Raw genomic sequence first — 84,883 nt, forward strand, 5'->3', positions numbered from 1 at the left:
CACTTACCGGAGACCTCACCTATTTCGGCATCCAACACGCCCAGCACGGCCAACTCCAGCCCAACCCGCCGGAGACAACTTCGATACAGGCCCTAGGGCGCCGGGGCCTCGGAATCCGGCTGCAGCATCCCGAAGATGTTGCCTTCGGTGTCCTTGCAGTACGCCAGCCACCCCACGCCGGGCACCGGGTTCTTCGGCAGCGCCAGTGATCCGCCCGCCTCGCTCACCGACTCCAGTGCCGCGTCGAGGTCGGGGACCGCGATCGTGTTCACGTACCCGTGCACCGGGGCCGATTCCGCCGGTGCCGGGCCGACGCGCGGGAGCAGACCGCCGTCGATGCCGTTGCCCTCGCCCGTCGAGATCACCCAGTAGGGCGCCTCGCCCCAGCGTTCGAACTTCCAGCCGAACACCGCCGAATAGAACGCCACCGCGCGTTCGGGTTCACCCGCGTGGATCTCGAAGTGGACGGGACGAGGCATGCGCGCCTCCTCGGGCCGGGCCGGCAACGTGCCGTGAGACTACGCCCGGCCCGGGGAAACTCACAGCCGCGGCCGCTCCGAAAGGGTCACGTCGGTGTCGAAGTCCGGGAACCCGGCCGGGGCGCTGCGGGCCGACAAGGCGGAGGCGGGCGGCAGCCCTGCCCAGCGCCGGACCGTCGCGGTCGCCGCCGCCGCGTCGGCCGCGGGCAGCTGGGCGATCTTCGACCCGTGGTTGCCGCCCGGCACGAAGTAGCGGTACGAATCCCGGCTGCCGAAGCCCAGCTCGAACGGCTCCGCGCCCCACGGGTCGTTCGAGCCGTACACGAACAGCAGCCGCGTGCCGCGGGACTTCACCCAGAAGTCGATGTCCGGCATCGCCGGGTAGTCGAAGCGGGGCAGCTTGATCGATGCCGGCACGAACGTCTTCGGCTGGTCGGCGCCGGGGTAGCGCAGCAGGTCGCGCAGGTAGCCGTCGTAGGCCTCCGGCGAACCCAGCTGGACCGCCGCCTGGTAGTAGTACGGGATGTACGGCGCCAGGTCCTGGTCGGAGTACGTGGTGAGGCTCTCCACCTTCTCGTACCAGGCGTAGACGTCGGCCGCGGGCGCGCCCGGCGCCGGCACCGTCGCGCAGTCCGCCTGCTTCTGGTACTGCCAGAACGCGAAGTACGAGTCGATCACCGAGATCTCGAGGGACTTGTCGGCCGAGCCCACGATGGAAAACGTCAGTCCGCGACGAGCCGCGTCCGCCGCCGCGATCGCGCCCAGCTCGTCACGCCGCTTCAGCGCGTCCCGCTGGATCGCCTTCAACGCGTCGCGGCACGCGGGGTCGGTGCCGACGCGCGAGAGGAACCGGTTGTAGACGTCGACCGGGTCGATCACGTCGTTCGGTGCGACGTACGGGATCGTCGCGTCGACGTCGTCGGGGAAGAAGCGCCGGAAGTAGGTCGCCGTCATGCCGCCCTTGCTGCCGCCGGTGGCCAGCCACTTGCCCGGGTAGATCGCCTTGAACGCCTGGACCGCGCGGTGCTCGTCCGCGGCGGCCTGCCAGATCGTCAGCTGCTTCGCCCAGTTCTCCGGCTGGGGCCGCGACGGCGTGAAGTACCGGTACTCCATCGAAAGCTGGTTGCCGTCGACGATCTGCGTCGGCTCGGACCGGTTCGGCGCGGTGCTGACGTTGTAGCCGCTGGTGAAGGCGACCGTCGGCGCGGCGAAGTCGCGGTGCAGCAGGGTGAACCGCTGCTCGAACGTGCCCGCGCCGGGGTGGCGGTGGTCGGCGGGCTGGGTGAAGGTCAGCTCGAAGAACCGGTACCCGGCCGGTGCCGGGTCCTCCTTGACGACCGTCAGCCCGGGGATCCGCGCGAGCGCGGTCTCGATGCCGGGCGCCGCGCTCGCGGCGGGCGCCAGGCCCACCACCATCAGCACGGCCGCCACGGCGGTGAACAGTCTGCGCATGGAGCACCCTCCCCGGCTCGATCCCACGTGGGACCCTCACAGAACCGGGCGCGGTCGGCAATCGGCTGTCCGGGCGCAGAATCGGTCAGGTTCCGACTTTCGGCGGGTGGCGCGGGCGTCCTCCTCCGTGCGCATTCGGGGGCACCGTGCGAGTTGTCGGGTGATCAGGGCCGCGTTACGGTCCGAATCCGTAGGCACCGGCATCGAGCGAGGGGTCCGCCATGAAGGTTTCCGACTGCCCTACGACACAGGTCGAAGTCCGCATCGCCGCGCGGCCGGCCGAGGTCTGGTCCTGGTTGCTGGACGTCGATCTGCCGGCCCGGTTCTCGACCGAGTTCCAGGGCGGCGGCTGGGTCGAGGGTGCCGAACCCGGCCTGGGCGCGCAGTTCCGCGGCCGCAACGCCCACCCGGTCGCCGGGGAGTGGGAGACGGTCTCGACGGTGACCGGCTACGAACCCGGGCGCCTGTTCGCGTGGGCCGTGATGGACGTGACGAACCCGGCCGCGTCGTGGAAGTTCGAGCTCGTCCCCGACGGCGACGGCACGATTTTGCGCCAGTGGGCCCAGATCGGCCCCGGCCCGTCCAACCTGACGGCGATCATCGGTTCGATGCCCGAGCACGAGGACGAGATCGTCGCGATGCGCCTCGGTGAGCTGCAGGGCAACATGCAGAAGACGGTCGAGGGCATCAAGGCCCTCGCCGAAAGCGGTGTCCGCGCCGCCTAGCCGAGCACTTCGTCCACATAGGACTTGACGGCGGCGAGCGCCGCGGGTGAGCGCCACAGCCGTTCGACCTCCGGGTCGTCGGAGTGGCGGTACTCGGCGATCCGCTCGTGGAAGGGCTGGCGGATCTGGGCCTTGGTGTGCGCGAACGGCTCGGCGGGCAGCCCGCCGAGCCGGGTCGCCACGGTCAGCGCCCGCTCGAGGGCGTTCTCCGCCAGCTCGTCGACCAGGCCGCGGGCGAGGGCCTCCTCGCCGCCGTACGTCGAACCCGAGTAGGTGAGGGACGGCAGGGGCGCCGTGCCGTACGCGCAGCGCAGGATTTCCAGTGCGGCCAGCGGGAACGGCACCCCGACGAGCAGCTCGGTCACGCCGATGGTGCCCGCGCCGAGGACGCGGTGGTCGCACGCCGCGGCGAGCACGGCGCCGCCGGCGATCGCGGGCCCGTTCAGCGCGGCCACCACCGGCCGCGGGCAGCCGAACACCGCCAGCAGCGCGTCGGACAGCAGCGGCAGGAACTCCGACACGTACGCCGCGCCACCGTCGCGGATCCGCTTGAGGTCGACGCCCGCGGAGAAGATCCGCCCGGTGCCGGTGAGCACCACCGCGCGCGCCGCCGACACCTCCTCCAGCCGGAGCACCAGCTCCCGGCAGGACTCGCTGTCGAGCGTGTTGGCCTTGCCGTGGTCGATCCGCAGCACGGCGACCTCGTGGTGGCGCTCCAGAGTGATCGGCACGCGCCCGACCGTAACCGCTCAGGTTTCCGGGCTCAACCGGACGACGCCGAAGTGCTCGCGGCGCACCAGCTCGGCGACCTCCTCCAGGGGGCGGCCCGCTGCGGGATCACCGCGACCGGCCGCCTCGCGGCTCAGCTCGTGATGTCTTTTTTGGCGAACCGGCGCCCGGCGTACAGGAAGAACACCGTCCCGTAGATCACCGCCGAGAGCATGCCGCTGGCCAGGTTGGTCCAGTCGACGTCGGTCGAAATCAGGTCCATCCACGAGAACGCGTAGTGCGTCGGCAGGTAGTTCCGGAGCCCCTCCAGCGCCGTGATCTGGTCCAGGATCTGCGACAGGATCGCCACCAGCACCGCCCCGCCGACCGCGCCGAGCGGGGCGTCGGTCGACACGCTCAACGCGAGCGCCAGGCCGGCCACCCACGCCAGCTGCAGGGTGATGTACACAGTGGACAGCGCGATGGCCAGCATGCTGTCGCCGAAGGAAACCGCGTCGCCGGTCGGGCTGATCGCGTCGCCCGCGCCGTACCAGATCAGCCCGACGACCAGGGACATCACCGGCAGCAGGACGAGCGCGAACGCCGAGAGCAGCCCCGACACGACCGCCTTCTGCCGCAGCACCCGCTGGCGCGGCACGGGCACGGCCAGCAGGTACTTCAGGCTCGACCACGACGCCTCGCTCGCGATCGTGTCGCCGAAGAACAGCGCCACGATCATCGGCAGCAGGAACGTCCCGGACACGAACAGCGCCAGCACGACGAAGTTCGGCGCCGAAGCCGTGGCCAGGTCGACGAACCCGCCGCTGCGCCGGTTCGGGTTCGACTGCCCGAGCTCGAACGCGATCACCAGGATGAACGGCAGGATCGCGACGAACCCGAGCAGGAACTGCGTGCGCCGCCGCTTGAGCTGGCGCCGCAGCTCGACGCCGAGCCGCAGCGTCCGCCGGGCGCTGTAGCCCTCGACGGCGCCGTCCGGTCCCACGCCGGCGTGCTCGGCCGACGCGATGTCGCTCAGCTCGTCCAGCGCGTGCGGATCGGTGTGCACACCCTCGGTGCTCATTTCGCCTCCGCGGGCAGTGTTGATGGCGCCTCGGCGGAGAAGAGAGCCTCGGCGGTGAGTACGTCGGCGGTCATGACTCTTCTCCGACCAGTTGCAGGAACGCGTCTTCCAGCCGGCGCCGGGGCCCGGCCTGCTCGACCGCGACGCCCGCGCGGACGAGCGCCGCGACCGCGTCGGCACGCGGCAGCCCGTCGAGGTTGGCGTGCACGAGGTCGCCGTCGACGTCGACCTGGGTGACCCCGCCGACCGCCTTCAGCGCCGCGGCGGCCGCGGCCGGGTCGTCGACCCGGAACGTCGCCTCGCCGCCCGCCGCGGCCAGCTCGCCGACCTCGCCCGAGGCGACCAGCGAACCGCGGTGCATCACCACGACGTGCGTGCAGGTCTGCTCGACCTCGGCCAGCAGGTGGCTCGACACCACCACCGTCCGGCCGGTCGCGGCGTACCGCTTCAGCACCTCGCGCATCTGGTGGATCTGGGGCGGGTCGAGCCCGTTGGTCGGTTCGTCGAGCACCATGAGCTCCGGCAGGCCGAGCATCGCCTGCGCGATCGCCAGCCGCTGCCGCATGCCCTGGCTGTAGGTCCGCACGCGGCGTTCGACGGCGTTGCCGAGCCCGGCGATCTCCAGCGCCTCCGCGAAGTGCGCCTTCTCGGCGGGCCGACCGGTCGCGGCCCAGTACAGCTCGAGGTTCGCCCGGCCGGACAGGTGCGGCAGGAAGCCGGACCCCTCGACGAACGAGCCGATCCGCGACAGCACCGGCGCGCCGGGGGCGATCTTGTGCCCGAACACGCGGATGCTGCCCGCGGTCGGCGTGATCAGGCCCATCAGCATCCGCAGGGTGGTCGTCTTGCCGGCGCCGTTCGGCCCGAGCAGGCCGAGCACCTGGCCCGGCTCTACGCGGAAGGAGAGGTCCTTCACCGCGACGAACCCGCCCGCGTACTGCTTGCGCAACCCCTCGATGACCAGTGGCGTCGTCGCGAGCTCCGGGTCGACGTCGGTGGCGCGACGGCGGCGAAGCGCCGCGAACAGCACCGCGGCCAGGCCGATCGCCAGCGTGACGCCGATGCCGGCCAGCTGCCCGACCGGGGCCGGCGAACCGACCGACGTCCCGGGCACCACCGGCACGGCCAGCGCGGTGCCGCCGGCCAGCGCGACGCGGAAGACCGCGGGCGCGGCCGGGGTGGCGAAGGCCTGGTCGGTCGTGCCGACGACCAGCCGCAGCGAGTGCCCGCCCTCGATCGGGCGGACGATGCCGGGCAGCGTCACGGTGACCTCGACCGGCGTGCCGTCGGCGGGCAGCCCGCTCACCCGGAACGGCGCGATCGCGTTGGCGGGCAGCACGCGCGAGCCGTCCTGGCCGACGTCGTAGAGCTTCGCGAACAGCACCGCGTCCGGCTGCGGGTGCGCCGGGTCCGCGGCGACCTGCAGCCGCACGGTGGACGAGCCGCTGACGACGACCTGCCCGTCCACCGGCGCGGTGGTGAACTGCGCGGCCTGGCCCGGCGGGTCGTTGCTGAACAGCGCGCCCAACCGCGACGTGCTGCTCGCGACGCCGTTGAGCCCGGGGATCCCGCTCACCGCGGAGGGGTTCGCCCCGGCCGGGCGCACGACCGGCTGCGCGGGACCGGACATCGCCAGCAGCCGCCGCTCGGTGGCGGGGCCGGTCAGCCCGGGGTAGGCGGCCGCGTTGACCGTGCGGACCGACGGCGTCCCGTTGGCGCGCAACGTGCCCTGGACGTCGTAGCTGAACCCGGTGCCCGGGTCGCCGCCGTTGACCGCGCTCCACAGGAAGTCGCCGATCTTGGCGCGCAGCTGCGGTCCGGGCTTCCCGCCGTCGTGGCCGCCGGTGTACCAGATCGTCTTGACCTTGCCGCCCGCCGCGGTGATCTGCCGCGCGGTGGCGTCGGACTGGTCGAGGCCGAACAGCGTGTCGCTCTCGCCCTGCACCAGCAGCGTCGGGACGGTGATCTTGCTCGTCACCGACGCGGGGGAGACGCGGCGCAGCAGGTCGACGCTCGCTTGGCTCGCCTCGCCGGTGGTGCCGAGCTCGGTGTAGGCGCGGCAGACCGCGGCGGTGAACCGGCCGCACGGGTCGGCCGGTCCGCCCGGGCGCCCGCCGCCCGCGCCCGGGGGCACGGCGGGGACGGCGGCCGCGGCGGCGGTGCCGGCCGCGCCCGTCGACCCGGTGTCGGTCGCCTGGCCGGCTTCGGGGGCTTCGGCCGACGGCGAACCGCTCGCCGCCGCGCCCGAGCCCGCCGAGAAGAAGATGCCGGCCCAGCTCTTCTTGAACACACCGTCGGTGGTGAACGCTCCGGCGGCCGGGGTGCCCGGCGCGGTGAGCCCGGGCGTGGCCGCGTTCGGGACCAGGCCCTGCGCGAGGTCGTTGTAGGTGATCACCGGCGCGATCGCGTCGACGCGCTTGTCCGTGCCGGCCAGCAGGAGCGACAGCGCGCCGCCGTAGGACGCGCCGGTGACGGCCACCTTCGGGTCACCGTCGGCGGCCAAGGTCACCTGGTGCCGCGCGACGAGCCGGTCGATCAGCCGGCTCGCGTCGGCGACTTCGCCGTCCGGGTCGTTGAGCCCGATCTTGCCGGTGCTCTTGCCGAAACCGCGTGCGGACCACGTCATCACGACGAAGCCCTTCCGCGCGAGTTCGCGGGCGTCGTCGGCGACGCTGTTCTTGTCCCCGCCGAAGCCGTGCGCCAGCAGTACCGCGGGCGCGGGCACGGTGGCGGGGAGGTAGGTGGTCGTGTCGATCTTGACCTGCTCCGCCGAGCCGGGCGCGGCGGGCAGGTCGATCAGCGCGTCCTGCGTGGGCACCGGCGCGGGCGCCGCGGGACGCGTGATCCAGAAGACCGCGCCGGCGGCCAGGACCGCGACGACGGCGACGAGCGCGGTGAGGCGGGCTCCGCGGGTGCGCGGGAGCGGGAGTCGGGGCACGAAGTGACCGTAGGTGAAGTTTCCTGAGAGTGTCCTCACCGGCTCACGTCGATCACACGCCAGGACCACCTGGTGGACCGAAGTGACCGAAATTACAGGACCAACCTGGTGACGTGCGCGATCCCGGCTGGCGCTCGGGCGGGGGGAACCGGCAAACTGGACGCGCTGTGAGGGGAGTATTCCTTCGCGGCGGTGTCGTCAGCACGGTGGCCCTGCGCCCCCGGCACCGTCGGCCGGTGTTTTCACCGGCGGGAGAGACCTCCGGTTAGTTGCTCATGCGCACTATCCGGAGGTTCTGGTTCCATGACTGTCCCCCTGTGGCTGTGGATCGCCACGATCGGTGGCCTGCTCGCGCTGATCGCGCTGGACCTGGTCATCGTCGATCGCAAGCCGCACGAAGTGACCACGGGGGAAGCCGCTCGCTGGGTGATCTTCTACATCTCGTGCGCGGTGCTCTTCGGTGCCGGCGTGTGGATCTTCGCCGGGCACGACCCGGGTGTCGAGTTCTTCACCGGGTACATCACCGAGTACTCGCTGAGCGTCGACAACCTGTTCATCTTCATGATCATCATGGCGTCGTTCAAGGTGCCCGCCATCCACCAGCACCGCGTGCTGCTGGTCGGCATCCTGCTCGCGCTGGGCTTCCGCAGCGTCTTCATCGCCATCGGCGCCGCGCTCATCGAGCAGTTCGTCTGGGTGTTCTTCCTCTTCGGCGCGGTGCTCGTCTGGACGGCGGTCAGCATGCTGCGCGGCAAGGGCGAGGAAGAGGAGTACCACGAGAACGCCGTCACCCGGCAGGTCCGCAAGATCGCCCCGGTGACCGACGACTACCACGGCCACCACTACACGGTGAAGCTCGACGGCAAGCGGATGATCACGCCGATGCTGCTGGTGATCGTGGCCATCGGCTCGGCGGACCTGCTCTTCGCGGTCGACTCCATCCCGGCGATCTTCGGCATCACGCAGGAGGCGTTCCTCGTCTTCACCGCCAACGCGTTCGCGCTGATGGGCCTGCGGCAGCTGTACTTCCTGCTCGGCGGCCTGGTGACGAAGCTGGTCTACCTCACCTACGGCCTCGCGGTGATCCTCGCCTTCATCGGCGCGAAGCTGTTCCTGCACGCCCTGCACGAGTACCACGTCGTGCCGGACTGGCTGGACATCAACAACTGGATCTCCCTCGGGGTGATCGTCGTCGTGCTGACCATCACCACAGTGGCGAGCCTGGCGAAGGCCAAGCGTGACGAACGCAAGCAGGTCGCCGCGTAAATCCCGACTTAAGGTCGTTCGCAGCGCTAAGGATTTCCGGTACGGTCGGGGACGTGCGTCCTGCCGACATCGAAGCCCTCGTCGCCCCCGGCCGTCCCGCGCTGCGCGGGAACCTCCTGCTCACCGCGGTGAAGAAGCCCGACCTCGCCACGAACGCCGCCCACAGCTCGCTGCGGCGCGTCTCGCTCGACGGCGGGGAAACCGCGTGGACGCACGGTCCGCGCGACTCGGCGCCCGCCATCTCCCCGGACGGGCGCTGGGTGGCGTTCCTGCGCGCGGGGGAGGGCAAGGGCGCCGAAGGCAGCCCGCAGCTGCACGTCATGCCGGCCGACGGGGGTGACGCGCGCCGCGTGACGTCGCTGCACCTCGGCGTGGGCGAGCCGGTGTGGGCGCCGGACTCGCGGCGGATCGCCTTCACCGCCCGGGTGCCCGAACCCGGCCGCTACGGGACCGAAGACGCCGACGGCGAGACGCCGGAGCCGGCCGCCGAGGCCCCGCGCCGGATCACGCGCATGGACTACCGCATCGACGACACCGGCTTCCTGCGCGACCGCATGCAGCGGCTGTTCGTCATCGACGTGTTCGACGAGGACGCGCCGGACCCGGAACCGCTGACCGGCGACGGCTTCGACGTGGCCGGCCCGGTCTGGACGCCGGACGGTACCCGCGTGGTCTTCACCGCGCCGCCGGACTGGGGCGCGTCCGAGAGCGACCACCGCGACGTCTGCGCGATCCCCGCGGCGGGCGGCGAACCCGAGGTCGTGGTGCGGGGCGCGGGTTTCTCGGAGCGCCCGGCGTTCGGCGCCGACGGCACGCTGTTCTACTTCGGACAGTCCTTCGACGAGCACCGCGAAGCCGCCATGACCGGGCTGTACGCGGCGACGCCCGAGTTCGGCGCCGGCCCGGTGAAGGCCCGCCGCCTCACCGACATCGAAACCGTGGACTGCGAGGCGTCGGCGGGGCCGCCGGCACCGCGCGAAGGCGACGTGCTGGTGGCCGTCCGCCACCGCGGCGCCGTGGAACTGCGCGCGGTGCCCTTCGCCGCCGCGGACGCCCCGCTGGCCGACCTGCCGGTGGTCTACGCGGACCGCACGGCGGTGCGGTCGTTCACCCTCGACGGCTCGGTGCTGGCGGCGGTGATCGCCACCCCGTCGTCCGCCGGCGAGGTCGTGCTGATCGGCGCCGGCTCGAAGGTGCTGACCGACTACTCGAAGCCGTTGCGCGACAAGGGCATCCGGCCGATGGTCGAACTGGAGACCACGGCGCCGGACGGCTACCCGGTGCACGGCTGGCTGGTGCTGCCCGAGGGCGAAGGCCCGCACCCGGTGCTGCGCGTGGTGCACGGCGGCCCGTTCACCCAGCAGGACTGGGCGGTGTTCGACGAGGCCCAGGTGTACGCGGCCGCGGGGTACGCGGTGGTGCTCGGCAACCCGCGCGGGTCGGCGGGCTACGGCCAGACCCACGGCCACGCGATCACGGAGGCCTTCGGCACGGTCGACGTCGACGACGTCCTGGCGCTGCTGGACAAGGCGCTCGAACGGCCGGACCTGGACGCCTCCCGCGTCGGCATCATGGGCGGTTCGTACGGCGGGTTCATGACGAGCTGGCTGGCGGCCCACCACGGCGAGCGCTTCAAGGCGGCGTGGAGCGAGCGCGCGGTCAACGCGTGGGACTCGATGGTCGGCAGCTCCGACATCGGCTACTTCTTCGTGGACGCCTACATCGGCGCTTCGCCGGAAGTGCAGCGCGAAAAGTCGCCGCTTTCCTACGCGGAGCAGATCAAGATCCCGTTCGCGGTGGTGCATTCGGAGCAGGACTGGCGCTGTCCCCTGGAGCAGGCGCAGCGGATGTTCGTCGCGCTGCGGCGGGCGGGCGCGCCGGCGGAGTTCCTGCTGTTCCCCGGGGAAGGCCACGAGCTGTCCCGCTCCGGCCGGCCCCGGCACCGCGTCCAGCGCTTCGAAGCGATCCTCGAATGGTGGGGCCGGCACCTGTGACCGTGCCCGAGGTGGACTTCGAGCTCGAGACGTGGCGGATGGTGCTGTTCCGGGAGGGACCTCGAGCGGCGGAGATCTCCGAGGAGATGGCGCGCGAGCTGCGGGCCCGGCACCTGTCGGCCGCGCGGCAGCAACAGGCGGCGGGGACGTTGCTGTTCGCCGGGGCGGTCCCGGAGCCGGCTTCGGCGTTGCCGGTGACGGGGGTGGCGTTCTTCCGGACGTCGGAGGCGGAGACGCGGGCGATCCTCGACGCGGATCCGGCCGAGCAGGCGGGGCTGATCGCGTCGGAGATCGTCGGGTTCGTGTGCCCGCGGGGCACGCTTGGCTGACGGGCTGGTCTGCTTCGACGTCGACGGGACGCTGGTCCCCGGCACGACGTCGTGCGCGTGGGTGGCCGCGGCGCTGGGGCACGAAGCCGAGCTCGTCGCGGCCGAAGCGGCCTACGACGCCGGCCTGATGACGAACCAGGAAGCCTCGGTGATCGACGCCCGCGGCTGGGCCGGGCACACCGAAGCCGAAATCGAGGCCCGGCTGGAGACGCTGCCACTGGTCGGCGGGATCGCCGAGACGGTGGCGTGGTGCCACGACCGCGGCCTGCGTCCGATCCTCACGACGCTGGCCTGGACGCCGGTGGGGCGGATGCTCGCCGCGCGGTTCGGGTTCGCGGCGTACTGCGGGCCGGTGCCCGAAGCCGGGAACGGCCGCTACACCGGCCGGGTCGCCCGGCACTTCGACGAGTTCGGCAAGCGGGACTTCGCGCTGGCCCAGGGCATCGCGCCGGAGCGGTGCGTCGCGGTGGGGGACGGCCGGTCGGATCTGCCGCTCTTCGCCGCCGTCGGGATGAGCATCGGCTTCAACGCGAGCGCCGCCGCCCGCGCCGTCGCGACGCACCTCGTCGACGGCGACGACCTGCGGGGGATCGTCCCGCTGCTGGACGCTCAGTTCAGCAGCGTGTAGTTCAGCTCCTCGCAGACCCGGCCGAGCGGGACGTCCAGACCCGGGTGGTCCAGCGGCAGCAGCACGTCCGGCGCGATCGGCAGCGCCGCGCCCGCCGGCGGGTCCCACAGGCAGATCGCCGGGTCGCCGGAATCCATCGAAGAGCGGTACCAGAGGCCGTCCAGGTCGCTGAACGCGCCGCGGATCGCGCGCGCCCACGCCTGCGTCAGCTTCTTCGGCCCGCTCGAGATCTCCTGGGACGCGCCCACCCGCGTCGGCCAGAGGCCGGTCAGGTCGAGCAGCCTCAGCGTGCGCGTCGGGCGGACGACCACCAGGCGCGGCCCGCGCGTGCGGCGGTCGACCGTCGAGCTGGTCTGGAAGACCTCCGCGATCGACGTGCGGACCGTGAGGCCGAAGTAGAGGACCCCGTTCGCCGGGTCGGTGACCGGCGTGCCGCCGCGGCCGGGTGACTGCTGGTCGAACCGGCCGTGCGGGAGCGGACCGGTGTAGCGGAACGAATTCCACTGCTGGGGGTGGTTGCCGTGCGCCGTGAAGATCCGCACGAGCCTGGTCGCGGGCTGGACCGTCACCACGTCGTTGGCGCGGTTCAGCTGCCGGACCAGGACGGATCGGGCGGGCGGCAGCGGTAGCCGGGCCATGGGTCGGGGGTGGTCCGTCCTTGTCGGTGATCTTGCTCGGGGACGCTCCAGCCTAGAACGGCGAGCCGAGCGTGGCGATGAGGCGGGCGATGTGGTCCGGGTCACCCCCGGAGAGGAGCCACTGCCGCGGGGTCGCCGGGTGCTCGTTGATGACCAGGTCCGGCTGCGGTGTGCTCATGAACGCGGCGACGACCAGCGCGGGCTGGTCGTCGGGGAGGGCCTTGAGCACGACTTCGAGGCCGGGTAGCACGCCCGAGCCGGCGAACTGCCACGCCGGGAGCCGCCAGCCGCCGTCCTTCCAGCCGGTCAGCCTGCCTTCCTTGAGGCGGTGCCGGATGCGGCTGTCGTCGACGCCGAGGGCCCTGGCCGCCTCGTTGACGCTGAGCGCGCCTTCGGCGAGGACGGCGTGCGCGGCCACGGTGCGGGCGCGGAAGTCCGGTTCGCCCTCCCGGCGCGGCGAGAGGTCCAGGCCGACGTCGGTGAGCGCGGCGCGCTGGTCGGCGGAGAAGTAGTGCGAGGGATCGGGGTTCGGTGGGGACAGTCTGCGCGCCGCGTCTTCGACGAGCGTGAGGAACTCGTTCGCGTCGACCTTCAGGCCCGCCTTGGCGAGGATGTTCTCCAGCGCTACAGACATGGGATTCAGCCTAACCCGAAACAGCGCGGGTGTGCGGGTTCGTGCGCTTTCTTGCCCGATCTGTGGGTGAATTCACCAAAGATCGACACTTATTGCACATCACTCAACACGTTGAGTAGGCAACTTCCGGTCAGTCTGACGGCATCGGGCGACGAAGTCCAGGCTTGACAGTGTGCTTGCGCGGACTTACGTTCCGTGTGAGTAAACGATTTCCGCTCCGTGCTCACGGGATCCGGCGGGTTCGCGCCGGTCATGGGGGACACAGGGGGTGGGGCGTGCCTGGGGGGCCTGGCACGAGCCGGCCCCCCGGGCACGTCGCTCCGGCCCCCGCGCACGTGAGCCGGCCCCCGTGTCAGCGGCGGGAACTCTTCCGCTCGATCAGGGTCGCCTCGAGCGTCGTGGTGGTGGCCTCGCGGCCGCTGTCCGAAATCCGGGCCAGCAGGAGCTGCGCCGCCACCCGGCCGACCTCGTACGCAGGCTGGGCGACCACCGTCAGGGGCGGGTCGATGAGCGTCGTCCACGGGGCGTCGTCGAACGAGACGATCCCGACGTCGCGCCCGGACCGCAGGCCCCGCGACGACAGCGCCTCCAGCACGCCGATCGCCATCGTGCTGTTCGCCACCAGCAGCGCGTCCGGCGGCTGCGGCTCGTCGAGCAGCTCCAGCGCCGCCAGGCGGGCGCCCTCGGCGCGGTACTCCGCCCGCCGGGACACGACGTTCGCCTCGCCGACCACGTCGGCGTAGCCCGCCAGGCGGTCGTCGGCCGTGCGGACCCCCGCCGGCCCGGTCAGGCAGCCGACGCGGCGGTAGCCGCCCGCCAGCAGGTGCCGCGTCGCGACGGCGGCCGCGTGGCGCGTGTCGACCAGCACCTGGTCGCCCGTCGCGGCCGGCAGCGGGCGGTCGACCGCCACCAGCGGCGTGCCCTGGCGGCGCAGGCCCTCGACGTTCGTCGACCGGCCGGTCGGCGACAGCACCACCCCGGCGACCCGCTCCTGCAGCGCGACCTCGATGTAGCGGCGCTCCTTGTCCTCGTTTTCGTCGGAGTTGCAGAGCACCACCGAGTAGCCCGACCGCTGCGCGAGGTCCTCGACGCCGCGCGCGATGGCCGTGAAGAACGGGTTTTCGACGTCGGAGATGATGAGCGCGAGGACCGCGGTCTCCTGCCGGCGCAGGTTCCTGGCCAGCCCGTTCGGGTGATATCCCAGCTCAGCGGCTGCTTCCTGCACCCGCGCGGCGAGTGTCGGGTCCACAGTGGACTTGCCGTTGAGCGCGCGCGACACGGTCGCCGTGGAGACGCCGGCCCTCGCCGCGACGTCGCTGATGGTGGCCACACGCCCTCCCTGATCACCGGTCGAGGGGAGGATAGCGCTCTTGGTGGGCGTTTACCGTCCGCTTGCCTTACCGGGTGATGGCCCACTTCCGGTTGACCGCCCGGGTTACGCCGAACGGAGCCGGTCACGCTCCGCCGCGTCCACAGTGGAGGGACGGGGGAAGAAGGCGCGCGGGGTCAGCCCGGTGAGGGCCCGGCAGTCCCGGCTGAGGTGCGCCTGGTCCGCGTACCCGGCGGCGACGGCGAGCGCGGCCAGCCCCGGAACGTGCGGAGCGAGCCCGACGGCCCGCTGGAACCGGGCGACGCGCAGGTAGGTGGCCGGGCCGTACCCGACCGCTTGGACGAACCGCCGCCGCAACCGCCGCTCGCTCACGGCGGCGATCCGGGCCGGATCGGCCTCTCGCCGGTCCCGCAGCGCCACCGCCTCCGCGACCCGCGCCGCGCCCGCGTCCAGCCTCTCGATCAGCTCCGCCACCGCGCGATCGGCCGCGTCGGCCTCCGGTAGCCGCGACTCCACCGCCGCCACCGGTGACAGCTCACCCGCCAGCAACCGCTCCGCCAGCTCCTCTCCTTCGCGCCCCCACAGCTCGCCCAACGGCACCCGCCGGTCCCGCAGCTCGTCGGCCGCCACGCCCAGCACCGCCGGGGCGTGCCCCGGCTTGAACCGGACACCCCGCACCACCGCGCCCGGCCGGGTCACCGACGACCACGCCGCCGTGTCCGGGCCCGCGACGAACACCCCGCCGTCGCCGACGACCAGGTCCAGGCAGCCGTCGGGGACGATCCGCTTCGGGCCCGCCGACGCCGATCGCCACACGCAGCGCGCCACGCCCGCCAGCCGCCGGGGTGGTGCCGCCTCCTCGTACACACCCCGATCATGCACCCGGGCACCGACAAAAACCGGACGGCCCCCGTTCGGGTGAAACCCGGCGGGTAACGGCTAACGCGCGGTGAGGTCACGGCGAGATAGAGATCGACGCACCCGGCGAGGGTGCGCGCGACGAGAGAAGACCTCTTCATGGGTGCTCACACCGCGAACCGCGACCAGGGCCGCGCCAGGTCGGCCGGCAGCGTCGTGGTCGTCCTGGGGGTGCTCGCCGCGGCCTTCGCGGTGACGTCGTTCGTCGTGCCGCGGTCGGCTCGCGGGCCGGCCAAGGTGGAGCCGGTCGCCGCGCCGGTCGTGCCGGCCGCCGTCGCCACCGCGAGCCACTCCGTCGTCTACGAACTGCTCGGCGCGCACGGCGCCCAGGACGTCACCTACGCCGGCGCCGGTTCTGTACTGACCCAGCACGCCGAGGTCGCCACGCCGTGGTCGGCCGCGTTCACCCGGGTCGGCCCCGCCGGCCGCACCGAGTTCTACAGCGTCGCCGCGCGCAACCCCGGTCCCGGCGAGCTGCGCTGCCGGATCCTCGTCGACGGGGTCGTCGTCGCCGAGAAGACCGTCGCCGAGCCGGGCCGCCAGTTCACCTGCGCCGTCTGACGGTCACCATGAGCGGCGTGAACGACGCCGCGATCACCTTCGGGCCCGCCCTCGTGGCGGTGCTGGTCCTGCTCGCCGTCGCCGCCACCGCCGTCGTCCGGGCCGGGGGGCTCGGGCGGGGCCGGGACGTGCTGATCGCCGCGGTCCGCGCGGTCGCGCAGCTGGCCCTCGTGTCGTTCGTGATCACCGCCGTGCTGCGCTCGGCGCCGCTGACCGGCCTGTTCGTCCTGCTGATGTTCGGCATCGCCGCGGCGACGTCGGCGCGCCGCGCCGGCCGCTGGGCGAACCTGCCCTGGACGGCGCTGGCCATCGCGGCCGGGGTCGCGCCGGTGCTCGCGCTGGTCCTCGGCGCCGGGGTGGTCCCGCCGAAGCCGATCGCCGTCGTGCCGATCGCCGGCATCGTCATCGGCGGCGCGATGACCGCGACGTCGCAGGCCGCCCGGCGCGCGCTCGACGAGCTCGAAGCCCGGCACGGCGAGTACGAAGCCGCGCTCGCGCTCGGGTTCCTGCCCCGCCCCGCCGCGCTGGAGATCTGCCGCCCGTCGGCGGGCCACGCGCTGATCCCGGCGCTGGACCAGACCCGCACCGTCGGGCTGGTGACGCTCCCCGGCGCCTATGTCGGCGTGCTGCTCGGCGGTGCGGGGCCGATCCAAGCGGGGCTGACGCAGGTGCTCGTGCTGATCGGGCTGCTGGCCGCGGAAGCCGTTTCGATCCTGGTGACCGTGCAGCTCGTCGCGGCGGGCAAGCTCAGCCGAGCGGCGTAGCCAGGTGGGCGGTGTCGTTGAAGCGCCGGATGATCCAGCGGTCGTCGTGGACCACCAGGTGCGAGATCGAGCCGTTGTCCGCGCCGAGGAACGCGAACCGCTCGATCGAGCGGCTGGCCTGCGCGAACACCTCGCCGATCACGCCGCCGTGGGTGAACACCGCGACCCGCTGGCCGGGGTGGGCCGCGGCGATCCGCGTCAGCGCGCCGCGCAGCCGGGCGCCGAAGGCCTCGTCGGACTCCGCGCCCGGGATGACGTCCCAGCGCTGCTCGGCCCAGAGCCGCTCGATGATCGGGTGGCCGTCGGCGCTGTACTTGCGGAAGAGGCCGTTCTCCCAGTCGCCCAGGTGGATCTCGCGCAGGTCCCGCTCGACGGCCGGGGTCAGCCCGAGCTTCTCCGCCAGCGGCGCGGCGGTCTCGGCGGTGCGCCGCAGCGTCGTCACGTAGATCGCGTCGATCCGCTCGCCGGCCAGCCGGTCGCCGACGCGCCGGGCGTGGTCGCGGCCGTCCGGCGCGAGTTCCGGGTCGGCCTGGCCCTCGACCAGGGTGAAGGGGTTTTCGCCCCGGGCGGGAGCCGACTCGCCGTGGCGCACCAGGAAGATCTCCGTCGCGCCCGGCGGCGGGCTGAAGCGGTGCTGGCGGTACTCGATCTCCTGCTCAGGGGTGCTCATGGCCCCGAGGTTAGCCGAGTTGCTTGTCCACGAAGCACCACCGCCACGTCTCGCCCGGCTCGAAGCTGCGCATGACCGGGTGGCGGGATTCGTGGAAGTGCCGCGTGGCGTGCCGCCGCGGCGAGGAGTCGCAGCAGGCGACGTTGCCGCACTTCAGGCACATCCGCAGGTGCACCCAGGTCGTGCCCTCTTCGATGCAGGCGGCGCACGTGTCCGGCGAGCTCGGGTCCTTCTCGACCCACTCGTGGGCCAGGTGCTTGCACGACCCCGCCGTGGCGGTCGGGGTGCGCAGCTCGCGGCCCTCGATGTCGGGTTCTTCCTCGTCGCGGTCCAGCATGGACTCTTCGATGTCGAGCCGCTCCAGGACCTTGCGCAGGACGTCGTCGTCGGCGCTGCCGCTGTCGCGGGCCTTGAGGAACTGACGCCGCTCGACGTCGAGCAGCTCCAGGCGCAGGCGGCGGTAGGCGTCGCTCGGCGTCTCGGCCAGCGCGCTCTGCCTGCCGAGCTGCTCCCACGCCGAGTCGGCGCGGTGCTGCAGCCGGTCGCGCAGGCGCTGGATGATCTCCGGCGGGTCGTCGTCGGTCCGGATCTCTTCGAGCTTGGCCAGCGCCGCGCGGGTCATGTCGTGCAGGACGGCTGCCTCCTGCAGCGCGTCCTCCGCCGGGTCCGGCCGCGGCAGGCGCAGCTTCCGGATCAGCGGCGGCAGCGTCATGCCCTGCACGGCCAGGGTGCCGGCCACGACGACGAACGCCGCCAGCACCAGCACGGCCCGCTGCGGGGTGTCCGCGGGCAGCACGAACGCCGCGGCGAGCGTGACCACGCCGCGCATGCCCGCCCAGGCGATCACGGCCGAGTAGCGCCACGGCCAGATCTTCGCCCGCGGTTTGTCCGGCAGCAGGCGCCGCTCGACCCGCTTGACGGTGCCGATCCCGGCCATCCACAGCACGCGGGTGACGATGGTCGCGCCGAGCACGGCGACGCAGATCCAGGTCAGCATCGCCAGCGACAGCCCGCTCTCGCCGACTTCGGCGAGGATCCGCCGCAGCTGCAGGCCGATCAGCAGGAAGACCATGTTCTCCAGCAGGAACGCGATGGTCTGCCAGTTCAGCCGGGACGCCAGCCGGGTCGAGCCGGACAGGATCTGCGGCGCCTTGTGCCCGAGGATGAGCCCGGCGATGACGACCGCGAGCACGCCGGAGCCGTGGATCGCCTCGGCCGGGATGTAGGCGATGAACGGGACGGCGAACGACAGCGCGGTGTCGAGCACCGGCTCGTTCAGCCGGGCGCGGACGAACGCCGCCGCGAACCCGACGACGAGCCCGACCACGGCCCCGCCGATGGCCGCGCGGAAGAAGTCGGCGCCGACCTGCCACAGGCTGACCGAGCCGGCCAGCGCGGCGATGGCCGTGCGGAGGGCGACCAGCGCGGCGGCGTCGTTGAACAGGCTCTCGCCTTCGAGCAGCCGGATCAGCTTGCGCGGCATGCCGACCCGGCGGGCGACCACGCTGGCGGCGACCGCGTCCGGCGGCGCGACGACGGCGCCGAGCGCGATGCCACCGGCCAGCGGGAGCCCGGGGATCACCGCCCAGGCGACCACACCGACGCCGAGCGTGGTGAACACGACGAGCCCGACCGACATCAGCCCGATCGCGCTGCGGTTCTTCCGGAAGTCGACCAGTGACGTCTGGATGGCCGCCGAGTACAGCAGCGGGGGCAGCAGGCCGAGCAGCACGACCTCGGGGTCGAGGTGGTACTCGGGCACGCCGGGGATGTAGGAGGCGACGACGCCGACGACGATCAGGCACAGCGGGGCGGACCAGTCCAGCCGCCGCGCTCCGGCGCTGACGAGGAGGACCGTCACGACCAGCGCCACTATCTCTGCCGCGATGTGCACGGGGTAATCATCACCCGCGGGCCGCGGCGGGTGTCACCGGGCCAGCTCGGTGAGCACCTCGGCGACCAGCTGCGTGTCCAGGTACTCGGTGATCTCGCGGATCCGGCCGTCTTCGAGGCGGAACACGAAGCAGTACCGGTTGTCGTACCGCGCGCCGGTCTTCGTGGCGACGCTGCCCTGCGTCTCGACCACGACGACGTCGTCTTCGGCGACGAACCGGCTCGCGGTGCTGGTGTAGGTGCCCTCGAACTGCTCGCCGAGCGGGCCCAGCAGGTCGCGGCGGACGGAGACCTTGCCGACGAAGCTGCCGGACCAGCTGTTGTGCCCGCTGACGGTCCAGGTGACGTCGTCGGCCATCGCGGCGAGCAGGGGCCGGATGTCGCCGGTGGCCCAGGCGTCGAACGCGGTTCTCAGCAGTTGCTTGTTTTCGGCTGCGCTCATGGCTCGTAGTCAACACGCTGGAGCGCACTCCAGGGCAAGTTCGTAGGCTGGCCGCGTGACGACGGTGGAGATCGCGGCCGGCGCCCTGCGCGGGTCGGAGCGGGACGGGGTCAGGACGTTCCTCGGCGTGCCCTACGCCGAGCCGCCGGTGGGGGAGCTGCGGTTCCGCGCGCCCCGGCCGGTCCGGCCCTGGTCCGGGACGCGCGACGCGACCGAGTGGGCGCCCCGCGCGCCGCAGCCCGAGCTGACCGGACGTGGTTTCACCGGCGACGAGGACTGCCTCCACCTCAACGTCTACGCGCCCGCGGACCCCGGCTCGTACCCCGTGCTGGTGTGGATCCACGGCGGTGGTGGCGTGCTGGGCGCGCCGCACCAGTTCGACGCCTCCGCGTACGCCCGCCGCGGTGTCGTCGTCGTGACCATCGCCTACCGGCTCGGCGTGCTCGGGCTGCTGCACCTGCCCGGGGTCGCCGACTCGAACCTGTCCCTGCGCGACCAGGTCGCCGCCCTCGAATGGGTGCGGGAGAACATCGGCGCGTTCGGCGGGGACCCCGGCCGGGTCACGCTCGCCGGGCAGTCCAACGGCGGCCGGACCGTCGGGACGCTGCTCGCCGTGCCCGCCACGCGCGGGCTGGTCCACCAGGCGATCGTGCAGAGCGGGACCGGCGTCGGCTCGGTCGTGCACACCCCGGCCGAGGGAGCCGCGATCGCCGAAGCGGTCCTTTCCGAGCTGGCCGCCGCGCCGGAGGACCTCGTCACCCTCCCGGTCAAGCGGATTCTCGAGGCGCAGCAACGGGTTTCGGCCACGTCCGGGACCAAGGTGACCTACCGCGTGGTCGTCGGCGACGAGCTGCTTCCCCGGCGGCCGCTGGACGGCGTCCGGGAAATCCCGCTGCTGATCGGGACGACGGCCGACGAGGAGGACCTGTTCAGCTGGCTGCAGTCGGGCGGCGCGAAACTGCTCGGCGTCGGCTCGACGATGCTGACCGCCGAAGAGATCGAGAAGGCCGTCGAGGCGTACACCGGCCTGCTCGACTGGCCGGAGGACCAGATCCGCGACCGCGTGCTCACCGCGGGGGACTGGTGGCTGCCCGCGATCCGCTTCGCCGAGAAGCAGCGGGACGCCTGGATGTACCGGCTCGACTGGCGGATCGCCCCGCGCGGTAGGGGACTCGGCGCGGTGCACGGGCTCGACCTGCCGCTGGTGTTCGACGACATCCGGAACAAGAACTGGCGGTTCCTCTTCGCCGGCCGGACGTTCCCGGCCGAGCGGATGCAGGCGATGGCGACGGAGATGTTCGACGTGTGGGTCCGGTTCATCGCGACGGGCGACCCGGGCTGGCCCCGCTACCGCGCCGAGGACCGCGTCACGCGGATCTTCGACGACGTCTCCGCGACGGTCGCCGACCCGGACCGCGAGCAGCGCCTCCTCTGGGAATGACCGAGGGCGGCACTTTCACGTGAAAGTGCCGCCCTCGGCCCCGGAGCTAGACGGTGATCTTGTCGAGGTTCGGGCCGCCGTTGGCGGTCGTCGCGGTCGCCTTGATCTTGTTCGTCCCGGCGGTCAGCGTCACCGGGACCGTGACGGTCTGCCACGTATCCCAGTTCCCGGTGCCGCCGAAGGCCACTCCGGACGCCACCTTGGTTCCGTTGACCGAGATGTCCATCGGCCGGTTCGTCGTGGTGCCGTTGGCGAACCGCAGGACGACGTTCGCGCTGCCCGCCGACGCCGCGGTCACGGTGAACTCCACCGCGCTGCCGGTCGCGTTGTCGTAGTTGACGAACCCCGTACCGGTGAAGCCCGTGTGGTTGGACTCCGCGACGCCGCCTGCGATCGTGGCGTCCTCGGCCTGGTAGTCCACCGGGTTGCCGGGGCCCGGGTCGACCGTGCCGTCCGCCGGGATCGTCTTCGTCCCGGTGTTCCAGCCCGCGACCCGCACGGACGGCTTGGCGCCCTTGAGGTCCGCGGTCCGGTACGTCGCCGTCAGCGTCGTCGACTCGCCCGGCCAGAGGCTGACCTGGTTGTCGGTCCAGCGCACCGGCAGCACCGGTGCGCCCGCCGCCCCGACCACGTGCGCGTCGACGAAGAACGCCGGCACCTTGCCGGACGCCGGGTTCGTCAGCGTCACCTTGGTGGTCGTGGTGCCGTCACCGTTGGTGGTCGTGGCGGCGGCCGACCCGAGCGAAACCTGGGCCAGGCCGTTCAGCCCGGACAGGTCCGCGTAGGCCGACTGCGGCGTGTAGTACCAGTCGCTCGAGTCCCAGTTCAGCGTGTCGGCCTTGGTGGACAGCCAGTAGACGTTGCGGCTGACCTCCTTGCCCGACGAGTCGGTGAGGACCAGCTTCGCCAGGTACGTCGTCGAGAGCCCGCTCACCGAGCCGATGGTCAGCGCGGTGGTCTTCGCGCCGTCACCGCCCACCGAAACGGCCTTCGACTGGGTGAACTTCTCCGTGCCGTCCAGGTTGTACAGCTTGACGGACGCGGTGAGGCCCGACGCCGCGTCGTGGTTGTGGTTGACGACCACGACGGACTTGGTGTCGTACGAGTACTGGATGTGCAGCGGCTCGTTCGCCTTCTTGGCCCCGAAGTACGAGCCGTTCTGGTCGAGGTAGGCGTCGAACAGCTGCCAGTGCAGCGACGTCCAGCCGCTGTTGAGCATCCAGTAGATGATCCCGGTGGCCGGGTTCGAGCCGTCGCTGAAGTTGCGCGAGTGGGACTCGAACTCGGCGCGGACGTTCTCGTACTGCGCCAGCTGCGCCTTCCGGACGAAGTCGTCCAGGCTCGCGGGCTTGCCGTAGCGGTTGGTGAGCGCGTCGCCGAAGAGCTTCAGGTTGGCGAACGTCGAGGACGACGACCGGTGGTACTGCGCGGTCGACGGGCTCTTCCACATCGTGTCGAGCTCGCTCGAGGACATCATCCGCTTGAGCGTGTCCATCGTCGGGATGTCCGGCCCGGCGCTGGTCTCGGAGTTGAAGCTCCACGCGCCGCCGAGGTCGCCGTGCGCCTTGTCGTACCAGTAGTTCGGCGGGACGTAGTCGTACGGGCCGTTCATCTTCATGCCCGACGAACCGAGCTGCGGCGACGACTTCGCCGACGCGGCCGGGACCACCGGGGTGGGCCAGTCCGCGGCGGACAGCGCGTCGAGGTAGTTCTTCTCGATCGTCGCGTCGGGCGCGAAGTCGCTGCCGATGAGGAAGGAGATGACGCTCGGGTGGTCGCGCAGCCGTTCGGCCTCCGCGGTCATCGACGCCTTCGCGACCGGGTAGTCCGCGGACGTCCACGGGTCACCCTTCTCGTCGCCGTTGACCTGGCCCTCCCACTTGTCGCAGCACTCCCAGCCGGGCAGCGTCAGCACGCCCATGCGGTCGGCGAGGTCGAAGAACTCGTCCGGCTCGATGTGCCCTTCCAGGCGCACGGTGTTGAGGCCGAGGTCCTTGACGTAGGCGAGCTTGTCGGCCGCGTACTGCTCGTTCCAGCGCAGGAACAGGTCCGGCGAGTAGCCGCCGCCCTTGATCAGCAGCGGGCGCCCGTTGATCGTGTACGCGCGGCCGCCGCTGGAGTTCTTGTTCGCGGTCACCGTGCGCACGCCGAAGCTGGAGTGCGAGGTGTCCGACGCCGCGCCGCCGACGCTCGCGGTCAGGTCGAGGTCGTAGAGCGGCTGCGCGCCCATCCCGGCCGGCCACCAGAGCTGCGGGTTGTCGATCCCGACCGCGCCGAAGGTGACGGTCTTCTTCTCCTTCGCCGCCAGGCTCACCGTCTGGCTGATCGGTTTGCCGGCGACGGAGCCGGAGACCGTCGTGCTCACCGCGCTCGCCGAGTCGTTGCGGACGTCGGCCTTCACCGTCAGGTCGGCGTGGCTGGTCCCGGTCAGCTTCGTGACGACGTGGCCGCCGCGCAGCGCCACCGGGCCGCTGCGCCGGACGAGGACGTCCCGCACGATGCCCATGTTCTGGTCCGGCGGGGTCTGCGCCCAGTCGATCCAGCCCATCGACAGGTCCTTGTTCGGGTCGTTCGGGTAGACCTTGAACGCGACGCTGTTCGTGCCGGCCTTCACCAGGGACGTGATGTCCAGGTCGTGGCGGGTGTAGGCGCCGGTGACCTGCGTCTTGTCGGCGACGCGCGTCCCGTTGACCCAGACGTCGGCCTTGGACAGCACGCCGCTGAAGTCGAGGTAGGTCCGCTGGGTGGTGTCGGTGACGGTGAGGTCGGTGCGGTACCACCACGGGACCTGGAAGTCCGCCGTGGGGACGTTCTTCATGTTCGTCGAATAGAACGGGTCGGCGTACTTGCCGTTGGCCAGCAGGCCGGCGTAGACGGTCGAGCGCGGGCCGACCGGGTACCAGCCGTTCGTGTCGTAGCCGGGCTTGGACACCGCCGAGTCGTCGCTCACCCGCGCCGACGTCTGGATGAGGAAGCCGGGGACGGCGGTGGCCGGGCCCGCGGCCGCGACCGCCGCTCTCGCCTGCTCCTGCCCGGTGGCGGCCGGGACGCTCGCCCCGCTCACGGCGACGGCGAGCACCGCCGCCGCGACGAGGGTCCTTCTTCTCTGCCGATAGCTCACTAGCGCGCCTCCTAGGCACCACGGCGGCGTGGGGACGGTGGGACCATCGTTAGGGAACTTTCCTAACAATTGCGGACGATCGTAGCGGTCCGGTCACGCCGGGAACAGGGGCGAATCGGTCAGACCCGCGCCGCCTGCCACGTCGCCGCGGCGCGCAACGCCAGCAGGAGGGGCAGGGAGCCGTCCTCCCAGATCCGCTGCGGGAGTGCCTCGCTGAGCGGGACACCGCCGGCCAGCGCGGCACCGATCGCCGGGAGGTCCACGTCGAAGAGCGTCAGCCCGGCGCTGTAGAGGCGTTCACCGCTGACCGGGCGGCGCGCGGCGACCTCGGTGCTGTCGACCGCCAGCTCGGTCAGGCCGAAGAACTCCGGTTTGGCGCCGCGTTCCATCCAGCGCGCGAACCCGACGACCTTGGTCTCGCGGACGTCCCGGGTGGTGAGCCCGCTTTCCTCGCACAGTTCGCGTTCCATGCCGGCGCGGATCGCGGTGTGCAGGAACCGGCGGGCGTTCTTGTCGGGAGTGTGCAGGTCCCTCGGCTCGAGCGAGCCGCTGCCCGACGGCGCCAGCAGCAGCCCGCTCACGGCGTTGAGGGAGGACTGCCGGACGGTGACGAGCTTGCCGTCGGTGGTGAAGGCGACCGTCGAGACGCCGATCAGGTCGGCGAGCGTGCTGCTGCCGAGCTCGCGCAGGGCGCCGTCGGTGTCGGTCAGCTCGGCCTTGCGCAGGTCGTACTCCTCGCCGGTGTCGGCGCGGGTGATGCGGAGCGTGCCGAGCTCGTTGGAGCAGACGGCGTCGAAGAACCGGGCGCGGTGCAGCCGGATGGGCCCGGGCCGGGCGCCGGCGGCCGGGAGCGGGTCGCCGCGCATGCCGACGATGGGGCCGTTGAAGAGCAGCCGTCCGCGGGCCCGCAGGGGAAGGACGTGCGGCGCGGTGGCCTTGAGCGCGGGTGGCAGCCGGTAGGGCTCCTCGGCGACGTCGATCGTGTGCTGCCCTGTCCACAGCTGCCGGTCGATCGCGGCGCTGACCAGCGCGGTCCCGCGCGCGGGCACGGCGAGGTATTCCGACGGCGGGTAGGCCGACGGCGGCGGCAGCTCCGCGGTGGGGAAGGGCGCGGCGATGGTGGTGAAGGCGAACCCGGCCCACCGCCGGCGCACCAGCCGCACGTCCCGGGTGAAGGTGGCGAGGCCGAGGCCGAGCGCGACGACGGAGAGCACGACCCCGACGGCGCTGGGCAGGATGGTGACGACGCCGAGAACGACACCGAGACCGGAGGCGGCGAGCGGCCACTCCCGGGCGCCGATGAAGCCGAGGTAGTCCGCCTTCGCCCGGGCGCGGCGCGTCAGTTTTCCCATCGCCGCTTTGTTTAGCACGGCGCAGGTGTTTCGTGGGGCGGGTTTCAGGCTTCCGCGTCGAGGTAGACCCACCGGCCCTCGGTCCGGCGGAAGCGGCTGTTCTCCTCCATCGCCCCGTCGCGGCCGTGGTGGCGGTAGTGTGCCCGGAACTCCACCGTGCCTTCGGTGTGCAGCAACCCGCCGCCGGTGCGGCCGAGGATCTCCAGCCGCGTCCACTCCTGCGCCGGGTCCAGCCGCAGCCGGCGCGGGCGCGTGTCCGGGTGCCACGTGCGCAGGAGGTACGCGGTGTCCCCGACCGCGAAGGCGCTGAACCGCGAACGCATCAGCAGCTCGGCCGTGGGCGCCGCGAGATCGCCGTCGTGGAACCGGCCGCAGCAGGCGGCGTAGGACTCGGCGAGGCCGCAGGGACACGAAGTCATGGCGGGATCCTCCTGCTTCGACCGTCTACTCAGGACTAACCCGCGTTGACCGGCTTCCCGGTTTCCCGCGCTTCCTGGGCCCCGCGCACCGCGAGCCGGTCGGCGCGCTCGTTCTCCGGGTGTCCCGCGTGGCCCTTCACCCACAGCCACTCGACCTCGTGCACGCCGGCCGCCGCGTCCAGGCGCTGCCACAGGTCCGCGTTCTTCACCGGCTCGCGCGCCGCCGTCTGCCAGCCGTTCTTCTTCCACCGCGGGAGCCACTGCATGATGCCGTTGCGCACGTACGTGCTGTCGGTGTACACGCGGACCTGCGACGGCCGGGTCAGGCTCTCCAGCGCGCGGATCGGCGCCGTCAGCTCCATCCGGTTGTTCGTCGTCGGGGTGGCTTCGCCGCCGTAGAGCTCGCGCTCGTGCCGCCCGTAGCGGAGGACCGCGCCCCAGCCGCCCGGTCCCGGGTTCCCGCTGCACGCCCCGTCGGTGAAGATCTCCACGTCCACGCGGCGACCCTACCGGTCGCGACCCTCGCGGGGAGCCGCCACGCCGGGTTACGGTGAACCTCCGGAGGGGAACCATGAGCGGGCACGACGACGCGGGCGAGGGTGCGCTCCTCGCTCACCTCGCCGATGCCGATCGCGACTACCTGCTCGGCCGGGGCACCCGCCGCCGGTTCCGGGCGAACGACGCCCTGCTCATGCAGGGCGATCCCACCGACCACGTCCACGTGCTGGTCTCCGGCTGGGTGCGCGTCTCCATGATCGTCGAGGACGGCCGCGAGGTGCTCTTCGGCCTGCGCGGCCCCGGCGAGGTGCTCGGCGACCTCGCCGCCGTCACCGGCCGGCCGCGGTCGGCGTCGGTGCGCGCGATCGAGCCCTGCACCGTCGTCCAGCTGACCGGCGCCGAGTTCGTCGACGTGCTGCACACCCGTCCCGAAATCGCCATCGCGACGATCAAGACCGTCGCGGCCCGGCTGCGCGACGCCGAGTCGGCCCGGATCGGCTCCGCGGCCTTCGACGTCAGCCGCCGGGTCGCGGTCTTCCTGGTCAGGCTGGCCGAGGAGCGCGGCAAGCGCGTCCCGGAAGGGGTGCTCATCGAGGCCGCGTTCTCCCAGGAGGACATCGCCTCGCAGATCGGCGCCGCACGGCGTACCGTCGCACGAACGTTGCGCGTGCTGCGGGAGCGGGGGATCGTCGAGACCGGCCGCCGCCGGATCCTCATCCGCAAGCCGAGCGTCCTGCGCAACTTCGCCCACTCTGAGCCAAACGGCACACAACACCCGTGACAACGGACCTCTGAGCGCACCCCGCCCCGGCGGGATCCTGGGTTCCGGCCGGAAAAGAAACAGATGCCGTCCGGCCGGATTCCCATTTTCGAGCGAGGTCGGGGAGTGCTTTGCCGTGAACGTCTACTGCAGGATCTTGACCCTGGTGAAATCCGTCTTCGCCGCGTTCGTGGTCGGGGCCGTCCTGGGATTCCTGACGGCCACCGGAAACGCGGCGGAACCGGACGCGCCGACGTCGCACGGCTCCGCTCCGCTCCCCGTCTCGGCCTGGGTGCAGCGATGAGGAGGTGTGTGTGATGGAGAGCCACTCGATCTGGGCGCTGATCTTCGGCGCGAACTGACCCGCGGCGGCCCGGCCGGCCGGCTCGTGGGGGGTCGGCCGGCCGGGTATTCCGCGAAAATGCGGTGTCCATGATTTGTCATATCGGCGCGGAATCACGCTTGGTACCGTGGTCGTTCGATTCCGCCGGGCACGGGAAGGGGTGGGATGCGGCCGGAGAACTCCTTCCCGTTCGTGCGCGAGCTGAACGAACTGCGCCGCGGCCGCGGGCTCGACGCGGCCGACCTGCACCAGCGGATCGGCCCCTGCCTGCGCGAAGCGTGCGAGATCACCGTCGCCGACCAGCCCTCCGCCGCCCGCCAGAAGCTCGTGCTGCGGCTCACCGAGCTGTGCGGGCGGCTGCCCGCCGACCTGCGGCTGGCCGCGCTCGCGGCGCTCGGCCTGCACGAAGAGGCCGCGGGGGAGTTCCTCGACCGGCGGATCTCGTGGCTGGCCAGCGTCCTGGACCGCGACCCGCGCACCGCCCGCCGCCGGATCGACCTGGCGTTCCGCCGGCTCGACGAGCTGCTGGGCGCGCCGCCGGCTGGGCGCGACGCGCACCCGCTGGCCGGCTGGTACGTCGAGTCGATGAAAGCGCGGCTGCGGCTCGACCGCGACCCGCCGGACCTGGAGGAAGAGCGCCGGATCGTCGCGGAGGTCGACGAGCTCGACGAGCTCGTGCTCCCGTTCAGCGTCCCGGCCGAGCCGGGCAGCGACCCGGTCCCGGACATCACCGCCGACGCCCTGTTCGGCGGCGAGATCGTCGAGGCGCGCCAGGTGTCGGTGAGCCACGCGCAGTTCGTCATGCGGCTGCCCAGCCCGTTGCGGCTGGGCCAGCGCCACGAGTACGGCATCCGGTTCGCGCCGCGGCGCACGTCGCTGCGGCCCTACTACGTCCTGACCCCCCTGCGCCGGTGCGAGGAGTTCTCGGTGCGGGTGCGCTTCGACCGCGCGGCGCCGCCCTCGCGCGTGTGGCGGCTCAACGGCGTGCCGGCCCGGGTCGTCGACGACGGCGTCGACTCCGGGGACGCGCTGACGGTCAACCGGGTCGGCGAGGTGGGGCTCGAGTTCCACGAGCTGCACCAGGGCCTGAGCTACGGCCTGCAGTGGTCCTTCGACCCCCGGGAGGACTGAGGAGGCCATGCGCACCGTCCCGGTGGCCGCGACCGTCGTCCGGATCGGGATCGTCGCCCCGAGCCGCGGCGGCACCGCCCGCGCGGTGCACCTCGGCACCACCCTCGACGGGGTCCTGGACGAGGTGTTCGACCACGTCCCGGTGCCGTACCGCACGCCGACGTGGTACCGGCGCGCCGAGGGGGACACCACGACGCTGGTCATCCCGCCGACCGTGCCGCTGCCGTGGGTGGCGGGCGCGTTCGCCGGCGAGCTGGCCGGTGCGCTGCGGCGCCGCAACCGCCACCTCAACGAGTTCGGCAGGCTCCGGCTGCGGCTCGCGGCCGACCACGGCGACGTCGTGCTGCGGCCGCCGAACTTCGGCGGCGCCGCGATCGCGCTGGCCGTCTGGCTGTGCGAAGCGGAGGTGCTGAAAGCGGCGCTCGCCGCGGCGCCGGAGCTGGACGAGCTGCTGATCGTCTCCGACCGGTTCCACACGGCGTTGCCGGACGGGCGGGGGTTCCGGCGCGTCGTCGTCCCCGCCGGCGGCGAGCGCGAAATCGCGTGGCTGCGGACGGGTCCGGATACTGGGACGCGGAATACCGGCCCGGGCGGTGGGTTGGCACCGTCGTAGCCGACGGGAAAGGGGCGCGCGATGAGCACGTTCACGAGCGAGTGGCAGGACTGGAAGACCCGGCGCGAGGAGGACCTCGCGGCACCGCACGGCTGGCTGGCGCTGGTGTCGCTCGACTGGCTGACCGACGCGCCCCGCGAGTACCCCGGCATCCCCGGCCGCTGGTGGCAGGACGCGGAGGCGGCGTACGTCGACCCGGCCGGCGCTTCGCTCGTCTTCGACGGCGCCCCGGTCACCGGTGTTCGGCGGTTCGAGCTGGTCAACAGCGGCGCGGGCACGCGAGTGCTGGCCGGCGACGTCGAGATCGAGGTCGCCCGCCGGTCGGGGTACCTGATCCGCGTGCACGACCCGAAGGCCGAGGTCCTGCGCGCGTTCCACGGCGTCCCGGCGTACGAGCCGTCGCCCTCCTGGGTGCTGTCCGGTCGGTTCGAGCCGTTCGACGCGCCGCGCCCGACCACGGTCGGGGCCGTGGTGGAGGGTTTGAGCCACGTCTACACGGCGCCGGGAGTGGTCCGCTTCTCCTTCGGCGGCTCGGAGCACACGCTGACGGCGTTCAACGGCAAGGACGGCGGGTTCAGCATCCTGTTCACGGACGAGACGAGCGGCGTGACGACGTACGCGGCGAACCGGTCGCTGCCGGTGGCCGCGCCTTCGCCGGACGGTTCGGTGACGCTGGACTTCAACCGCGCGGTGAACCTGCCGTGCGCGTTCACGGACTTCGCGACGTGCCCGCTCCCACCGGCGGGCAACCACCTGCCGTTCGCGGTGGAGGCGGGGGAGAAGATCCCGCACGAGCGCGGGTGACTCCCCCGCTTCCCGTCAGCGGGCTCAGTGGGCTCAGCGGGCTCAGTGGGCGACGTCGATGACGACGCGGTTGGGCGCGGTGAGCGTGAAGACGTTCACCGCGGTCCGCGACCGGACCCCGAGCCCGATCAGCAGGTGCGCCTCCCAGTCCCCGATGACGGCGACGGCCATGACGTTGGAGAGGTTCCGCGTCCGGAACTTGGCCGGCCCGGCGTAGGTGGGATTCCCGTTGTCATCGTGCGCGGCGGCGTAGGGCACGCTGACGTTGATGAAGTACTCACCGGTGAGCCACACGATTTCGGTGCTGGGATCGGCGATGAGCTCATCGACGAGCTGGTAGCTCGGAGTGGGGGCGCTCCCGGGCCCGAGGTCGAGCACAACCCGGTCGAACCCGGGGTTGTTCCCGGTCCGGATGGCGGTCAGGGTGGGAACGCTGTTGCCGGCCTGAGCCGGCGCGGCGGCGGCCACGCTCGCCGCGAGCAGCAGAGTGATGGCGAGAAGGGCGCGTCTGACGGGTCTGGACATGGTGGACCTCCTGGCGGAGCGAACCGGTGGAAGTCCCAGCGCTGGGTCTGCTGGGGACGTCCGGTTGGTCCGGGAAGTTGCGCGGGAGTCCCTTTTCGTTATGCGGCTGCTCCGAACGGGGACGGGGTCAGTCGTCCGTGGTCAGCAGAAGAATCGATCCGTCGGGTGTCGCGGAGTAGGCCGTCCGCGGTTCCTGCGGCCGGTCGCGGTTCTCCGTCGCACGGAGGCGACCGGCGAACGTCTGCTGCGCATCCATGACCGCTTGTGCGGATTCTCCGCTCAGCTGCTGGTCCACCGCTGCGTCGATGCCGTACTTGACGGTGAGCCGCTCCTGGCCGAAGTCGAAAGCGAAGCTGGTGCCGTGCGCCGGACCCAGCTCGGTTTCGAACGTCACCCGCTGCCGAGGCCGTCGCTGGATCCGGTTCCGCATGACTTCCGGCGCCCAGTTCTGAATCGCGTCGGTATTGCCGCCGAAATCGGCGAGCACGGCCCAGGACGCGCGAACCGCGGCGCCGATGATCTCGGCGGCCGTGTCCTCGACGCGGTCGGACTCGAGACGGAAAGTCCGTGCGCGGTCGATCGTTTCCTGGGTGACTCGGTAGAACGGTTCATCGTCTTCGCTGGGGTCGACGGCCAGGTACGACACCCCGCGGTCGCCGGTGACGACAGCGGTGGCCAGGCCGTCGGGTACCCGGCCGCCCACCTCGACTCCGTCCAGCTGGCCGACCCCGCGGGCGAGCTGCGCCACGGCCGTACGCGCGTTCTTCGTCCCCTTGCATTCGAGTACCCGCGACACGAACTCGTTGCCGTTCCGCGGGTCGGTACCGAGCAGGAGGTAGTCGGGCCGTCGGGTTCCGACGTGCTTGACCTCGACGTCCGACTTGAAGACGAAGCGGGCGTCCAACGCCACGTCGATGTCGACGACGGAACGCAGGGAGACCCCCTTCGTGGCGTCGAACCACCGAGCCGCCAGCGCGGTCCCGAACGCGATTCCCATCTCTTCGGAGGTCACCCGCCGCTGGTTGCCGACGATGCGCTGCCCGGCGTCGCTGACGAGGAGGTCCGGGACGCGGGAGCGCGAGTAGAAGTTCTCGAAGAAGCCCAGGTAGCGCAGCAGTCCCCACCACTGGTACTGACCCAGCACGTCGTCTTGGTACCGCGGCCGTGTCGCCACGGCGAGCCGGTGGAGGGCTTCGAGCGGACGGATGGTGATCCGGCCGTCGAGGCCGATCGCGGGCGCCAGCGGTTTGCGGGGCGCCTGGAAGTCCTTGCGCTGCCGGATTTCCCGGATCAGGGCGTCGTCGCTGCGGCCGGGCACGTGCGCCGGCGTGTTGACCACTCGAATTGCTTCTTCGAGATCCAGCACATCCCCCTGAGTGGTCGCCCCTGCCAACGGCGGTGGGCCGCGCCGGGTGGCGGCCCACCGAGATCACCTCACCAGCCGCGCTCTTGCCACTCCTTCAGCTTCGGCCGCTCCGTCCCCAACGTCGAATCATCCCCGTGCCCCGGGTAGAACCACGTCTCATCCGGCAGTTCGCCGAAGATGCGCGACTCCAGGTCGTTCATCAGGCTGGTGAAGTCCTCTGGGTTTGTTGTCCGCCCAGGACCGCCGGGGAACAGCGAGTCCCCCGTGAACAGATGTGGATGTCCCGCGGGATCCCGGTAGAGCAACGCGATCGACCCCGGCGTGTGCCCCCTCAAGTGGATCACCGAAAGAGTGACCTGCCCCACCGACAACGTGTCCCCGTGCTCGACCAGGAAGTCCGGCGGCACCGGCAACGGCGACGCGTCCAGCGGGTGGGCCGCCGTGTTCGCCCCGTTGGCCCCCGCCACCGCGCCCAGCGCCTGCCAGTGGTCCTGGTGCTGGTGGGTCGTCACCACCGTGCGAAGCGAAGGCCGGTCCGGGCCGTGGCCGATCAGGTCCGAGATGCGCTCCGGGTCGTTCGCCGCGTCGATCAGCAGCGCCTCGTTCGACTCGCGGCACACCAGCAGGTACGTGTTGTTGTCCATCGGACCGACGGACAGCTTGGTGATGGTCAGCGCGTCCAGGGTGCGCCGGGTGGCGTCGCCGCCCGGGTCGACGTGCCCCGTGTAGGTCTCCACGATGTTCACCTGGCACACGGTAGTCGTTTCGCTCCAACCGGTTCCACCCGCACAAGCGCGCGGCCGCCACGCCACGTAGGCTCACGGCGACCCCCAGCCAGCCGACCTCAGGACGACCGTGCCCACCTCCCCGACGCCGCGCCGGATCAGCTGGGACCTCCTCCGCGTCGTCGCCGTTCTCGCCGTCATCCTCGGGCACGTCACCCACCAGGGTGCTCTGCTGCACCCCGAGCTCACGGGGTACCCCGTGCGGGTGACCGCGCAGTTCGGCGCCGCGATCCTGCTGGTGATCTCCGCCTACTTCGTTTGCGCCAGCCTCCGCAAGGGCAACCCGCGCCGGTGGCTGTGGAACCGCGTCGCGCGCCTGGTGCCGGCCTACCTCGTCGCCGTCCTGCTGACCTACGTCGTGACGCGGTGGGCCGCCATCTCCTTCAGCGGCCTGCCCTACCCGCCCGGCGTCACCGGGTTCCTCTTCGGCGTTCCGCAGGGACCGCCGTCGAACCCGTCGCCGTGGTACATCCCGACCTGGCTGGACCTCGTCGCCAACCTCGGCATGGTGCAGGAGTGGGGCATCCGGTCGGAGACGTTCTACTACCTCGACGGCTCCTACTGGACGCTGCCCGTCCAGCTCATGGCCTTCACCGGCGCCGCCCTGCTGTGGCCGCGGTCGTGGCGCACCCACCGGCTGACCGTCGCCCTGCTCTGGTCCTTGATCCTCATCCCGCTCGCGCTGCGCTTCCTCGTCTTCCCGCCGGGGACGGCGAGCCCGGTGGCCGAGACGTTCTTCTACGGCCTGGGCCTGCACCGGCTGCACGTCTTCGCCATCGGCGCCGCGATCTGGCTGTGGGCGCGACGGCGGCTGAAGACGTGGCACATCGCGCTCTTCTTCACCGCCGCCGTGGCCGCGCAGGACCTCCAGGTCTTCCCCTTCCACGTCGCGCTTCCCCAGGACGCGCAGCGCTGGCCCTCCACGATCGGGTTCGCCGTGCTGCTCCTGCTGGTCTGCCTGGCCGCCCGCGGCCCGGACTGGCGGTTCCCCGGACTCGCGCGGATCGCCCCGGCCGTCACCTGGCTCGCGGGCATCTCGTATGGTCTTTACCTGGTGCACCAGGAACTGGGTTACGTCCTGGCCCGCGCCCTGCTCGACCTCGGCCTCCCCGGCTGGCTGCGGCTCCCCGTCGTCGTCGGCGCCGCCGTGCTGGCCGGCTGGGCGGTCACCGCGGGGGTCGAACGTCCGGCCCACCGGTGGCTCACCAGACGTCGAAAGCCCGAAGAACCGCAGGTCAAGGACGCGGAACCCGTTTTTGTCGGTGGTGGCTCGTAGCATGGATCGCGGCCACCCGTGCAGCTGGAAACCGGGTCGGCGACCGCAGCTGAGAATGACATTGAGAGGACCCTGGCGTGGCTGATCGCCTCGTTGTTCGCGGTGCCCGCGAGCACAACCTCCGCGGCGTGGATCTCGACCTGCCCCGCGACAGCCTGATCGTGTTCACCGGCCTGTCCGGGTCCGGGAAGTCGAGCCTCGCCTTCGACACCATCTTCGCCGAAGGGCAGCGGCGCTACGTCGAGTCGCTCTCGGCGTACGCCCGGCAGTTCCTCGGGCAGATGGACAAGCCGGACGTCGACTTCATCGAGGGCCTCTCGCCCGCGGTGTCGATCGACCAGAAGTCCACCTCGCGCAACCCGCGCTCCACCGTGGGCACGATCACCGAGGTCTACGACTACCTGCGCCTGCTCTACGCCCGCGCCGGCAAGGCGCACTGCCCCAAGTGCGGCGAGCCGATCAGCAAGCAGACCCCGCAGCAGATCGTCGACCAGGTGCTCGCCATGGAGGAGGGCACCCGGTTCCAGGTGCTCGCACCCGTCGTCCGCGGGCGCAAGGGCGAGTACGTCGACCTGTTCGAGAACCTGCAGCAGCAGGGTTACGCGCGCGTGGTCGTCGACGGCACGGTCCACGCGCTCACCGACCCGCCGAAGCTGAAGAAGCAGGAAAAGCACCAGATCGGCGTGGTCATCGACCGCCTGACCGTGAAGGCGGCGTCGCGCCAGCGGCTCACCGACTCGGTCGAGACGGCGCTGCGCCTGGCCGACGGGCTGATCGAGCTGGAGTTCGTCGACCTGCCGGAGGGTGACCCGCACCGCATCCGCGGCTTCTCCGAGAACCTGGCCTGCCCCAACGGCCACCCGCTGGCCATCGAGGACCTCGAGCCGCGCTCGTTCTCCTTCAACTCGCCCTACGGCGCCTGCCCCGAGTGCACCGGCATCGGCATCCGCAAGGAGGTCGACCCGGAGCTGGTGGTGCCGGACGACGAGCTGTCCCTGGCCGAGGGCGCGATCGCGCCGTGGTCGGGCGGGCAGAGCGCGGACTACTTCATCCGCCTGCTCGAGTCGCTGTCGGAGACCATCGGCTTCCGGATGGACACGCCGTGGCGGCGGCTGCCGGCGCGCGCCCAGAAGGCGGTGCTGCACGGCGTCGACGAGCAGGTCCACGTCCGCTACAAGAACCGCTACGGCCGCCAGCGCTCGTACTACGCGGCCTTCGAGGGCGTCATCCCGTTCCTCGAGCGGCGCCAGGAGCAGACCGAGTCCGAGTACATGCGCGAGCGGTACGAGGGCTACATGCGCGAGGTGCCGTGCCCGGCCTGCCAGGGCACCCGGCTCAAGCCGGAGATCCTCGCGGTGACGCTGGCCCACAAGACCCGCGGCGACATGTCCATCGCCGAGGTCTGCGCGCTCTCCATCGCGGAGGCCTCGCAGTTCCTCGACGAGCTGGAGCTGGGCCAGCGCGAGGCGATGATCGCCGGCGCGGTCCTGAAGGAGATCCAGGCCCGCCTGCGGTTCCTGCTCGACGTCGGCCTGACGTACCTTTCGCTCGACCGCGCGTCGGCCACTCTTTCGGGTGGTGAAGCGCAGCGCATCCGGCTCGCGACCCAGATCGGCTCGGGCCTCGTCGGCGTGCTGTACGTCCTGGACGAGCCGTCGATCGGCCTGCACCAGCGCGACAACCACCGGCTGATCGAGACGCTGACCCGGCTGCGGAACCTCGGCAACACGCTGATCGTCGTCGAGCACGACGAAGACACCATCCGGTCCAGCGACTGGGTGGTCGACATCGGCCCGGGCGCGGGGGAGCACGGCGGCCACATCGTCCACAGTGGACCGTACAAGAAGCTGCTCAAGAGCAAGGACTCGCTGACCGGGCAGTACCTGTCCGGCCGGCGGAAGATCGACATCCCGGCGATCCGGCGGCCGATCGACAAGAAGCGGCAGCTGACCGTCGTCGGCGCGCGCGAGCACAACCTGCGCGGGCTGGACGTCTCGTTCCCGCTCGGCTGCCTCGTTTCGGTCACCGGCGTCTCCGGCTCGGGCAAGTCGACGCTGGTCAACGACATCCTCGCGACGGTGCTGGCCAACAAGCTCAACGGCGCCCGCCAGGTGCCGGGCCGGCACACCCGCGTGAACGGCCTGGGCAACGTCGACAAGCTGGTGCGCGTCGACCAGTCGCCGATCGGCCGGACCCCGCGGTCCAACCCGGCCACCTACACCGGTGTCTGGGACCACGTCCGCAAGCTGTTCGCCGCGACCACCGAGGCGAAGGTCCGCGGCTACCAGCAGGGCCGGTTCTCGTTCAACGTCAAGGGCGGCCGCTGCGAGGCGTGCGCCGGCGACGGCACGATCAAGATCGAGATGAACTTCCTGCCGGACGTCTACGTCCCGTGCGAGGTCTGCAAGGGCGCCCGGTACAACCGGGAGACCCTCGAGGTGCACTACAAGGGCAAGACCGTCTCGGACGTGCTCGACATGCCCATCGAGGAGGCCGCGGAGTTCTTCGAGCCGATCAAGGCCATCCACCGCCACCTGCAGACGCTGGTGGACGTCGGCCTCGGCTACGTCCGCCTCGGCCAGCCCGCGCCGACGCTGTCCGGTGGTGAGGCGCAGCGCGTCAAGCTGGCCAGCGAGCTGCAGAAGCGCTCGACCGGCAAGACGGTGTACATCCTCGACGAGCCGACGACCGGGCTGCACTTCGAGGACATCAGCAAGCTGATCGGCGTGATCAACGGCCTGGTCGACAAGGGCAACACGGTGATCGTGATCGAGCACAACCTCGACGTGATCAAGACCTCCGACTGGATCATCGACATGGGTCCCGAAGGCGGCTCGGGCGGCGGCACGGTCGTGGCCGAGGGCACGCCGGAGCACCTGGCCGAAGTCGAGGAGAGCTACACCGGCCAGTTCCTGCGGACGGTCCTCGCGGGCGAGTGACGGCTACCGCTCCTTCCCGGTGGTCTGCCGGACCACCGGGGAGAGCGGGCCGTAGTACAGCGTGCGGAGCCGGTAGGCCGAGCCCTCTTCGCCGGGCAGCAGCGAGAGCGAGCACTCCCCGGTGTCCGGCCCGGTCACCAGGACCGGGTCGAACTCCGGCGCGCCCGGACGCCGGATCTCCAGCAGGAAGCCGGCCTCGTCCGGCGTGCGGTCGGTCCACGTGAACCACGCCGTGCCGCCCGTCACCCGCGTTTTCAGGTCCGTCGAGAGCGGACCGCCGAACGGCTGCTCCCGGTAGTAGAACGGCGTCTCCGGGATCAGGTCCGGGTGGTGGTAGCTCGTCGTGTGGGCGGGCAGGAACCGCAGCGTCGTCCACGGCCCGGCCGGGTCGTTCGCGTACTCGACGCGGTGGCCGGACCCGTCGTCCGGCCACGTCAGCACCACGTCGGTCGGTGACGTCAGCGAAGCGGTGAACGAGGGCGGCGGCGCGGCAGCCGAACAGCCCGCGGCCAGCAGCGCGACCAGGACGAGGGGTTTCGCGGACACGGCGGCTCCCGGGACGAGCGGGGGCGGCGGGGCGAACGTGATCAGTTTAGGAACCCGCCCGCACGGCGACAAGATCGTGCCGATCACCGGCACACACCAATCCGGTGGCGAACCGGCACCGAAGGCGCGTGAAACCCCGCTGAACCGTTTTCCGCAACCGTCCGTGTTCCCAGGTGTCGAGGTCCGCCGGACGGCGGTGCCGCCCTCACCGAGGAGAGAAACGTCATGAACCGTATCCGGATGGCCGTCATCGGCGCCGCCGGGGTGGCCGCGTTGTCGGCCTGCAGCGACATGGCCGCCGGCGGGCAGGGACCCGCGCACGGCCAGCCCGGGCACAAGATGCTGGCTTCCGGCTCGGTCGCCGGGGTCGGCGCGGTGGTCACCGACGCCGACGGCAAGACGCTCTACCGCTTCGACAAGGACCTCTCGCAGCCGCCGACGTCCAACTGCGACGGCGAATGCGCGACGGCCTGGCCTCCGGTGCTGGCGGGAGAGGCCCCGCCGATGCTCCAGGGGATCCAGGAGACCCAGGTCGGCACCCTGACCCGCAAGGACGGCAGCAAGCAGCTCACGCTCAACGGCTGGGCGCTGTACGAGTTCTCGGGCGACAAGGCGCCGGGCGTGGCGAACGGCCAGGGCGCCAACGGCACCTGGTTCGCGATCGCGCCGGACGGCAGCAAGATCACCGCGGGCGGTCCCGCGGCCGGTGGCTCCGGCTACTGAGCACCGACGGATTCCGGGCAGAACGAGGAAGGACGGGCAGCCGATGAACACCATGGTCGCGCTGCGCTCGACGCACGCACCGCCGGTGGCCCTGCGGGTTGCAGTACTGTCCTCGCCGACTCAGAACACCGTCGGGAGGACGAGGGTGGCCATAGGAGGCAGGCGGCCTAAGAAGGCCAAGGGCGAGGACTTGATTCGGCAGCTGTACGCCGAACACGGCCGGAGCCTGCTGGCCTACGCGACGAGGCTGACCGGTGATCGGGCGGCGGCCGAGGACGTGGTCCAGGAGACGCTGGTCCGAGCGTGGAAGCACGCGGACGATCTGCAGAACGACGGGAAGGGCTCGGTGCGCGGCTGGTTGCTGACCGTCGCGCGCAACCTGGTCACCGACCGGGCCCGGGCCCGGGCGGCGCGGCCACAGGAGGTGGCCGAACCGGCCGAAGGCGTGCCGACGCCGGCCGTCGAGCGCGATCACGCCCAGGGCGTGGTCGACTCGATGACGGTGCTCGGCGCGATGGACGGCCTGTCGAACGAGCATCGAGAGGTCCTGGTGGAGATCTACTACCGGGGACGGACGGTGGCCGAAGCGGCGAGAACACTGGGCGTCGCACCGGGTACCGTGAAATCAAGGTCGTACTACGCACTGAGAGCACTGAGAGCAGCGATGATTTCGAGCGGAACGGAGGTGGCGCGATGAACTCGGTCGACGAGAGTCACACGCAGCTCGGCGCGTACGCCCTCGGCGCGCTCGATCCCGGGGAGGCGGCCGACTTCGAGCGGCGGCACCTGCAGACCTGCGCGCAGTGCCGGTTCGACCTGAACGAGCTCGTGGCGTTGCGCGAGTCGCTCGACGAGGTACCGCCCGAGGCGTTCCTCGACGGGCCGCCCGAAGGCGGGGACCTGCTGCTGCAGAAGACCCTGCGGCGGGTGCGCGACGAAGAACAGGCGGCGCCGGTTCGTTCGGGCGGACGCCGGGGCCTCGCGCTCGTCGCCGCCGCGGTGCTCGTGGTGGCCGCGCTCGGCGGCGGGATCCTGGTGGGCAGGCAGACGGGCGGGGGGAGCGAGCCACTCGCGATCCCCGCGCCCCCGACCGACGTCCCCGGCACGAAGAGCGTCGAAGGCCGGGATCCGACGACCGGGGTGCAGCTGGCCGCGTCGGTGAGCCCGTTCCAGGGTTGGGTCCGGGTCAACGTCGCGGTGAAGGGCGTCAAGGCCGGGGAACAGTGCCTGCTGCAGGTCGTCACGAAGGAAGGCCAGGCGGTCACCGCCGGCAGCTGGAAGGTGTCCGAGAAGTGGGAGAGTTCGGGCTTCTCGCTCGACGGTTCCGCTCTGGTGGCGCCGGACGACGTGAAGTCGGTCGACATCGTCACGGTGGACGGCCGGAAGCTGGTCTCGGCCCAGGTGTGACGTGACGGGCGCGCGCTACCGGTTCAGCAGCACGTGGCTGCTGCCCGGTACCGCGCCCGAGCGGGTGTTCGGCGCGGTCACCGACCTCGCCGGCTACCCGCGGTGGTGGTCGGACGTCCGCGCGGTGCGCCGGGTGGACGACGACACCGCCGAGCTGATCTGCCGGTCGCGGCTCCCGTTCCGCCTGGTCGTCCGGATGCACCGGGACCACCAGGACGAGCGGGCGGGCCTGCTGCGGGTCCGGTTGAGCGGCGACCTGGACGGGGTGCTGGCGGGAGCGGTCCGCGCGGCGGGCGCGGGCACGCTCCTGCAGATCACCCAGGACGTCCAGGCTCGCAAGGAGCTGCTGCGGCGGCTCGACGCGGTGGCCCGGCCCATCTTCCGCGCGAACCACGCGCTGATGATGCGGCGGGGCCACCGCGGCCTTTCGGCCTACCTGGCCTAGCCGGCCACGCACACCTCGGATACCGCGGCCCGGCGAGTCCGGCGGGCCAGCACCAGCCCGCCCAGCGCCACCGCCGCCACCAGGAAGCCCGCGCTCACCCCGTACGCCAGCCGGAACCCGGCCGCCAAGGCCTCGCGGTGGTCCACTCCGGACAGACCCGCCGTGCGGGACGCCGCCACCGAAGCCAGCACCGCCGTGCCGATCGCCGCCCCCACCTGCTGGGTCGTGTTGATCAGGCCGGAGGCCACCCCCGCGTCGCCGGCCGGGACGTCCGACATCGCCAGCCCCATCAGCGCCGGGATCGCCGCGCCCGCGCCGAGGCCCATCAGCAACAGCGGCGGCAGCACGCCGGTGAAGTAGCCGTCGCCGACCTGCGTCAGCAGCAGCAGGCCCACGATCACCAGGCCCAGGCCGGACAGCAGCACCGTCCGCGGCCCGAACCGCGCCGACAGCCGGTCCGCGAAGCCCAGGGACGCCACCGCGATCACCAGCGGCACCGGCAGGAACGCGACGCCGGTGCGCAGCGCGTCGAGGCCAAGGACCTGCTGCAGGTACAGCGCCGTCACGAACTGGAAGCCCAGCATCCCGGCGACCATCAGCACCATCACCAGGTTCGCGCCGGTGACCGCGCGGATCCGGAACAGCCGTAGCGGCAGCAGTGGCGTGCGCGCCTTCGCCTGCCGCACCCCGAACGCCGCCAGCAAGCCGATCGCCGCGGCCAGCACCGGCCACACCGCCGACGAAATCGCGTACACACCAAGCATCACGGCCGCGGTGACCAGGATCGCGCCGAGGACGTCCAAGCCCGCCCGAAGGCCGGTGCCGCGGTCCGGCGTGACGACCCGGACCGCCAGCACCAGCGCGGCCACGCCGATCGGCAGGTTGACGTAGAAGGTCCAGTGCCAGTTCAGCGCCTGGGTCAGCGCGCCGCCCGCGATGAGGCCGATCGACGCGCCCGCGGCCTGGGTGAAGCTGTAGAGGCCGATCGCGCGGGCCCGGGCTCGCGGCTCGGGGTACATCGTGACGATCATGCCGAGCACGACGGCCGAGGCGAGCGCGCCCCCGACGCCCTGGACGAATCGTGAGACGACCAGCACCCCGGCGTCGTCGGCGAGCCCGGCGACCAGCGAAGCGAAGGTGAACAGGCCGAGCCCGCCGAGGAAGACGCGGCGGCGGCCGAGCAGGTCGCCCAGGCGGCCGGAGATCAGCAGCAGGCCGCCGAACGCGACCAGGTACGCGGTGACGACCCAGGCGAGGCCGGCGGGCGTGAACCCGAGGTCGGCCTGGATGGCGGGCAGCGCGACCGCGACGATGCTGCTGTCCAGCACGACCATCAGCGACGCGGCGCACAGCACCGCCAGCGCGAGGCCGCGAGCGCGGGCGGGGTGGTTCTCGGCCATGTGAGGCCCCCTCCAGTCGAACGTTCCCCCTGGTCGTTGCCAGGGCACTTCTTGTAACAGTGCCCATCATGTGTGACCATGGGTGCGCGCGTAAGGAGGCACTTCCATGTCCCAGGGGAACATCGGTGTACCCGACCAGGTCACGGAGATCGACCCGGAGAAACTCGACGTCTGCACGGTGCTCGAGGTCATCAACCGGATCAGCGGGAAGTGGGCGATCGGCATCCTGCTGGAGGCCATCCGGGGCCCGGTGCGGTTCACGGAGCTGGAACGCGCGGTCAACGGGATCAGCCGCCGGATGCTGACCCTGACGCTGCGCAACCTCGAACGGGACGGCCTGCTCCAGCGCACGATCTACCCGACGGTCCCGCCGCGGGTGGAGTACGAGGCCACGGCGATGGCCAAGGAGCTGTACCAGTCGCTGAACGGCCTGCTCGGGTGGGCCGAGCAGCACCGCGACGACATCGCCGCGGCGCGCGTCGCCTACGACGCCGCCGGCTGAAACGTGGAAACGGGCCGCTGCGCGAAGTCGGGGAACTCGCGCAACGGCCCGTCGTGGCTCGTGCTCAGCGGGGGCAGTGAGCACGAACGTGGTGGGCGCTACTTCGCCGCGTCGTCGCCGGGGTCCGGTTGCCGGTCCTCGTCGACCATCGTGGCTTCGTCGAAGGGGGCCTGCCCGGCGAACACGCGCTGCGCCTGTTCGCGGTCGAACTCCTTCGTCCAGTTTCCGATGAGGACGGTCGCGACGGCGTTGCCGGCGAAGTTCGTCAGTGCGCGGGCCTCCGACATGAACCGGTCGATGCCGAGGATGAAGCCGACGCCGTTGACCAGTTCGGGGCGGTGCGACTGCAGGCCGCTGGCCAGGGTCGCGATGCCCGAGCCGCTGACGCCCGCCGCGCCCTTCGACGCGATGATCATGAAGACCAGCAGGCCGATCTGCGCGCCGATCGACAGCGGCTCGTCCTGCGCTGCGGCGATGAACAGCGTCGCCATCGTCAGGTAGATCGCGGTGCCGTCGAGGTTGAACGAGTACCCGGTCGGCACCGTGATGCCGACGACCGACTTGTCGACGCCCAGGTGCTCCATCTTCGCGATCAGCCGCGGCAGCGCCGACTCCGACGACGACGTCGACAGGATCAGCAGGAACTCGCGGCCGAGGTAGCGCAGCAGGTGCCAGATGTTGACGCGGGCACCGAGCCACAGCACCAGCCCGAGGATCACGAACACGAACACCAGGCAGGTCACGTAGAACCCGATCATGATGACCGCGAGGCTCTTCAGCGCCGCCCAGCCGGTCGCGCCGACCACCGCGGCGATGGCGCCGAACGCGCCGATCGGGGCGGCCCACATGATCATCGCCAGGACGCGGAAGACCAGCCGCTGGATGTGCTCGACGCCGCGCAGGATCGGCGCGCCCTTCGGGCCCAGCTTCTGCAGCGCGAACCCGACGAGCAGGGCGACCAGCAGCGTCTGCAGGACCTGGCCTTCGGTGAAGGCGGACACGAACGTCTTCGGGATGATGTGGAGCAGGAAGTCGACCGGTCCTTCGGACCCGGTGGCGGACTTCTGGACGCTCTTCACGTCGGCCGGGTTCAGGTGCAGCCCGGTGCCCGGGTGCAGGATGTTGCCGACGACGAGGCCGATCGCGAGCGCGAACGTCGACATGACGATGAAGTAGACCAGCGCCATCACACCGACCTTGCCGACCTTGGCCGCTTTCGCGACCGAGCCGACACCGATGACGATGGTGCAGAAGATGATGGGGGAGATCATCATCTTGATCAGGTTGACGAAGCCGTCGCCGAGGGGCTTGAGGCCCTTGGCGAAGCCGGGGAAGAGGAAGCCCACCAGGATCCCGAGCAGGACCGCGACGATCACGGCCAGGTACAGGTAGTGGGTCTTGTCCCGCTTGCGCGGGGTCTCCTCGGTCGTCGGTGGGGTCGGCACCGTTGCCTCCAGCTCAGGGGTGTTCCAGGTTGCGGCACACTGTAGGCGCCAACGGGTGATCCGGCTCACTTGTGTTCATTGAGTTCGCGCACCGTCCCCTTCGGACTCCTGGAGCGCGTGTGCTGGTATGAGGAGGTGCCCCCGACGATGCGGTCCCGCTGGAGCCTCGCCCGTCAGCTGCTCGTGCTGCAGCTGGCGGTGCTCTGCGTGCTGGCCGGCGCCGGGATCACGTTCGCCTACCTCGACGCGTCCCGCGCGGTGAACGAAAACGCGCGCGACCAAGTCCGCGCGGTGGCCTCGGCGGTGGCGGACGCCCCGACCGTCGTCAGCGCGGCCGCCGCGCCGGACCCGAGCGCCACGCTGCAGCCATACGCGGTGCGGGTGCAGGCCGACACCGGCGTCGACTTCATCACGATCATGAGCCCGGCCGGGATCCGCTACACCCACCCGAACCCGGCGCTGATCGGCCAGCACTACATCGGGACCATCACGCAGGCGCAGCAGGGGCAGCCCTACACCGAGACCTACACCGGCTCGCTCGGCCCGTCGGTGCGCACGGTCGTCCCGGTGTTCGGCCCGGGGCACCGGGTGGTCGCGCTGGTCGCCGTCGGGATCACCGTGGCCGCGATCTCGGCCGAGCTGCGCGAACGCCTGTGGCCGCTGTTCGGCGTCGCGGGGGCGGTGCTGGTGGTGGGGGCGCTGGGCGGCTGGCTGATCAGCGCCCGGCTGCGGCGCCAGACCCGCGGGATCGCCCCCGACGAGCTGAGCAACCTCTTCGAGTACCACGAAGCCGTGCTGCACTCGGTCCGCGAAGGCGTGCTGCTCGTCGGCCGGGACGGGCGCATCGGCCTGTGCAACGACGGCGCCCGTGCCCTCCTCGGCCTCGACGCCGACCCGGTCGGGCGTGAGCTGGCGTCGCTCGGCCTGCCCGCCGAGCTGGCGAGCGCTTTCACGTCGTCGGAGAATCGGGCCGAGGAACTGCACCTGACCGACGCCCGCGTGCTGCTGGTCAGCACGACCGTCGTTCGCTCGGGCGGGCGTTCGCAGGGCACCGTCGTCGTCCTGCGCGACCACACCGAACTGCAGACGCTGACCGGGGAGCTGACCACCGCCCGCGGTCTCGCGGAGGCGCTGCGGTCGCAGGCGCACGAGGCCGCGAACCGGCTGCACACGGTCGTTTCCCTGGTGGAGATCGGCAAACCCGAGCAGGCCGTCGAGTTCGCGACCGCCGAGCTCGCGCTCGCCCAGGAGCTGACCGACCGCGTCGTCGGCGCCGTCGCCGAGCCGGTGCTCGCGGCGCTGCTGCTCGGCAAGGCGGCGGAGGCGAGCGAACGCGGGGTCGAGCTGACCGTCACCCCGGACACGGTGATCGACGACGTCTCGCTCGGCATCGAGGCCCGCGACCTGGTGACGATCCTCGGCAACCTGATCGACAACGGCCTGGACGCGGCCGTGCGCGGCGGCGGCAAGCCGGCGGTCGTCGTCACCGCCCGGACGGACGAAGACGGGCTGCTGCTGCGCGTCGCCGACAGCGGGCCGGGCGTCCCCGAGGACGCCGACGTCTTCCGCCGCGGCTGGTCGACGAAGGCCGAAGACGGGCACGGGCTCGGCCTGGCCCTGGTCGGCCAGGCGGTCCGCCGCTACGGCGGCACGGTCGACGTCGGCCGCGACGGCGGCGCGGTGTTCACCGTGCGGCTGCCGAGACAGGAGGCGAGCCGGTGATCCGGGTGCTGGTGGTGGAGGACGAGCCGGTGGCCGCCGAGGCGCACCGCGTCTACGTCGAACGGCTCCCGGGCTTCACGGTCGCCGGCGTCGTCCACTCCGGCGGCGAGGCGCTGCGGTTCTGCGAACGCGAACCGGTCGACCTGGTGCTGCTGGACTTCTACCTGCCCGACACGCACGGCCTGGCGGTGTGCCGGTCGCTGCGCGCGGCGGGGCTGCCGATCGACGTCATCGCGGTGACGTCGGCGCGCGACCTCGGCCTGGTGAAGGCCGCGGTGTCGGTGGGGGTGGTGCAGTACCTGCTGAAGCCGTTCACGTTCGCGACCCTGCGCGAAAAGCTGGAGCGCTACGCGGAATTCCGCGACGCGTCCGGCGAAGTGACCGGCCAGGCCGAGATCGACCGGGCGCTGGGCGCGTTGCGCACGACCGAACAGCCGCCGCTGCCGAAGGGGATGAGCGTCCAGACCCTGGAGGCGATCAGGGACGCGCTGTCCGGCGCCGCGGAAGGGCTTTCCGCGGGCGCGGCGGCTTCGGCGATCGGTGCGTCGCGGGTGACGGCCCGCCGGTACCTGGAGTACTTGGCGGACAACGGGATGGCCCACCGGGAACCGCACTACGGACAGGTGGGACGACCCGAGGTCTGGTACCGGCTCACTCGCGTATAACGACTTATAGCCGGTCGCTCAGGAGCTGGGCGAGCTTCGCGTACACGGCGTCCCGCTGGGGACGGAGATCGAGCTCGGCCAGCCGGGTCTGGCCATGGCTCTTCTTCGCGACCAGCACCATCGTGTCGCCTTCCTTGTCCGGGTTCGTGGACCGGCACGAGCGCGCTGTTCCGGCGGAGACGGCGATCAGTTCCACCGGCTTGCCGCAGTCGGGGGCGAACTCCCCGAGCGTGGCCTCGAGCCGTCCGGTGCCCGGAACCGCGGCGACGTACAGCTGGTGCACCTGCCTGCCGCCCACGCGGGAGAGGTAGTCGCAGCGGTAGACCGGGACCCGCCACCCGCTGTCCGCTTTCGCCTCCTCGGCCCACGCGTCGAGCGCGGCGCCCATCGTCGCGCTGATCTCGGTCACGCCCAGGAACGGGCACGCCGAGGTGACCTTGTCCGGCGACCGCGGCGGCGGTGGCTGCGGCGTGGTCGGCGGCTGGGAGCCAGGCCCGTTGCCCAGCGCCGGCGCGTCGGACGACGGAACCGGCTTCGTGGCCGAGACCGCCGAAGTCGTCGTCGCGGCCGGTGCGACCGGTGCCGGCGTCGAACACGCGGTCAGCAGAACAAGCAGACCGGCCGTGGCCGGGATTCCCCCTCGGTTCCCCATTGCGCGAGGATAGCCCGACTTCCGGCGGTTCCGGCGGCTTTTCCGGTGCGGTAGACCGGGACCATGTCGAAGTGGGCCGGATTGGTCACCGCCGTTGTCCTGACTCTCGGACTCGCCACCCCCGCACAAGCCGCCGAACCCGCCGCGTCCGTCACCGACGTCCAGGTGACCGGGCCGGCCGCGCAGCGGTTCAACCTCGTCGTCCTCGGGGACGGCTACACCGCGGCCGAACAGCCGAAGTTCTTCGCCGACGTCCAGCGGCACGTCAGCACCCTCTGGTCGCTCGAGCCGTTCAAGTCCTACCGCGCCTACTTCAACGTCTACGCCGTGTCGATCGCCTCGCCCGAGTCCGGTGTGGACTGTGACCCGTCGCTCGACGCGCCGAAGCGGGACACCCCGCTGGACATGGGTTTCTGGGGTGGCTGCAACCCGCAGAGCGTGCAGCGCCTGCTGACCGTGGACGACGGCGCCGCCCAGCGGTACGCCGACCTCGTCCCCGGCACGACCCGGGCCAACCGCCAGATCCTCGCTCTGGCCAACAGCGGCACGTACGGCGGCGCGGGCGGGACGTACGCGACGGCGTCCGGCGGGAACGCGCTGTCCGCGCTGATCTCCCCGCACGAACTGGGCCACTCGCTCGGCGGCCTCGACGACGAGTACGACTACTACGCCCGCAACGTGCCGGGTGGCGCGTACGAGGGCGGTGAGCCGGACTCGATCCACCACACCCTGCTGACCGAACAGCAGATGCGCGACCAGCACGCCAAGTGGTGGCGCTGGCTGGGCGAGCCCAGCGAGTCCGGCGGCCCGATCGGCCGGTTCGAAGGCGGGCTCTACACCCAGACCGGCGTCTGGCGGCCCAGCGCGCACTCGATGATGAAGACGCTCGGCTACTCCTTCGACCAGGTCGGCCGCGAGCGGATGACGCAGCGGATCTCGGCGAAGGTGCCGCTCATCGGCGGCGGCACGCCGGCCGGGACGATCGGTGCCGACCGCGTCGTGTGGGTGCGGACGATGCACCCGGTGGACCACCGCCTCGACGTGACCTGGACGCTCGACGGCCGTCCGCTGCGCGGCTCCGACGCACTCGACCTGCGGCAGGCCCACGTGAAGCCGGGCAAGCACACGTTGACGGCGACGGTGACCGACCCGACGCCGTTCGTCCGGGACCCGGCCGTCCGGCCGACGGCGGCTCGCACGTGGACCGTGGACACGTCGGTGGTCACGCCACCGGCCGGCGGTCCGGCGGTCGTCGCGTCGACCCCGACCGCCGCGCCGGTGGGCGGCCACGACGTCGTGTACGTCGAGACGGGGGAGCCGGCGGGCGCGATCCCGCCGGTCCGCTGGGCCCTGGACGGCCGGCCAGCCGGAAGCGGGCCCGACTTCGCCCTGAAGGAGTCGCGCGGGCAGCACACGCTGACGGCGACGACCGGCGGGACGACGCTGACCTGGACGGTGGACGCGGACGGCCCGGCGACGACGGTCTCGCTGCCGCCGGACTCGGTGTTCCACGGGTCGTTCACGATGAAGCTGACGGCGTCGGACGGAATGCCGGAGTTCCGCGTGGACGGCGACGGCTGGCACAAGTACTACGGCTGGCCGACGGACCCGAACGCACCGTATCTGTTCACCCCGCGCGGCACGGAGATCGACGGTTTGGCGTACGGCAACCTCGGTTCCGGCGGGTTGACGGTGTCGCCGTTCAGCGACCGGAAACCGGGGTACGGCCGCCACCGCATCGAGTACCGCTCGATCGACGCGGCGGGCAACGTGGGCCCGACGCGGTCGATCGTGGTGACGCTGCTGCCCTGATCAGCGTGGCCGGCCCGGCACGCCCGGCCGGGTCTGCCAGGGGTGCGGGCCGTCGAGCGGCCGGTACTCGACGCCGAGCGCGTCCAGCCGGGGCAGGTGGTGGTCCCGCAACCGCGGCAGGAACTCCGCGTGGTCACGGGAACCGGTGCTCCAAGCCACCTCCGCGAAGGCCGACAACCGCGGGAAGGCCATGTAGTCCACCCGCCGGACGTCGTCCAGGTGCTCGCTCCACACCTGGGCCTGCACGCCGCGCAGCCGCGGGCCGGTCAACGCCGGCTCGTAGCCGTACACGTCCTCCAGGGTGTGCACCCAGCCGACCGGGATCGGCTCGTCGGGGTGCGCGGACTGGCGGTGGTCCAGGTACACGTGCTGCTCCGGGCACATCACCACGTCGTGGCCGGCCGACGCCGCCCGCACGCCCGCCTCCTCGTTCTGCCACGAGCCGATCACCATCGGGGGCAGGCCGGGAATGTCGAGGACCTCGTCCCAGCCCATCGGCGTCCGGCCGCGCGCGATCAGGTGCTCGGCCAGCCGCCGGACGAACGCGCGGTGCTCGTCGGTCGCCCCCGGGGTCTCGTCGCCGCCCAGGGCGATCACCTTCGACGGGAAGATCTCCAGCAGGTGGTCGAACACCGTGCGGAAGAAGTCCGAAGTGGACTCGGTGGGCGCGAGCAATGACGTGCTGATGCCCCAGGAAGTCCAGATCTCGTAGGACTCCGAAGTCCCGAGTGCCGGGTAGGCGGCCAGCGCCGCGCGGGCGTGCCCGGGGATGTCGATCTCCGGGACCACCGTCACGGCCCGGGAAGCCGCATACGCCACGATCTCGCGCAGGTCGTCCCCGGTGTAGAAGCCGCCGTGCGGACGGCCGTCCTGCTCGCCCCCGCTGCCCACCATCGACGACGGCCGCCAGCCGCCCACCGACGTCAGCCTGGGGTACTCGGGTACCTCGAAGCGCCAGCCCTGGTCGTCGGTCAGGTGCAGGTTGAGCACGTTGAGCTTGTGCGCCGCGAGCAGGTCGACGAACCGCAGCACCTCGGCCTTCGTCCGGTAGTGGCGGGCGACGTCGAGCAGGCACCCGCGCCAGCCGAACCGCGGGTGGTCCTCGACCACGCCGCACGGGACGGAAAGCTCCTCGAGGGCGACCGCGCGGAAGGCCGACGGCCCGGCCAGCTGCCGCAGGGTCTGCCGGCCGTAAACCTCCCCGGCGAGGTCACCGCAGTACAGCACCACGCCCGAGGGCGAGATCTCCAGCCGGTACCCCTCGGCCGGCAGCGCCGCGGATCGAACGTCCACAGGGGACGGCCACGGGCACGAACCCTCGCCGGGGGTCACGGAAACCGGGCGGGGGAGCAAGGTGTCGAAAGCCATGTCAGCCCTTCACGGCGCCGGCCATCCCGGACACCAGCCGTCGTTGCACGAGGACGAAGAACACGAGCACCGGGATCGTCATCAGCGTCGAGGACGCCATCACCGCGCCCCAGTCGGTGTCCTCCGGCTTGAAGAACACCAGGATCGCCTGCGGCAGCGTCTGGTTCTCGGTCTTGGAGATGATGAACGTCTTGGCGAAGAGGAAGTCGTTCCAGGCGTGGATGAACGCGAGCACGCTCACCGCCACGAGCCCGGGCGCCACCAGCGGGAACAGGATCTGCCACGTGAACCGCATCCGCGACGCGCCGTCGAGCTTCGCCGCTTCTTCCAGTTCCACCGGCACCGCGGCGACGAACCCGCGCAGCATCCAGATCGCGAACGGCAGGCTGAACGCCAGGTGCACCAGCACCAGCGAGCCCAGCTCGTTGAGGCCCAGCGCCGGCACCGCGCCGCCGAGTGAGCGCATCAGGAAGAACAGCGGGATGGTCAGCGCCTCCACCGGAACCATCTGCGCCACCAGGATCATCACCAGCAGCACGGTCCTTCCCTTGAAGGAGAACCGCGTCAGCGCGACCGCCGAAAGGAACGACAGCAACAGCGACAGCACCACCACGACCAGCGCCACCAGCAGGCTGTTCACGAAGAACCGCCCGAAGCCGGACACCGTGAGCACGCGCTCGAAGCTGTCGAGCGACGGGCTGACCGTCCACGGCTTCGGGTTCGCCGACTGGATCTCACCCGGCGATTTGAACGCCGAGAGCAGCATCCAGTACAGCGGGAACGCGACGATCCCGGCGATGACCACGGTGACGACTTCGGCGATGAGCCGGCCGGGACGTTTCACAGCCACGCCGCGCTCCGGCGCTGCGACCGGACGTACAGCCCGGTGATCGACAGCAGCAACAGCGTCATGACGACTCCGATCGCCGAGCCGAGGCCGTACTCCTGCCCGGCGAAAGCCTGTTGGTACGCATAGACGTTCAGGACCAGGTTGCGCCCGGCGACGCCGCCGCCGTTGGTCATCACGTAGATCTGGGTGAACACCTTGAAGTCCCAGATGATCGACTGGACGGTCGCGATCATCAGCAGCGGCCGCACCATCGGCAGCACGATCGACCACGTCGTCCGCCAGGCCGACGCGCCGTCGAGCGACGCGGCCTCCAGGACCTCGTCCGGGACGCCCTTGATCCCGGCGTACATCGTGACCAGCACGAACGGGAACGAGCACCAGATCACCTCGGCGGCGACGAGCCCGAACGCGCCGAGCGTGCCGAAGGTCCACGAGTGGTGCTCGAACGGCAGCCCGATCCCCGACAGCACCTCGTTGACCAGGCCGAAGTCGGTGTCGAAGAGGAACAGCCAGACGTAGGAGCCCGCGATCGCCGGCGTCGACCACGCGCCGAGCGCGGCCAGGAACAGCAGCGTCCGGGGGAGCGAGCGCACGCGCGAAGCCAGCACCGCGAGCCCGGTGCCGACGACGAGGGAGCCGACGACGCAGGCCGCGGCGAACCCGACCGTCTTGCCGAGCACCGTCCAGAACTCCGCCTGGGACAACAGGTCGGCGTAATTGGCGAAACCGAGGAACACCAGCGGCGCGTTGCCCGCGGCCTGCGGCTGGCCGTAGTCGTAGAACGAGATCAGGACCAGCTGGTAGATCGGGTAGGCCAGCAGCGCCGCGAGCAGGATGCCCGCCGGGGCGAGGTAGAGCCCGGCGGCCCGGCCGTCCCCCTTCCGCCGCGGCCGCCGCGCGGGCGCCGTGACGGAAGGGGCTTCCTGGACGGTCACCACTACCCGAAGGCCTTGTCCATCGCCGCGGCCGCGTCGGTCAGCGCCGCCGCCGGGTCCTTGCCGCCGGTGGCGATCTGCTGGACGGCCGTCGGCAGGACGTTCTGGCTGTCGATCTTCGACCACGCCGGCGTCGCCGGGACGAACTTCGTGCCCGCCTTGAGCGTGTCGACGAACGGCTTCAGGAACGGGTCGTTCGCCGCGAGCTTCTGCTGCACGCTGCTCAGCGTCGGCAGGTTCCCCATCGCGGTGTACATCTTCTCCTGGTACTTCGCGCCGCCGAGCAGCTCGACGAACTCCAGCGCGAGGCTGCGGTGCTTGGAAGCGTTGAACACACCCAGGAGGTTGCCGCCGGCGAACGCGGGGGCGATGCTGCCAGCCGTCGTGCCCGGGATCGGGACCACGGCGTACTTGCCCTTCACCGCGCCCTGCTCGACGGCCTTGCGGTTGAAGTCGCCGCCGATCGTCATCCCGGCCTTGCCACCGGCGAACGCCGTGACGCTCTGCGTGCCGGTCAGGTTCGCGCACTGCGCGGGCGGGCAGATGTCGTCCTTGAGCAGGCTAGCGTACTGCGTCACGCCCGCCTTGGCCTTGTCCTCGGTGACGGCCGACTTCCACTTGCCGCCGTTGTCGGTCGCGAGTTCACCGCCGTTGGCCCAGAGGAAGGGCAGCATCGCGTAGGTGTACTTGCCGCCGACGGAAATGCCGTAGAGGTCCGGCTTGGCGGCGCGGATCCTGCGGGCGGTGTCGGTCAGTTCGGTGAGCGTCGTGGGCGGCTTGAGGCCGAGCTCGGTGAAGACGTCGGTGCGGTAGTAGAGCGCGCGGATGCCGGTGTACCAGGGCAGGCCGTAGGTCTTGCCGCCGGACTTCGCCGTGTCCAGCACAGTCGGGATGAGATCCTTGCCCTCGCTCCACGACGCGAGGTCGCCGGTCAGGTCGGCCAGCGCGCCGGTGGCGGCGTAGCTGGAGACGTCGGTGTTGCCGAACTCGGCGACGTCGGGCGCGTTGTTCGGGTCGTTGAAGGCGCCGGAGAACTTGTCGGCGCGGCCCTCGACCGGCACCCACTGGACGTCGACCTCGACGCCTTGGTGCGCGGCCTTGAATTCGGTGATGGCGTCCTTGACCGCGGCTTCCTTCGGTGCGCGGTTGGCCTCGTCGAACAGCCAGACGCGGACGGTGCCGGTCTTGTCGTCCCCGCCGGCGCCGGCGGGCGCGGACTGGGTGGGCGCGCAGCCGGCGAGCAGGGCCAGCCCGGCGACGACGGGCAGGGTGCGGCGCAGTCTCATGACGATCCTCCAGTGGGTTCCTGAACGGCGTCAGGCGAAGTAGACCGAGTTGACGCTGCCGACCGCGAGGCTGCCGGCGACCGCGCCGGGCAGGCCGGTGGCCGGGTCGCGCGGCAGCCAGGTGACGGTGCCGGACCGCTGGTTCGAGACGTAGAACCAGTTCTCGCCGGGGTCGAGGGTCACGTGCCGCGGCCAGTTGCCGCCACTGGACACAGTGGACACCAGCTTCAGCGACTCCCCGGTGACGGCGAACGTGGCCAGGGTGTTGGGGCCGCGAACCGTGGCGTAGGCTAACTTCCCGTCCTTCGACAGGATGATCTCGCCCGGGTAAAGGTCACCCGTGCTGCCCGGCGGCACGGCCGGGACGACCGACAGCGCTTTCAGCGTGCCGGTGGCCGCGTCCCAGCTCGCGACCGTCACCTCCGGCCGCAGCTCCTGAAGGACGTAGGCGAACGTCCCGGTCCTGTCGAACGCGAGGTGACGGGGCCCGGCGCCGGCGGGCAGCTTCAGCTGCTGGTGCAGCGAAAGCTTCCCGGTCGCGACGTCGAGCGAGTAGACGTACACCGAGTCGGCGCCGAGGTCGACCGACAGCACCCAGCGGCCGGTCGGGTCGTTGACGACCTGGTGGGCGTGCGCCTGTCCGGAATCGGCCTGGTGCGTCACGAGATCCGTGGCCGCGCCGAGCTTGCCGCCGGCCAGGATCGGCAGCACGACGACGCTGCCCGAGCTGTAGTTCGCGGCCAGCACGTACTTCTGGCTCGAGTGCACGCTCAGGTGCGTCGGCGCGCCGCCCTTCGAGGAAACCTTGTTGAGCAGCTTCGGCTTCGTCGCGTCGGCGACGTTGAGCGCCGAGACGTACCCGTTCGGGTCGCCTTCGTTGGTGACGTACAGGGTTTTGCCGTCGGCGCCGCGGTCGAACCACGAGGTGTCGGTGATGCCGGGCACCGTGCGCACCGGGTTCAGCGTCGCGCCCGACCGGGTCGTGACGTCGAGGCCGTGACCGTTGGCCCCGCTGGTGTAGCTGCCGATGTACACGGTCCCTCCGGCGATGCAGCCTTTCGCGGTGGTGGCCGCGGACGCGAGCGGCGCACCGAGAACGGTGGCGGCGCCCGCGCCCGCGGCGGCGCCGAGGAACGTACGACGGGAAAGTCCGGTCATCGTCATTGTCTCCCAACGGGTTCGGGTCGGCGGCTCACCCCAGTATGGTCTAGACCACGGCCATGAGCAATGCCGAAACCCCGAATCCGGAAAGGGAAAGCACGGTTTCCAGCGCCGTCCAGGACTTCAGCGTCTGCGGCACCGTCAGGTTGAAGTACCGCGAAACGATCCAGAACCCGCCGTCGTTGACGTGCGAGGCGATGATCGAGCCGGCGGAAATCGCCATCACGAGCAGCGCCAGCTGGATCTGCGAATAGCCGAGCTGGGCCACGGTCGGCGCGATGATCCCGCTCGTGGTCACGATGGCGACGGTCGCCGAACCCTGCGCGATCCGCATGCCGCAGCTGATCACGTACGCCGCCAGCAGCACCGGCAGCCCGGCGTCGTGCAGCGAGTCGGCGACGGCCTTGCCGATGCCGGTGGCCGAGAGCACCGCGCCGAAGAACGCGCCCGCGCCGACGACCAGCAGGATCATCGCGACCGGCCGCAGCGACTTCGCGGCCAGCTCGTTGAGGTCCTTGCCGGTGAACCCGCGCCGCAGCCCGAGCAGCCAGGACGCGAGCAACACGGCGACGGTCAGCGCGACCGCGGGCGTGCCGATGAACGCGGCGACCCCGGCGAGCGCGGAGCCCTTCGGCAGCCAGATGCTGCCGAACGTGCCGGCCAGGATCAGCACCAGCGGCACCGCGATGATCGCGGCGACCAGGCCCAGCGACGGCGGGTTCTCCTCCTTCTCGCCCTCTTCTTCGGCGAAGACCATGTCCTCGGGCACGGCGACGTCGATGCGCTTGCCGATCCAGGTCGAGTAGACGACGCCGCCGACGAGGAACGCGGGGATACCGCAGGCGAGACCCATCAGGATGATCCAGCCGAGCTCGACGTGCAGCAGCCCGGCGGCGGCCACCGGACCGGGGTGCGGCGGCAGGAACGCGTGCGTGATCGACAGGCCCGCGAGGAGCGGCATCGCGTACAGCACCAGCGACTTCCCGCCCTGCCGCGCGGCGACGTAGACGAGCGGCGCGAGCACGAAGATGCCGATGTCGAAGAACACCGGGATGCCGAAGATGAACCCCGCGACGCCCATGGCCAGCGGCGCCCGCTTCTCGCCGAACGCCCGTAGCAGCGCGCCGGTGAGCACCTTCGCGCCACCCGAGCGTTCCAGGATCGACCCGAGGATCGTGCCGAGCCCGATGATCGCCGTGATGTGCCCGAGGATGCTGCCGAAGCCCTTCTCCAGCAACGAATCCGACGCTTTCTGCGCCGAGCCGACGATCGTCCCGACGGGCAGGCCCGCGGCCAGCGCCGTCAGCAGGCCGACGACGATCAGGGCGATGAACGGTTCCAGCTTGAGCTTGATGATCAGCACCAGCAGGACGGCGATCGAGACGGCGGCGAGCGTCAGCAGCCCGCCCGTGGTGTGTTGCAGCCAGTGGATCATCGAGCTCTCCGGGGGTTGCGCAGGGAGTGGCCGGCGAGGGCGCCGGTGGGGGTTCCCTCGTCGAGGGCGGCGACGCCGTTGACGAAGACGTGGGTGATCCCGGCGGCGGCCTGCCGGGGATCGTCGAAGGTGGCCGTGTCGGCGACCGTGTCCGGGTCGAACAGCACCAGATCGGCGGCGTAGCCGGCGCGGACGAGCCCGCGGTCGGCCAGCCGCAGCCGCCGCGCGGCCCGCCCGGTCAGGTGGGCGACGCATTCGGCGAGGTCCAGCACGCCCAGTTCGCGGACGTACCGGGCCAGGTAGCGGGGGAACGTGCCCCATGCGCGCGGGTGCGGCCGGGCGCCGACCAGGAGGCCGTCGCTGCCGCCGGTGTGCGTGCGGTGCCGCATGATCGCCTGCACGTTCTCTTCGTGCCCGACGTGCATCAGGCACGACGTGCCGAGTTTCTCGTCGAGCAGCGTGTCGAAGTACAGCTTGGCGGGTTCGGTGCCCTGCGTGCGCGCGGACGCGGCGACGCTGTGCCCGACGAGGTGGGCGTTGTGTTCGTTCCGGACGCCGTTGATCTCGATGGCGTCCCAGTCGATCGGGACGCCGTGCGCGCCGTCCGAACCGGACTCCTCGATTTCGGCACGGATTCGCTCGCGTTCGTCCACATCGGACAAACGGGCGAGAGTCGCGTCGAGACCGCCTTCGGTGGCCCAGCTGGGCAGCAGCGCCGAGAGGTAGGTGGCGCCCGGCAGGTACGGGTAGGTGTCGAGGCTGACGTCGCAGCCGTCGTCCAGCGCGTCGTCCAGGAGCTTCAGCAGCTCGGGTGCCTTGCCCTTGTTCACCGAGAAGTTCATCGTCGCGTGCGCGAGGTGCAGCGGGCAGCCCGACTGCCGGGAGACGTCGATCATCTCGGCGAACGCCTCGAGTGCGCCCTTGCCGTAGCTGCGGTGGTGCGGGCTGTAGAACCCGCCGCCGTCGCCGACCACCCGGCACAGCTCGACCAGCTCGCTCGTTTCGGCGTACATCCCCGGCGTGTAGGTCAGGCCGGACGACATGCCCATCGCGCCCTCGGCGAGCCCGGTGGCGACCAGTTCCTTCATCCGCGTCAGCTCGGCGTCGGTGGCCGGGCGGTCGTCCCAGCCGACGGCGAGCATCCGGACCGTGCCCTGCGGCACCAGGTACGCCGCGTTCACGGCGATGCCCTGGTCGAGGCGGTCCAGGTACTCGCCGACCGAGCGCCAGTTCCAGTCGAACCCGGCCGGGTCGTCGTTCCAGCCGGCGAGCTGCTGCCGCAGTGCCTCCAGGACGGCGTCGTCGACCGGCGCGTACGACAGCCCGTCCTGCCCGAGCACCTCGGTCGTGACGCCCTGCGTGATCTTGGCCGGGTGGTCCGGGTTCACCAGCAGCTGCAGGTCGGAGTGCGAGTGCATGTCGATGAACCCGGGCGCGAGCACCAGGCCGTCGGCGTCGATGGTCCGGCCGCCGGTGAGCGAACCGGGCTCGGCGACGTCCGCGATCCGCCCGCCGGCGATGCCGACGTCGTGGCGGGCGAGCGGGCCGCCGGTGCCGTCGGCGACCAGCGCGTTCTTGACGACGACGTCCATCAGAACCACGTCCGCACGAGGTCGACGACGGTTTCGCCGTCGGCCGCGGTCACCGGCAGCAGCGGCCACTTGTCGAACACCGTGCACGGGTGCGAAAGACCGAGCCCGACCCAGTCGCCGACCTCGATCGGCGAGCCGGCGGGCAGCGTGAGGAACGCGTGCTGGTCGTTCATCTTCGCCACGACGTGGCCTTCGAGGGGTTCGGCGGGGCCGTTCGGGGTCCGGCGCAGCTGCGGCTCGGGCATGCCCTCGTCGAAGGAGGCGTCGCGCTTGCCGATGGTCAGCAGGGCGAGGGTGTCCGACGGCTTCGAGGTCACCTGCGCCCAGGCACGCAGGGCGGGCCGGAACGACTCGACGCCGTCGATGCGCGGGTGGTCGCCGAGCGGGGAGATTTCGCGGTAGAAGCCGTCGTCGTGGGTGACGTACGCGCCGCTGCGCAGCACCGGCAGCACGTCGAGCCCGTCCGGCCACGGTTTCGTGAGTTCGTTGGCGACCTGGTCGAAGTACGCGCTGCCGCCCGCGGTGACGATGACCTGCCCGTCGAGCAGCCCCTTGTCCGCGAACGCGATCGCCAGGTCACGCAGTCCGTTCACATAGGAGCTGATCTTGGCGAGTGCGGCCTCGTCGGTGTGGTGGGAGAGCGCGCCTTCGTACCCGCCGGTTCCCCGCAGCCGCAGGACCGGGCTGGCGTCCACCGCTTCGGCGACGGCCCAGGCGGTCGCGGTGTCACGTACGCCCGTGCGGCCGCCGTCGGCGCCGAGTTCGAGCAGGACGTCCACCGGGCGTTCGCTGCCTTCGAGGGCTTCGGTCATCAGCTCGACGCCGCGGACCGAGTCGACCCAGCAGACGAACTCGAACGCCGGGTCGGCCGCCAGCTCGGCGGCCAGCCAGCGCAGGCCCGCCGGGTCGAGGAACTGGTTGGCCAGCAGGATCCGCGAGACGCCGAACGCGCGGTAGATCCGGAGGTGACCGGCGTTCGCGCAGGTCACGCCCCAGGCGCCGTGCTCGATCTGGCGGGCGAACAGCTGCGGTGCCATGGTCGTCTTGCCGTGCGGGGCGAGCACGACGCCGCGGGCGGCGCACCAGGCGGCCATCGTCCGCAGGTTGTGTTCGAGCGCTTCTTCGTCGAGGACGACGAAGGGCGCGAAGAACCCGTCGGTGAAGAGGTTCAGCCGGCGGTCCGCCGCCTCTTCCAGGGTGAGCCCGGTGAGCGCGGGGGCGGCCGAGCGGAAGCGCCAGTCGACCCGCTCCTGGCGGAGGGCGTCGAGCGCGGCGGTGTCCATAGTGCATGCGTTCATCGGCGGCGACCTCTGTTGCGTATGTTGCAACGACTGTTGCGCATTTTGAGTGCCATAGGTGTAGCATCCGGGTCGCCACAGGTCAACGGGGTGACGGACAGGGGAGACGGAAAGTGACGAGCGGGCCCGAGGTGCTGTGTATCGGCGAGACGATGGCGCTGTTCGTGCCCGCCGAACCCGGCCCGCCGGACGAGGTCAAGCGGTGGGTGCGCACGATCGGCGGCGCCGAGTCGAACGTGGCCTGCAACCTCCCGACGCTGGGGGTGCGCAGCGGCTGGGTGAGCGCGGTCGGGGACGACCCGTTCGGCCGGGCGATGCTGCGGGAGGTCGCTTCCCACGGCGTCGACGTCAGCGCGTGCGTCGTCGACCCGGCCCGCCCGACCGGGCTCTACGTCAAGGAAAGCGGCGCCGGCGGCAGCCCGGTGCGCTACTACCGGACCGGCTCGGCGGCCTCGGCGATGGACCCTTCGCTGCTGGACCGCCTCGACCTCGACGGCGTCCGCGTGCTGCACCTGTCCGGGATCACCCCGGCCCTGTCCGAAAGCTGCCTCGCGCTGGTGCGCGCGCTGCTGGAGATGCCTCGCGGCGACCGGCTGATCTCGTTCGACGTCAACCTGCGGCCCGCGCTCTGGGCGGGCCGCGACCCGCGGCTGCTCGCGGAACTGGCCGACCGGGCCGACATCGTCCTGACCGGTGACGACGAGGCCCAGCACGTCTGGGGGACCGGGGACCCCGCCGAGCTGCGGGCCCTGCTGCCGAGGCCGCGCACGCTGGTCGTCAAGCACGGCGAACGCGGCGCGACGCTCGTCGAGGGCGAGCCGCTGTTCGCGCCCGCGCTGAAGGTCGACGTCGTGGAGCCGGTCGGCGCCGGTGACGCGTTCGCCGCCGGCTTCCTAGCCGCCACCCTGCGCGGTGCCGAGCCGCTGGCCCGCCTGCGCCAAGGGCACCTGCAGGCCGCTGTCACCCTGCTGACCCACGACGACGTCGGGGTGCCTCTGCCGCGCCCGGTGGTGGATAGCCTGCTCCAGGCGGACCCGGACGAGTGGCGTTCGGCCCGGCTGACCGGAGAAGGGCTGGTGCGGACGTGAGCCAGAGTCTGGACCGCGCGTTGACGCTGCTGAACTCGATCGCCAAGGACGCGCGCACCCTCGACGACCTCGCCGAGGAGATCGGCGTGCACAAGTCGACCGTGCTGCGGCTGCTGCGCACCCTCGAGCAGCACCACTTCGTCCGCCGCGAAGGCGCGCGCTACTACCGGCTGGGCAGCGCGATGTTCGACCTGGCCAACCAGGCGCTCGACTCGATCGACGTCCGGCGCAGCGCCCAGCCGGCGCTGGCCGCGCTCAACGCGCGCACCGGCCACACCGTGCACCTGGCCAGCTACGACGACGGCGAGGTCGTCTACATCGACAAGTACGAGGGCCGCCATTCGGTGCGGATGTACTCGCGCGTCGGCAAACGGGCGCCGCTGCACTGCACGGCGGTCGGCAAGGTGCTCGTCGCGGCGATGCCGCAGGCGCGGCGCGAGGAGATCGCGAGGTCGATCGAGTACCCGGTGCTGACGCCGAACACGATCACCTCGGCGGCGGACTTCCTGGCGGAGCTGGACCGCGTCGCGCGGCTCGGGTACGCCGTCGACAACGCCGAGCACGAGGACTTCATCCACTGCATCGCGGCGCCGGTGCGCGGGGCGGACGGCGAAGTGCTGGCCGCCGCGTCGATGTCGGTGCCGAAGGTGCTGCTCGACTACGAAGGCCTGCTCGCGCTGGTGCCGGACCTGCGCGCCGCGACCACGGAAGCTTCCGTCCACAGTGGATGGACGGAGAACGGAAAGGGGCACTGATGAGCAAGACGGCAGTTTCCACCGAGAACGCGCCGAAGCCGCCGGCGAAGTTCTCGCAGGCCGTCCGCAAGGGGAACCTGCTGCAGGTCGCCGGCCAGGTCGCGTTCGACCCGGCCACGGGCGCGATCGTCGGCGACGACGTCGCCGGCCAGACGCGGCAGACGTTCAAGAACATCGAGGCCGTGCTGGCGGAGGCGGGCTCGAGCCTGGCCGACGCGATCATGGTCCGCGTGTACCTGACCGACACCGCGCACTTCGCGCCGTTCAACGAGGTCTACAACGAGCTGATCGGCGACGCGCCGCACGCCGCCCGCACGACGGTGTACGTCGGCCTGCCGGGCGAGCTCCTCGTCGAGATCGACGTGCTCTGCGTGCTGGACTGACGTGGTCCCTGGGGCCGGTCGCCCGGCCCCAGGGGTTCAGCCCAGGACGCTCGTGTAGCCGTTGAGCGCGGGCTGCCCGCCGAGGTGGGCGTAGAGGACGTTCGAGTCCTTGCCGATTTCCCCGCGGCCGACCAGGTCGATCAGCGCGGCCATCGACTTGCCCTCGTACACCGGGTCGGTGATCATCCCCTCCAGCCGGGCGCACGTCTCGATCGCGTCCACTGTGGACTTGTCCGGAATGCCGTAGACCCCGGCGTGGTAGCGGTCGTCCAGCTCGACCTCCGGAATGTCGCCCGCGCCGATCAGTTCGGCGGTGTTGCGCGCGATGCGTGTGACCTGCTCGCGGGTTTCGTCCGGCTTGGCGGAGGCGTCGACGCCGAGGATGCGCCGGTTCTTGCCCAGCGCGGTTCCCGCGACCATGCCGCCCTGGGTGCTGCCGGTGACCGAGCAGACGATCACGGTGTCGAAGAAGACGCCGAGTTCTTCCTCCTGCTTCTCGAGCTCGACGATCCAGTTCGCGAACCCGAGGCCGCCGAGCCGGTGATCCGACGCGCCGGCCGGGATGGCGTACGGCTTCCCGCCGTTCGCTTCGATCTCGGCGACCGCGTCCTCCCAGGCCTGCTTGAACCCGATGCCGAAGCCGGCTTCGACGAGCCGGACGTCCGCGCCGAGGATCCGCGAGAGCTGGATGTTGCCGACCTTCTCGTAGAGCGGGTCGTGCCAGTCGACCCAGCTCTCCTGCACGAGCACGGCCTTGAGCCCGGCCCGTGTCGCGGCGGCCGCGACCTGCCGGGTGTGGTTGGACTGGACGCCGCCGATGGAGACGAGGGTGTCGGCGCCTTCTTTCAGGGCGTCGGCGACGAGGTATTCGAGCTTCCGGGTCTTGTTTCCGCCGTACGCCAGCCCCGAGTTGACGTCTTCGCGCTTGGCCCAGACCTTCGCGCCCCCGAGGTGCTTCGTAAGCCGGTCGAGGGGGTGCACCGGCGACGGGCCGAACAGCAGGGGGTAGCGGGGGAAGTCGGCGAGGGTCATCGGTCCTCCAGCAGATCGGTCCAGATGGTCGAGATCACGGAGACGGCGGTTGCGGTGTCGCGTGCTTCGAGGGCGTCGATGAGCAGGGTGTGGCGTTCGACGGAGTTCCAGGCGAGCGTCGAGCTGAAGCGGGCGTGCTCCAGCCGGCGCAGCAGCGGGGTGTAGCGGTCGAGCGTCGCGGCGACCGCGGCGTTGCCGGCCAGCCGGACGGGGACGTCGTGCAGCTCGTCGTCGGCCTTGACGGCGGCCTCGACGTCGCCCGCCTCGATGGCCTTCGCGAACCGGTCGTTGGCGGCGCGCATCGCGGCGATGTCCGCGGGCCGGCACCTCGCGGCCGCTTCCTTCACCGCGAACTCGTGCAGCACGCGCACGATCTGCCGGGCGTCGATGACGTCGCGCGACATGACCTCGGAGACCCGTGTGTAGCTCTGCGGCTTCGACTCGACGAGCCCGTCGTCGGCCAGCCGCCGGAGCGCTTCGCGGACCGGAGCCTTGGAGAGGCCGAGCTGGTCGGCGAGATCGCCGTCGCGCAGGGGCGTGCCCGGCGGCAGCGACCCGTCGACGATGGCGCGTCGGATGCGGTCGTATGCCTCGTCCCGCAACAACGGGCGACTGACCTTCGAGAGACTCACATCTAACATGTTAGATGTCGGTGGGCTCGGCCGGCAAGGAACCGGACGAGTGAAAGGTCAGTAGACGGGACCGGTGTACTTTTCGCCGGGGCCCTGCCCGGGTTCGTCGGGCACGGCCGAAGCCTCCCGGAACGCCTTCTGGAGTGACTGCAGACCGTCGCGCAACGGCCCGGCGTGCAGGCCCAGGTACTCCGCCGAGGCCGTCACGAGCCCGGCCAGCGCGGTGATGAGCCGGCGGGCTTCGTCGAGGTCGCGGTGCGGGGACGTCGCCGGGTCGGCGTCGGCGAGGCCGAGCTTTTCGGCGCCGGCCGACAGCAGCATCACCGCCGCCCGGCTGATCACCTCCACGCTGGGGATCTCGGCCAGGTGGCGGTCGTCCGGGGAATAGGGGGCCTGTTCGGAGGGTTGATCTGACACGTCTGGTACCCTTCCACGAGCGACCAGCCCCCGAGCGATCGGGGGCGGCAAGTGGAGCCCCGCTCCCACCCGCGTCACCGCACAGGTGGCCGGGTCCGGTCTCGCCCGGACGCCAGTCCAGGGTGAAGTGTCCTCCGGGACACGATCGGAAACAGAGTGGGCCCCGCGCACCGACAGGTGACGGGGCCTTCGCTATGTGGGCACCAGGTCGAAACGAGAACAGGAAACATTCCTCGGACCAAGGAGGCCCCATCAGCTCCGAGACACGCATCAACGACCGAATCCGGGTGCCGGAGGTCCGCCTCGTCGGGCCCGCCGGTGAGCAGGTCGGCATCGTCCGGATCGAGGATGCGCTGCGCCTGGCGCAGGAGAACGATCTCGACCTCGTCGAGGTCGCGCCGCAGGCCCGCCCGCCGGTGTGCAAGCTCATGGACTTCGGCAAGTTCAAGTACGAGAGCGCGCAGAAGGCCCGCGAGTCGCGGCGCAACCAGCAGCTGACCGTCATCAAGGAACAGAAGCTGCGCCCCAAGATCGACCAGCACGACTACGAGACCAAGAAGGGTCACGTGTCGCGCTTCCTGGCGGCGGGCAACAAGGTCAAGGTCACGATCATGTTCCGTGGTCGCGAGCAGTCCCGGCCGGAGCTCGGGTTCCGGCTGCTGCAGAAGCTCGCCGACGACGTGACCGAGCTGGGCTTCGTGGAGTCGTCGCCCAAGCAGGACGGTCGCAACATGATCATGGTGCTGGCCCCGCACAAGAACGTGAAGCCGAAGGCCAAGGCCGAGGCGGCCCCTGAGGCGTAAGCGCCGACCAGCACAGTTGCCAATCCGGCTGAAAGCAGGCGGATACGGTCCGCAGCCGATCCGCACGAAGCACGGTTTTCCGCCGTGACTGCTGTCGGATTGGCAACGAATCGCACAGTAGCGGCTCACCGGAATTTCCGGTGAGCCGCCGCACGAAAGAGGACTGAAATGCCGAAGATGAAGACCCACAGCGGGACGTCCAAGCGGATCCGCGTCACGGGCTCGGGCAAGCTGCGCCGCCAGAAGGCCGGCCGCCGCCACCTGATGGAGAAGAAGTCGAACCGCCTCACCCGCCGGCTCGAGGGCACCACCGAGCTGGCGAAGACCGAGGCCGGCCGCGTCAAGCGCCTGCTCGGCATCTGATCCCGCAGAACTTGCAGTAACCACCCGGGGCGTTCCCCCTCGCCCCCCGAGATCGACAGGATGGACCCGTGGCACGCGTCAAGCGGGCGGTCAACGCCCAGAAGAAGCGTCGCGCAACTCTCGAACTGGCCAGCGGCTACCGCGGCCAGCGTTCGCGGCTGTACCGCAAGGCCAAGGAGCAGACGCTTCACTCGCTCAACTACGCCTACCGGGACCGCCGTGCCCGCAAGGGTGACTTCCGCCAGCTGTGGATCACCCGCATCAACGCGGCGGCTCGCGCGAACGGCGTGACCTACAACCGGTTCATCCAGGGCATCAAGGCCGCGGGTGTCGAGGTCGACCGCAAGATCCTCGCGGACCTCGCCGTCAACGACGCCGCCGCCTTCACCGCGCTGGCCGAGCTCGCCAAGGCCAACGTGAACACCGAAGCGAAGTCGGCCTGACCGGCAGCTTTCCCCGGCCCGGGGTGGATCCGTTCACCGAACGGACCCCCCGGGTCGTTGCTGCGCGCAAGCTGACGCGGCGCGCGGAACGCGACAAGACCGGCCGGTTCCTGGCCGAAGGCGCCAACGCCGTCGAAGCGGCGCTCGAGCACGGCACCGTGCACGAGCTGTTCGTCACCGAACGCGCGGCAGCGCAGCACGCGGACCTGCTCGACGCCGCCCGCGAGGCCGGCGTCGGAGTGTCGCCGATCACCGACCGCGCCGCCGACGGGCTGTCGGAAACCGTGACGCCCCAAGGCATCGTGGCCGTCTGCGCCCTGCTCGACCGGCCGCTCGACGAGGCCGTGACGCCGGGCGCCCGGCTCCTCGTGGTGCTGGTCGACGTCGCCGACCCCGGCAACGCGGGCACGGTGATCCGCGTCGCCGACGCGGCGGGCGCCGACGCCGTGGTCCTGGCGGGCGACACCGTCGACCCGCACAACGGCAAGTGCGTCCGCGCCGCCGCCGGCAGCCTGTTCCACCTGCCGATCACCCGCGTCCGCGACGTCCCGGCCGCCCTGTCCGCCTGTTCGGCCGCCGGCCTGCGCACGTTCGCCGCGCACGGCTACGCCGCCGCCGAACTCGATCGGGTGGACCTCGCCGAGCCGACGGCGTGGGTCTTCGGCAACGAGGCCCACGGCCTGCCCGCCGCCGTGCTCGACCGGGCCGACCTCGCCGTCCGGATCCCGCTGTACGGCAAGGCGGAAAGCCTCAACCTCGCCACCGCGGCGGCCGTCTGCGTGTACACGAGCGCGATGGCGGCACGCCGCTGACCTGCGAGCAGGCTGCTGCCAGAGCCCCTTGGGGGAACGTTCAGAGTCCTCCGGGCCCACAAGGGCAGCCGACGACGCTCCTCGTGCTGCCCGTCGTCGTGGTGGAGGGCGCCGTGGTCAAGCCGGGCGTCGAGCGGTCGGTGGAGCTGTTCCGCCGGACCTGGGGCGAGAACGTCGCCGACGGCGTGGTCCCCGGCGAATTCGCGTCGGTCGACTTCGCCGACGCGTTCCGCAGGCGCTGACCGCGCGTCCGCGGGGCCCGGGGCGACCGGGGGCGCGCGGACCCGATCCCATAGACTTTTCCCACCTTTGACCTCTCGCGCGCCGCGTGTCCGGCGGTGCGCGTACGACCAGTCCCAGCGGACGCCGAGGAGTTATGTCCGGAGCCAAGGAGAAGGAAGCCCAGGGCGCGGTGCTCGCCCCCGAGACGCTGCAGGAAGCGGTCAAGGCCGCCGAAGCCGCGTTCGCCGCCGCGACCGGGCTCGAAGCGCTGGCCGAGGTCAAGCCGGCTCATCTCGGCGACCAGTCCCCGGTGGGCCTGGCCCGCCGCGAGATCGGTGCCCTGCCCAAGCAGGAGAAGGCCGAGGCCGGCAAGCGCGTCAACGAGGCCCGTCAGGCCGTCCAGGCGGCGTTCGACGCCCGCCGCGCCGAGCTCCAGGTGGAGCGCGACGAGCGGGTCCTGCGTGAGGAGGCCGTCGACGTCACGCTGCCGTGGGACCGCGTCCCGCGCGGCGCCCGGCACCCGATCAGCACCATCTCCGAGCGCGTCGCGGACGCGTTCGTCGCGATGGGCTACGAGGTCGCCGAGGGCCCGGAGCTCGAAGCCGAGTGGTTCAACTTCGACGCGCTGAACTTCGGCAAGGACCACCCCGCGCGTCAGCTGCAGGACACGTTCTACGTCGGCGAAGAGGACTCCGGCCTGGTGCTGCGCACGCACACCTCGCCGGTGCAGGCCCGCACGCTGCTGCACCGCGACCTGCCGGTGTACGTCGTCTGCCCGGGCCGGACGTACCGCACCGACGAGCTGGACTCGACGCACACCCCGGTGTTCACCCAGGTCGAGGGCCTCGCGGTCGACAAGGGCATCACCATGGCGCACCTCAAGGGCACCCTGGACGCCTTCGCCCGCGCGATGTTCGGCGAGAGCTCCAAGACCCGCCTGCGCCCGCACTTCTTCCCGTTCACCGAGCCGTCCGCCGAGGTGGACGTCTGGTTCGAGGAGAAGAAGGGCGGCCCCGGCTGGGTGGAGTGGGGCGGCTGCGGCATGGTCAACCCGAACGTGCTGCGCGCCTGCGGCGTCGACCCCGAGGTGTACTCGGGCTTCGCCTTCGGCATGGGCATCGAGCGCACCCTGCAGTTCCGCAACGGGATCCCGGACATGCGCGACATGGTGGAGGGCGACGTCCGCTTCACCCTTCCCTTCGGAACGGAGGCGTAGTGCGAGTCCCCGTCAGCTGGCTGACCGAGCACCTCGACATCGGCGAGGAGGTCACGCCGCAGGACCTGGCCGACGCGTTCGTGCGGATCGGCATCGAGGTCGACGACGTCAAGGAGCTCGGGCCGGTGACCGGCCCGCTGGTCGTCGGCCGGGTGGCCGAGATCGAAGAGCTGACCGAGTTCAAGAAGCCGATCCGGTTCTGCCGCGTCGACGTCGGTGAAGAGGCCGAAGAGCCGGCCGAGGCCGCCGACGACGAAGACGAGGACGACGAAGAGGGCGACTTCGAGGACGAGGGCCCGCACGGCATCCGCACCCGCGGCATCGTCTGCGGCGCGCGCAACTTCGCCGAGGGCGACCTGGTCGTCGTGGCGCTGCCGGGCGCGGTCCTGCCCGGCGACTTCACCATCGCGTCCCGCAAGACCTACGGCCGCGTCAGCGACGGCATGATCTGCTCGGCGCGCGAGCTCGGCCTCGGTGACGACCACGCCGGCATCCTCGTGCTGCCGTCGGGCACCGCGAGCCCCGGCGACGACGCCCGCGAGCTGCTCGGCCTCGACGACACCGTGCTCGAACTGGCCCCGACGCCGGATCGCGGGTACGCGCTGTCCGTCCGCGGCCTCGCGCGCGAGCTGTCGAACGCGCTGGACGTGCCCTTCGGCGACCCGGCGCTGCTGGAGGTCCCGGCGGCCGAGGGTGACGCCTGGCCGGTCCACGTCGAGGACCCGGAAGGCTGCCCGCGCTTCGTGCTGCGGCGGGTCACGGGCCTGGACGCGACCGCGCCGACGCCGTGGTGGATGCGCCGCCGGCTGATGCTGGCCGGCATCCGGTCCATCTCCCTGGCCGTCGACGTCACCAACTACGTGATGCTCGAGCTCGGGCACCCGCTGCACGCGTTCGCCACGAAGGCGATCCAGGGCGACCTGGTGGTCCGCCGGGCGAAGCCGGGCGAGAAGCTCACGACGCTGGACGACGTCGAGCGCACGCTCGACCCGGACGACGTGATCATCGCCGACGACAGCGGCGTCATCTCGCTGGCCGGCACGATGGGCGGCGCGAGCACCGAGATCACGCCGGAGAGCACCGACGTGCTGCTCGAGGCGGCGCACTGGAACCCGGCGGCGATCAGCCGGACAGCGCGGCGGCACAAGCTGTTCTCGGAAGCCGCGAAGCGGTTCGAGCGGTTCACCGACCCGCAGCTGTGCCCGGCGGCGGTCGAGCTGGCCGCCCGGCTGTTGCGCCAGTACGGCGACGCCGCGATCCAGCCCGGCCGCACCGACGAGGGTGTGGTCGAGCCGAACCCGGCCGTCGTGATGCCGATCAACCTGCCCGACAAGGTCGCGGGCGTGAACTACCAGCGCGGGGTCACGGTCCGCCGGCTGTCCCAGATCGGCTGCAAGGTCTCGGTCGGCACGGGCGACGACGGCACCGGCCTGGTGACGGCGATCCCCCCGAGCTGGCGCGGCGACCTGCGCCAGCCCGCCGACCTCGTCGAAGAGGTGCTGCGGCTGGAGGGCTACGACAGCATCCCGTCGACACTGCCGGCCGCCCCGGCGGGTCGCGGCCTGACCGACGCCCAGCGGCGGGTCCGGTCGGTGTCCCGGGCGCTGGCCGAGGCGGGCTACGTCGAGGTGCGCCCGTTCCCGTTCATCTCCGACTCGGTGTGGGACGCCTTCGGCCTGCCCGAGGACGACGTCCGCCGCAGCACGGTCGTGGTCCGCAACCCGCTGGAAGCCGACCGCAACCGGCTGGCCACCACGCTGCTGCCGGGCCTGCTGGACACGCTGCAGCGCAACGTGTCCCGCGGGATGAAGGACGTGGCGCTGTTCCACGTCGGCCAGGTGGTGCTGCCGGCGCCGAACCCGCTGAAGATCCCGGACCTCGGCGTCGACCGGCGGCCGACGGACGAGGAACTGGCGTTGCTCGAGGCGGCGGTGCCGCAGCAGCCGCTGCACGTCGCGGTGGTGCTGGCGGGCCAGCGCACCCGAGCGGGCTGGTGGGGTGCCGGCGAGCAGGCGAACTGGGCCGACGCGGTCGAGGCGGCCCGCACGATCGCCGAGGCGGCGGGCATCGAGCTGACGGTCCAGGCGACGGACCTCCCGCCGTGGCACCCGGGCCGCTGCGCCCGCCTCCAGGTCGGCGACTGGCCGGTCGGCCACGCGGGCGAGCTGCACCCCAAGGTGGTCGAGGCACTGGGCCTGCCGCCGCGGACGGTGGCGATGGAGCTGGACCTGGACGCGATCCCGCTCCCGGACTCCCGCCCGGCGCCGAGCGTGTCGGGCTACCCGCCGGTGCTCCTCGACGTGGCCCTCGTCGCGGCGGCGGAGGTGCCGTCGGCGGACCTCGCCGCGGTACTGCGCGAGGGCGCGGGCGAGCTGCTCGAGGACATCACCCTGTTCGACGTGTACGCGGGCGAGCAGGTCGGCGAGGGCAAGAGGTCGCTGGCGTACAAGCTGAGGTTCCGCGCGGCGGACCGCACGCTGACGGTCGACGAGGCGACGAAGGCCCGAGACGCGGCGGTGGCGGCAGCGGGCGAGCGCTTCGAGGCAACGCTGCGCGCATAGGCAGTCCCGCCGGCTTCGGCCGGCGCGCGAGGCGGTTCGGGAGGGGTCGGGAAACCGGCCCCTCCCGGCGTTTCAGCCGGACCGCGCGCCCTGCTCAGCTCCCGATGTGCTTCAACGCCTCCCTCCGCGACAACCCCGACAACCCGGGGTGGTCCTCCACAAAGGACCGGACCCAGCCGGGCGCGGTCTTCGCGTACTCGCGCAGAGCCCAGCCGATCCCCTTGCGCAGGAAGAACTCCGGCTCCGCGATCGCCGGCTCGATCGTCCGCGTCAGCAGGTCGGTGTCCGTGGCCTCCTTCGCCCCGATCTGGCAGATGATCGCCGTACGCCGGCGCCAGAGGTTCGCGTCCGCCGCCCAGCCCAGCATCACCGGGGTCACCCGGTCCCGGTCGGCCCGCAGGATCGGGCCGATCCGGCGGATCGCGAGCTCGTCCACGTAGTCCCACCACGCGCCGTCGACGATCAGCTCCTCGTACAGCGGCACCAGCTCCCGGTCCTGCCAGTGCCGGTACGCCCGGTGCCCCGACAGCGCGATGGCCGCGTAGCGCTCTTCGCGGAATTCGGCCGTCCGCCACAACTCCAGCACCGTGGCCGAATACGTCACCCGATCGGGCAATATGTGGTCGGCCAGAACCCGCTCGAGGAGCACCGTCCGCTCGGGTGAGGCCACCCCGCGGAACGGCATCGCCGACTTCATGTACGCCTGCATCGCCGGCGCCTTCACCGGGTCGGCCAGCCCGGCCAGCCCGGTGCGGATCGCCTTGACCAGCTGTTCGTCCGCGCTCATGCGTCCTCCCGTCGCGCTCCGGCGGTCCGCAGCGTACTGCCGGGCACCGACAGTTCCGGGGCTCGGCGGCCGGCTCAGGTACCGACGAAAGACGGATGGCGGAAGTCGCGCCGGTCGGCGAGATTGGCCAAGGTTGCCGGTAGTTTCGCAGGAATCCGGCGAACTCTGTCCAATGCGGATGAAAAGGACGACTGTGAAGAGAATCGTTGCCGCTGTCGCCGCCGCGGGTCTCGCGGCCGGGCTGATGGCCGCCGCGCCCGCCGCCTCGGCGGATCCCGGGGTGCAGTTCACGCCCGCGCCGATCGCCTGGGGGCCCTGCGCGTCGGCGAGCCTGAAGGCCAACGGCGCCGAGTGCGGCTTCCTCGAAGTGCCGATGGACTACACGAAGCCGGGCGGGACCAAGGTCTCCGTCGCGGTGTCGCGGATCAAGCACAAGACCGCGCAGTCCCAGGGCATCATGCTCGTGAACCCGGGTGGCCCCGGCGGATCCGGCCTCGGGCTTTCGGTGCTCGGCAAGTACGTGCCGAACCACGCGGGTGACAACTACGACTGGATCGGCTTCGACCCGCGGGGCGTCGGGTCCAGCAAGCCGGCGATCAGCTGCGACGGGAACTACTTCAGCTACAACCGGCCGGCGTACGTGCCGACCACGCCGGGGCTCGAGCAGACGTGGCTGACCCGCTCGAAGGGCTACGCCGACGCGTGCAAGAAGAACGGCGAGATCCTCGACCACCTGAAGACGACCGACGTCGCGCAGGACATGGACAGCCTGCGCAAGGCGCTGGGCGAGAAGCAGATCAACTACTACGGCTTCTCCTACGGCACCTACCTCGGCCAGGTGTACAGCACGCTGTACCCGAAGAACGTCCGCCGGATGGTGCTCGACGGCAACGTCGACCCGCGCAAGGTCTGGTACCAGGCCAACCTGGACCAGGACGTGCAGTTCGACAAGAACATCAAGATCTACTTCGACTGGCTGGCGTCCTACGACGGCGTCTACCACCTGGGCAAGACCGGCGCCGCCGTCGAGAAGCTGTGGTACGACACGCAGCGCAAGCTCGCCAAGAACCCGGCGGGCGGGGTGATCGGCGGCGACGAGTGGACCGACATCTTCCTGCAGGCCGGCTACTACGTCTTCGGCTGGGTCGACATGGCCAAGGCCTTCGACGGCTACGTCCACAAGGGTGACTGGCAAACGCTGAAGGGGCTCTACGACGACTCGAACCCGCCCGGCGCCGACAACGGCTTCGCCGTGTACCTGGGCGTGCAGTGCACCGACGTCCAGTGGCCGACCAACTGGAACAAGTGGCGCGCCGACAACTGGCTGACCTACTTCAAGGCGCCGTTCGAAACCTGGGGCAACGCCTGGTTCAACGCGCCCTGCGTGTACTGGCCGGCGAAGGCGGGCAAGCCGGTCGACATCGACGGCCGCAAGGTCGCCGGTGCGCTGCTGATCAGCGAGGAGCTCGACGCCGCCACGCCGTACCCCGGCAGCCTCGAGGTCCGGAAGCGGTACCCGAACTCGAGCCTGATCAGCGCGCCGGGCGGCACGACGCACGCCGGTTCGCTGTCCGGGGTGTCCTGTGTGGACGACCGGATCGCCGACTACCTGGCCACGGGCGCGCTGCCCAAGCGCCAGCCCGGCAACCACTCGGACGTCCAGTGCGACCCGGTGGCGCCGCCGGTGCCCGACGGTGCCGCGGCGCAGAAGTCGGACAGCTCCGCGAAGGCCGTGCAGGAGAAGCAGCTGGCCCAGCTGCTGCACTTCTGATCGGAAGGCCCGCCAGGTGCCCCGGTCCGGCTCGCCCGGACCGGGGCACCGTCTTGTCCGCCGGTGTCTCATCGTTGCCTCCTGATGACGGGGTGTGGTCACCGGAGACGTTAGGGGAGGGGTCCGACAATTTCGCAGCGTTGTCGCCCGTGAGCAGCGCGTGGCCGGAAATTGTCGGGGGTGCGCGCTAGCTTCGCGGCATGTCGATCATCGAAGAGCGCCGGACCGAGGTCCGGGCACACGACGTCACCTACCAGATCGCGGTCGCCACCAGGACGGACGAGGACCGCGCCGAACCGACTCCGCGGGTGATGATCACCCTGGAAGCCGGCGGCCCCGGCGGTGAACCGGTCGCCGAGGGCAGCCTCGACCTGGACGTGGCGGTGGCGGCCAAGGTGGCCGACCTCGTCGCGGACGGGTTGCTGTCCGCGGCGGGCGAGAGCCGGGGGTCGCGGCGAAGATCCGCGGGCCGGCCCGCGCAGCAGGGCCGGCCGTGGAACGGGGAAATGGACGCGGAACTGGAGACCCGGTGGATCGCGGGCGAGAGCGTCGCGGAGATCGCGGCGTACTTCGAACGCACCCCGGGCGGCATCCGGGCGCGGCTGCCCCGCGTGGGCTGCGACCCCGAAAACCCGGGCTGCTACCTCCCCGTGCCGCCGAGCAGGCGGACGGACCTGGACGGGGGTGAGCCGAGCTGACGACCCGGTGGGTCGGTCCGTGGCGGACCGGCCCACCGGCCTCGTCCGCCGGCCGTGCCCTGGGAGGAGAAGGTTCCGAAATGTCGCAGCAGTTCAGCTCGTCGCCGCCCGCGAAAGGGGTGCCCCGGCGAACTCACGGGTCATGCCTCGACGCCGGCCGCCGCGGCGGCCCGGTTCGCAAGCACCTTCAAGCGCGCCACCAATTCCGGCGGCTCCTCGACGGTGAACGCGCACCCCACCCCCAGCAACCGGAACGCGAGCCAGTCCAGGGTGTCCGCGCCGCTGCGCCACCGGCATCCCCCGTCGTCGAGGTCGGTCAGCTCGCCCGCCGCCGCGCCCAGTCGGGCTGCCACCTGCGACGACGGCTCGGCCAGCACGGCCACCGCCCGGTACGTCGGCATGAGGTCGTACAGCCGGTCGATCACGTACGCCGCCAGATCGGTGGCGGGTGGCCGGCGCGGCACCACCCGGCCGCCGGTCGCCTGGGCGTCGCGGATCCGGTCGGCGCGGTAGATGCGCCAGTCCGCGCGGTCGAGGTCGTAGGCCACCAGGTACCAGCGGCGGCCGGTGGCGACCAGCCGGAGCGGTTCGGCCCGCCGCCGCGTCTCCGCGCCGTCGTTCGCGCGGTAGCGGAAGCGGACCGTCTCGTGGTTGGTGATCGCGCCGGCGAACACCGTCAGCTGCGCCGGGTCGACGGCCGGGCCCGCGGCCGGGACGGCGACCGTCGCCGTGCCGATCGTGCCCACCCGGCGGCGGAGCCGGGCCGGCAGGACCTGCTCCAGCTTGGCCAGCGCCCGCACGGACGCCTCCTCGATCCCGTCGACGGTCTGCCCCGCGGCGGTCCGCAGCCCCACCGCGATCGCGACGGCCTCGTCGTCGTCGAGCACCAGCGGCGGCATCGCGGTGCCGGCCACCAGCCGGTAACCGCCCGCGACACCGCGGCTGGCCTCCACCGGGTAGCCGAGGTCGCGCAGCCGGTCGACGTCGCGGCGGATCGTGCGCGGGCTGACGCCGAGCCGCTCGGCGAGTTCGCTGCCCGGCCACTCGCGCGGGGTCTGGAGCAGCGAAAGCAGGCCGAGCAGCCGGGCCGGGGTGTCCGTCATGGGCCCAGCATCCCAAGGTGGCGGGCACCACTCCGGGTTTGTTTAGACTTGCAAGGGCGTGCATAATCATGCGTATGACGGTGAACATCGCGGTGGCCGGAGCCAGCGGGTACGCGGGCGGCGAACTGCTGCGCCTGCTCCTGACCCATCCCGAGGTCGAGATCGGCGCGCTCACGGCCGCCAGCAGCGCGGGCACGAAGCTCGGCGTCCACCAGCCCCACCTCGTCCCGCTCGCCGACCGGGTCCTCGGCGAGACCACGCCGGAGACCCTCGCCGGCCACGACGTCGTGTTCCTCGCGCTGCCCCACGGGCACTCGGCGGAGATCGCGGCGCAGCTGGGCCCGGACGTCCTGGTCGTCGACCTCGGCGCCGACCACCGGCTGGCCGACCCGGCCGACTGGCGGCGCTGGTACGGCGGCGACCACGCCGGGCAGTGGCCCTACGGCCTGCCCGAGTTGCCCGGCGCCCGCGAAAAGCTCGCCGGCACCAAACGTGTCGCCGTGCCCGGCTGCTTCCCGACCGGCGGCTCGCTGGCCCTCGCGCCCGCGTTCGCGGCCGGCCTGATCGAGCCGGACGTCACGGTCGTGGCGGTCACCGGCACCTCCGGCGCCGGCAAGAGCCTCAAGCCGAACCTGCTCGGTTCCGAGGTGATGGGCTCGGCCAGCGCGTACGGCGTCGGCGGCGCCCACCGCCACACCCCCGAGTTCGCGCAGAACCTCTCGGCCGTCGCGGGGGAGCGGGTCACCGTGTCCTTCACGCCCGTCCTCGCGCCGATGCCCCGCGGCATCCTCACCACCGCCAGCGCCCCGTTGAAGACCGACGTCGACGAGGCCGCCGCCCGCGCGGCGTACGAGAAGGCCTACGACGCCGAGCCGTTCGTCCAGCTGCTGCCGGCTGGCGCCTGGCCGACGACCTCGGCGACGCTCGGCTCGAACAACGTCCAGCTGCAGGTCACGGTCGACGCCGACGCGAAGCGCCTGGTCGTCGTCGCCGCGATCGACAACCTCACCAAGGGCACCGCCGGCGGTGCCGTCCAGTCGATGAACCTGGCCCTCGGCCTCCCCGAGACCACCGGCCTTTCCACCGTAGGAGTGGCACCGTGACCGTCACCGGCCCCCAGGGCTTCCGCGCCGCCGGCGTCGCCGCCGGGATCAAGGCCTCCGGCGCGCTCGACCTCACGCTGGTCGTCAACGACGGCCCGCTCGACGTCGCGGCCGGCGTGTTCACCCGCAACGTCATCAAGGCCGCGCCGGTGCTGTGGTCGCAGGAAGTGCTCAAGCAGCAAAGGCTCAAGGCCGTCGTCCTCAACTCCGGCGGCGCGAACGCGGCCACCGGCCCCGGTGGCTTCCAGGACACCCACGCCACGGCCGAGAAGGTCGCGGACGTCCTGCGGGCCGGCGCGATCGAGGTCGCCGTGTGCTCCACCGGCCTGATCGGCGAACGGCTGCCGATGGACGCGGTCCTGTCCGGAGTGGACACCGCTTTCAAGGCCCTCGACGCGAGCGCCGAAGCGAGCCTCAACGCCGCCAAGGGCGTGATGACCACCGACACCAAGCCGAAGCAGTCCTTCGAAAAGCACGAAACCGGCTGGAGCGTGGGCGGTTTCGCCAAGGGGGCGGGCATGCTCGCGCCGAACCTGGCCACCATGCTCTCGGTGCTGACCACCGACGCCGTGGCGGACAAGGAAACCCTCGACCGCGCCCTGCGCGCGGCCACCCACGTCACCTTCGACCGGCTCGACGTCGACGGCGGCACCTCCACCAACGACACCGTCCTGGTCCTGGCCTCCGGCGCGAGCGGCGTCGAGCCGACCGAGGCGGAGCTCACCGAGCTGCTCACGAAGGTCAGCCTCGACCTCGTGCTCCAGCTGCGCGCGGACTCCGAAGGCGCGACCAAGGACGTCAACATCACCGTCCAGGGCGCGGAGTCCGAGTCCGACGCGATCGCGGTCGCCCGCACGATCGCGGAGGACAACCTGGTCAAGACGGCGTTGTTCGGCTCCGACCCGAACTGGGGCCGGATCGCGATGGCGCTGGGCCGGGTGCCGGCCCGCATCGACCCCGAGACCGTGTCCATCGCGATCAACGGCGTCACCCTGTTCGCCCAGGGGATGCCCGCCGCCGACCGGTCGGCGGCGGACCTCACCGCGCGGGACATCGAGATCGTCGTCGACCTCGGCGTCGGCGGCGAAGCGGCCACCATCTACACCACCGACCTTTCGCACGGTTACGTCGAAGAGAACAGCGCGTACTCCTCATGACCAAGGAGGCACTGATTTCCGCGGACGAACGACTCGCGACGGCGGCCGAGAAGGCCGGGGTGCTCATCGAGGCGCTCCCGTGGCTGCAGCGCTTCCACGGCGCCACGGTGGTGGTCAAGTACGGCGGCAACGCGATGATCGACGACGAGCTGAAGGCGGCCTTCGCCGAGGACATGGTGTTCCTCCGGCTGGCCGGCCTGCGCCCGGTCGTCGTGCACGGCGGTGGCCCGCAGATCACCGCGATGCTCAAGCGCCTCGGCGTCGAAGGCGAGTTCAAGGGTGGCCTGCGGGTCACCACGCCGGAGACGATGGACATCGTGCGGATGGTGCTCACCGGCCAGGTCAGCCGGGAGCTGGTCGGCCTGATCAACGCGCACGGCCCGTACGCGGTTGGGATCTCGGGCGAGGACGCCCGGCTGTTCACCGCCGAACGCAAACAGGCCACTGTGGACGGAGAGCAGGTCGACATCGGGCTCGTCGGGGAGGTCGCCGAGGTCAACCCGGACGCGGTGCTCGACATCGTCAACGCCGGGCGCATCCCGGTGGTGTCCACCGTCGCCCCGGACGTCGACGGCGTGGTGCACAACGTCAACGCCGACACCGCCGCGGGCGCGCTGGCGGCCGCGCTGGGCGCCGAAAAGCTCGTCGTGCTCACCGACGTCGAAGGCCTGTACGCGAACTGGCCCGACCGGTCGTCGCTGATCGACCGCATCCGCGTCGACCACCTCGAGCCGATGCTGCCCACCCTGGCCAGCGGCATGATCCCGAAAATGGAGGCGTGCGTGCGCGCCATCCGCGGCGGCGTGCGCCGGGCGCACGTGATCGACGGCCGCCTCGCCCACTCGGTGCTCCTGGAAGTCTTCACCTCCAGGGGCATCGGCACCATGGTCTTCCCCGAAACGGAGCTCCCGTGACCGACCTCAAGTCCAATGTGGACGGCCAGACGCACTGGCAGTCCGCCCTCATGGACAACTACGGCACGCCCGCGCTGACCCTCGTGCGCGGCGAAGGCGCGAAGGTGTGGGACGCCGACGGCACGGAGTACGTCGACCTGGTCGGCGGCATCGCCGTCAACGCGCTCGGCCACGCCCACCCGGCGATCGTCGAAGCCGTCACCACGCAGGTCAAGCAGCTCGGCCACACCTCGAACCTGTACGTGAACCCGGTGGCGGTCGAGCTCGCCGAGGCGCTGCTCGACGTCGCCGGTCTCACCGGCGGCGGCAAGGTGCTGTTCGTCAACTCCGGCGCCGAGGCCAACGAGGCCGCGCTGAAGATCAGCCGGCTGACCGGGCGCACCAAGGTGATCGCCGCCGAGGGCGCGTTCCACGGCCGGACCATGGGGTCGCTGACGCTGACCGGTCAGCCCGGCAAGCGCGACCCCTTCAAGCCGCTGGTACCCGGGGTGGAGCACGTGCCGTTCGGGGACGTCGCGGCGCTGAAGGCGGCCGTCGACACCGAGACCGCGGCCGTCTTCCTGGAGCCGGTGCTCGGCGAGGGCGGCGTGATCCCCGCGCCGGACGGTTACCTGCAGGCCGCGCGCGAGATCACCAAGGCCACCGGCACGCTGCTGGTGCTCGACGAGGTGCAGACCGGGCTCGGCAGGCTGGGCACGTGGTTCGGCTACCAGCAGGCCGGCATCGTGCCGGACGTGATCACGCTGGCCAAGGGACTCGGCGGCGGCCTGCCGCTGGGCGCCGTGATCGGCGTCGGCGCGGCGGGCGACCTGCTCAAGCCGGGCCAGCACGGGACGACGTTCGGCGGCAACCCGGTGTGCTGCGCGGCCGGCCTGGCCGTGCTGAAGACCATCGCCGCGGACGGCCTCCTCGACCACGTCTCGACGCTGGGCAAGGACATCGCGGCGGGCGTCGAGGCGCTCGGCCACCCGCTCGTCGCCGGGGTGCGCGGCGCCGGGCTGCTGCTCGGCATCGCCCTGCGCAAGCCGGTCTCGGCCGCGGTGGCCAAGGCCGTCCAGGACGCCGGCTACCTCGTCAACCCGGTCGCGCCCGACACCATCCGGCTCGCGCCGCCGCTCGTGCTCGACGCCGAGCAGGCCGGCGGCTTCCTGGCCGCACTCCCGAACGCGCTCGACACCACCACGAAGGACTCCGACTGATGCTCCGCCACTTCCTCCGCGACGACGACGTCAGTCCCGCCGAGCAGAAGGCCATCCTCGACCTCGCCGACGCGCTGAAGGCCGACCCGCTCGGCACCAAGACCCTCGCCGGCAAGTCCATCACGGCGATCTTCGAGAAGAACTCGACGCGCACGCGGTTCTCGTTCGAGGTCGGGATCAGCCAGCTCGGCGGGCACCCGGTGATCGTCGACGGCCGCTCGATGCAGCTCGGCCGCGAAGAGACCATCGAAGACACCTCGCGGGTGCTGTCGCGGTACGTCGACGGGATCGTGTGGCGCACCTTCGCGCAGAAGCGCATCGAGGCGATGGCTTCGGCCGCCTCGATCCCGGTCGTCAACGCGCTCACCGACGAGTTCCACCCGTGCCAGGTGCTCACCGACCTGATGACCATCCGCGAGCGCAAGGGCGAGCTCGCCGGCCTCACCCTCGTCTACCTCGGCGACGGCGCCAACAACATGGCGCACTCGCTGCTGCTCGGCGGCGTCACCGCCGGCATGCACGTCCGGGTCGTCTCGCCGGTCGGTTTCCAGCCGGACCAGGGCGTGATGCTGGACGCGAAGAAGCGCGCGAACGAGACGGGCGGCACCGCGACCGTCTTCACCGATCCGTACGCGGCGGTCGACGGCGCGGACGTGCTCGTCACCGACACGTGGACGTCGATGGGGCAGGAGAACGACGGGCTCGACCGGGTCGGCCCGTTCCGCGCGCTGCAGGTCAACACCGAGCTGCTGAAGAAGGCCGCGGACGACGCGATCGTCCTGCACTGCCTGCCCGCGCACCGCGGCTGGGAGATCACCGACGAGGTGATCGACGGCCCGGCGAGCGCGGTGTGGGACGAGGCGGAAAACCGGCTCCACGCCCAGAAGGCCCTGCTGGTCTGGCTCTTCGAAGAGAGCCGGCGATGACCAGCAGCCGGGTGGGGCGCCAGGCGCGGATCACCGAACTCGTGTCGACCATGACGATCCGCAGCCAGACCGAGCTGGCCAAGCTGCTGGCCGCCGAAGGCATCGAGGTCACGCAGGCGACGCTCTCGCGCGACCTCGACGAGCTCGGCGCGGTCAAGCTGCGCGGTCCGGACTCGGGTGCGCCGGTCTACGTCATCCCCGAGGACGGCAGTCCCGTCCGCGGGGTGCAGGGTGGCACGTCCCGGCTCTCCCGGCTGCTCGCGGAGCTGATGGTCTCGGCCGACTCGTCGGGCAACCTGATGGTGCTGCGGACGCCGCCGGGCGCGGCGCAGTTCCTGGCCAGCGCGATCGACCGGGCGGCGCTGGAAGAGGTCGTCGGCTCGATCGCGGGGGACGACACCGTCGCCGTGATCGCGCGGGAACCCCTGACCGGCAAAGAACTCGCGGAGCGCTTCGCCGCGCTCGCCCAACGATCGGCGGACGAAGGAACACCATGATCGGCGACATCTTCCCGGCCGAGGGCGAGTTCCTCGCGCCGGACGAGGTCGTGATCACCTTCGACCACGGGATCCCGGTGGCGATCGACGGCGAGACCGTCTCCGTCGCCGAAGCCCGCCGGATGCTCGACGCGCGTGGCGAAGCGCAGCGGATCGGGCGCGGCGAAGCGTGCGCCGCACTCGAACGGCGGACCGGCCGCGGATGTGCCAGTGTCCGCCTGGTCCTGTACGACGGCCGGATCACGGTCGCCTGAACACACGAACACCGAGGAGAAGCGAGAACAGTGAGCGGGAACGAGCAGCCGGTGCAGCTCTGGGGCGGCCGGTTCGCCAGCGGTCCGGCGGAGGCCATGGCCGCGCTGAGCGCGTCGACGCACTTCGACTGGCGCCTGGCGCCCTACGACATCGCCGGGTCCCGCGCGCACGCCCGCGTGCTGAGCAAGGCGGGCCTGCTCACCGAGGACGAGCTCACCGGCATGCTCGCCGCGCTGGACACCCTCGCGCAGGACGTCGCGTCGGGGGCGTTCACCCCGACGATCGCCGACGAGGACGTGCACACCGCGCTCGAACGCGGCCTGCTCGAGCGGGCCGGCACCGAGCTCGGCGGCAAGCTGCGCGCCGGCCGGTCGCGCAACGACCAGGTGGCCACCCTGTTCCGGATGTGGCTGCGGGACGCCGCCCGCCGGGTCGTCGCCGGCACGCTCGACGTCGTCGACGCGCTGGTGTCCCAGGCCAAGCGCCACCCGGACGCGATCCTGCCCGGCCGCACCCACCTGCAGCACGCCCAGCCGGTGCTGCTGGCGCACCACCTGATGGCCCACGGCCAGGCGCTGCTGCGCGACGTCTCGCGGCTGCAGGACTGGGACGCGCGCACGGCCGAGTCGCCGTACGGCTCGGGCGCGCTCGCCGGCTCGTCGCTGGGCCTCGACCCCGAGGCCGTCGCCGAGGAGCTGGGCTTCGCGACCAGCGTCGAGAACTCCATCGACGGCACCGCTTCCCGCGACTTCGTCGCCGAGTTCGCCTTCGCCGTCGCGATGCTCGCGGTGAACCTGTCCCGGATCGCCGAAGAGGTGATCATCTGGAACACCGCCGAGTTCGGGTACGTCACGCTGGACGACGCCTGGGCGACCGGCAGCTCGATCATGCCGCAGAAGAAGAACCCGGACGTCGCCGAGCTGACGCGGGGCAAGGCCGGCCGGCTGATCGGCAACCTCACCGGCCTGCTGGCCACGCTCAAGGCGCAGCCGCTGGCCTACAACCGCGACCTCCAGGAGGACAAGGAGCCGGTGTTCGACTCGGTCGAGCAGCTGGAGCTCCTGTTCCCGGCGATCGCCGGCATGCTCGCCACGCTGACGTTCCACACCGACCGGCTCGCCGAGCTGGCCCCGGCCGGGTTCACCCTCGCCACCGACATCGCGGAATGGCTGGTGCGCCAGGGCGTCCCGTTCCGCGTCGCGCACGAGGCGGCGGGTGAAAGCGTCCGCGTCGCCGAGGCCCGCGGCGCCGGCCTCGACGAGCTGACCGACGAGGAGTTCGAGAAGATCAACCCGGCGCTCACCCCCGAGGTGCGGGCCGTGCTGACCGTCGAGGGCTCGGTGAAGTCGCGCAACGCCCGCGGTGGCACGGCGCCCGAGCGCGTCGCCGAACAGCGCGCGCGGCTCGAAGAGCGGGTCACCGCGGCCCGTCAGTGGCTCAACTGAGCGATTTGCGGAGCTTGGCCCGGACGGCCCGCGTGGCCACCGGGCCGAGCCCGTCGAGGACGTCGACGAGCACGGCCAGCTGCTCCAGCGCGGTGATGGCCTGCTCGGCGCCGTCGGGGTCGACGGTCTCGAACAGCGACAGCCCGAGGAACCCCGAAGACACGGCGTGGGCCAGCCCGGCGGGGTCCGCCAGCTCGGCCAGCGGCGACCCGTCGAGCACGCGTTCCAGCGCCGCCCGGACTTCGGTGATCCACTTCCCCAAGCCCTCACGGGTCGCCTGGGAGAGCCGCTCGCTGCCCTGCGCCCCGGCCAGCGTCTGGGCCAGCACGGCGAGGTTGCCCTCCGCGCGTTCGGCGACCCGGATTTCGCGGCCCAGCTGGAGCAGGTCGCCGACCGAGGCCACGGTGGCGAAGCGCTCCCGGTAGAGCGAGACGCGGGCTTCGGTCGCGAGGACGCACGCCTGCGCGACGAGCTCTTCGACGCTGCCGAAGTGGTAGAAGATCAGCGCCTGGTTCGCGCCGGCCGCCGTCGCGACCGACCGGGCGGAGACCGCGGTGATGCCCTGGTGCCGGATGATCTCGAGCACGCCGTCCACGAGCTTCTGCTTCGTGTCCCGCGAGCTGGAGTTCCGGCCGGTGCCCATCAGTCCATGACCCTCTCACGGAGCGGCTTAACCGCCCCGCTCACCCCGCCACCGACGTCGACGAACCGCGCGGCGAAGGAACCTTCGTAGCCGAACACCGGCCCGAAGCGCGGGTTGACCACCGCGACCTCGATCCGGAACCGCCCGCTCGGCTCGTCGAACCACTCGTCGACCTGCGCGGAGCCGGTGAGGACGCGCGGGAGGCCGGCGCGAAGCGGCCCTTCCCGCAGCCGGAACTCGCCGGTGCGGATCCGGAACCCGCCGTCCGGCCGGGCCGACATCGCGAGGTCGACCGCCAGGTGCTGGTGCGTTCCCAGGTAGTCGACGAGCCCGCGCCCGGGGCTGAACACCATCTGCGCGTCGAAGCGCCGGCGCCGTCCCGGGAATTCGAAGGTGCGCACGAACGACACGGTCTCGCGGCCGTGCCGGTCCACATACGGGTAGTTCTCGATGGTGAACGGCACAGTCCGGCCGTGGTCGGGGAAGAGGATGTGCCGCGTCGACCCCAGCCAGAGGAACGGCAGTGTGAAGGCGGGGCCGCGCCAGATCCGGTCCATCACGCCGTGACCGATCATGCCGCGGCCGGCCGAGAGGGCGAGGCGTTCCCGCACGCGCGGGTGCAGGACCGCGAAGTCGGCGCCGAGCGCGCGTTCGAAGACGCCGGTCACCGCGCCGCCACCTCGTCACGGGGGCGGGTCCGGCCGCAGCGAGCGGCCGAGGGCGCGGTCAGGAGCTGCTCCTCCGGGGGCGTCCCGGTCTCGAGCCAGAGCCGCAGCCGGTCGAACGACCAGGCCGTCATCCAGCCGAACAGCGGGCGGAACGCGCGGTCGGCCAGCTGCCCGAAACGGCCCCAGCGGGTGCCGTAGTCGAAGCCGGTGACGAACCGGACGCCGTCGCCGACCGGTGTGTAGCGCCAGAACCCCGCACCCGCGCTGATCAGCGACAGCGGATCGGCGGAGGCGAACCGCAGCACCGACGTGCGCGAGCCGTCCGGCCAGGCGCGCGACGCGGCGCTCACCCCGACACCGGTGACCGTGACGCCGAGGAAGCGCGAGGCGTAGCGGAAGTGTCCGTCGTGCCCGGCGAGCGGGCTGATGTCGGCGAAGCGCAGGTCCCAGCGCCGGTGCAGGGCGGGGTCCTGCGTGTGCCGCCACAGCGTGTCCAGGTCCGTGCGGATCACTGTCTCGACGTAGAGCGCTTTCGGTCGCATCTCTCGGCTCCCCTCAGAGTTTGAGCGAACGCTCAAACCGAGAGTAGAGAAGTTTGAGCGATCGCTCAAGAGTTAGGGTGGTCCGGCCAGGCAGCCGAAGAGAGGACCCCGTTTGAGCGGCGACGCAGGCCGGTTGTTCACCCGTGACGAGCTGGCCCTCGACCCGGTCGACCTGGCCCAGCTGCTGCTCGGCTCGGTCCTGGAGGCCACCGGCCCCGACGGCACGGTCGGCGTCCGGCTCGTCGAGGTCGAGGCCTACCGGGGCGAAGACGACCCGGCGTCGCACTGCTACCGCGGCCAGACCCCGCGCAACGCCGTCATGTGGGGGCCCGCGGGGCACCTGTACGTGTACTTCGTCTACGGGATGCACTTCTGCGCGAACATCGTCGGCTCCCACGACGGCGTGGCCGGCGCGGTGCTGCTGCGCGCGGGCGAGGTCGTCACCGGACTCGACGTCGTCCGCAAGCGGCGCCCGTCCGCGCGGGGAACCGGCGAGCTGGCGAAGGGCCCGGCCATCCTGACGTCGGTGCTGCGCATCGACCGCGCGCAGAACGGCGTCGACCTGACCGACCCCGCGTCCCCGGTCCGGCTGCACGTCGGCGAGCGCGTCCCCGCCGAGCGGATCCGCACCGGACCCCGGGTCGGCGTCGCGATGGCCATGGACACGCCGTGGCGGTTCTGGGACGGCGCGTCGGCCGCCGTGTCCACCTACCGCCGCGGCGGGAAGCGCCGGGTCCGACCCGCCAGTTAGTCGGTTGACCTGGTGCGGGAGGATCTACAGGCGTGAGCGAACACATCCTCGACGAGCTGACCTGGCGCGGCCTCATCGCGCAGTCCACCGACATCGACGCCCTCCGGCGCGAGCTCGACCAGGGTCCCGTGACGCTCTATTGCGGCTTCGACCCGACCGCGCCCAGCCTGCACGCCGGCAACCTGGTCCCGCTGCTCATGCTCAAGCGCTTCCAGCGCGCCGGGCACCGGCCGATCGTGCTGGCCGGTGGCGCGACCGGGATGATCGGCGACCCGCGCGACACCGGTGAGCGCACGCTGAACACGCTCGACGTCGTCGCCGAATGGGCCGGGCGCATCCGTGGCCAGCTCGAACGGTTCGTCGACTTCGACGACTCGCCCACCGGCGCGATCGTCGAAAACAACCTGAACTGGACCGGGCAGCAGACCGCCCTGGAGTTCCTGCGCGACGTCGGGAAGCACTTCTCGATCAACGTCATGCTCAACCGGGAGACGGTGAAACGGCGGCTCGAGGGCGACGGCATGTCGTACACCGAGTTCAGCTACCTGCTGCTGCAGTCGCAGGACTACCTGCAGCTGCACCGCAAGTACGGCTGCAAGCTGCAGGTCGGTGGGTCCGACCAGTGGGGCAACCTCGTCGGCGGGGTCGACCTGATCCGCCGGACCGACGGCGCGGGCGCGCACGCGCTGACCGCGCCGCTGGTCACCGACGCCGAAGGCCGCAAGTTCGGCAAGTCCACCGGCGGCGGGAACCTCTGGCTCGACCCGGAGATGACCTCGCCGTACGCCTGGTACCAGTACTTCGTCAACGTGGGTGACGCCGACGTGATCCGCTACCTGCGGATGTTCACGTTCCTCGGCCAGGAGGAGATCGCCGCGCTGGAGGAGGACACCAAGGAACGTCCCCACCTGCGGGCCGCGCAGAAGCGGCTGGCCGAGGAGTTCACGATCCTCGTCCACGGCGAGGAGCAGACCCGGCAGGTGATCAACGCCAGCCAGGCGCTGTTCGGCCGCGGCGAGCTCGCCGAGCTGGACGAACGCACCCTCGACGCCGCGATGGCCGAGGTGCCGAACGGCAAGGTCGACCCGTCCGGGGACGCGACGATCGTCGACCTGCTGCTCGCCGGGGGACTGGTGGACAGCAAGGGCGCGGCGCGCCGCACGCTCAAGGAGGGCGGCGCTTACGTCAACAACGTGAAGATCGCGGACGAGGAGTGGAAGCCGGCGCCGGGCGACGCCCTGCACGGCAAGTGGCTCGTGGTCCGCAAGGGCAAGCGGAACGTCGCCGGCGTCGCGCTCGGCGGCTGATCGGTTCCGGTGGCCCGGAACAGGGTGCTGACCTGCAGGAACGCGGTTAAGGGACCCCCCTGTTCCGGGCCCTCTGGAGGGGTGTAAAGTTCTCCAAGTCGCCAGGGAGACCGGGCGGCCGCCGGGACACGAACCAAGCTCTCGCCCGAGGCGATTGAGTGGGTGTCCCACACAAACTGCTAGGAATGACTCGCTTCGAGCGAGCCGCTTCAACGCGGCGGACTCGGGGTGTGTTGCTTGAGAACTCAACAGTGTGCTAGTGAACTAAGCCAGTAGAGCTTATGTATGAAACCCCTCGTCGGGGTTTCCTTTGAGAGCAAGTA

Annotated in this window: 84 protein-coding genes; 45 read left to right on the plus strand and 39 right to left on the minus strand. The window is 71.5% G+C overall.

The annotated features are described in order from the left end of the window. Positions 1-92: 92 nt before the first annotated feature. Both ACWEVP_RS47115 and ACWEVP_RS47120 read right to left on the minus strand, forming a co-directional pair. Complete coding sequence (locus ACWEVP_RS47115) at positions 93-479, minus strand: VOC family protein (protein WP_452069135.1); 387 nt, start codon at positions 477-479, stop codon at positions 93-95. Positions 480-539: 60 nt separating this feature from the next. Then, positions 540-1,931, minus strand: coding sequence for a S28 family serine protease (locus ACWEVP_RS47120; protein WP_452069136.1), 1,392 nt, complete (start codon positions 1,929-1,931; stop codon positions 540-542). A 221-nt stretch (positions 1,932-2,152) separates the two neighbouring features. Between ACWEVP_RS47120 and ACWEVP_RS47125 the strand changes: the two genes are divergently transcribed. Further along, positions 2,153-2,656, plus strand: coding sequence for an SRPBCC family protein (locus tag ACWEVP_RS47125; protein ID WP_452069137.1), 504 nt, complete (start codon positions 2,153-2,155; stop codon positions 2,654-2,656). Here ACWEVP_RS47125 and ACWEVP_RS47130 read toward each other — a convergent pair. From ACWEVP_RS47130 to ACWEVP_RS47140, 3 genes are all read right to left on the minus strand, one after another. Beyond that, positions 2,653-3,387, minus strand: a complete 735-nt coding sequence (locus ACWEVP_RS47130) for an enoyl-CoA hydratase/isomerase family protein (protein WP_452069138.1) — start codon at positions 3,385-3,387, stop codon at positions 2,653-2,655. The genes ACWEVP_RS47125 and ACWEVP_RS47130 overlap by 4 nt on opposite strands. A 131-nt stretch (positions 3,388-3,518) precedes the next feature. Then, a complete protein-coding gene (locus ACWEVP_RS47135) occupies positions 3,519-4,445 on the minus strand; it encodes an ABC transporter permease (protein WP_452069139.1) in 927 nt (308 codons plus the stop codon). A 70-nt stretch (positions 4,446-4,515) separates the two neighbouring features. Further along, complete coding sequence (locus ACWEVP_RS47140; RefSeq protein WP_452069140.1) at positions 4,516-7,383, minus strand: alpha/beta fold hydrolase; 2,868 nt, start codon at positions 7,381-7,383, stop codon at positions 4,516-4,518. Between the two features lie 303 nt (positions 7,384-7,686). On the opposite strand from ACWEVP_RS47140, the gene ACWEVP_RS47145 reads away from it, so the two are divergent. The 4 genes from ACWEVP_RS47145 to ACWEVP_RS47160 are packed head-to-tail and all read left to right on the plus strand — an operon-like array spanning position 7,687 to position 11,600. Then, a complete protein-coding gene (locus ACWEVP_RS47145; RefSeq protein ID WP_452069141.1) occupies positions 7,687-8,649 on the plus strand; it encodes a TerC family protein in 963 nt (320 codons plus the stop codon). 53 nt (positions 8,650-8,702) lie between these two features. Continuing rightward, entirely contained in the window at positions 8,703-10,643 is a 1,941-nt protein-coding gene (locus ACWEVP_RS47150; protein ID WP_452069142.1) for an alpha/beta fold hydrolase, read from the plus strand. Positions 10,644-10,654: 11 nt separating this feature from the next. After that, positions 10,655-10,972 carry a YciI family protein gene (locus ACWEVP_RS47155; RefSeq protein WP_452069143.1) on the plus strand — a complete coding sequence of 106 codons (318 nt, stop codon included), beginning with the start codon at positions 10,655-10,657 and terminating at the stop codon, positions 10,970-10,972. After that, positions 10,965-11,600 carry an HAD family hydrolase gene (locus ACWEVP_RS47160; protein ID WP_452069144.1) on the plus strand — a complete coding sequence of 212 codons (636 nt, stop codon included), beginning with the start codon at positions 10,965-10,967 and terminating at the stop codon, positions 11,598-11,600. Before ACWEVP_RS47155 ends, ACWEVP_RS47160 begins: the two co-directional genes overlap by 8 nt. Here ACWEVP_RS47160 and ACWEVP_RS47165 read toward each other — a convergent pair. From ACWEVP_RS47165 to ACWEVP_RS47180, 4 genes are all read right to left on the minus strand, one after another. Continuing rightward, positions 11,582-12,238, minus strand: coding sequence for an RES family NAD+ phosphorylase (locus ACWEVP_RS47165; RefSeq protein ID WP_452069145.1), 657 nt, complete (start codon positions 12,236-12,238; stop codon positions 11,582-11,584). The two genes, ACWEVP_RS47160 and ACWEVP_RS47165, sit on opposite strands and share 19 nt — an antisense overlap. A gap of 52 nt (positions 12,239-12,290) precedes the next feature. Then, the gene (locus ACWEVP_RS47170; RefSeq protein ID WP_452069146.1) at positions 12,291-12,872 is read right to left on the minus strand and encodes a DNA-binding protein; all 582 of its coding nucleotides are present in this window, start codon (positions 12,870-12,872) and stop codon (positions 12,291-12,293) included. A 352-nt stretch (positions 12,873-13,224) separates the two neighbouring features. Then, the gene (locus ACWEVP_RS47175) at positions 13,225-14,202 is read right to left on the minus strand and encodes a LacI family DNA-binding transcriptional regulator (RefSeq protein ID WP_452069147.1); all 978 of its coding nucleotides are present in this window, start codon (positions 14,200-14,202) and stop codon (positions 13,225-13,227) included. Between the two features lie 105 nt (positions 14,203-14,307). Then, positions 14,308-15,069 carry a helix-turn-helix domain-containing protein gene (locus ACWEVP_RS47180; protein WP_452069148.1) on the minus strand — a complete coding sequence of 254 codons (762 nt, stop codon included), beginning with the start codon at positions 15,067-15,069 and terminating at the stop codon, positions 14,308-14,310. 150 nt (positions 15,070-15,219) lie between these two features. On the opposite strand from ACWEVP_RS47180, the gene ACWEVP_RS47185 reads away from it, so the two are divergent. Both ACWEVP_RS47185 and ACWEVP_RS47190 read left to right on the plus strand, forming a co-directional pair. Further along, positions 15,220-15,681 (plus strand): MmpS family transport accessory protein, encoded by a 462-nt coding sequence (locus tag ACWEVP_RS47185; RefSeq protein ID WP_452069149.1) that lies wholly within the window; start codon positions 15,220-15,222, stop codon positions 15,679-15,681. 17 nt (positions 15,682-15,698) lie between these two features. Further along, positions 15,699-16,445 (plus strand): ABC transporter permease, encoded by a 747-nt coding sequence (locus ACWEVP_RS47190; protein WP_452069150.1) that lies wholly within the window; start codon positions 15,699-15,701, stop codon positions 16,443-16,445. Here the strand turns inward: ACWEVP_RS47190 and ACWEVP_RS47195 are convergent. Genes ACWEVP_RS47195 through ACWEVP_RS47205 form a run of 3 tightly spaced genes read right to left on the minus strand, consistent with a single transcriptional unit; the run spans position 16,429 to position 19,450 of the window. Beyond that, positions 16,429-17,115 carry a histidine phosphatase family protein gene (locus ACWEVP_RS47195; protein ID WP_452069151.1) on the minus strand — a complete coding sequence of 229 codons (687 nt, stop codon included), beginning with the start codon at positions 17,113-17,115 and terminating at the stop codon, positions 16,429-16,431. The genes ACWEVP_RS47190 and ACWEVP_RS47195 overlap by 17 nt on opposite strands. Before the next feature lie 10 nt (positions 17,116-17,125). Continuing rightward, positions 17,126-19,009: a Na+/H+ antiporter gene (locus tag ACWEVP_RS47200; protein WP_452069152.1), complete on the minus strand. Its 1,884-nt coding sequence runs from the start codon at positions 19,007-19,009 to the stop codon at positions 17,126-17,128. A 33-nt stretch (positions 19,010-19,042) separates the two neighbouring features. Beyond that, positions 19,043-19,450 (minus strand): nuclear transport factor 2 family protein, encoded by a 408-nt coding sequence (locus ACWEVP_RS47205; RefSeq protein WP_452069153.1) that lies wholly within the window; start codon positions 19,448-19,450, stop codon positions 19,043-19,045. Between the two features lie 55 nt (positions 19,451-19,505). Between ACWEVP_RS47205 and ACWEVP_RS47210 the strand changes: the two genes are divergently transcribed. Continuing rightward, positions 19,506-20,891: a carboxylesterase/lipase family protein gene (locus ACWEVP_RS47210; RefSeq protein WP_452069154.1), complete on the plus strand. Its 1,386-nt coding sequence runs from the start codon at positions 19,506-19,508 to the stop codon at positions 20,889-20,891. Positions 20,892-20,937: 46 nt separating this feature from the next. Here ACWEVP_RS47210 and ACWEVP_RS47215 read toward each other — a convergent pair whose 3' ends face one another. The 4 genes from ACWEVP_RS47215 to rnhA all read right to left on the minus strand — a co-directional run bounded on the left by ACWEVP_RS47215 (position 20,938) and on the right by rnhA (position 26,280). Next, positions 20,938-24,012: a glycosyl hydrolase 2 galactose-binding domain-containing protein gene (locus ACWEVP_RS47215; protein ID WP_452069155.1), complete on the minus strand. Its 3,075-nt coding sequence runs from the start codon at positions 24,010-24,012 to the stop codon at positions 20,938-20,940. Between the two features lie 119 nt (positions 24,013-24,131). Next, on the minus strand, positions 24,132-25,364 hold the full coding sequence (locus ACWEVP_RS47220) for a hypothetical protein (RefSeq protein WP_452069156.1): 1,233 nt from the start codon (positions 25,362-25,364) through the stop codon (positions 24,132-24,134). Positions 25,365-25,408: 44 nt separating this feature from the next. Next, complete coding sequence (locus ACWEVP_RS47225; RefSeq protein ID WP_452069157.1) at positions 25,409-25,783, minus strand: YchJ family protein; 375 nt, start codon at positions 25,781-25,783, stop codon at positions 25,409-25,411. Between the two features lie 35 nt (positions 25,784-25,818). Then, a complete protein-coding gene (gene rnhA / locus ACWEVP_RS47230) occupies positions 25,819-26,280 on the minus strand; it encodes a ribonuclease HI (RefSeq protein ID WP_364450996.1) in 462 nt (153 codons plus the stop codon). A 74-nt stretch (positions 26,281-26,354) separates the two neighbouring features. Between rnhA and ACWEVP_RS47235 the strand changes: the two genes are divergently transcribed. The 5 genes from ACWEVP_RS47235 to ACWEVP_RS47255 all read left to right on the plus strand — a co-directional run bounded on the left by ACWEVP_RS47235 (position 26,355) and on the right by ACWEVP_RS47255 (position 29,932). After that, positions 26,355-27,062: a Crp/Fnr family transcriptional regulator gene (locus ACWEVP_RS47235; protein ID WP_452069158.1), complete on the plus strand. Its 708-nt coding sequence runs from the start codon at positions 26,355-26,357 to the stop codon at positions 27,060-27,062. Between the two features lie 145 nt (positions 27,063-27,207). Next, positions 27,208-27,345, plus strand: a complete 138-nt coding sequence (locus ACWEVP_RS47240; RefSeq protein ID WP_452069159.1) for a hypothetical protein — start codon at positions 27,208-27,210, stop codon at positions 27,343-27,345. 204 nt (positions 27,346-27,549) lie between these two features. Next, the gene (locus ACWEVP_RS47245) at positions 27,550-28,515 is read left to right on the plus strand and encodes a hypothetical protein (protein WP_452069160.1); all 966 of its coding nucleotides are present in this window, start codon (positions 27,550-27,552) and stop codon (positions 28,513-28,515) included. Between the two features lie 7 nt (positions 28,516-28,522). Next, positions 28,523-29,128, plus strand: a complete 606-nt coding sequence (locus ACWEVP_RS47250; RefSeq protein WP_452069161.1) for a hypothetical protein — start codon at positions 28,523-28,525, stop codon at positions 29,126-29,128. A gap of 21 nt (positions 29,129-29,149) precedes the next feature. After that, positions 29,150-29,932, plus strand: a complete 783-nt coding sequence (locus tag ACWEVP_RS47255; protein WP_452069162.1) for a DUF1684 domain-containing protein — start codon at positions 29,150-29,152, stop codon at positions 29,930-29,932. A gap of 42 nt (positions 29,933-29,974) precedes the next feature. Here ACWEVP_RS47255 and ACWEVP_RS47260 read toward each other — a convergent pair whose 3' ends face one another. The 3 genes from ACWEVP_RS47260 to ACWEVP_RS47270 form a co-directional block, all read right to left on the minus strand. After that, positions 29,975-30,457 carry an AMIN-like domain-containing (lipo)protein gene (locus ACWEVP_RS47260; protein WP_452069163.1) on the minus strand — a complete coding sequence of 161 codons (483 nt, stop codon included), beginning with the start codon at positions 30,455-30,457 and terminating at the stop codon, positions 29,975-29,977. A gap of 127 nt (positions 30,458-30,584) precedes the next feature. Next, complete coding sequence (locus ACWEVP_RS47265; protein ID WP_452069164.1) at positions 30,585-31,796, minus strand: hypothetical protein; 1,212 nt, start codon at positions 31,794-31,796, stop codon at positions 30,585-30,587. 95 nt (positions 31,797-31,891) lie between these two features. Beyond that, a complete protein-coding gene (locus ACWEVP_RS47270; RefSeq protein ID WP_452069165.1) occupies positions 31,892-32,569 on the minus strand; it encodes an MBL fold metallo-hydrolase in 678 nt (225 codons plus the stop codon). Positions 32,570-32,678: 109 nt separating this feature from the next. Here ACWEVP_RS47270 and ACWEVP_RS47275 point away from each other — a divergent pair, with 109 nt between their 5' ends. Then, entirely contained in the window at positions 32,679-33,884 is a 1,206-nt protein-coding gene (locus tag ACWEVP_RS47275) for an acyltransferase family protein (protein WP_452069166.1), read from the plus strand. Positions 33,885-33,961: 77 nt separating this feature from the next. Further along, positions 33,962-36,823 (plus strand): excinuclease ABC subunit UvrA, encoded by a 2,862-nt coding sequence (uvrA, locus tag ACWEVP_RS47280; RefSeq protein ID WP_452069167.1) that lies wholly within the window; start codon positions 33,962-33,964, stop codon positions 36,821-36,823. A gap of 3 nt (positions 36,824-36,826) precedes the next feature. Here the strand turns inward: uvrA and ACWEVP_RS47285 are convergent, their stop codons facing one another. After that, a complete protein-coding gene (locus ACWEVP_RS47285; protein ID WP_452069168.1) occupies positions 36,827-37,369 on the minus strand; it encodes a fibronectin type III domain-containing protein in 543 nt (180 codons plus the stop codon). A 225-nt stretch (positions 37,370-37,594) separates the two neighbouring features. On the opposite strand from ACWEVP_RS47285, the gene ACWEVP_RS47290 reads away from it, so the two are divergent. From ACWEVP_RS47290 to ACWEVP_RS47305, 4 genes are all read left to right on the plus strand, one after another. Further along, on the plus strand, positions 37,595-38,092 hold the full coding sequence (locus tag ACWEVP_RS47290; protein ID WP_452069169.1) for a hypothetical protein: 498 nt from the start codon (positions 37,595-37,597) through the stop codon (positions 38,090-38,092). A gap of 145 nt (positions 38,093-38,237) precedes the next feature. After that, positions 38,238-38,789 (plus strand): sigma-70 family RNA polymerase sigma factor, encoded by a 552-nt coding sequence (locus ACWEVP_RS47295; protein WP_026469270.1) that lies wholly within the window; start codon positions 38,238-38,240, stop codon positions 38,787-38,789. Then, positions 38,786-39,499: an anti-sigma factor family protein gene (locus ACWEVP_RS47300; RefSeq protein ID WP_452069170.1), complete on the plus strand. Its 714-nt coding sequence runs from the start codon at positions 38,786-38,788 to the stop codon at positions 39,497-39,499. The genes ACWEVP_RS47295 and ACWEVP_RS47300 overlap by 4 nt, the downstream gene beginning before the upstream one ends. A gap of 1 nt (position 39,500) precedes the next feature. Then, positions 39,501-39,944 carry an SRPBCC family protein gene (locus ACWEVP_RS47305; protein WP_452069171.1) on the plus strand — a complete coding sequence of 148 codons (444 nt, stop codon included), beginning with the start codon at positions 39,501-39,503 and terminating at the stop codon, positions 39,942-39,944. Here the strand turns inward: ACWEVP_RS47305 and ACWEVP_RS47310 are convergent. After that, the gene (locus ACWEVP_RS47310; protein ID WP_452069172.1) at positions 39,941-41,344 is read right to left on the minus strand and encodes an MFS transporter; all 1,404 of its coding nucleotides are present in this window, start codon (positions 41,342-41,344) and stop codon (positions 39,941-39,943) included. The genes ACWEVP_RS47305 and ACWEVP_RS47310 overlap by 4 nt on opposite strands. A 106-nt stretch (positions 41,345-41,450) precedes the next feature. Here ACWEVP_RS47310 and ACWEVP_RS47315 point away from each other — a divergent pair, with 106 nt between their 5' ends. Then, positions 41,451-41,846, plus strand: coding sequence for a winged helix-turn-helix transcriptional regulator (locus ACWEVP_RS47315; RefSeq protein WP_452069173.1), 396 nt, complete (start codon positions 41,451-41,453; stop codon positions 41,844-41,846). 98 nt (positions 41,847-41,944) lie between these two features. On the opposite strand, the gene ACWEVP_RS47320 is transcribed toward ACWEVP_RS47315, so the two are convergent. Next, on the minus strand, positions 41,945-43,291 hold the full coding sequence (locus ACWEVP_RS47320) for a cation:dicarboxylate symporter family transporter (RefSeq protein WP_452069174.1): 1,347 nt from the start codon (positions 43,289-43,291) through the stop codon (positions 41,945-41,947). Between the two features lie 147 nt (positions 43,292-43,438). Here ACWEVP_RS47320 and ACWEVP_RS47325 point away from each other — a divergent pair, with 147 nt between their 5' ends. Next, on the plus strand, positions 43,439-45,013 hold the full coding sequence (locus ACWEVP_RS47325; protein ID WP_452069175.1) for a sensor histidine kinase: 1,575 nt from the start codon (positions 43,439-43,441) through the stop codon (positions 45,011-45,013). Further along, complete coding sequence (locus ACWEVP_RS47330; protein WP_452069176.1) at positions 45,010-45,678, plus strand: response regulator; 669 nt, start codon at positions 45,010-45,012, stop codon at positions 45,676-45,678. Before ACWEVP_RS47325 ends, ACWEVP_RS47330 begins: the two co-directional genes overlap by 4 nt. Positions 45,679-45,682: 4 nt before the next feature. Here the strand turns inward: ACWEVP_RS47330 and ACWEVP_RS47335 are convergent, their stop codons facing one another. Continuing rightward, positions 45,683-46,330 (minus strand): hypothetical protein, encoded by a 648-nt coding sequence (locus ACWEVP_RS47335; protein WP_452069177.1) that lies wholly within the window; start codon positions 46,328-46,330, stop codon positions 45,683-45,685. Between the two features lie 63 nt (positions 46,331-46,393). Between ACWEVP_RS47335 and ACWEVP_RS47340 the strand changes: the two genes are divergently transcribed. Continuing rightward, entirely contained in the window at positions 46,394-48,142 is a 1,749-nt protein-coding gene (locus ACWEVP_RS47340; protein ID WP_452069178.1) for a M64 family metallopeptidase, read from the plus strand. Here the strand turns inward: ACWEVP_RS47340 and ACWEVP_RS47345 are convergent, their stop codons facing one another. Genes ACWEVP_RS47345 through ACWEVP_RS47380 form a run of 8 tightly spaced genes read right to left on the minus strand, consistent with a single transcriptional unit; the run spans position 48,143 to position 58,067 of the window. Then, positions 48,143-49,510: a beta-N-acetylhexosaminidase gene (locus ACWEVP_RS47345; RefSeq protein WP_452069179.1), complete on the minus strand. Its 1,368-nt coding sequence runs from the start codon at positions 49,508-49,510 to the stop codon at positions 48,143-48,145. It abuts the gene before it with no gap. Between the two features lies 1 nt (position 49,511). Continuing rightward, entirely contained in the window at positions 49,512-50,354 is an 843-nt protein-coding gene (locus ACWEVP_RS47350; RefSeq protein WP_452069210.1) for a carbohydrate ABC transporter permease, read from the minus strand. After that, positions 50,351-51,298, minus strand: a complete 948-nt coding sequence (locus ACWEVP_RS47355) for a carbohydrate ABC transporter permease (protein WP_452069180.1) — start codon at positions 51,296-51,298, stop codon at positions 50,351-50,353. The genes ACWEVP_RS47350 and ACWEVP_RS47355 overlap by 4 nt, the downstream gene beginning before the upstream one ends. Continuing rightward, positions 51,298-52,581 (minus strand): extracellular solute-binding protein, encoded by a 1,284-nt coding sequence (locus tag ACWEVP_RS47360; protein ID WP_452069181.1) that lies wholly within the window; start codon positions 52,579-52,581, stop codon positions 51,298-51,300. The genes ACWEVP_RS47355 and ACWEVP_RS47360 overlap by 1 nt, the downstream gene beginning before the upstream one ends. 30 nt (positions 52,582-52,611) lie before the next feature. Next, entirely contained in the window at positions 52,612-53,745 is a 1,134-nt protein-coding gene (locus tag ACWEVP_RS47365) for a lactonase family protein (protein ID WP_452069182.1), read from the minus strand. Between the two features lie 43 nt (positions 53,746-53,788). Continuing rightward, positions 53,789-55,177, minus strand: a complete 1,389-nt coding sequence (locus ACWEVP_RS47370; protein ID WP_452069183.1) for a GntP family permease — start codon at positions 55,175-55,177, stop codon at positions 53,789-53,791. Beyond that, positions 55,174-56,769: an N-acyl-D-amino-acid deacylase family protein gene (locus tag ACWEVP_RS47375; protein ID WP_452069184.1), complete on the minus strand. Its 1,596-nt coding sequence runs from the start codon at positions 56,767-56,769 to the stop codon at positions 55,174-55,176. The genes ACWEVP_RS47370 and ACWEVP_RS47375 overlap by 4 nt, the downstream gene beginning before the upstream one ends. Next, positions 56,769-58,067, minus strand: coding sequence for an amino acid deaminase (locus ACWEVP_RS47380; RefSeq protein WP_452069185.1), 1,299 nt, complete (start codon positions 58,065-58,067; stop codon positions 56,769-56,771). Before ACWEVP_RS47380 ends, ACWEVP_RS47375 begins: the two co-directional genes overlap by 1 nt. A 113-nt stretch (positions 58,068-58,180) precedes the next feature. On the opposite strand from ACWEVP_RS47380, the gene ACWEVP_RS47385 reads away from it, so the two are divergent. Genes ACWEVP_RS47385 through ACWEVP_RS47395 form a run of 3 tightly spaced genes read left to right on the plus strand, consistent with a single transcriptional unit; the run spans position 58,181 to position 60,293 of the window. Then, a complete protein-coding gene (locus tag ACWEVP_RS47385; protein WP_452069186.1) occupies positions 58,181-59,155 on the plus strand; it encodes a sugar kinase in 975 nt (324 codons plus the stop codon). After that, positions 59,152-59,910: an IclR family transcriptional regulator gene (locus ACWEVP_RS47390; RefSeq protein ID WP_452069187.1), complete on the plus strand. Its 759-nt coding sequence runs from the start codon at positions 59,152-59,154 to the stop codon at positions 59,908-59,910. Before ACWEVP_RS47385 ends, ACWEVP_RS47390 begins: the two co-directional genes overlap by 4 nt. Next, complete coding sequence (locus tag ACWEVP_RS47395) at positions 59,910-60,293, plus strand: RidA family protein (protein WP_364260593.1); 384 nt, start codon at positions 59,910-59,912, stop codon at positions 60,291-60,293. The genes ACWEVP_RS47390 and ACWEVP_RS47395 overlap by 1 nt, the downstream gene beginning before the upstream one ends. Positions 60,294-60,329: 36 nt before the next feature. On the opposite strand, the gene ACWEVP_RS47400 is transcribed toward ACWEVP_RS47395, so the two are convergent. From ACWEVP_RS47400 to ACWEVP_RS47410, 3 genes are read right to left on the minus strand one after another with little or no spacing between them, the layout of a single operon-like run. After that, entirely contained in the window at positions 60,330-61,325 is a 996-nt protein-coding gene (locus ACWEVP_RS47400) for a 1-aminocyclopropane-1-carboxylate deaminase (RefSeq protein WP_452069188.1), read from the minus strand. Next, positions 61,322-61,957 carry a GntR family transcriptional regulator gene (locus tag ACWEVP_RS47405; RefSeq protein WP_452069189.1) on the minus strand — a complete coding sequence of 212 codons (636 nt, stop codon included), beginning with the start codon at positions 61,955-61,957 and terminating at the stop codon, positions 61,322-61,324. Before ACWEVP_RS47405 ends, ACWEVP_RS47400 begins: the two co-directional genes overlap by 4 nt. Before the next feature lie 57 nt (positions 61,958-62,014). Beyond that, on the minus strand, positions 62,015-62,374 hold the full coding sequence (locus tag ACWEVP_RS47410; protein ID WP_452069190.1) for a DUF1844 domain-containing protein: 360 nt from the start codon (positions 62,372-62,374) through the stop codon (positions 62,015-62,017). 194 nt (positions 62,375-62,568) lie between these two features. Here ACWEVP_RS47410 and infC point away from each other — a divergent pair, with 194 nt between their 5' ends. The 7 genes from infC (at position 62,569) to pheT (ending at position 68,794) form a co-directional block, all read left to right on the plus strand. Beyond that, positions 62,569-63,177 carry a translation initiation factor IF-3 gene (infC, locus tag ACWEVP_RS47415; RefSeq protein ID WP_086672340.1) on the plus strand — a complete coding sequence of 203 codons (609 nt, stop codon included), beginning with the start codon at positions 62,569-62,571 and terminating at the stop codon, positions 63,175-63,177. 168 nt (positions 63,178-63,345) lie between these two features. Further along, positions 63,346-63,540: a 50S ribosomal protein L35 gene (gene rpmI / locus ACWEVP_RS47420; RefSeq protein WP_125312384.1), complete on the plus strand. Its 195-nt coding sequence runs from the start codon at positions 63,346-63,348 to the stop codon at positions 63,538-63,540. A gap of 68 nt (positions 63,541-63,608) precedes the next feature. Then, complete coding sequence (gene rplT, locus ACWEVP_RS47425) at positions 63,609-63,983, plus strand: 50S ribosomal protein L20 (protein WP_086672344.1); 375 nt, start codon at positions 63,609-63,611, stop codon at positions 63,981-63,983. 23 nt (positions 63,984-64,006) lie between these two features. Next, positions 64,007-64,795, plus strand: a complete 789-nt coding sequence (locus ACWEVP_RS47430; protein ID WP_452069191.1) for a TrmH family RNA methyltransferase — start codon at positions 64,007-64,009, stop codon at positions 64,793-64,795. Positions 64,796-64,878: 83 nt separating this feature from the next. Further along, entirely contained in the window at positions 64,879-65,037 is a 159-nt protein-coding gene (locus ACWEVP_RS47435; protein WP_452069192.1) for a hypothetical protein, read from the plus strand. 134 nt (positions 65,038-65,171) lie between these two features. Further along, positions 65,172-66,233 carry a phenylalanine--tRNA ligase subunit alpha gene (pheS, locus tag ACWEVP_RS47440; RefSeq protein ID WP_452069193.1) on the plus strand — a complete coding sequence of 354 codons (1,062 nt, stop codon included), beginning with the start codon at positions 65,172-65,174 and terminating at the stop codon, positions 66,231-66,233. Further along, complete coding sequence (gene pheT / locus ACWEVP_RS47445) at positions 66,233-68,794, plus strand: phenylalanine--tRNA ligase subunit beta (protein ID WP_452069194.1); 2,562 nt, start codon at positions 66,233-66,235, stop codon at positions 68,792-68,794. The genes pheS and pheT overlap by 1 nt, the downstream gene beginning before the upstream one ends. A gap of 94 nt (positions 68,795-68,888) precedes the next feature. Here the strand turns inward: pheT and ACWEVP_RS47450 are convergent, their stop codons facing one another. Then, positions 68,889-69,581 carry a DNA alkylation repair protein gene (locus ACWEVP_RS47450; protein WP_452069195.1) on the minus strand — a complete coding sequence of 231 codons (693 nt, stop codon included), beginning with the start codon at positions 69,579-69,581 and terminating at the stop codon, positions 68,889-68,891. A gap of 193 nt (positions 69,582-69,774) precedes the next feature. Here ACWEVP_RS47450 and ACWEVP_RS47455 point away from each other — a divergent pair, with 193 nt between their 5' ends. Both ACWEVP_RS47455 and ACWEVP_RS47460 read left to right on the plus strand, forming a co-directional pair. Further along, a complete protein-coding gene (locus tag ACWEVP_RS47455; protein WP_452069196.1) occupies positions 69,775-71,352 on the plus strand; it encodes an alpha/beta hydrolase in 1,578 nt (525 codons plus the stop codon). 200 nt (positions 71,353-71,552) lie between these two features. Then, positions 71,553-72,050: a helix-turn-helix domain containing protein gene (locus ACWEVP_RS47460; protein ID WP_452069197.1), complete on the plus strand. Its 498-nt coding sequence runs from the start codon at positions 71,553-71,555 to the stop codon at positions 72,048-72,050. A gap of 140 nt (positions 72,051-72,190) precedes the next feature. On the opposite strand, the gene ACWEVP_RS47465 is transcribed toward ACWEVP_RS47460, so the two are convergent. Next, positions 72,191-73,153: a helix-turn-helix transcriptional regulator gene (locus tag ACWEVP_RS47465; RefSeq protein ID WP_452069198.1), complete on the minus strand. Its 963-nt coding sequence runs from the start codon at positions 73,151-73,153 to the stop codon at positions 72,191-72,193. A gap of 74 nt (positions 73,154-73,227) precedes the next feature. Here ACWEVP_RS47465 and argC point away from each other — a divergent pair, with 74 nt between their 5' ends. The 8 genes from argC to argH are packed head-to-tail and all read left to right on the plus strand — an operon-like array spanning position 73,228 to position 80,649. Then, on the plus strand, positions 73,228-74,256 hold the full coding sequence (gene argC / locus ACWEVP_RS47470; protein WP_452069199.1) for an N-acetyl-gamma-glutamyl-phosphate reductase: 1,029 nt from the start codon (positions 73,228-73,230) through the stop codon (positions 74,254-74,256). Next, on the plus strand, positions 74,253-75,413 hold the full coding sequence (argJ, locus tag ACWEVP_RS47475; RefSeq protein ID WP_452069200.1) for a bifunctional glutamate N-acetyltransferase/amino-acid acetyltransferase ArgJ: 1,161 nt from the start codon (positions 74,253-74,255) through the stop codon (positions 75,411-75,413). Before argC ends, argJ begins: the two co-directional genes overlap by 4 nt. Next, positions 75,410-76,327, plus strand: coding sequence for an acetylglutamate kinase (gene argB / locus ACWEVP_RS47480; protein WP_086681022.1), 918 nt, complete (start codon positions 75,410-75,412; stop codon positions 76,325-76,327). The genes argJ and argB overlap by 4 nt, the downstream gene beginning before the upstream one ends. Beyond that, entirely contained in the window at positions 76,324-77,526 is a 1,203-nt protein-coding gene (locus tag ACWEVP_RS47485; RefSeq protein ID WP_452069201.1) for an acetylornithine transaminase, read from the plus strand. The genes argB and ACWEVP_RS47485 overlap by 4 nt, the downstream gene beginning before the upstream one ends. Next, positions 77,526-78,452 (plus strand): ornithine carbamoyltransferase, encoded by a 927-nt coding sequence (gene argF / locus ACWEVP_RS47490; protein WP_452069202.1) that lies wholly within the window; start codon positions 77,526-77,528, stop codon positions 78,450-78,452. The genes ACWEVP_RS47485 and argF overlap by 1 nt, the downstream gene beginning before the upstream one ends. After that, positions 78,449-78,949, plus strand: a complete 501-nt coding sequence (locus tag ACWEVP_RS47495; protein WP_086681028.1) for an arginine repressor — start codon at positions 78,449-78,451, stop codon at positions 78,947-78,949. The genes argF and ACWEVP_RS47495 overlap by 4 nt, the downstream gene beginning before the upstream one ends. Beyond that, the gene (locus tag ACWEVP_RS47500) at positions 78,946-79,203 is read left to right on the plus strand and encodes an argininosuccinate synthase (RefSeq protein ID WP_452069203.1); all 258 of its coding nucleotides are present in this window, start codon (positions 78,946-78,948) and stop codon (positions 79,201-79,203) included. Before ACWEVP_RS47495 ends, ACWEVP_RS47500 begins: the two co-directional genes overlap by 4 nt. Positions 79,204-79,233: 30 nt before the next feature. Next, entirely contained in the window at positions 79,234-80,649 is a 1,416-nt protein-coding gene (gene argH / locus ACWEVP_RS47505; protein ID WP_452069204.1) for an argininosuccinate lyase, read from the plus strand. Here the strand turns inward: argH and ACWEVP_RS47510 are convergent. Genes ACWEVP_RS47510 through ACWEVP_RS47520 form a run of 3 tightly spaced genes read right to left on the minus strand, consistent with a single transcriptional unit; the run spans position 80,642 to position 82,502 of the window. Beyond that, positions 80,642-81,292, minus strand: coding sequence for a TetR/AcrR family transcriptional regulator (locus tag ACWEVP_RS47510; RefSeq protein ID WP_452069205.1), 651 nt, complete (start codon positions 81,290-81,292; stop codon positions 80,642-80,644). The two genes, argH and ACWEVP_RS47510, sit on opposite strands and share 8 nt — an antisense overlap. Continuing rightward, positions 81,292-81,960 (minus strand): DUF4166 domain-containing protein, encoded by a 669-nt coding sequence (locus tag ACWEVP_RS47515; RefSeq protein WP_452069206.1) that lies wholly within the window; start codon positions 81,958-81,960, stop codon positions 81,292-81,294. The genes ACWEVP_RS47510 and ACWEVP_RS47515 overlap by 1 nt, the downstream gene beginning before the upstream one ends. Beyond that, on the minus strand, positions 81,957-82,502 hold the full coding sequence (locus ACWEVP_RS47520) for a hypothetical protein (protein ID WP_452069207.1): 546 nt from the start codon (positions 82,500-82,502) through the stop codon (positions 81,957-81,959). The genes ACWEVP_RS47515 and ACWEVP_RS47520 overlap by 4 nt, the downstream gene beginning before the upstream one ends. Before the next feature lie 112 nt (positions 82,503-82,614). Between ACWEVP_RS47520 and ACWEVP_RS47525 the strand changes: the two genes are divergently transcribed. Next, positions 82,615-83,253 carry a DNA-3-methyladenine glycosylase gene (locus tag ACWEVP_RS47525; RefSeq protein ID WP_452069208.1) on the plus strand — a complete coding sequence of 213 codons (639 nt, stop codon included), beginning with the start codon at positions 82,615-82,617 and terminating at the stop codon, positions 83,251-83,253. A gap of 32 nt (positions 83,254-83,285) precedes the next feature. Then, positions 83,286-84,560: a tyrosine--tRNA ligase gene (gene tyrS, locus ACWEVP_RS47530; protein WP_452069209.1), complete on the plus strand. Its 1,275-nt coding sequence runs from the start codon at positions 83,286-83,288 to the stop codon at positions 84,558-84,560. The last annotated feature ends 323 nt before the right edge of the window (positions 84,561-84,883 follow it).

Source organism: Amycolatopsis sp. NPDC003865 (assembly GCF_053605345.1).

What these genes read in the sequence shown, in the direction of transcription:
- ACWEVP_RS47400 (WP_452069188.1), bottom strand. Translation starts at nt 61,325, where the DNA reads ATGACCCTCGCCGACTTCCCCCGCTACCCCCTGCTGTTCGGCCCGTCG.
- ACWEVP_RS47145 (WP_452069141.1), top strand. Translation starts at nt 7,687, where the DNA reads ATGACTGTCCCCCTGTGGCTGTGGATCGCCACGATCGGTGGCCTGCTC.
- ACWEVP_RS47250 (WP_452069161.1), top strand. Translation starts at nt 28,523, where the DNA reads ATGCGCACCGTCCCGGTGGCCGCGACCGTCGTCCGGATCGGGATCGTC.
- ACWEVP_RS47195 (WP_452069151.1), bottom strand. Translation starts at nt 17,115, where the DNA reads ATGAGCACCCCTGAGCAGGAGATCGAGTACCGCCAGCACCGCTTCAGC.
- ACWEVP_RS47375 (WP_452069184.1), bottom strand. Translation starts at nt 56,769, where the DNA reads ATGGACGTCGTCGTCAAGAACGCGCTGGTCGCCGACGGCACCGGCGGC.
- infC (WP_086672340.1), top strand. Translation starts at nt 62,569, where the DNA reads ATGTGGGCACCAGGTCGAAACGAGAACAGGAAACATTCCTCGGACCAA.
- ACWEVP_RS47290 (WP_452069169.1), top strand. Translation starts at nt 37,595, where the DNA reads ATGAACCGTATCCGGATGGCCGTCATCGGCGCCGCCGGGGTGGCCGCG.
- ACWEVP_RS47380 (WP_452069185.1), bottom strand. Translation starts at nt 58,067, where the DNA reads ATGAACGCATGCACTATGGACACCGCCGCGCTCGACGCCCTCCGCCAG.
- ACWEVP_RS47325 (WP_452069175.1), top strand. Translation starts at nt 43,439, where the DNA reads ATGCGGTCCCGCTGGAGCCTCGCCCGTCAGCTGCTCGTGCTGCAGCTG.
- argF (WP_452069202.1), top strand. Translation starts at nt 77,526, where the DNA reads ATGCTCCGCCACTTCCTCCGCGACGACGACGTCAGTCCCGCCGAGCAG.
- argC (WP_452069199.1), top strand. Translation starts at nt 73,228, where the DNA reads ATGACGGTGAACATCGCGGTGGCCGGAGCCAGCGGGTACGCGGGCGGC.
- ACWEVP_RS47185 (WP_452069149.1), top strand. Translation starts at nt 15,220, where the DNA reads ATGGGTGCTCACACCGCGAACCGCGACCAGGGCCGCGCCAGGTCGGCC.
- ACWEVP_RS47345 (WP_452069179.1), bottom strand. Translation starts at nt 49,510, where the DNA reads ATGGCTTTCGACACCTTGCTCCCCCGCCCGGTTTCCGTGACCCCCGGC.
- ACWEVP_RS47170 (WP_452069146.1), bottom strand. Translation starts at nt 12,872, where the DNA reads ATGTCTGTAGCGCTGGAGAACATCCTCGCCAAGGCGGGCCTGAAGGTC.
- ACWEVP_RS47465 (WP_452069198.1), bottom strand. Translation starts at nt 73,153, where the DNA reads ATGACGGACACCCCGGCCCGGCTGCTCGGCCTGCTTTCGCTGCTCCAG.
- ACWEVP_RS47340 (WP_452069178.1), top strand. Translation starts at nt 46,394, where the DNA reads ATGTCGAAGTGGGCCGGATTGGTCACCGCCGTTGTCCTGACTCTCGGA.
- pheS (WP_452069193.1), top strand. Translation starts at nt 65,172, where the DNA reads ATGTCCGGAGCCAAGGAGAAGGAAGCCCAGGGCGCGGTGCTCGCCCCC.
- ACWEVP_RS47510 (WP_452069205.1), bottom strand. Translation starts at nt 81,292, where the DNA reads ATGGGCACCGGCCGGAACTCCAGCTCGCGGGACACGAAGCAGAAGCTC.
- ACWEVP_RS47360 (WP_452069181.1), bottom strand. Translation starts at nt 52,581, where the DNA reads ATGAGACTGCGCCGCACCCTGCCCGTCGTCGCCGGGCTGGCCCTGCTC.
- ACWEVP_RS47500 (WP_452069203.1), top strand. Translation starts at nt 78,946, where the DNA reads ATGATCGGCGACATCTTCCCGGCCGAGGGCGAGTTCCTCGCGCCGGAC.
- ACWEVP_RS47235 (WP_452069158.1), top strand. Translation starts at nt 26,355, where the DNA reads ATGAGCGGGCACGACGACGCGGGCGAGGGTGCGCTCCTCGCTCACCTC.
- ACWEVP_RS47125 (WP_452069137.1), top strand. Translation starts at nt 2,153, where the DNA reads ATGAAGGTTTCCGACTGCCCTACGACACAGGTCGAAGTCCGCATCGCC.
- ACWEVP_RS47520 (WP_452069207.1), bottom strand. Translation starts at nt 82,502, where the DNA reads ATGCGACCGAAAGCGCTCTACGTCGAGACAGTGATCCGCACGGACCTG.
- ACWEVP_RS47310 (WP_452069172.1), bottom strand. Translation starts at nt 41,344, where the DNA reads ATGGCCGAGAACCACCCCGCCCGCGCTCGCGGCCTCGCGCTGGCGGTG.
- ACWEVP_RS47120 (WP_452069136.1), bottom strand. Translation starts at nt 1,931, where the DNA reads ATGCGCAGACTGTTCACCGCCGTGGCGGCCGTGCTGATGGTGGTGGGC.
- ACWEVP_RS47300 (WP_452069170.1), top strand. Translation starts at nt 38,786, where the DNA reads ATGAACTCGGTCGACGAGAGTCACACGCAGCTCGGCGCGTACGCCCTC.
- ACWEVP_RS47260 (WP_452069163.1), bottom strand. Translation starts at nt 30,457, where the DNA reads ATGTCCAGACCCGTCAGACGCGCCCTTCTCGCCATCACTCTGCTGCTC.
- rpmI (WP_125312384.1), top strand. Translation starts at nt 63,346, where the DNA reads ATGCCGAAGATGAAGACCCACAGCGGGACGTCCAAGCGGATCCGCGTC.
- ACWEVP_RS47370 (WP_452069183.1), bottom strand. Translation starts at nt 55,177, where the DNA reads ATGATCCACTGGCTGCAACACACCACGGGCGGGCTGCTGACGCTCGCC.
- ACWEVP_RS47365 (WP_452069182.1), bottom strand. Translation starts at nt 53,745, where the DNA reads ATGACGATGACCGGACTTTCCCGTCGTACGTTCCTCGGCGCCGCCGCG.
- ACWEVP_RS47115 (WP_452069135.1), bottom strand. Translation starts at nt 479, where the DNA reads ATGCCTCGTCCCGTCCACTTCGAGATCCACGCGGGTGAACCCGAACGC.
- ACWEVP_RS47395 (WP_364260593.1), top strand. Translation starts at nt 59,910, where the DNA reads ATGAGCAAGACGGCAGTTTCCACCGAGAACGCGCCGAAGCCGCCGGCG.
- ACWEVP_RS47255 (WP_452069162.1), top strand. Translation starts at nt 29,150, where the DNA reads ATGAGCACGTTCACGAGCGAGTGGCAGGACTGGAAGACCCGGCGCGAG.
- ACWEVP_RS47495 (WP_086681028.1), top strand. Translation starts at nt 78,449, where the DNA reads ATGACCAGCAGCCGGGTGGGGCGCCAGGCGCGGATCACCGAACTCGTG.
- ACWEVP_RS47245 (WP_452069160.1), top strand. Translation starts at nt 27,550, where the DNA reads ATGCGGCCGGAGAACTCCTTCCCGTTCGTGCGCGAGCTGAACGAACTG.
- ACWEVP_RS47460 (WP_452069197.1), top strand. Translation starts at nt 71,553, where the DNA reads ATGTCGATCATCGAAGAGCGCCGGACCGAGGTCCGGGCACACGACGTC.
- argB (WP_086681022.1), top strand. Translation starts at nt 75,410, where the DNA reads ATGACCAAGGAGGCACTGATTTCCGCGGACGAACGACTCGCGACGGCG.
- ACWEVP_RS47450 (WP_452069195.1), bottom strand. Translation starts at nt 69,581, where the DNA reads ATGAGCGCGGACGAACAGCTGGTCAAGGCGATCCGCACCGGGCTGGCC.
- ACWEVP_RS47135 (WP_452069139.1), bottom strand. Translation starts at nt 4,445, where the DNA reads ATGAGCACCGAGGGTGTGCACACCGATCCGCACGCGCTGGACGAGCTG.
- ACWEVP_RS47315 (WP_452069173.1), top strand. Translation starts at nt 41,451, where the DNA reads ATGTCCCAGGGGAACATCGGTGTACCCGACCAGGTCACGGAGATCGAC.
- ACWEVP_RS47335 (WP_452069177.1), bottom strand. Translation starts at nt 46,330, where the DNA reads ATGGGGAACCGAGGGGGAATCCCGGCCACGGCCGGTCTGCTTGTTCTG.
- ACWEVP_RS47225 (WP_452069157.1), bottom strand. Translation starts at nt 25,783, where the DNA reads ATGACTTCGTGTCCCTGCGGCCTCGCCGAGTCCTACGCCGCCTGCTGC.
- ACWEVP_RS47220 (WP_452069156.1), bottom strand. Translation starts at nt 25,364, where the DNA reads ATGGGAAAACTGACGCGCCGCGCCCGGGCGAAGGCGGACTACCTCGGC.
- ACWEVP_RS47205 (WP_452069153.1), bottom strand. Translation starts at nt 19,450, where the DNA reads ATGAGCGCAGCCGAAAACAAGCAACTGCTGAGAACCGCGTTCGACGCC.
- ACWEVP_RS47165 (WP_452069145.1), bottom strand. Translation starts at nt 12,238, where the DNA reads ATGGCCCGGCTACCGCTGCCGCCCGCCCGATCCGTCCTGGTCCGGCAG.